The 115343-nt window shown below is 65.6% G+C and carries 103 protein-coding genes (2 of these 103 running past the window's edge); 60 read left to right on the top strand and 43 right to left on the bottom strand.

Features of this window, described 5'->3' with window-relative positions; translation table 11 throughout:
• The 6 genes in view from XI09_RS41365 to XI09_RS41390 are tightly spaced (at most 23 nt apart) and all read right to left on the bottom strand, a layout consistent with a single transcriptional unit that may run on beyond the window.
• Positions 1-1150, bottom strand: partial view of an LLM class flavin-dependent oxidoreductase gene (locus XI09_RS41365; protein WP_271572061.1) — the 5' portion only. The gene continues 155 nt to the left of window position 1, outside the view; the window shows 1150 of its 1305 coding nt (coding positions 1-1150); the start codon lies at positions 1148-1150; its stop codon lies off the left edge, out of view.
• 4 nt (positions 1151-1154) lie between these two features.
• The gene (locus XI09_RS41370; protein WP_271572062.1) at positions 1155-1913 is read right to left on the bottom strand and encodes an ABC transporter permease; all 759 of its coding nucleotides are present in this window, start codon (positions 1911-1913) and stop codon (positions 1155-1157) included.
• Positions 1910-2725, bottom strand: coding sequence for an ABC transporter permease (locus XI09_RS41375; protein ID WP_271572063.1), 816 nt, complete (start codon positions 2723-2725; stop codon positions 1910-1912). Before XI09_RS41375 ends, XI09_RS41370 begins: the two co-directional genes overlap by 4 nt.
• Positions 2722-3738, bottom strand: coding sequence for an ABC transporter substrate-binding protein (locus tag XI09_RS41380; RefSeq protein ID WP_271572064.1), 1017 nt, complete (start codon positions 3736-3738; stop codon positions 2722-2724). Before XI09_RS41380 ends, XI09_RS41375 begins: the two co-directional genes overlap by 4 nt.
• Positions 3739-3761: 23 nt before the next feature.
• Positions 3762-4553: a class II aldolase/adducin family protein gene (locus XI09_RS41385; protein ID WP_271572065.1), complete on the bottom strand. Its 792-nt coding sequence runs from the start codon at positions 4551-4553 to the stop codon at positions 3762-3764.
• Positions 4550-5413: an ABC transporter ATP-binding protein gene (locus XI09_RS41390; protein WP_271572066.1), complete on the bottom strand. Its 864-nt coding sequence runs from the start codon at positions 5411-5413 to the stop codon at positions 4550-4552. The genes XI09_RS41385 and XI09_RS41390 overlap by 4 nt, the downstream gene beginning before the upstream one ends.
• Positions 5414-5676: 263 nt before the next feature.
• On the opposite strand from XI09_RS41390, the gene XI09_RS41395 reads away from it, so the two are divergent.
• The 13 genes from XI09_RS41395 to XI09_RS41455 all read left to right on the top strand — a co-directional run bounded on the left by XI09_RS41395 (position 5677) and on the right by XI09_RS41455 (position 21349).
• A complete protein-coding gene (locus XI09_RS41395; protein WP_271572067.1) occupies positions 5677-6354 on the top strand; it encodes a GntR family transcriptional regulator in 678 nt (225 codons plus the stop codon).
• Positions 6355-6422: 68 nt separating this feature from the next.
• A complete protein-coding gene (locus XI09_RS41400) occupies positions 6423-7202 on the top strand; it encodes an SDR family oxidoreductase (RefSeq protein WP_027548966.1) in 780 nt (259 codons plus the stop codon).
• Positions 7203-7209: 7 nt separating this feature from the next.
• The gene (locus XI09_RS41405) at positions 7210-8355 is read left to right on the top strand and encodes a pyridoxal phosphate-dependent aminotransferase (RefSeq protein ID WP_271572068.1); all 1146 of its coding nucleotides are present in this window, start codon (positions 7210-7212) and stop codon (positions 8353-8355) included.
• Positions 8356-8365: 10 nt separating this feature from the next.
• Positions 8366-9247, top strand: coding sequence for an alpha/beta fold hydrolase (locus tag XI09_RS41410; RefSeq protein ID WP_271572069.1), 882 nt, complete (start codon positions 8366-8368; stop codon positions 9245-9247).
• A gap of 4 nt (positions 9248-9251) precedes the next feature.
• Positions 9252-10505: a Zn-dependent hydrolase gene (locus XI09_RS41415; RefSeq protein ID WP_271572070.1), complete on the top strand. Its 1254-nt coding sequence runs from the start codon at positions 9252-9254 to the stop codon at positions 10503-10505.
• An 8-nt stretch (positions 10506-10513) separates the two neighbouring features.
• The gene (locus tag XI09_RS41420; RefSeq protein ID WP_271572071.1) at positions 10514-11044 is read left to right on the top strand and encodes a flavin reductase; all 531 of its coding nucleotides are present in this window, start codon (positions 10514-10516) and stop codon (positions 11042-11044) included.
• Between the two features lie 118 nt (positions 11045-11162).
• Complete coding sequence (pdxR, locus tag XI09_RS41425) at positions 11163-12641, top strand: MocR-like pyridoxine biosynthesis transcription factor PdxR (protein WP_271572072.1); 1479 nt, start codon at positions 11163-11165, stop codon at positions 12639-12641.
• Between the two features lie 426 nt (positions 12642-13067).
• Positions 13068-15077 (top strand): hydantoinase/oxoprolinase family protein, encoded by a 2010-nt coding sequence (locus XI09_RS41430; RefSeq protein ID WP_271572073.1) that lies wholly within the window; start codon positions 13068-13070, stop codon positions 15075-15077.
• The gene (locus tag XI09_RS41435) at positions 15074-16654 is read left to right on the top strand and encodes a hydantoinase B/oxoprolinase family protein (RefSeq protein WP_271572074.1); all 1581 of its coding nucleotides are present in this window, start codon (positions 15074-15076) and stop codon (positions 16652-16654) included. The genes XI09_RS41430 and XI09_RS41435 overlap by 4 nt, the downstream gene beginning before the upstream one ends.
• A 10-nt stretch (positions 16655-16664) precedes the next feature.
• Positions 16665-17960, top strand: a complete 1296-nt coding sequence (locus XI09_RS41440) for an aminotransferase class III-fold pyridoxal phosphate-dependent enzyme (protein WP_271572075.1) — start codon at positions 16665-16667, stop codon at positions 17958-17960.
• Positions 17957-19639, top strand: coding sequence for a long-chain-fatty-acid--CoA ligase (locus XI09_RS41445; RefSeq protein WP_271572076.1), 1683 nt, complete (start codon positions 17957-17959; stop codon positions 19637-19639). Before XI09_RS41440 ends, XI09_RS41445 begins: the two co-directional genes overlap by 4 nt.
• A gap of 103 nt (positions 19640-19742) precedes the next feature.
• Complete coding sequence (locus tag XI09_RS41450) at positions 19743-20675, top strand: N-carbamoyl-D-amino-acid hydrolase (RefSeq protein ID WP_271572077.1); 933 nt, start codon at positions 19743-19745, stop codon at positions 20673-20675.
• 5 nt (positions 20676-20680) lie between these two features.
• Positions 20681-21349 (top strand): flavin reductase family protein, encoded by a 669-nt coding sequence (locus XI09_RS41455; RefSeq protein WP_271572078.1) that lies wholly within the window; start codon positions 20681-20683, stop codon positions 21347-21349.
• Here the strand turns inward: XI09_RS41455 and XI09_RS41460 are convergent.
• Positions 21346-22008, bottom strand: a complete 663-nt coding sequence (locus tag XI09_RS41460) for an aspartate/glutamate racemase family protein (RefSeq protein WP_271572079.1) — start codon at positions 22006-22008, stop codon at positions 21346-21348. The genes XI09_RS41455 and XI09_RS41460 overlap by 4 nt on opposite strands.
• A gap of 56 nt (positions 22009-22064) precedes the next feature.
• On the opposite strand from XI09_RS41460, the gene hydA reads away from it, so the two are divergent.
• The 13 genes from hydA to XI09_RS41525 all read left to right on the top strand — a co-directional run bounded on the left by hydA (position 22065) and on the right by XI09_RS41525 (position 37637).
• Positions 22065-23534 carry a dihydropyrimidinase gene (gene hydA / locus XI09_RS41465; protein WP_271572080.1) on the top strand — a complete coding sequence of 490 codons (1470 nt, stop codon included), beginning with the start codon at positions 22065-22067 and terminating at the stop codon, positions 23532-23534.
• A 16-nt stretch (positions 23535-23550) separates the two neighbouring features.
• A complete protein-coding gene (locus XI09_RS41470; protein ID WP_271572081.1) occupies positions 23551-24525 on the top strand; it encodes an NAD-dependent epimerase/dehydratase family protein in 975 nt (324 codons plus the stop codon).
• A 1-nt stretch (position 24526) separates the two neighbouring features.
• Entirely contained in the window at positions 24527-25276 is a 750-nt protein-coding gene (locus tag XI09_RS41475) for an SDR family oxidoreductase (protein ID WP_271572082.1), read from the top strand.
• A complete protein-coding gene (locus tag XI09_RS41480; RefSeq protein WP_271572083.1) occupies positions 25273-26709 on the top strand; it encodes an NAD(P)-binding domain-containing protein in 1437 nt (478 codons plus the stop codon). The genes XI09_RS41475 and XI09_RS41480 overlap by 4 nt, the downstream gene beginning before the upstream one ends.
• Positions 26710-26827: 118 nt before the next feature.
• Positions 26828-28447 carry an ABC transporter substrate-binding protein gene (locus XI09_RS41485; RefSeq protein ID WP_271572084.1) on the top strand — a complete coding sequence of 540 codons (1620 nt, stop codon included), beginning with the start codon at positions 26828-26830 and terminating at the stop codon, positions 28445-28447.
• Positions 28448-28475: 28 nt separating this feature from the next.
• A complete protein-coding gene (locus XI09_RS41490; RefSeq protein ID WP_442869658.1) occupies positions 28476-29510 on the top strand; it encodes an ABC transporter permease in 1035 nt (344 codons plus the stop codon).
• On the top strand, positions 29507-30355 hold the full coding sequence (locus XI09_RS41495; protein ID WP_271572086.1) for an ABC transporter permease: 849 nt from the start codon (positions 29507-29509) through the stop codon (positions 30353-30355). Before XI09_RS41490 ends, XI09_RS41495 begins: the two co-directional genes overlap by 4 nt.
• Positions 30352-32022, top strand: a complete 1671-nt coding sequence (gene nikE, locus XI09_RS41500; protein WP_271572087.1) for a nickel ABC transporter ATP-binding protein NikE — start codon at positions 30352-30354, stop codon at positions 32020-32022. The genes XI09_RS41495 and nikE overlap by 4 nt, the downstream gene beginning before the upstream one ends.
• A 142-nt stretch (positions 32023-32164) precedes the next feature.
• On the top strand, positions 32165-33769 hold the full coding sequence (locus tag XI09_RS41505; RefSeq protein WP_271572088.1) for an ABC transporter substrate-binding protein: 1605 nt from the start codon (positions 32165-32167) through the stop codon (positions 33767-33769).
• Positions 33770-33786: 17 nt separating this feature from the next.
• A complete protein-coding gene (locus XI09_RS41510) occupies positions 33787-34728 on the top strand; it encodes an ABC transporter permease (RefSeq protein WP_027548944.1) in 942 nt (313 codons plus the stop codon).
• Positions 34725-35648 carry an ABC transporter permease gene (locus tag XI09_RS41515; protein WP_271572089.1) on the top strand — a complete coding sequence of 308 codons (924 nt, stop codon included), beginning with the start codon at positions 34725-34727 and terminating at the stop codon, positions 35646-35648. The genes XI09_RS41510 and XI09_RS41515 overlap by 4 nt, the downstream gene beginning before the upstream one ends.
• Positions 35649-35667: 19 nt before the next feature.
• Entirely contained in the window at positions 35668-36657 is a 990-nt protein-coding gene (locus XI09_RS41520; protein ID WP_177234110.1) for an ABC transporter ATP-binding protein, read from the top strand.
• Positions 36654-37637 (top strand): ABC transporter ATP-binding protein, encoded by a 984-nt coding sequence (locus tag XI09_RS41525; protein ID WP_271572090.1) that lies wholly within the window; start codon positions 36654-36656, stop codon positions 37635-37637. Before XI09_RS41520 ends, XI09_RS41525 begins: the two co-directional genes overlap by 4 nt.
• A 15-nt stretch (positions 37638-37652) precedes the next feature.
• On the opposite strand, the gene XI09_RS41530 is transcribed toward XI09_RS41525, so the two are convergent.
• Together XI09_RS41530 and XI09_RS41535 are read right to left on the bottom strand one after the other, a co-directional pair.
• Positions 37653-38993, bottom strand: coding sequence for an aspartate aminotransferase family protein (locus XI09_RS41530; protein WP_271572091.1), 1341 nt, complete (start codon positions 38991-38993; stop codon positions 37653-37655).
• Positions 38994-39017: 24 nt separating this feature from the next.
• Positions 39018-39962 carry a GntR family transcriptional regulator gene (locus XI09_RS41535; RefSeq protein ID WP_271572092.1) on the bottom strand — a complete coding sequence of 315 codons (945 nt, stop codon included), beginning with the start codon at positions 39960-39962 and terminating at the stop codon, positions 39018-39020.
• Positions 39963-40029: 67 nt separating this feature from the next.
• Here XI09_RS41535 and XI09_RS41540 point away from each other — a divergent pair, with 67 nt between their 5' ends.
• From XI09_RS41540 to XI09_RS41560, 5 genes are read left to right on the top strand one after another with little or no spacing between them, the layout of a single operon-like run.
• A complete protein-coding gene (locus XI09_RS41540) occupies positions 40030-41190 on the top strand; it encodes a C45 family autoproteolytic acyltransferase/hydolase (protein WP_271572093.1) in 1161 nt (386 codons plus the stop codon).
• Entirely contained in the window at positions 41190-42755 is a 1566-nt protein-coding gene (locus XI09_RS41545) for an ABC transporter substrate-binding protein (RefSeq protein ID WP_271572094.1), read from the top strand. The genes XI09_RS41540 and XI09_RS41545 overlap by 1 nt, the downstream gene beginning before the upstream one ends.
• Positions 42756-42769: 14 nt before the next feature.
• Entirely contained in the window at positions 42770-43714 is a 945-nt protein-coding gene (locus XI09_RS41550; RefSeq protein ID WP_271572095.1) for an ABC transporter permease, read from the top strand.
• The gene (locus XI09_RS41555; RefSeq protein WP_271572096.1) at positions 43711-44523 is read left to right on the top strand and encodes an ABC transporter permease; all 813 of its coding nucleotides are present in this window, start codon (positions 43711-43713) and stop codon (positions 44521-44523) included. The genes XI09_RS41550 and XI09_RS41555 overlap by 4 nt, the downstream gene beginning before the upstream one ends.
• Positions 44520-46127 (top strand): ABC transporter ATP-binding protein, encoded by a 1608-nt coding sequence (locus XI09_RS41560; protein ID WP_271572097.1) that lies wholly within the window; start codon positions 44520-44522, stop codon positions 46125-46127. Before XI09_RS41555 ends, XI09_RS41560 begins: the two co-directional genes overlap by 4 nt.
• 62 nt (positions 46128-46189) lie before the next feature.
• Here the strand turns inward: XI09_RS41560 and XI09_RS41565 are convergent, their stop codons facing one another.
• The 3 genes from XI09_RS41565 to XI09_RS41575 form a co-directional block, all read right to left on the bottom strand.
• Positions 46190-47128, bottom strand: coding sequence for an acetamidase/formamidase family protein (locus XI09_RS41565; RefSeq protein ID WP_271572098.1), 939 nt, complete (start codon positions 47126-47128; stop codon positions 46190-46192).
• Between the two features lie 9 nt (positions 47129-47137).
• Positions 47138-48556: a cytosine permease gene (locus tag XI09_RS41570; RefSeq protein ID WP_271572099.1), complete on the bottom strand. Its 1419-nt coding sequence runs from the start codon at positions 48554-48556 to the stop codon at positions 47138-47140.
• A 288-nt stretch (positions 48557-48844) separates the two neighbouring features.
• Positions 48845-49339, bottom strand: a complete 495-nt coding sequence (locus XI09_RS41575) for a MarR family winged helix-turn-helix transcriptional regulator (RefSeq protein ID WP_027548931.1) — start codon at positions 49337-49339, stop codon at positions 48845-48847.
• Positions 49340-49497: 158 nt separating this feature from the next.
• On the opposite strand from XI09_RS41575, the gene XI09_RS41580 reads away from it, so the two are divergent.
• The 10 genes from XI09_RS41580 to XI09_RS41625 all read left to right on the top strand — a co-directional run bounded on the left by XI09_RS41580 (position 49498) and on the right by XI09_RS41625 (position 60244).
• Positions 49498-50775 (top strand): amidohydrolase/deacetylase family metallohydrolase, encoded by a 1278-nt coding sequence (locus tag XI09_RS41580; RefSeq protein ID WP_271572100.1) that lies wholly within the window; start codon positions 49498-49500, stop codon positions 50773-50775.
• 12 nt (positions 50776-50787) lie between these two features.
• Entirely contained in the window at positions 50788-53178 is a 2391-nt protein-coding gene (locus XI09_RS41585) for a xanthine dehydrogenase family protein molybdopterin-binding subunit (protein WP_271572101.1), read from the top strand.
• Positions 53175-54011, top strand: a complete 837-nt coding sequence (locus XI09_RS41590) for an FAD binding domain-containing protein (protein ID WP_271572102.1) — start codon at positions 53175-53177, stop codon at positions 54009-54011. Before XI09_RS41585 ends, XI09_RS41590 begins: the two co-directional genes overlap by 4 nt.
• Positions 54008-55207 (top strand): xanthine dehydrogenase family Fe-S subunit, encoded by a 1200-nt coding sequence (locus XI09_RS41595; protein WP_271572103.1) that lies wholly within the window; start codon positions 54008-54010, stop codon positions 55205-55207. The genes XI09_RS41590 and XI09_RS41595 overlap by 4 nt, the downstream gene beginning before the upstream one ends.
• A 74-nt stretch (positions 55208-55281) precedes the next feature.
• Positions 55282-56436: an ABC transporter substrate-binding protein gene (locus XI09_RS41600; protein ID WP_271572104.1), complete on the top strand. Its 1155-nt coding sequence runs from the start codon at positions 55282-55284 to the stop codon at positions 56434-56436.
• A 70-nt stretch (positions 56437-56506) separates the two neighbouring features.
• Positions 56507-57379: a branched-chain amino acid ABC transporter permease gene (locus XI09_RS41605; RefSeq protein WP_271572105.1), complete on the top strand. Its 873-nt coding sequence runs from the start codon at positions 56507-56509 to the stop codon at positions 57377-57379.
• A complete protein-coding gene (locus XI09_RS41610; RefSeq protein WP_271572106.1) occupies positions 57376-58422 on the top strand; it encodes a branched-chain amino acid ABC transporter permease in 1047 nt (348 codons plus the stop codon). Before XI09_RS41605 ends, XI09_RS41610 begins: the two co-directional genes overlap by 4 nt.
• Positions 58422-59204 (top strand): ABC transporter ATP-binding protein, encoded by a 783-nt coding sequence (locus XI09_RS41615; RefSeq protein ID WP_027548924.1) that lies wholly within the window; start codon positions 58422-58424, stop codon positions 59202-59204. The genes XI09_RS41610 and XI09_RS41615 overlap by 1 nt, the downstream gene beginning before the upstream one ends.
• Positions 59197-59901 carry an ABC transporter ATP-binding protein gene (locus XI09_RS41620; RefSeq protein WP_271572107.1) on the top strand — a complete coding sequence of 235 codons (705 nt, stop codon included), beginning with the start codon at positions 59197-59199 and terminating at the stop codon, positions 59899-59901. Before XI09_RS41615 ends, XI09_RS41620 begins: the two co-directional genes overlap by 8 nt.
• Positions 59894-60244, top strand: coding sequence for a Rieske (2Fe-2S) protein (locus XI09_RS41625; protein WP_271572108.1), 351 nt, complete (start codon positions 59894-59896; stop codon positions 60242-60244). The genes XI09_RS41620 and XI09_RS41625 overlap by 8 nt, the downstream gene beginning before the upstream one ends.
• A 106-nt stretch (positions 60245-60350) precedes the next feature.
• On the opposite strand, the gene XI09_RS41630 is transcribed toward XI09_RS41625, so the two are convergent.
• The 3 genes from XI09_RS41630 to XI09_RS41640 all read right to left on the bottom strand — a co-directional run bounded on the left by XI09_RS41630 (position 60351) and on the right by XI09_RS41640 (position 64099).
• Positions 60351-61211 (bottom strand): alpha/beta hydrolase, encoded by an 861-nt coding sequence (locus XI09_RS41630; RefSeq protein WP_271572109.1) that lies wholly within the window; start codon positions 61209-61211, stop codon positions 60351-60353.
• Positions 61212-61344: 133 nt separating this feature from the next.
• On the bottom strand, positions 61345-62880 hold the full coding sequence (locus tag XI09_RS41635; RefSeq protein ID WP_271572110.1) for a glucosamine inositolphosphorylceramide transferase family protein: 1536 nt from the start codon (positions 62878-62880) through the stop codon (positions 61345-61347).
• 28 nt (positions 62881-62908) lie between these two features.
• Entirely contained in the window at positions 62909-64099 is a 1191-nt protein-coding gene (locus tag XI09_RS41640; RefSeq protein ID WP_271572111.1) for a glycosyltransferase family 4 protein, read from the bottom strand.
• A 278-nt stretch (positions 64100-64377) separates the two neighbouring features.
• Here XI09_RS41640 and XI09_RS41645 point away from each other — a divergent pair, with 278 nt between their 5' ends.
• Positions 64378-66474 carry a GumC family protein gene (locus XI09_RS41645; protein WP_271572112.1) on the top strand — a complete coding sequence of 699 codons (2097 nt, stop codon included), beginning with the start codon at positions 64378-64380 and terminating at the stop codon, positions 66472-66474.
• 109 nt (positions 66475-66583) lie between these two features.
• On the opposite strand, the gene XI09_RS41650 is transcribed toward XI09_RS41645, so the two are convergent.
• Positions 66584-67930, bottom strand: coding sequence for a lipopolysaccharide biosynthesis protein (locus XI09_RS41650; RefSeq protein WP_271572113.1), 1347 nt, complete (start codon positions 67928-67930; stop codon positions 66584-66586).
• Positions 67931-68365: 435 nt separating this feature from the next.
• Here XI09_RS41650 and XI09_RS41655 point away from each other — a divergent pair, with 435 nt between their 5' ends.
• Positions 68366-69637: an FAD-dependent oxidoreductase gene (locus XI09_RS41655; protein WP_271572114.1), complete on the top strand. Its 1272-nt coding sequence runs from the start codon at positions 68366-68368 to the stop codon at positions 69635-69637.
• Here the strand turns inward: XI09_RS41655 and XI09_RS41660 are convergent.
• Positions 69620-70756, bottom strand: coding sequence for a GNAT family N-acetyltransferase (locus tag XI09_RS41660; RefSeq protein ID WP_271572115.1), 1137 nt, complete (start codon positions 70754-70756; stop codon positions 69620-69622). The two genes, XI09_RS41655 and XI09_RS41660, sit on opposite strands and share 18 nt — an antisense overlap.
• A gap of 222 nt (positions 70757-70978) precedes the next feature.
• Here XI09_RS41660 and XI09_RS41665 point away from each other — a divergent pair, with 222 nt between their 5' ends.
• Complete coding sequence (locus XI09_RS41665) at positions 70979-72289, top strand: O-antigen ligase family protein (RefSeq protein ID WP_271572116.1); 1311 nt, start codon at positions 70979-70981, stop codon at positions 72287-72289.
• A complete protein-coding gene (locus XI09_RS41670) occupies positions 72286-73311 on the top strand; it encodes a glycoside hydrolase family 5 protein (RefSeq protein ID WP_271572117.1) in 1026 nt (341 codons plus the stop codon). Before XI09_RS41665 ends, XI09_RS41670 begins: the two co-directional genes overlap by 4 nt.
• Positions 73312-73411: 100 nt before the next feature.
• Here XI09_RS41670 and XI09_RS41675 read toward each other — a convergent pair whose 3' ends face one another.
• The 21 genes from XI09_RS41675 to XI09_RS41775 form a co-directional block, all read right to left on the bottom strand.
• Complete coding sequence (locus XI09_RS41675; protein ID WP_271572118.1) at positions 73412-74038, bottom strand: FMN-dependent NADH-azoreductase; 627 nt, start codon at positions 74036-74038, stop codon at positions 73412-73414.
• A gap of 3 nt (positions 74039-74041) precedes the next feature.
• Positions 74042-75616 (bottom strand): isochorismatase family protein, encoded by a 1575-nt coding sequence (locus XI09_RS41680; RefSeq protein ID WP_271572119.1) that lies wholly within the window; start codon positions 75614-75616, stop codon positions 74042-74044.
• A 16-nt stretch (positions 75617-75632) separates the two neighbouring features.
• Complete coding sequence (locus tag XI09_RS41685; RefSeq protein WP_271572120.1) at positions 75633-76481, bottom strand: N-acyl homoserine lactonase family protein; 849 nt, start codon at positions 76479-76481, stop codon at positions 75633-75635.
• A gap of 31 nt (positions 76482-76512) precedes the next feature.
• Entirely contained in the window at positions 76513-77397 is an 885-nt protein-coding gene (locus tag XI09_RS41690; RefSeq protein ID WP_271572121.1) for an amidohydrolase family protein, read from the bottom strand.
• Complete coding sequence (locus XI09_RS41695; protein ID WP_271572122.1) at positions 77394-78515, bottom strand: vWA domain-containing protein; 1122 nt, start codon at positions 78513-78515, stop codon at positions 77394-77396. The genes XI09_RS41690 and XI09_RS41695 overlap by 4 nt, the downstream gene beginning before the upstream one ends.
• Positions 78512-79393, bottom strand: a complete 882-nt coding sequence (locus tag XI09_RS41700) for an AAA family ATPase (RefSeq protein ID WP_271572123.1) — start codon at positions 79391-79393, stop codon at positions 78512-78514. Before XI09_RS41700 ends, XI09_RS41695 begins: the two co-directional genes overlap by 4 nt.
• 10 nt (positions 79394-79403) lie before the next feature.
• Positions 79404-80426: a xanthine dehydrogenase family protein molybdopterin-binding subunit gene (locus XI09_RS41705; RefSeq protein ID WP_027548907.1), complete on the bottom strand. Its 1023-nt coding sequence runs from the start codon at positions 80424-80426 to the stop codon at positions 79404-79406.
• The gene (locus XI09_RS41710) at positions 80427-82013 is read right to left on the bottom strand and encodes a xanthine dehydrogenase family protein molybdopterin-binding subunit (protein WP_271572124.1); all 1587 of its coding nucleotides are present in this window, start codon (positions 82011-82013) and stop codon (positions 80427-80429) included.
• Positions 82014-82024: 11 nt separating this feature from the next.
• A complete protein-coding gene (locus tag XI09_RS41715; protein ID WP_271572125.1) occupies positions 82025-82501 on the bottom strand; it encodes a (2Fe-2S)-binding protein in 477 nt (158 codons plus the stop codon).
• 6 nt (positions 82502-82507) lie between these two features.
• Positions 82508-83326, bottom strand: coding sequence for an FAD binding domain-containing protein (locus XI09_RS41720; RefSeq protein WP_271572126.1), 819 nt, complete (start codon positions 83324-83326; stop codon positions 82508-82510).
• Entirely contained in the window at positions 83326-83769 is a 444-nt protein-coding gene (locus tag XI09_RS41725) for an SRPBCC family protein (protein ID WP_271572127.1), read from the bottom strand. Before XI09_RS41725 ends, XI09_RS41720 begins: the two co-directional genes overlap by 1 nt.
• A 2-nt stretch (positions 83770-83771) precedes the next feature.
• Positions 83772-84209, bottom strand: a complete 438-nt coding sequence (locus XI09_RS41730; protein ID WP_271572128.1) for an SRPBCC family protein — start codon at positions 84207-84209, stop codon at positions 83772-83774.
• 11 nt (positions 84210-84220) lie between these two features.
• Positions 84221-87121, bottom strand: coding sequence for a flotillin family protein (locus tag XI09_RS41735; RefSeq protein WP_271572129.1), 2901 nt, complete (start codon positions 87119-87121; stop codon positions 84221-84223).
• Positions 87122-87148: 27 nt separating this feature from the next.
• Complete coding sequence (locus XI09_RS41740; protein WP_271572130.1) at positions 87149-87982, bottom strand: phosphoenolpyruvate hydrolase family protein; 834 nt, start codon at positions 87980-87982, stop codon at positions 87149-87151.
• Between the two features lie 3 nt (positions 87983-87985).
• The gene (locus XI09_RS41745; protein WP_271572131.1) at positions 87986-90202 is read right to left on the bottom strand and encodes an ABC transporter permease; all 2217 of its coding nucleotides are present in this window, start codon (positions 90200-90202) and stop codon (positions 87986-87988) included.
• The gene (locus XI09_RS41750; protein WP_271572132.1) at positions 90195-90977 is read right to left on the bottom strand and encodes an ABC transporter ATP-binding protein; all 783 of its coding nucleotides are present in this window, start codon (positions 90975-90977) and stop codon (positions 90195-90197) included. The genes XI09_RS41745 and XI09_RS41750 overlap by 8 nt, the downstream gene beginning before the upstream one ends.
• Positions 90970-92052 carry a branched-chain amino acid ABC transporter permease gene (locus XI09_RS41755; protein ID WP_271572133.1) on the bottom strand — a complete coding sequence of 361 codons (1083 nt, stop codon included), beginning with the start codon at positions 92050-92052 and terminating at the stop codon, positions 90970-90972. The genes XI09_RS41750 and XI09_RS41755 overlap by 8 nt, the downstream gene beginning before the upstream one ends.
• Position 92053: 1 nt before the next feature.
• The gene (locus XI09_RS41760) at positions 92054-93064 is read right to left on the bottom strand and encodes a branched-chain amino acid ABC transporter permease (RefSeq protein WP_271572134.1); all 1011 of its coding nucleotides are present in this window, start codon (positions 93062-93064) and stop codon (positions 92054-92056) included.
• 190 nt (positions 93065-93254) lie between these two features.
• Entirely contained in the window at positions 93255-94082 is an 828-nt protein-coding gene (locus XI09_RS41765; protein ID WP_271572135.1) for a helix-turn-helix domain-containing protein, read from the bottom strand.
• 123 nt (positions 94083-94205) lie between these two features.
• On the bottom strand, positions 94206-95456 hold the full coding sequence (locus XI09_RS41770; RefSeq protein ID WP_271572136.1) for an ABC transporter substrate-binding protein: 1251 nt from the start codon (positions 95454-95456) through the stop codon (positions 94206-94208).
• Positions 95457-95694: 238 nt separating this feature from the next.
• Entirely contained in the window at positions 95695-96453 is a 759-nt protein-coding gene (locus XI09_RS41775; protein ID WP_271572137.1) for an SDR family NAD(P)-dependent oxidoreductase, read from the bottom strand.
• A gap of 164 nt (positions 96454-96617) precedes the next feature.
• Here XI09_RS41775 and XI09_RS41780 point away from each other — a divergent pair, with 164 nt between their 5' ends.
• From XI09_RS41780 to XI09_RS41805, 6 genes are read left to right on the top strand one after another with little or no spacing between them, the layout of a single operon-like run.
• On the top strand, positions 96618-97874 hold the full coding sequence (locus XI09_RS41780) for an extracellular solute-binding protein (RefSeq protein ID WP_271572138.1): 1257 nt from the start codon (positions 96618-96620) through the stop codon (positions 97872-97874).
• A 2-nt stretch (positions 97875-97876) separates the two neighbouring features.
• Entirely contained in the window at positions 97877-98818 is a 942-nt protein-coding gene (locus tag XI09_RS41785) for a carbohydrate ABC transporter permease (RefSeq protein ID WP_271572139.1), read from the top strand.
• A complete protein-coding gene (locus XI09_RS41790; RefSeq protein WP_271572140.1) occupies positions 98811-99659 on the top strand; it encodes a carbohydrate ABC transporter permease in 849 nt (282 codons plus the stop codon). Before XI09_RS41785 ends, XI09_RS41790 begins: the two co-directional genes overlap by 8 nt.
• A 22-nt stretch (positions 99660-99681) precedes the next feature.
• Positions 99682-100779 carry a Gfo/Idh/MocA family protein gene (locus XI09_RS41795; protein WP_271572141.1) on the top strand — a complete coding sequence of 366 codons (1098 nt, stop codon included), beginning with the start codon at positions 99682-99684 and terminating at the stop codon, positions 100777-100779.
• A 10-nt stretch (positions 100780-100789) separates the two neighbouring features.
• Positions 100790-101434: a ThuA domain-containing protein gene (locus XI09_RS41800; protein WP_271572142.1), complete on the top strand. Its 645-nt coding sequence runs from the start codon at positions 100790-100792 to the stop codon at positions 101432-101434.
• Complete coding sequence (locus tag XI09_RS41805) at positions 101431-102480, top strand: LacI family DNA-binding transcriptional regulator (RefSeq protein WP_271572143.1); 1050 nt, start codon at positions 101431-101433, stop codon at positions 102478-102480. The genes XI09_RS41800 and XI09_RS41805 overlap by 4 nt, the downstream gene beginning before the upstream one ends.
• Before the next feature lie 11 nt (positions 102481-102491).
• Here the strand turns inward: XI09_RS41805 and XI09_RS41810 are convergent, their stop codons facing one another.
• Entirely contained in the window at positions 102492-103328 is an 837-nt protein-coding gene (locus tag XI09_RS41810; protein ID WP_271572144.1) for an IclR family transcriptional regulator, read from the bottom strand.
• Positions 103329-103543: 215 nt separating this feature from the next.
• Here XI09_RS41810 and XI09_RS41815 point away from each other — a divergent pair, with 215 nt between their 5' ends.
• The 7 genes from XI09_RS41815 to XI09_RS41845 all read left to right on the top strand — a co-directional run bounded on the left by XI09_RS41815 (position 103544) and on the right by XI09_RS41845 (position 109733).
• Positions 103544-103834, top strand: coding sequence for a hypothetical protein (locus XI09_RS41815; protein WP_271572145.1), 291 nt, complete (start codon positions 103544-103546; stop codon positions 103832-103834).
• Between the two features lie 7 nt (positions 103835-103841).
• Entirely contained in the window at positions 103842-104459 is a 618-nt protein-coding gene (locus XI09_RS41820; RefSeq protein WP_271572146.1) for a flavin reductase family protein, read from the top strand.
• A gap of 120 nt (positions 104460-104579) precedes the next feature.
• Entirely contained in the window at positions 104580-105530 is a 951-nt protein-coding gene (locus tag XI09_RS41825; protein ID WP_271572147.1) for a PDR/VanB family oxidoreductase, read from the top strand.
• Positions 105531-105547: 17 nt separating this feature from the next.
• Positions 105548-106888, top strand: coding sequence for a Rieske 2Fe-2S domain-containing protein (locus XI09_RS41830; protein ID WP_271572148.1), 1341 nt, complete (start codon positions 105548-105550; stop codon positions 106886-106888).
• Positions 106885-107361 (top strand): aromatic-ring-hydroxylating dioxygenase subunit beta, encoded by a 477-nt coding sequence (locus tag XI09_RS41835; protein ID WP_271572149.1) that lies wholly within the window; start codon positions 106885-106887, stop codon positions 107359-107361. Before XI09_RS41830 ends, XI09_RS41835 begins: the two co-directional genes overlap by 4 nt.
• A gap of 7 nt (positions 107362-107368) precedes the next feature.
• Positions 107369-108985 (top strand): ATP-dependent acyl-CoA ligase, encoded by a 1617-nt coding sequence (locus XI09_RS41840; protein ID WP_271572150.1) that lies wholly within the window; start codon positions 107369-107371, stop codon positions 108983-108985.
• A gap of 19 nt (positions 108986-109004) precedes the next feature.
• A complete protein-coding gene (locus XI09_RS41845) occupies positions 109005-109733 on the top strand; it encodes an SDR family NAD(P)-dependent oxidoreductase (RefSeq protein ID WP_271572151.1) in 729 nt (242 codons plus the stop codon).
• A 65-nt stretch (positions 109734-109798) separates the two neighbouring features.
• On the opposite strand, the gene XI09_RS41850 is transcribed toward XI09_RS41845, so the two are convergent.
• The 4 genes from XI09_RS41850 to XI09_RS41865 form a co-directional block, all read right to left on the bottom strand.
• Positions 109799-110281, bottom strand: a complete 483-nt coding sequence (locus XI09_RS41850) for a MarR family winged helix-turn-helix transcriptional regulator (protein ID WP_271572152.1) — start codon at positions 110279-110281, stop codon at positions 109799-109801.
• On the bottom strand, positions 110281-110775 hold the full coding sequence (locus tag XI09_RS41855; protein WP_271572153.1) for a MarR family winged helix-turn-helix transcriptional regulator: 495 nt from the start codon (positions 110773-110775) through the stop codon (positions 110281-110283). The genes XI09_RS41850 and XI09_RS41855 overlap by 1 nt, the downstream gene beginning before the upstream one ends.
• Positions 110776-110930: 155 nt before the next feature.
• Entirely contained in the window at positions 110931-112496 is a 1566-nt protein-coding gene (locus XI09_RS41860) for an indolepyruvate oxidoreductase subunit beta family protein (protein WP_271572154.1), read from the bottom strand.
• Positions 112493-114652 carry an indolepyruvate ferredoxin oxidoreductase subunit alpha gene (locus XI09_RS41865; RefSeq protein WP_271572155.1) on the bottom strand — a complete coding sequence of 720 codons (2160 nt, stop codon included), beginning with the start codon at positions 114650-114652 and terminating at the stop codon, positions 112493-112495. Before XI09_RS41865 ends, XI09_RS41860 begins: the two co-directional genes overlap by 4 nt.
• 239 nt (positions 114653-114891) lie before the next feature.
• Here XI09_RS41865 and XI09_RS41875 point away from each other — a divergent pair, with 239 nt between their 5' ends.
• Positions 114892-115014 carry a hypothetical protein gene (locus tag XI09_RS41875; protein WP_271572171.1) on the top strand — a complete coding sequence of 41 codons (123 nt, stop codon included), beginning with the start codon at positions 114892-114894 and terminating at the stop codon, positions 115012-115014.
• A 54-nt stretch (positions 115015-115068) separates the two neighbouring features.
• A protein-coding gene (locus XI09_RS41880) for a cupin domain-containing protein (protein ID WP_271572156.1) crosses the window boundary here: on the top strand, positions 115069-115343 show its 5' end (the start). The gene runs 832 nt beyond the window's last position; only the first 275 of its 1107 coding nucleotides appear in the window; it begins with the start codon at positions 115069-115071; the stop codon falls past the right edge of the window.

Genomic DNA, 115343 nt, shown 5'->3' on the forward strand with positions numbered 1-115343 from the left:
TGACGTTGAAGCCGTCGGCAGCGTGCTCCTCGAACCAGAGCTGGAGGGTATCGGCGATGCGCTCGGCCGAGCCGCACAGCACCCAATGGCCACGGGCGGCGGCGGTGAGATTGTAGAGATCGCGCAGCGTCATGTTCTCGCGGCGGCCCTTGGCGAGCATGACGCTGGCGAAACTGTGATAGCTGTCGGACGGTGCGATGTCCGGGATCGGTCCGTCGAGGTCATAGGCCGACATGTCCCGGCCGAAGCGGTCGGACAGGATCGCGAGCGCATTGCTGCCGCTGACAAAGCTCTGGAGCACGTTGAGTTTCTCGAACGCCTCCTTGTCGGTGCGGCCGACGACGGGCATCACGCCCGGCAGTACCGTGACGTCGTCAGCCTTGCGGCCGAACGCCGGCAGTCGCGTCTTCAATGACGTGTAACCGGCCTTGGCCTCCTCGATGTCCTGCACCACCGAGAATACGATATCGGCGGTGCGCGCGGCGAGCGCTTGCCCGGCCTCGGAGCCGCCGGCTTGCAGCACGACGGGGCGGCCTTGCGGGCTGCGGCCGATGTTGAGCGGGCCCTTCACCTTGAAGAACGCGCCGTCATGGTCGATCGGGCGGAGTTTTGCCGGGTCGATGTAGAGGCCGCTGGCGCGGTCGGCGACGATCGCATCATCAGCCCAGCCGTCCCACAGGCCCTTGACGACGTCGAGGAATTCGCCGGCCATCTCGTAGCGCCGCGCGTGGTCGGGATGGGTGGTGCCGAAATTCGCGGCCGTGGCCGGATTGGCCGTCGTCACCGCGTTCCACGCCGCGCGTCCCCCGGAGATGTGATCGAGCGAGGCGAACACACGCGCGACCGAGAACGGATCGCTGTAGGTGGTCGAGACGGTCGCGCCGAGCCCGATATGGCTGGTCGACGTCGCGAGCGCGGCCAGCATCGTCAACGGCTCGAGCCGCAGCGTGTAGGAGGGATGGGCGGCGGCATCGGCATAGAGATTGTCGCCCATGAAGATCAGGTCGAACTTGCCGCGCTCGGCGGTGCGGCCGATCTCCTGGATCGCCGCAAAGTCCTGGAAGCTGTCGACCGCGCCGGGATAGCGCCAGCCGGCGACGTGGCTGCCGGTTCCCAGGATGAACAGGCCGAGATGCATCTGTCGTTTCATGGCGTCATGTCCAGAACAGGATTTTTCGCTCGAGGAAGCCGATCAGGCCGAAGAAGGCGAGGCTCGCCGCGGATGCGACGAAGATCGCCGCCCAGACCTGGACGAAGTCGATCTGGAGCACGGCCTGGTAGATCACCCAGCCGAGCCCGCCATGCGCGCCGAGCATCTCGGTGACGATCGCCACGATCACGCTGCGCACGGTCGAGACGCGCATGCCCGCGAGCAGCAGCGGCAGGGCGGTCGGCAGGCGCAGGCGCCACAGCACACCGAAGCGGCTTGCGCCAAAACTCTTCATGAGATCGACGGCGCGGCGGTCGACACGATCGAGCCCGGCCAGCATCGACAGCAGGATGGTGAAGCTCACCGCCATCGCCACCATCACGATCTTCGAGCTGACGCCGATGCCGAACCACAGCAGGATCAGCGGCGAATAGCCGACCACGGGCACCGAATTGATCGCGGTCGCGAGCGGCAGGATCGCGCTGCGAAGCGCCGGAACCAATGCGATTGCGACGGCGAGGCCGATACCGATCAGGCAGCCGAGGCCATAGCCCACCAGCGCTTCGAGCAGGGTGTAGCCGGCAGCGTCAATGAGTGTCGCGCGCTTGGACCAGAGGCCTGCGAGGATGTCGCTGACGGCGGGCAGAACATAGGCCGGCAGATGCAGTCCGCGCGCCGCGCCTTCCCAGCATGCGACCAGGAGGACGGCGCCCAGGATGCCGCGCTGGACGGCGAGCGAAGGTGAGGCGAGCGCGCGGCTCATTGCTCGGCGTTCCAGAACACCAGCCGTCGCTCGACCGCAGCGACGACCGCATAGAAGCCGGTGCCGAGCAGCGCGGCGGCGAGCAGGGCGGCCCAGATCGCGACGACGTTCTCGGTGAACATGGCCTGGAGCAGCAGCACGCCGAGCCCGGTGGTGTCGCCGAACCATTCGCCGACGATGGCCCCGACCAGGCTCAGCGATGCGGCCAGCCGCAGCGCGACGAAGATCTGCGGCAATGCGGTTGGAAGCTGCAAGCGGAGCAGGAGCTGGCGGTTGGAGGCGCCGAAGCTGCGCATCAAGGCGACCTGCTTGGGATCGACGGTTTCGAGGCCCAGCAGCGTGTTCACCGTCACCGGAAAGAAGGTCAGATAGAACGCGATGATCGCCTTGGCGAGCAGCGCATTGCCGAACCACAGCACCACGAGCGCCCCGAAGGCGATGACCGGAATGGTCTGCGACACCACGAAGATCGGAAACACCATCTCGCGCAGCGCGCGGACGCGGAAGAACACGACGCCCATGAGCACGCCGAAGGCGCCGCCCGAAGCAAAGCCGATCAGGGTTTCGGCTAGCGTGCGCAGGAAGCCGTCGACATAGGCGCGGGGCGTGGCCGCCATCGCCATCAGGATGGTGCTGAGGCGCGGCAGATAATAGGGCCGGATGCCGAACAGTTGCACCACGCCTTCCCAGATCACCGCCGCGACAACGAGACCGAGCAGGAGCCGGATCAGCTTGCGCAGCCAGGCCGGCATCGCCATCGACCGCGCGGCCGCGCCGGCCTCACCAAGCGATGTCGCCACAGGGCTGCTCACGGCAGCCGGTCCGCCTGCGGAACGCTCTGGATGAAGCTTGCATCATACGCGGCAGCAAGATCCAGCGGCTTGGAGATCACGCCGTACTTCAGGAAGAAGTCGTGGGCAGTCTTGACCGCGTCGGCATCGATCCAGAACATGCCGTTCTTCGCGGCCGCGCCTGATGTCATCAGGCGCTTCACTTCGGTGAGCATGAACTCCTGCTGCGCGCGGTCGAGCGTCGGGGCTGTGGCCATCACGGTGTCGACGGCGCCCTTGGGATCGGAGAAAGCGTCCTTCCAGCCCTTCAGCGACGCCCGCACGAAAGCCTTGACCAGCTCCGGCTTCTCCTTGGCGGTGGCCTCGGCCACGATCAGCGTGTCGCGCGGGAAGGTGATGCCGTAATCCTCGGCGACGAAGGTCTTCAAACTGTCCTTCGGCATGCGCGACTGGATGGTGTAGAACTCGTTGTAATAGGTCGCCGTGACCACATCGACGCTGCCGTCCACGAAGGGCGTCACCGAAACCTGCTGCGGCTGGATCTTCAGTTCATCCGGCTTGATGCCTTCCTTGGCCAGCATGCCGTTCAGCACGTGGTTGGCGCCGGTGAACCAGGTGGTGACGGTCTTGCCCTTGAAGTCCTGGATCGTCTTCACCGGCCCGTCCTTGCGGGTGACGAAGATGAACGGGGTGATCTGGTGCGACACGCCGATGCAGACGATCGGCAGCCCCTTGTCGCGCGCCGCGAACACGCTGTCGGTGCCGCCGGAGAGGCCGAACGTGTCGGCGCCGGTCGCGACCAGGTTTTCGGTGAGCAGGTTGGGTCCGCCGGGATTGATGGTGAGGTCGATGCCCTCGGCCCTGTAGTAGCCCTTGGCGGCCGCGACATAGAAGCCGGCGAACTGCGCCTGCGGCAGCCATTTCAGGCGCAGGCTCGCCTTCTGCAGCTCGGCCGCGGACGCGGCCGTGACAAGCGAGCCGGTCGCCAGTGCGATGGCGGAGAGGACGGAGAAAGCGTGGCGTCGGCTCAACATGGTCATACTCCAGGCGGTGAAAATCAATTGCGATAAGACGGATCGGTGCGGTCGAGCTGGCGCATCAGCGCCGGCCATTCGCGTTCGCCGGGCACGAGGATGTCGCCCTGCAATTCCCAGAACTGGCGCGCGGCTTTCTCGCAGACCTCGTGTGGCGGCATCACCAGCTTGGCGCCGGCTGCGGCAGCCGCTTGCATCTGGAGCTGGATTCGCGCGGCGCGCTCGAAATAATAGAGCAGCATGAAGGCCTCGCCCGGCGTCCGGCCGACGGTGAGGATGCCGTGGTTGCGCATCAGCATGACCTTGTGGGGACCGAGATCCCGCACCAGGCGAACCTGCTCGTCGAGGTCGATGGCGACGCCTTCGTAGTCGTGAAAGGCCTGGCGGTCGTAGAAGCGCATCGCGAACTGGCTGAGCGGCAACAGGCCTTTCTCTTGCCCTGAGACCGCGACGCTTGCGTCGGAATGGGTGTGCAGGACGCAGGCTGCGTCGTGGTTCGAGGTGTGGATCGCGGCATGGATGACGAAGGCCGCGACATTGACCGCATAAGGCGTATCGTCGAGCTTGTTGCCCTTGGTGTCGATCTTCAGAAGGCTCGACGCCGTGATCTCGTCGAACAGCAGGCCGTAGGGATTGATGAGAAACTGATCCTCGTGGCCGGGCACGCGCAGGGAGATGTGATTGTAGATCAGGTCGTCCATACCGAGCTTGGCGACCATGCGATAGCAGGCCGCGAGCTTGATCCGGGCATCCCACTCGGCCGGCTCGATCCCGCGCGGCACGGCTTGCGGTTCTCTCGCTGACATCGCGTTCACGGCGTCTTCTCCTGCGCGATGGAGGATTGGAACGACTTCATGCTTTCCTCCTCGATGGCATCGAGCAGCGTGCGCTTGAGGCGCACGAATTCGGGGGAGGTGACGATCTCGGGCCGGCGCGGGCGGGGGAGGTCGACGACCTGTTCGAGCTTCACCGAGCCGGGACGCGCCGTCATGACGAGCACGCGGTCGCCGAGGAAGATCGCCTCGTCGACGTCATGGGTGATGAAGAGAATGGTGCGGCGGTATTTCTGCCAGACGTCGAGCAGCCAGCGCTGCATCATCGCCCGCGTCAGCGCATCGAGCGCGCCGAACGGCTCGTCCAGCAGCATCAGATCGCGTTCGAACAGGAAGGTCCGCATCAGGGCGACGCGCTGGCGCATGCCGCCGGACAATTGGTTGGGATATTGCTTCTCGAAGCCGGCGAGCCCGAACTCGGGCAGCATCTTCAGCGCCTTGGCGCGCGCCTGGTCGCGCGGCATGCCCTCGACCTCGAGCGCGAGAATGGCGTTGTCGACGACGTTGCGCCAGGGAAACAGCAGGTCGCGCTGCGGCATGAAGGAGACGCGGCCGAGCAGGTCGGCGGCATGGCAGCTCTTGCCTTCGAAGCGCAGGATGCCGCCGGTGTCGGGTTCTTCGAGGCCAGCGACGATGTTGAAGAGGGTGCTCTTGCCGCAGCCGCTCGGGCCGACGACGGTGACGAACTCGCCGGGGGCGACGCTCGCCTGGAGTCCCGACAGCGCTGCGACGGGACCGAAGGTCTTGTTGATCGCACGCAGTTCGAGCAGCGGCTCAGGCTTTGGTTGCGCCTGCGGGGCTTCGGTGGCCGGTCCGGGATGGGGGAGGCGGGCAGCCTGCACCGGGATGTCCTTGTATAATGGCGGCGGCCATTCGCATACGAAAGCGGACCGCGTCGAAATCTCTTAGCAACTCGTGTGCCAGTGCGATTTCCGGGCAAATCAGGCATAAGACTTGCGAGATCGACGGCGAATAGGTCGGAGTCGCGTGCGCCTCCGAGCGAAAATCAGTCCTCTCGCTGGAAGATGGGTGCCATTTTGTATACGTATATTGATATCGGAGAAACATGATGGCGGATATTGGTGCACATGTTGGAGGCAGACGCGTGAAAAATGGGCATGAAGCCTTGCCGGCCAGCCCGGGCATGACGCTCGCCGAGAGTCTGCGCCTGAAGCTCGAAGGGGCAATCGCGGCGGGGCATCTCGAGCCGGGCAGCCGGCTCGACGAGCAGGAGATCGCGCAGCGCTTCGGCGTCTCGCGCACGCCGGTGCGGGAGGCATTCCGCCTGATGGCCGCCAACAATCTGGTCGAGCTGCGCGGCCGGCAGGGCGCAACCGTCCGCAGCATCAAGGCGCAGGCGCTGATCGAGATGTTCCAGGTCATGGCGGAGCTGGAGGGGCTCTGCGCGCGGCTCGCCGCCCGGCGCGTTTCCCAGGCCTGGGGGGCTGAAATTGGCGAGATTCACCAGCGGCTTGTGACGTCTGGCGAAACCGGCAACATCGACGTTTTCTACGACATCAACCAGGAATTCCACGAAGCGATCTACGAAGCCTCGCGCAACGCCTTCCTGGCCGACCAGACCCGCAAGTTGCGCAACCAGGTCGCCGCGTATCGCCGCCGGGTGACACGCATGCCGAACCGGATCGCCGACACCATCCGCGAGCATGAGGCAATCATGCAGGCGATCCTGGCCCATGATCCGGAGCGGGCGCACAGCGCTATGCGGGACCACGTCAACCTGCTCGGCGACAACCTTCTGGACTTCCTCGCCGCCTTCGAATGACCCCTGATGTCGCTTGGTATGCAAATTGCTAGACCTTGTATATCTAGCTTGCATCCTGGAGACCCGGAGTGGACCTGAAGCTGACGAACAAGACCGCCCTGATCACCGGCGCGTCGAAAGGAATTGGACTTGCGGTGGCCGAGCTCTTCGCCGCGGAGGGCTGTCACCTGCATCTCGCCGCCCGCAATGGCGAGGCCATGCTCCAGGCCAAGCGTGATCTGGAAGCCCGTTTTGGTGTGAAGATCACCATCCACGCGCTCGACCTGTCGAGCACGGCTGCGATGGAGAAGCTCGCGGCGGAGGTCGGCGACATCGACATCCTCATCAACAATGCCGGCGACATCCCGGCCGGTTCGCTGGAAATTCTCGACGACGCGGCCTGGCGCCGCGGCTTCGATCTCAAGGTGTTCGGCTACATCACGCTGTCGCGTCTCTATTATCCGCGCATGAAGGGCAAGGACGGCGTCATCATCAACATCATCGGCAATTCCGGCGAGAACTGGGACGCGAGCTATATCGCGGGCTCGACCGGCAACGCCGCGCTGATGTCCTTCACCAAGGCGCTCGGTGGCCGCAGCCTCGATCACGGTGTGCGCGTCGTCGCGGTCAATCCGGGACCGGTCGCCACCGACCGCATGCTCAAGATCATGAAACGCAAGGCGATCGACATGCTCGGCGACGAAAGCCGCTGGGAAGAGCTGTTCGACAAATATCCCGGCAAGCGGCCGGCGACGTCAGAGGAGGTCGCCGATCTCGTCGCCTTCCTGTCCTCGCCGAGGTCCGGCTACATCACCGGCACCGTGGTGACGATCGACGGCGGCATTGCCGCCCGCGGCTCGGTGATCTGAGGCGTCGATGTCGAAGCCTCAATCCGCGGCACTGGTCCGCAACCGCTATTTCGATGAGCTCTCGGCGACGCCGGGACTCTACTGGCTCGGCCAGAACACCAACCACATCGAGAGCCACCCCGCCGTGCGCGAGGCGATGCTGCGCTCGATCGAGGCCGGCGAGTTCAATGCCTATGCTCCGCCGCTCGGCTTCGAGGCGCTGCGCGCTGCGATCGTCGCCGACCTCGGCACACCAGGCGCAGAGGCGCTAGTGACCGAGGGCGGCGTCAACGCGCTGGCGATGATCTGTCGCGCGCGCTGCAAGCCCGGCACGACGCTGGTGACGACCGATCCGACCTGGAAATGGCCGTGCCTGTTCGCGCGCCAGCAGGGCGCCGAGGTGATCGAGATTCCGATCTACGATCCGGCCTGCAACTACCGCCTGACGCCTGAGGCGCTGAAGGCGAATGTCGATGAGCGCACCGCGATCATCTATCTGGTCGATCCCAACAATCCGCTCGGCATCCGCTATACCCGCGAGGAGATCGAGAGTTTTGCGGCGATTGCGCGCGATTGCGGCGCGCTGCTGGTGCACGACTGCACCTACCGCGACTTCGCCGATGGCCACACGCCGGCGCTTCACGTGGCGCCGCAAGGCTCGGTCGTTTCGACCAGCTTTTCGAAATGGCTCGGGCTTGCCGGCCTGCGCATCGGTGCTCTGGTTGCTGCTCCCGATCTGTTCGAGGAACTGGCGCAGACTTCCACGAGCGTGCTTGGTGCGAGCGTCATCGCCCAGCGCGCGGCGCAGGCGGGATTGTCGGTCAAGGCCGAATGGATGAAGAAGGTCCGCAGCACCGACCGGGCCAACAAGGCGATGATCCAGGAGGCGGCGGCCGTGATCGAAGGGCTGACGCTGCCGATCATGCCCTCGCACGGAAACTTTCTGGTGCTGGAGACCATCGCGGCGGGCATCCGTCCCGAGGCGCTGGTCGAGTGCTATCGCCGGCAGGGCATCATGATCCGCCAGGGCACGTATCACACGCAGCGCTTCGGCGACCGTTTCGTCAAGATCAGCACCTCCGTGCCGCAGGCGTGGGTCGAAAAGCTCTGCACGCTGCTGCCGGACATGGTTGCGCAGGCGCGCACGCTCAATGACCTGCCGCCGCAATTCTAAGGTGATGCCGATGACGATGATCACGACCAGAGACGGCGTGAAGCTCCATGTGGAGGAGGCGGGCGAAGGCACGCCAATCCTCTTCATCCATGAATTCGGCGGCAATCACGAAAGCTGGGAGCCGCAGCTGCGCTATTTCAGCCGGCGCCATCGCTGCATCACCTACGCCGCACGCGGCTATCCGCCGTCGGATGTGCCTGATAGCGTGGAGGCCTATTCGCAGGCGATCACCGCTGACGATGCGGTCGCCGTGCTCGATGCGCTCCGAATCGAGAAGGCGCACATCGTCGGCCTCTCGATGGGCGGCTTTTGCACGGTGCATTTCGGCCTACGCACGCCGGAACGCGCCTTGTCGCTGACCGTGGCCGGCGCAGGCTATGGCTGTGAGAAGGAGTTTGAGGAGTATTTTCGCGGCGTCTCGCTTGAAGTCGCCGACAATTTCGAGAAACAGGGCGCCAAGGAATTCTCGAAGATCTATGCGCTCGGCGCCAGCCGGGTGCAGTTCCAGAACAAGGATCCGCGCGGCTGGCAGGAATTCGCCGACCGCCTCGCCACCCATTCCGATCGCGGCGCTGCCAACACCATGCGCGGCGTCCAGGCGCGGCGGCCGTCGTTCTACGATCTCGAGGACGGCTTGAAGACAATGATGGTGCCGACGCTGGTCGTCGTCGGCGACGAGGACGATCATTGTCTCCAGCCCGGCATCTTCCTGAAGAAGACCATTCCGGCCTGCGGTCTCTCCGTCTTCCCGAAGACCGGCCACACGCTCAATCTGGAAGAGCCGGCGGCGTTCAACGCGCTGCTCGCCGAGTTCATTGCCCAGGTCGAGGCTGGACGCTGGCTGCCGCGCGATCCGCGCGCGCTGCCGGGTCAGATCATGCGCACGAAGTAGGTCGATGGGATCGAGCACCCTGATCAACGCCGATCGGCTCTGGACCCGCCTGATGGCGCTCGCCGAGATCGGCGCGACGCCCGCCGGCGGGGTCAACCGTCAGGCACTGAGCGACGGCGAGATCGCGGCCTGGCGCCGCGTCATCGGCTGGGCACGCGAGGCGGGCCTGACGCCGTCGACGGATGCTGCGGGAAACCTGTTCCTGACGTTGGCTGGCCGCGATCGCGACGCGGCGCCGCTCCTGCTCGGCAGTCATCTCGACAGCCAGCCGACCGGCGGGAAATTCGACGGCGCGGCCGGCGTCATGGCGGCGTTAGAGGCGGCGGTCTCGCTCGCCGAGCAAAGTGACAGGCCGGCACGCGATGTCATCGTCGTCGCCTGGATGAACGAGGAAGGCTCGCGCTTCGCCCCGGGCATGATGGGCTCGGAAGCCTTTACCGGCGAGCGCGGTATGGACGCAATCCGCGCCGCGCGCGATGCAGACGGCATCAGCGTCGGCGAAGCGCTCGATCGTCTCCATCAGGCCTTTCCTGATATGCCGCCCAGGCCGCTCGGCTTCGCAGTCGGATCCTATCTCGAATTGCACATCGAGCAGGGACCGTTGCTCGAGGCGGCCGCCTGCACCATCGGCGTCGTCACCGGCATCCAGGGCAAGAAAACGTTTCAGGTGGTGGTCGAGGGAGCCGAGGGACACGCCGGCACGCTGGCGCAGCAGGAGAGGCGCGACGCGCTCGCGGCCTTTGCGCGGATGGCGGCGGCGCTCCATGCGGAGATCGGCACGGTCGATGCCGACATCAAGTTCACCATCGGCCGCGTTGCCGTGGCTCCGAACGCGCCGTCGGTGGTGCCGTCGCGCGTCAGCTTCAGCATCGATCTGCGCCATCCTGACAATGCGGTGCTCGATGCGGCGGGCGTGCGCATCGCTGCTCTTTGCCAAGAGAATGCATCGCCTTGCACGGTCACGGTGACACCGCTCGTCGATGCGCCGTCAAACGCCTTCGATGCGCGCCTGCGGGCAAGCATCGCAGAGGCCGCGCGAGGGCAGGGGCATTCCGCCATGGACATTCTATCGGCCGCCGGTCACGACGCCCGCCATCTCGCCAAGATCTGTCCCGCCGCGATGATCTTCATCCCGTGCCGCGACGGTGCAAGCCATGTTGAGCACGAATGGGCTGAGCCCAATCATGTTGCTGCCGGCGCCTCCGTGTTGGCGCAGGTGCTGCGTGGGCTGGCGTTTGCGCCTGCCATCGAGGGGTGAAGACGCCGATGCAGGACGTGGCCCCACAGGACTACCGCGACGCGATGGCCTGTCTCGGTGCGGCCGTCAACATCGTGACGACGGACGGCAGCGCGGGTCGCGCCGGATTTGCCGCATCCGCGATTTGCAGCGTCACCGACGATCCGCCGACGCTTCTGGTCTGCATCAACCGCGCGTCCTCGGCCTACGCCAGCGTGACGCGCAACGAGGTGGTGTGCGTCAACGTGCTCTCGGCCCGGCACGAGCCGCTGTCCCGGCTGTTCGGCGGCAAGGTGCCCGCCGAGGAACGGTTTGCCGCGGCCGCGTGGTCGACACTCGCAACCGGTGCGCCCATGCTGGCCGACTGCGCCGCGGCGTTCGACTGCCGGATTGCCGATATCGTCAATGTCGGCACGCATGACGTGCTGTTCTGCCGCGTCGTGGCCCTGCAACGATCCGGCAGCACCGACAATCTGATCTATTTCGGCCGCGCCTACCACACGGTCGGGGTGACCGATCCAGCCGAGGCTGGACCCGAATCCGCTCTTGACGCATCCTGAGGGGACGCTGGCGGCCATCGCCGGCCGATCCAACAGCCGCCTCCATGTGATGGACAGAGATCACCGCCCAAGCAAGCGCGTATCCCTTGCGGGGATGCATATCGACCGGAATTCGGCCGTGCCGCTGCACTTGCAGATCGCGGCGCACATCCGGGGCTGCATCCTGCGCGGCGTCTTTCCGGCCGGAACGCAATTTCTGGGATCGCGGGAGATTGCGCGGGAGTTGGGCTGCTCGCGCACGGTGGTGTTGACCGCGTGGGACCTGCTCTACGCCGAGGGCTATCTTGAATCGACCCCGCGCGGCAGCGTCATGGTGGCATCAGTCGCAACACCGCATGCGGAGCTGACGTCGGTGGCGTCGCCCGCGGCCGTGCCCGCCCATATGTCGAAGCGCTGGCAATCACTGCTTGCCTTCGACTACGAAACCAACTGGCCGTCGGAGTTCAGTCCCGGCGCGCCTGATATTTCGACGTTCCCCTTCAAGGACTGGTCGCGCCTGCTGCGCCAGGCCTGGCAGAATCCGCGAGAGCAGGAGTGCCTCGATCTTCCGCCCGAAGGTCATCCGCGGCTGCGCAGCGAGATCGCAAATTTCCTCGGCTCGGTGCGCGGCCTGGTCTGCTCGCCGGAGGAGGTCGTCGTCACGTCAGGCACGTCGGGGGCGCTCGATTTCTGTAGCCGGATGATCCTCGATCCCGGCGACGAGGTCTGGGTCGAGGAGCCCGGCTTTGTCGAGGCGCGATGGGCCCTCACGGCGGCCGGCGCGAAGCTCGTTCCGGTTCCGGTCGACGACAAGGGGCTGATCGTCTCGGAAGGGATCCGGCGCGCGCCGGGGGCGCGGTTGATCGTGGTCACGCCGTCACATCAATATCCGCTCGGCGTCAGCATGGGCCTGGAGCGGCGCATCGAGCTGCTCGACTGGGCCAACAAGAACGATGTCTGGGTGATCGAGGACGACTACAATTCGGAGTTCAGGCATCAGGACAGCATGATCGCGTCCTTGCGTTCGCTCGATCGCGAGGGGCGGGTGATCTATTTCGGCACCTTCTCGAAGATCATGATGCCGAGCCTGCGGCTCGGCTACATCGTCGCCAACAGGCATTTCATCGACGGGTTTTCCCGGGGCCGCGCGCGGATCGACGTCCACACCTCCGGCGTCGGTCAGCTCGCGCTCGCCGAGTTCATGCGGGAGGGACATCTGCTGCGGCATCTGCGCGGGATGCGCCGGGTCTATGCCGCCAGGCGAAAGGCGTTGATCGATGCGATCGCCACGCTGATGCCTGACGATTTGACCGTGTCTGCGGCGGTGACGGGACTGCATCTGGTGGCGCTGTTCACCGATGCGATGCGGGCGCGGATGAGTGACCGCGAGGCAGCCGGGGTCCTGAAGCAGGCGGGCATCCACGTGCAACCGCTGTCGCAGAATTTTCTGGAGCAGCCGACGTTGCAAGGCCTGGTGTTCGGATACGGGCGGCTGCGCGTCGAGGATGCAGCTCCGCTGCTTGCGAGAATCGCGGCTTGCATCGGCAGCGGCTGCCGCAATGCACCATCCGACCCGGCAATATCGTCTCTGACTGTTCGTACAATAAAGAGAGGCTGAGCCGACCGCCGTGCATGGCTCATAGGCAAGCGAATATCTCATCGTGCCGTTCGATCGCCTGTAAATTAGACAGATGATTTTGAGCGCTCCGATTGCGGTGCAGCGGACGTCATGATTCGTGCGGAGAAATCCGTGGTGCGCTGCACTTTTCTCGCTTGGAACAGCCCTCGTTGACGTGCTCCCTGCGCGGGCACCGCTGCACCAAAACGTGCAGCAGGTGGCGCGGTGCGCGGCGTCGCTCGCGCGCTGGTCTAGTGGTTTGCGACAACTCTGGCCCTATCCCGAGCCCATCGCTCTGTCGCACGCTCGCTCATGGTGGCATGACAGGGGATGCATGATGAGCGGTCTCGGTTTGGCATTGGACGTTGCGATGGACGGGAAGGACCCGGCGTCCGGTTCGGACGTCGTCCGTAGCTGACCCTGCACATGAGCGATTCCGAAAATCACTGGGAAGTCGGCACCGATATCGGTGGCACCTTCACCGATATCATCGCGATCCGGCGTGGCTCCGCGGAGGCACGGATCGCGAAGGTGCCATCGCGCCCGCAGGCGCCCGTTCAGGCGATGCTTGAGGCCACTGAGGCGGTGGGCCTGCGCAAGAGCGAGGTCAAGCGCTTCGTCCACGGCACCACGCGCGTGACCAACGCCATCGTCGAGGGCCGGCTGCCGAAGGTGGCGCTGGTCGCGACCGAAGGCTTTGCCGACGTGCTGGAGATCGCGCGCTATCGACGCCGCGATCTCTATCGTCTCGACATTCCGCCGAAATCGCCGCCCTTGGTGCCGCCCGAACGATGTTTCGGGCTCGCCGAGCGCCTCGATCACGAAGGCCGGGTGCTGAAGGCGCTGGATGACGCGGAGATCGAGCGACTGGTGGCGTGGCTGAAACAGACCGGCGTGCAGAGTGTCGCGGTGGCCTTGCTGCACGCCTATGCCAATCCGGTGCACGAAAAAATGCTTGGCGAGCGTCTCAAGGACGTCGTCGCCCACGTCTCGCTGTCGCACGAGGTCAATCCCGAGGCGCGCGAATATGAGCGGACCTCGGCGACCGTGTTCAACGCGGCCGCGATGCCGATCGCGGTGGAATATCTGAGCGAGCTGGAACAGCGCCTGCCGATCGGCGCCGGCTTGCAGGTGTTTCATTCGGCCGGCGCGATGATCCCGATTTCGGCGGTGAAGCGGCGGCCATTGGTGATGGCGATGTCGGGCCCGGCGGCCGGCGTTTCGGCCTCCGTCAGCATCGCGCGTCAGCTCGGCACGTCGCGCATGCTGACCTTCGACATGGGCGGCACCACGACCGACGTGTGCCTGATCGTGGACGGCCAGGCCGAGATGACCGACGGCCGCATGCTCGGCGACAAGCCACTGCGCCAGCCGATGCTCGCGGTTCATTCCATCGGTGCCGGCGGCGGATCGATCGTGCGCAACGGTCCGGGTGGCCTGACGGTCGGCCCGGAGAGCGCCGGCTCCGAGCCGGGGCCGGCCTGCTACGGTCGCGGCGGCACCGAGCCCACCATCACCGACGCCAACGCCGTGCTCGGATATCTCAATCCCGAGACCAAGCTTGGCGACCGCATCGGGATCGACATCAAGGCCGCCGCTGATGTCATCGCCCCGATCGCCCGCGCACTTGGATTGAGCCTGACCGAGACGGCGCTCGGCATCATCAAGGTCGCGAACGCGACGATGGCGCGTGCGCTCCGCCGTGTCACGGTCGAGCGCGGCATCGACGGGCGCGACTGCACGCTGCTCGCCTTCGGCGGCGGCGGACCGATGCATGCCGCGGGCCTTGCCGATCTCTACGGGATTGCAGCGGTCGTCGTGCCCAGTGCATCGAGCGCGTTCTCGGCGCTGGGCTGTCTCACCGCCGATTTCAGCTTCCTCCAGCAGCAGACCTTTCGCGCGGCGCTCGATGGCATCGATCTCGCGCGCGTATCGGAGCGGATCGGGACGTTGATCGCCGATGCATCGGCGCCGCTGATCGCCAACGGTGTCGCCAAGGCGGAGATCCAGGTCGAGCTGGTGGCCTTGATGCGCTACGCGGCGCAGAACGATGCCATTCCGGTGCCGTTTGCTCTGCCGCTCGACGTCGGCACGCTCAAGAAGGACTTCTTGGCGCGGCATCACGAGCTGTTCGGCTATGCGACGAAGGAGAGCTGCGTCATCGAATCCGTGCGTGTGCAGGCGCGCCGCCCGTCGACGACCGTTGTCAGCCGGCCGGCGACCGTGGCCCGCGCGGTGTCCACCGGCAAGCGCACCTGCTCGTTCGACGGCTTCCACGACATCGCAACTGCGATCATCGACCGCGCCGCAATGACCGACATCGTCAGCGGCCCGGCCATCATCGAAGACGCCTGGTCCACGGTGGTGGTGCCGCCCGGCTGGCAGGCGAGGCCCGATGCAACAGGCAATCTGTTCCTGACGCGGAGGGCGGCATGAAGCTCGATCCGTTCGTCGTCGAAGTCATCAGGCACGGGCTTTCCGCCGCCGCCGAAGAGATGAGCCTGGTGATGACGCGCTCGGCGCGTTCGCCGCTGCTCCGCGAGGCCGGCGATCTGTCATCGGCGATCACGGACGGCCGCGGCGGCCTGGTCGGGCAGGGCCGCGACATCCCGATCCATCTCGGCGCGATGGCCTACACCGTTCCGGAACTTCTGAAGGTCGTGCCGATCGAGACCCTGAACGACGGCGACGTGCTGATCTACAATGTCGGCGCGCTCGGCGGCAATCATCTCAACGACGTCAAGGTCGTGCGTCCCGTCTTCGTCGACGGCGAGATCGTGGCGTTTGCGGTCAGCCTCGCGCACTGGCCCGATATCGGCGGCACCTGGCCCGGCAGCTATTTTGCAAAAGCCGTTGACACGTTCCAGGAGGCGATGCGCATTCCGCCGGTGCTGATCGCGACTGCGGCCGGCGTCAACGCCCCGATCGTGCAGCTGCTCAAGGCCAACGTTCGCGACCCTGAGTCCTGCGAGGGCGATCTTTTGGCCCAGATCGCGGCGACCAAGGCCGGCGAGAAGCGCATCGTCGAGCTCTGCCGCGAGCACGGCAAGGCGGTGTTCACGGCGACGCAGTCGCGCCTGCACGATCTCTCTGAAATCGAGATGCGGGAGGCGCTCCGCGCGCTGCCCGATGGCGTCTACGAAGGCGAGGATTACCTCGACGACGGCAGCGTCAACAACGCCCCGGCGCGGATCCACGTCAAGATCACCATCGCGGACGACGAGGCGACCTTCGACCTGTCAGGAAGCTGCGATCGCGTCTCGAATTTCTGCAACACGACGCCGTTTATGGCGCGCTCGGCTGTCGCCTATGCGGCGCGTATCATGAGCGGGCGCGACATGCATCAGAACGCGGGCGCGCTCCGGCCTTTGACCATCATCACGCGCCCGGGCTCGATCCTGGAGCCGGGCTGGATGGCGTCCGTTGCCGCCGGCAACCACGAGACGTCCATGCGCATCGTCGATGCGATCTTCCGCGCCATGCAGCACACGATTCCCGAACGCCTGTCGGCGGGCGGGGCGACCACCGCAGGCGTGCTGTTCTTTGCCGAACCGCGGCCGAACGGTTCCTGGAAGATGCTCTACGAGGTCCACGGCGGCGGCGAGGGCGCGCGGCATGATCGGGCCGGCATCTCGGCAACCCGGGTGCATCTGTCCAACACCTCGAACACGCCGGTCGAGGTGATCGAGGCGAGCTACGCGATCCGCCTCGAGCAGCAGGCCATTCGTCGGCACTCCGGCGGCGCGGGGGCCCATCGCGGCGGTGACGGCTCCGTACGCACCTATCGCATCCTCGCACCCTCGATGCACCTGACCACCTGCATCGAACGCATGGTGATTGCGCCGTTCGGCATGCAGGGCGGCGAGGCCGGCAAGGCCTGCCGCATCTCGCTGGTCCGGCAGGGCGCAAACGTTGCGATCGACGGCAAATCAAATCTTGTGTTGCAGCAGGACGATCTCGTCACAATCGAGATGTGCGGCGGCGGTGGCTACGGCGCCGTGGCCGCGGAATGAAGGGATTGCGATGAGCAGATTGTTGCGAACCGGTCTGAATGCGGGCGACAGCGCGCCAATGGCCGTGGTCGGCGGCGAGGGCGTCTACTTTCACCTTGCGGACGGCCGCAAGCTCATCGACGGCAGCAACACCGGCGGCGGTCTCGGGCATCGTCATCCCGCGATGGTGGAGGCGATCCGCCGTGCAGCCGATACGCCGGTCGTGAACGAAGGATGGACCTGGGTCGGCCGTGAACAGGCCGCGGACGACCTGATGACCACTGCGTTCAGGGGTGAAGAGAATTGGGTTGGCGCGGTCCGCTTCTGCATCAGCGGCAGTGAGGCCAACGACATGGCGCTCTCGCTCTGCCAGGCGCTGACGCAGCGTTCGGCACTGGCGACGCGCGAGCGCGCCTATCACGGCATCACCGGCCTGTCGCGCAGCATGACGGTGCAGCCGCAATGGCATGGCGGGCTCGCGGTGCACTCAGGCGGCTCGCAGCTGCCGGCGCCGATGGCGCCGGTACGGATTTTGCCGGCGCCGGATGGCGCGATCTACGGCGCACCGGCCAACAATGCGCCGCCGAGCGAATATCTGGCGGATGCCACGCGCCTGCTCTCGGACACCGCGGCGACGATCATCGACTACACGCAGGGCGGTATCTATTACGACGGCGCCTATCAGGACGAGGTGGCGCGCTGCGCGCGGCAGGCCGGCTCGTACTGGATCGCGGATGAGGTCGTGACCGGCGCAGGGCGCGCGGGACGCTGGTTCGCATTTCAGGGCGCCGACAGCCGCCCCGACATCGTCACGCTCGGGAAGTCGCTCGGCGGCGGCGCGGCCGCCGTCGCTGCTGTCGTGGTGTCGAAAGATATCGTCGAGCGGCTCAAGGGCACGAGCTGGCAGAACTACGGCACGCTGCGCGGTCATCCCATCAGCATGGCCGCCGTCAGCGCCTATCTGAAGGTCGTCAGCGACGACAAGATTCTGGAGCACGTGCAGACGCTCGAGAAGCTTTTTACCCGCCGTCTGCTCGCGATCGCGCAGAAACATCCGAGCGTGCAGCGCGTGGCGGGGCAGGGGCTGCACTGGACGGTGGAGCTGCACGGCCCGGACTGGCGCACCTGGCATGCCGACACCACCGAGGTGCCGATCGCCTCGTGCGTGGCGGAGCGGGCGTTGGAGGCTGGTGCCGTGATCGGCACCAGCGGCGAGCAGACGTCGCTGTTCCTGGCGCCGCCGCTCGTCATCTCCGCGCGCGAGGCCGAGCAGCTGCTCGATGCGCTCGACCACGGCCTCGATATTGCCGACAAGGAGCACGGGTGAGCGTGGACCACGCAACGCCTCGTCGCTCGCCGTCCTGGCCGGCGGATGAACCCTGGCATCTCGCGATGCCGGAGGGGACCCTTTACGACGCGCTGGCACGCGCGGCGAAGGACCGGCCGTCGCACCCGGCGACGGTGTTCTACGGCGCGAGCCTGAGCTACGCCGAGCTGCGCGCGCGGGTCGATGCCTTGGCCGGTTTCCTGCAAGGTGCTTGCGGCGTGAAGCGCGGCGACCGCGTCATGATCGCGCTTCAGAATTCGCCGCAATATGTCATCGCCTATTATGCGGTGATGCGAGCCGACGCTGTGATCGTGCCGGTCAATCCCATGAACAAGACCGCCGAGATCGCGTATTTGGCAGCGGACAGCGGCGCAAGGGTCGCGATCATCGGCAGCGAGCTGAGCGACGTGTTTGCGCCGCTGGTGGCTAACGCCATCGCGCATGCGATCATCGCGCAGTATCGCGACGAGGTTCCGGCCGCCACGCCCTATACGCTGCCGTCCTGCGTGACCGAAGCGCCGTCGGAGGTGCCGTCGTCGCCGGGCTGGCATTCCTGGCCGTCCGCAATCGCGCAAGGCTTGCGTCCCGGTGCAATGACCGCGGGTCCGGACGATCTCATGATCCTGCCCTATACGTCGGGCACGACAGGCAAGCCCAAGGCCTGCATGCACAGCCATCGCAGCGCGCTGTTCACCGCGGCCTTGCAGGCGCGCTGGTACGGGCTCGATGGCGACGACGTGATGACCGGTTTCATGCCGATGTTCCACGTCGCGGGTATGCAGGGCTCGATGAATGCGGCGATGGTGACGGGCGCCACGCTGCTGCTGATGGCGCGATGGGACAAGGATCTGCTGCCCGATCTGTTCGAGACCTATGGCGTGACGTTCTGGAACGCGGCCCCGACCATGATCGTCGACGTCCTCGCAAGCGCCCGGTTCCGCGACCGGTGTTTTGCGAAGCTGAAGGTGCTGACCGGCGGCGGTGCCGCGATGCCGACGGCGGTGGCCGAGCGGCTGAAGGGACGGTTCGGCCTCGATTTCGTCGAAGGCTACGGCATGACCGAGACGATGTCGCCGACCCACCTCAATCCGATGGCAGCGCCGAAGCGGCAGTGCCTTGGCATCGCCGCGCACGAGACCGACGCGCGAATTGTCGATCCGGAGAGCCTGATCGAGCTCGACGACAACGTCGTCGGCGAGATTGTCGTGCACGGCCCGCAGGTGCTGCGGGGCTATTGGAACAGGCCGCAAGCCGACGCCGAGTCCTTCATCGAACTCGCCGGCAAACGGTTCCTGCGCACAGGCGATCTCGGCTATCGCGATGCCGAAGGCTATTTCTTCGCGGTGGACCGCCTCAAGCGGATGATCAATGTCAGCGGCTTCAAGGTGTGGCCGGCCGAGGTGGAGGCCGCGATGTACCAGAACCGCGCCATCCGGGAGTGCTGCATCGTCTCGGCGCCGGACGATTATCGCGGCGAGACCGTCAAGGCGCTGGTGGTGCTGGACGAGGCAGCGCGCGCGACGACGTCGGCGGACGACATCGTCGGCTGGGCGCGCGGCGTGATGGCCAGCTACAAGGCGCCGCGCGCCGTCGTCTTCGTCGAGTCCCTGCCGCGCACGGCAAGCAACAAGATTAACTGGCGGCTCTTGCAGGACGCCGAATGGGGGCGGACCGCATGAGGTGCGCCCGACTGGAAAAGCGGTGCGAGGCTGCGTTATGCTGCAGGCGCCGGACAATCGTTGAAGCTGCGGCTTCCCCCAAGAGATCACCAGGAATTCACTGATGCGCATCGTCAATGTTGCCGCCGCCCAGATGGGCCCGATCCAGAAAGCCGACAGCCGCGAGGCCGTCGTCAAGCGCATGATCGCGCTGATGGACGAAGCGAAAGCAAAAGGCGCCGATCTGATCGTCTATCCGGAGCTGGCGCTGACGACGTTCTTTCCGCGCTGGTACGTGGAGGACCGGGCCGAGTTCGACATCTGGTTTGAACGCGAGATGCCGAACGCGGCAACGAGGCCGCTGTTCGAGCGCGCGGCGCAGCGTCAGATGGCGATGAATTTCGGCTATGCGGAGCTGACGCCCGACGGCCATCACTTCAACACCGCTGTTCTCACCGACAGGTCCGGCAAGATCGTCGGCAAATATCGCAAGGTCCATCTGCCGGGCCATGTGGAATACGACACCAAGCGTTCGCACCAGCATCTGGAGAAGCGCTATTTCGAGCCGGGTGACCTCGGCTTCAAGGTCTGGCGCGAGCTGGGCGGCATCATCGGCATGGCCATCTGCAACGACCGGCGCTGGCCCGAGACCTATCGCGTGATGGGCTTGCAGGGCGTCGAGATGGTGCTGATCGGCTACAACACGCCGTCGGTGAATGCGGAGAAGAGCGAGGAGGGCGTCGAGAAGCGCCTGTTCCACAACCGCCTCTCCGTGCAGGCCGGCGCCTATCAGAATGCGACCTGGGTCGTCGCGGTCGGTAAGGCCGGCGTCGAGGATGGACACCCGCTGTTCGGCGGCAGCCTGATCGTCGATCCCAATGGCGAGATCGTCGCCGAGGCCAGGACTGAAGACGACGAGGTTCTGGTTCACGCTTGCGACCTCGATGCCACCATTTTCGGCAAGACCACGATCTTCGATTTTGCCCGGCATCGCCGCATCGAGCATTATGGCCTGATCACCAGCCAGACCGGCGCGGTGCCGCCGCCGGAGAAGTGACGCCGATGGCAGGCAAGGACTCATCGGGCATTCCCCTGCGCGAGCTCGATCCGCGTGACCGCTACAAGCTGCTCTGCGGCGTGGTGGTGCCGCGGCCGATCGCGCTGGTGACGACGTTGGACGCGAACGGGGCGGTCAATGCCGCCCCCTTCAGCTTCTTCAACGTCTTCTCCGAGAGTCCCGCGCTGATCGTGCTGGGGCTTCAGCACAAGCCGGATCACAGCCCGAAGGACACGACCCGCAACATCCATCGCGACGGCGAATTCGTGGTTCACATGGTGGACGAGGCGCTGTCGGGGGCGATGAACGACTGCGCGGTCGATTTTCCGTCTGGCGACAGCGAGGTCGCCGCGACCGGGCTTGCCACGCTGCCCTCCATCGATGTGAAGGTGCCGCACCTTGCCGCGGCACCCTTTGCGCTGGAATGCCGGCGCCATGTCGTGCTGAACTTTTCGCCCGATCGCGAACTGCTGGTCGGGGAAGTGCTCCGGGTTCATGCCCGCGAGGGCCTCGTCGATGAGGCCAACATGTATGTCGATCTCGACGCCTACCGGCCGATAGGCCGCATGTTCGGCAATCTCTACACGACGCAGCGGGATACGTTTGCGCTTGTCCGCGAGAGCCACGCGCAATGGCTCGCGCGGCAGGACGCCAAAGAGCTGAAGGACGCCTAGTGACGCGAGAACTGTACCGTACCCAGTGCCATGGTGACGGCCGCCTGGGTCGGGTCGATCACGGGAATACGAAGCGCGTCTTCGAGCGGGCGGCGGTGGCGCGCCATGCCGGCGCAGCCCATCACGATGGCGCGGGCGCCGTCCTCGTCGCGCAGCGCGCGGCCGATGTCGATCATCTTCGCCAAAGTGCCTTCGCCCGAGGCGGTTTCCGCAACGCTCATGTTGAGCGGCCGTTCGCCGGCAAGACGCTCCGTCAGTCCCATCTGCCTGAGATAGCGCATGTGGCGCGGGATCGAGCGCTGGGCGATGGCGATGACGCCAAAGGTCTCGGCGCGCGCCAGCGCCGTCAGCACGCCGCACTCGGCGATGCCGAACACCGGCCGGTCGGTGCCCTCGCGGCAGACCTGGAGCCCGGGATCGCTGTAGCAGGCGATGACGAAGGCAGCCGAGCTGTTGTCGCTTTCCACCAGCCGGCGCAGCGGCATCGCGACACTGTCGACGTCGGCCTGGCTTTCAATGCCGAATGGACCCTCCGCCAGGCTCTGGCAGATCAGTTCCGGCCCGCCCTCGAAACCGAGCGGCTTCAACGCATCCTCCAGCCCTTGCGTCACCGCGGGATTGGAGTTCGGATTGATGACGAGAATGCGCGGCCCGGACATGCTGGTCTTCCTGCGAAATGGCGATCACCTGGCTTTAGGCTATCACGGAGTGCCTCATGACTGAACCCACCTATGACCTGATCATTCGCGGCGGCCGCGTCGCCACCACGACGGATGTGTTCGAGGCCGACGTCGCCATCTCCGGCGAGACCATCGCAGCCGTCGGCCGTGGCCTTCCGGCCGCCAAGCGCGAGATCGACGCGCACGGCAAGCTGGTGCTACCGGGCGGCGTCGACAGCCACGCCCATATCGAGCAATTGTCCGCGGCTGGCATCATGAACGCCGACACGTTCGAGAGTGCGACCGTCTCCGCCGCGTTCGGCGGCACCACCACGGTGATCCCGTTCGCCGCCCAGCATGTCGGCATGAAGCTGCCGCAGGTGGTGGAGGACTATCACGCGCTGGCGAGGAAGGGCGCCGTGATCGACTACGCCTTCCACATGATCATTGCCGACGCGACCAGGGAGACGGTCGAGGAGCACATCCCGGCACTGGTGAAGCAGGGCCATGCCTCGATCAAGATCTTCATGACCTACGACCGGCTCAAGGTCGACGACGAGCCGCTGCTCGACATCCTCCTCGCCGCGCGCCAGTCCGGTGCGATGCTGTGCGCGCACGCCGAAAACCACGGCATCATCGCCTGGATGGTGAAGCGCCTGCTCGCGCGCGGCTACACGCTGCCGAAATACCACGCCGTCAGCCACGCCCGTGTGTCGGAGGCGGAAGCGTTCACCCGGCTGATCGGCATGGCGGCGCTGATCGACCAGCCGATCATGATCTTCCATGTCTCGACCGCCGAAGGCGCCAAGGTGATCCGCGACTCGCGCGGGCAGGGGCTCAAGGTCTTTGCCGAGACCTGTCCGCAATATCTGTTCCTGACGGCCGCCGATCTCGACAAGCCCGGCGCGGACGGCGCCAAATGGATGTGCAGCCCGCCGCCGCGCACGCATGCGGACCAGGAGGCGCTGTGGCAGGCGCTGTCGCTCGGCGATCTCCAGACCGTCTCGTCGGATCATGCGCCGTATCGGTTCGACGAGACCGGCAAGCTGCGCGCCGGCCCCAATCCCAACTTCAAGCAGGTCGCCAACGGTCTGCCGGGGCTAGAGCTGCGCCTGCCGCTGCTGTTCGACGCGATGGTGTCGAAGGGACGGCTGGGCCTGGAGAAATTCGTCGAGCTGACCGCGACGGCGCCGGCCAAGATCTACAATCTGCATCCGCGCAAGGGCTCGATCGCTGTTGGAGCCGATGCCGATATCGCGATCTGGGATCCCAACCGCGAGACCACGATCGCCGACGAGATGACGCACGACCTCACCGGCTACACGCCGTTTGCGGGCCGCAAGTTGAAGGGTTGGCCGGTGTCCGTGCTGTCACGCGGCCGCGTTGTCGTCGACGGCAACAAGTGCCTCGCGAGCGCCGGAAGCGGCAAGTTCCTGGCACGCAGCGGCGGCGAGGCGGCGAGGCCCACCGGCCGGCTCGTTGCGGACATGGATCCTGAGCGGAATTTTGGAGCGAAATTGCTGTGACGGTGGATCGCGCGCGATGAAGATCGTCATCTTCGGCGGCACGGGGTTTGTCGGCCTCAATGTTGCGGAGGCGCTGCTCGCGCGCGGCCATGACGTGACGCTGTACGATCGTAAGCAACTTCCGGCTGGCGCGGAGCGATCCTTTGCTGACCACCGGGAGCGGCTCAAAGTCGTTCAGGGCGAGATCACGGACATCGAGAGGATCGACGCCCTGGTAAAGCAAGGCTTTGATGCGATCGTCCTTGGCGCTGCCATAACCGCCGGGGACCAGCTCGAGCGGACCACGACCTCGAGTATCCTAGAGATCAATGTGATGGCTCAGATGCCGATCCTGAGCGCTGCGAACCGCCGTGGCGTTCGGCGCGTGATCAATCTGTCCTCGGCGTCCGCCTATGGGGCCGCGGGGCAACGCTATCCGGTACTGGACGAGGAGACGCCGTGCGATCCCGTCTCGTTCTACGCGATCAGCAAATTCACGTCAGAGAGGTCCGTGGCGCGGCTTGCCGAGTTGTGGGGAGGCGATTTTCTGAGTGTGCGTTTAAGCGCCGTGTTCGGTCCGTGGGAGCGGATCGGGAAGGTGCGCGATACGCCCAGCCTCCAGTTCCAGATCCTTGCTGCGTTCGCCCGCGGCGAACCGGCCCTTCTCCCTGCGCCAGGCATCAAGGATTGGACCTACGCGCCCGACGCTGCCGAAGCGGTGGCGGTGCTGATCGAAGCCGAGCGGCCGCGCCACCGGCTCTACAACATCTCAAGCGGCACGGCCTGGTCTGCGCTGCAATGGGGTGAGGCCTTTGCGGCCCTGCATCCCGGGCTGGAGTGCCGGCTCGCGTCTCCCGGAGAGAAGACCTTCATCAAGCTCCACGGCGGGGATCGTGCGCCGATGTCGGTCAAGCGGATGGCCGACGAGTTCGGCTGGCGCGCCCGGTTCGGCTGCGTGGAGTCGGCCGCTGCGATGAGCGCCTGGTGGATGCAGCACAAGGAAGGGATCTGACATGCGGCTGCAGGGGCGCACGGCCATCATCACCGGAGCGGGCTCGGGCATTGGCCGCGCCAGCGCAAAGCTGTTTGCGGAGGAGGGCGCGCGCCTCGCTCTGGTCGATCGCGATGCCGATGGCCTTCGGGAAACGTTGAGCTTTGTCGGCGAGGCAACGACGCATGTCGGCGACGTCGGTGATGCCAGTTTCGCCGAGAGCGTTGTCGGTGATGTCATGGCGCGGCACGGCCGGCTTAATGTGCTCATGACTGCCGCCGGCTTCTCCTGCGGCGGCACGGTGCTGACGACGAGCCCGGACGATTGGGACGCGGTGTTCCGCGCCAATGTCGGCGGCACCTGGCTGTGGGCGCGGGCCGCCGTGCCTCACATGCAGCGGCAGAAGAGCGGCTCAATCATCACCCTGGCGTCGCAGCTCGCCATTGCCGGCGGCAAGGGCAACAGCGCCTATATCGCCGCCAAGGGCGCGATCGTGAGTCTCACGCGGACGATGGCCGTGGATTTCGCCACCGACGGCATTCGCGTCAATGCGATTGCGCCTGGTGCGATCGACACGCCGATGCTTCGCCGCAGCTTTGCCCGTCACGCCAATGCGGAGGAGGTGCGCGAAGCCTCCCGCAACCGCCATGCCATGAAGCGCTTCGGCCAGGCGGAGGAAATCGCGCAGACGGCGCTGCATCTCGCCAGCGATGCGTCCTCGTTCACCACAGGCACGGTGATGGTGGTTGATGGAGGCTGGCTCGCAGCATGAGTGACACGCTGACAGAGCTCGAAGCCGATATTCGCACCGATCTCGCCATGATCGCGCATCCGGGCGCGGCGTGGCTCGACCCGAAGATCGGGCCTGATGGCAAGCCGGCGCTGGATGTTCTCGTCGTCGGCGCCGGCCAATCCGGCATCGCCATCGGCTTCGGCCTCATGCGTTCGCGCGTCAGCAACATTCTGCTGCTCGACAAGGCCGAGGAGGGGATGGAGGGCCCGTGGCTCACCTATGCCCGCATGCCGACATTGCGCAGTCCGAAGGACTACACCGGTCCCGACCTCGATATTCCGAGCCTGACCTACCAGTCCTGGCACGAAGCCCGCTTCGGCAAGGAGAGCTGGCAGGAGCTCGGCCTGATCGAACGCGGCCATTGGGCCGAGTATCTACTCTGGCTGCGGCGCACGATCGGATTGCCGGTGCGCAACGGTTGCGAGCTTCTCGATATCGCGCCGGCGTCCAATGGCCTGCTCGCCGCCCGCGTGAAGAGTGCCGGCGGCATCGAGACGCTCCATGCGCGCAAGATCGTGCTGGCGACGGGACAGGAGGGGATGGGCGACTGGATGGTCCCGGACCCGCTCCGCCATCTGCCATCAAGCTCGGTCGCGACCGTCGCCGATGACATCGATTTCGAACAGCTCCGCGGCAAGGGGGTTGCCGTGATCGGCGCCGGCGCATCCGCCTTCGACAACGCGGCGACCGCGCTCGAAGCTGGCGCTGCTGAGGTGCACCTGCTGTGCCGCCGCGCGCAGATCCAGGTGATCCAACCCTATCGCTGGCTGACCTTTCGCGGCTTCCTGCGCCATCTCAGCGATCTCGACGATGCCTGGCGCTGGCGCTTCATGCGCACCATCCTCGAAATGCGGGAAGGCTTTCCGCAGCCGACCTATGATCGCTGCGCACGTCACGCCAATTTCATATTGCATGAGGGCGCGCCGGTCGAGGCGGCCCGGGAGACGGGCAAAGGCGTCGAATTGCAGACGCCGCGCGGGGCCATCGCGGCGGATTTCGTCATCTGCGGCACCGGGATCGACATGAACTTTGCCGGGCGCGGCGAGCTCTCCACCTTCGCCGGCAACATCGCGACCTGGGCCGACCGCTATCAGCCGCCGGAGGGCGAGCGCAACGAGCGGCTCGGCCGCTTTCCCTATCTCGCCGACGATTACGCCTTCACCGAGCGTGTAGCAGGCGAGACGCCGTGGATTTCCGACATCCATCTCTTCGCCATCGCCTCCACCATGAGCTTCGGTCCGTCGGGATCGTCGATCAACGCGATGACGACCGCCGTCCCGAAGCTGGTCCACGGCCTGACGCGCGGCCTTTTCCGCGCCGATGTCGCGCGGCACTGGGCTTCGCTCAGCGCCTATGACGTGCCGCAGGCCGTGGTCACGCGGCCGGCGCGAAGAATGGGGGAAACGCGATGATCATCCATGCGCCGCCGCGACCAAGTGTCCCCACCAGCGCGCCGTGAGACTGGCGCGCAACTTGCTTGTTTCTTAACCTGCCTTGCTGGCGTTCTTGTCGAAATTCAGGGAAAAACGAATGCGTTTTGTGTCTTTCAGGCCGGCATCCTCCGTGCTCGCCACCGTCGCGCTTTTGCTCATCGCGAACGCGCCTTCGCAGGCCCAAACCAGGGCGGAAACGCTGCGCTATGTGACGGGCGCATCCGTCAACACGCTCGATCCCAACATCCCCGGCTCGACGCGCGAGTCCTTTGCGCTGAGCATGAGCACCTACGACCGGCTGGTGGCGTTTGGCCGCAAGCAGCTCAACGGCAAATGGGTGTTCGATCTCGACAAGATCACCGGCGAGCTCGCCGAATCCTACGACGTCAGTCCCGACGGACTGAAGCTCACCTTCCGCCTGCGCAAGGACGCCAAGTTCCAGGACGGCTCGCCCGTGACGGCCGAGGACGTGAAATGGTCGCTCGACCGCTGCGTCACCGCGCCGATCCTCGGCAAGGCGCAGCTGCTCACCGGCTCCTTGACGTCGGCCGACCAGTTCAAGGTGATCGATCCGCTCACCATTGAGGTGACGCTGCCGAAGCCCGACAAGCTGGCGCTGCCGAATCTGGCAACCGTCTATCCCATGATCATCAACTCGAAGGTCGCCAAGGAGCATGCGACGGCGGATGATCCCTGGGCGACCGCCTGGCTGAAGGAGCACACCGCCGGCAGCGGCGCCTATGTGGTCGAGACCTTCAAGCCGGGCGAGCAGGTCATCCTCAAGCGTGACGAGGCCTGGAATCGAGGTTCGGCCAACAAGCCCGCCTTCTTCAAGCGCGTGATCGTGCAGTCCGTGCCGGAGCCGGCGACCCGCGCCAATCTGGTCGAGCGCGGCGATGCCGACATCGTCGTCGATCTCCAGGCCAGCGACGTGCAGTCGCTCGAGGCCAAGGGCAAGCTCAAGGTGATCTCGACGCCGCAATACAATGCGATCACCTTCGTCTCGATGAACAACCAGATCCCGCCCTTCGACAACGTCAATGTCCGCCGCGCCATCGCCTTTGCGCTGCCCTATGACGACATGTTCAAGGCTGCCTTGTTCGGTCGCGGCGCGCCGCTGTTCGGCGCGATCTGGCCGGACGGCAAGCCGGCGAACGGCATCTATCCGTTCCAGGCGCCGGTGAAGACCGATCTCGACAAGGCCCGCGAATATCTCAAGGCCGCCGGCCTTCCCGAAGGTTTTGCCACCACGTTCAGCTTCAATGTCGGCCAGGCCTCGACGGCCGAACCGATGGCTTCGCTGGTGAAGGAATCGCTTGCGAGGATCGGGATCAAGGTCGACATTCAGAAGCTGCCGGATGCCCAGATGTCGACGCAGATCAACGAGAAGAAGCTGCCGTTCTTCACCGAGGGTATCGTCGCCTGGCTGCCCTCGACCGACTATTTCTACCGCAACTTCTACACCGGCAATCAGCGCTGGAATTACAGCTCCATCAACAATCCCGAGATCGCCGCGATCGCGCAGGAAGCCCGCTTCGAGCCGGACAAGGCCAAGTACGAGGAGGACGGCCGCAAGCTCAACGCCATCCATTTCAGCGAGATGCCGCAGATCCCGCTGTGGCAGCCGAACCAGGATGCGGTGATGGCATCGTCGATCGAAGGCTATACCTACGAGTTCCATCGCCAGGTGGATTATCGCGACGTCAGCCGCAAGTGAGATCGGCGAACGAGAGAGGCTCTGAAAGGTGATGGCCGGACTTGGCGCAACGATGGTGCGGGCGGGCAAGCGGCTTCTGTCGTCGCTGCCGGCGCTGTTCGGCGTGCTGGTCTTCACCTTTCTCCTGATGCGCGTCCTGCCCGGCGATCCCGCGGTGTTCTTCGCCTCCGGGCCCAATGCCGGCAAGGAGGAGATCGAGCAGATCCGCAGGCAGATGGGGCTCAACAAGCCGGTGCCGGAGCAGCTCGTGTACTATCTCTCCGACATCGGCCGCGGCAATCTCGGCCGCTCCATGATGACGGGGCAGCCGGTGCTGAAGGATTTGCGCGAGCGGCTGCCGGCCTCGCTCGAGCTCACCTTCACAGCACTGCTGATCGCGCTGATCGCAGCGGTGCCGCTCGGCGTCGTGGCGGCGCTGCGGCCGGGATCGATCGTCGATCACGGCGTGCGGCTGTTCTGCGCGCTCGGCGTCTGCGTGCCGACTTTCGTCTCGGGCCTGCTGCTGATCTATGTCTTCTATTACCTGCTCGGGCTCGCGCCTGATCCCACCGGGCGGATCGACGTCTTCACCTCGCTGCCGCCGCAGCGCACCGGCTTTCTCTCGATCGATTTCCTGCTGGCCGGCGATTTTGAGGGCTGGTGGGCGGCCTGCAAGCAGCTGGTCCTGCCGGCCGTGAGCATGGCCCTGTTCGTCATCGCGCCGCTGGCACGGATCACGCGCGCCTCGATGCTGGTGTCGCTCGGCAGCGATTTCGTGCGCACCGCGCGCTCCGTCGGGCTGTCCTGGCGCAAAGTCGTCGTCACCTACGCGCTGCGCAATGCGATCCTTCCCGTCATCACCATCGCCGGCATCGTGTTTTCGACCATGCTGGGCGCCAACGTTCTGGTGGAGAAAGTGTTCTCCTGGCCGGGCGTTGCCTCCTACGCGCTCGATGCGCTGCTGTCCTCCGACTATGCGCCGGTGCAGGGCTTCGTGCTGCTGATGGCGACCCTGTTTGTGCTGGTCAATCTGGTCGTCGACATCTGCTACGGCATCGCCGATCCCAGGGTGTCGATCGAATGACCAGCGCCACTCTCCGCCATTCGGTCTGGATCTTGCGCGGCAATCCGCTCACGGCGGTCGCGGCGGCGGGCGTTCTGCTGTTCATCCTGGTTGCGATCTTCGGCCCCTGGATCGTGCCTTACGATCCCGTGGCCTCCAATGTCTCGGAAGCGCTGCTGCCGCCGAGCGCGGCGCACATCGCCGGCACCGACCAGCTCGGGCGCGACGTGTTCAGCCGCCTCGTCATCGCGGCGCGGCTCGATCTCGCCATAGCGGTTTCGGCAGTGGGCATCTCCTTCGTGATCGGTGCCGTCGTCGGTGCGTTCTGCGGCTATGCCGGCGGCAGGCTCGACCGCGGCGTCGGCCGCTTCGTCGACGTCATGATGGCCTTTCCGCTGTTCGTGCTGGCGATGGCGATGGTCGCGGCCCTCGGCAACCGGATCGAGAACATCGTGATCGCGACTGCGATCATCAATCTTCCCTTCTACATCCGTTTCGCGCGGGCCGAGGTCAACGTCCGGCGCAATGTCGGTTGGGTGGAAGCTGCGCGCGCCTGCGGCGAGAGCCATTTCTCGGTGGTGCTGCGCTTCCTGCTGCCGAACATCCTGCCGGCGATGGCGGTGCAGATCTCGCTCAACCTCGGCTGGGCCATTCTGAATGCGGCCGGCCTGTCCTTCATCGGCCTTGGCGTCAAGCCGCCGACGCCGGAATGGGGCATCATGGTCGCGGAGGGCGCACGCTTCATCTCGACCGGACGGTGGTGGCTGGTGGCCTTTCCGGGCCTGGCACTGATGCTCGCCGTGCTCTGCTTCAATCTGCTCGGTGACGGGATGCGGGACATTCTCGATCCCCGCATGCGCACATGAGCGAAGAGCTGCTCAGGATCGACGATCTCCACGTCTCGTTCTCGACGCGGCGCGGCATGGTCGAGGCCGTGCGCGGCGTGACGCTCACGGTCAAGGCCGGCGAGATGCTCGGCCTTGTCGGCGAGAGCGGTTCTGGCAAGTCGGTCACCGGATTTGCGACAACGCGGCTGCTCGATGCGGCCGGGCGCGTCACCGGCGGCAGGATCCTGTTTCGCGGGCAGGACGTGACAAAACTCCGGGGCGATGATCTCCGTCATCTCCAGGGCGCCGCGATGTCGATGATCTTCCAGAATCCGCGGGCGGCGCTCAATCCGATCCGGGCGATCGGCCTGCAGATCGCGGACGCGATCCTCACGCACAAGCGGATCTCGAAGGACGCCGCGCGCGCCGAGGCGCTGGAGCTGCTGCGCGCCGTCCAGATCCGCGACCCCGAGACGCGGATGAACGCTTATCCGCACGAGCTCTCCGGCGGCATGTGCCAGCGCGTCATGATCGCGATCGCGATCTCCTGCAATCCCGCGCTGCTGATTGCCGACGAGCCGACCACCGGCCTCGACGTCACCACGCAGAAGGTGGTGATGGACCTGCTGGCCGACATCGCCGCTGCGCGCGGCATGGCGACGATCCTGATCACGCACGATCTCGGGCTCGCGGCGCGTTATTGCCGCCGCATCGCGGTGATGGAGCGTGGACGCATCGTCGAGGAGGCTGGTCCCAGGACGCTCTTCTCCACGCCGCAGCACGCCTACACCAGGCGCCTCGTGGCGGCATCACCGACGGCGACGTCCCGGATCGAGGATCTCGTGACGGAGGAGGAGCGGGAGCGCCACGCGACTTTTGTCAGCAAGCCCAGGCCCGAGCTCGCGCACGGGACGCCGCCACTGCTGGAGGTGCGCAAGCTTGCGAAACGTTTCGACCAGGGCTCTGCGGCGGTCGCGGACTTCTCGATGACGATGGCCGGCGGGGAGAGCGTCGGCCTCGTCGGCGAGTCCGGCTCGGGCAAGAGCACGACGTCGCGGATGATCTGCCGCCTGATCGATCCGAGCGAGGGCGACATCGTGTTCGACGGGCACTCGATCGGCCATGTGGCGTCGCGTGATTTTCACCGCTCGCCCTTGCGCAAAGACATTCAAATGGTCTTCCAGGACCCGAATGAGAGCCTCAACCCGCGCTTCACGGCCTTCGATTGCATCGCCCATCCCCTGATGCGGCTCGACGGCATGCGGGCAGGCGATGTGCTGCGCACGCGGGTCGAGGAATGCGCCGAGCGCGTGGGACTGCCGCTCGATCTCTTGCCGCGGTTTCCGCACCAGCTCTCCGGCGGCCAGAAGGCGCGGGTCGGCATTGCTCGCGCCATCGCCTGCCGGCCCCGGCTTCTGGTGCTGGACGAGCCGACCGCCGCGCTCGACGTCTCCGTGCAGGCGGTGGTGCTGCAACTGCTCGACCGCTTGCGGCGCGAGAACGACATCGCGCTGCTGTTCGTCAGCCACGATCTCAACGTGGTGCGCATGCTCTGCGATCGCACCATCGTGCTGCGCAATGGCGGCATCGTGGAGCAGGGCGAGAGCCGGGCGCTGTTCGACAATCCGAAGACCGACTACACGCGCAAGCTGGTCGAGGCGATCCCGCATATCGAGACCGGCCCGACGCTGGCGGCCGTGCTTTGAGGCCAGGATCGGCCAAAATGACGGTGAGATCCGGCTGGCGAAGGCCTGGTTACTGGCATACCATTTGCACGCCAATGGGCTTCGGTTTCACCTGCTCTTGGCCAATGATTGGCCGGCATCACGGCATTACTGGGAGGACTTCATGGATCGCAGGACCGTATTGAAGGGATTGGCTGGGGCGAGCGGCCTGGCATTGACGGGCGGCCTTTCGGCCCCGGCGATCGCCCAGGGCGCAGCGGCGCGCACCCTGCGCTTCGTGCCGCAGGCCAACCTCGCCAATTTCGACCCGATCTGGGGCACCCAATATGTCGTGCGCAACGCCGCGGCGATGGTCTGGGACACGCTTTACGGCGTCGATTCGGCGCTCCAGCCGCAACGTCAGATGGTCGAGTCCGAGGAAGTCACCGACGACGGTATGACCTGGACGTTCAAGCTCCGATCAGGGCTCAAATTCCATGACGGCGAGCCGGTGCTGAGCAAGGACGTCGTCGCGAGCCTTGCGCGCTGGTCGGCGCGCGATCCGATGGGGCTCATGATCAAGGCGCTCCAGCAGGAACTGACCGCCGTCGATGACCGCACCTTCAAGTGGGTGCTCAAGCAGCCCTTCCCGAAGCTGCTCTATGCGCTCGCCAAGAACAACTCGCCGTGCGCCTTCATCATGCCGGAGCGGATTGCGCAGACCGATCCGTTCAAGCAGATCGCCGACTATGTCGGCTCCGGGCCGATGAAGTTCGCCAAGGGCGAATGGGTGCCCGGCGCGAAAGCGGTGTTCGAGAAGTTCGCCGACTACGCGCCGCGTCAGGAAAAGTCCTCGTGGCTTGCCGGCGGCAAGCAAATGCTGGTCGACCGCATCGAGTGGGTGGTGATGCCGGATCCGGCCACCGCGGCTGCCGCGTTGCAGAATGGCGAGATCGACTGGTGGGAGAACCCGATCGCGGACCTCGTGCCGGTCCTGAAGAAGAACAAGAACATCAGCGTCGATATCGGCGATCCGCTCGGCAATGTCGGCTCGTTCCGCATGAACTTCCTGTATCCGCCCTTCAACGACGTGCGGGCGCGGCGCGCGGTGCTGATGGCGCTGAGCCAGGAAGACTACATGCGCGCGATCGTCGGCGACGACACCGCGCTCTGGAAACCGCTGCCGGGCTTCTTCACGCCGGATACGCCGCTCTACACGGAAGTGGGCGGTGAGATCCTGAAGGGCAAGCGCGATCTCGACGCGGCCAAGAAGCTGCTCGCCGAGAGCGGCTATTCCGGCCAGCCGGTGACGTGCCTGGTGGCGCAGGACCAGCCGATCACCAAGGCGATGGGCGATGTGACCGCGGACCTCCTGAAGAAGCTCGGCATGAATGTCGACTTCGTCGCGACCGACTGGGGCACGGTCGGCTCCCGCCGTGCGCAGAAGACGCCGCCGGGACAGGGCGGCTGGAACATGTTCCACACCTGGCATGCGGGCTCGGACTGCATCAACCCCGCGCCGTACACCGCCATTCGCGCCAACGGCGACAAGGCCTGGTTCGGCTGGCCCACCAGCGCCGGCACAGAAAAGGAGGTCACATCCTGGTTCGAGGCCAAGAACCTCGACGAGGAAAAGGCCACCATCAACCGCCTTAACAAGGCGGCGATGGATGACGTTGTCTATGCGCCGACCGGCTTCTTCCTGAGCTACACGGCGTGGCGCAAGAACGTCTCCGGCATCACCAAGGGGCCGTTGCCGTTCTTCTGGGGCGTATCGAAGTCCGCATGATCGTGCACTGAAGCCAGATGCTCTCCTACATCCTCCGTCGCATCGTCGCGACCTTGCCGGTGATGGCAATCGTCGCGCTGTTCGTGTTCAGCCTGCTTTACATTGCGCCGGGTGATCCGGCCGTGGTGATCGCGGGCGATCAGGCAAGCCCGGAGGATGTGGAGCGCATCCGCCAGAGCCTCGGTCTCGACCGGCCGTTCCTGATCCAGTTCGGAAGCTGGGTCTGGCGCATCCTGCACGGTGATCTCGGCACCTCGATCTTCACCAATCTGCCGGTCTCGACGATGATCGGGCAGCGTCTCGGACCGACGCTGTCGCTGATGATCGTCACGCTGCTGCTCACGATCGTGGTCGCGGTGCCGCTCGGCGTGGTGGCGGCGTGGAAGGCCGGCAGCCTGATCGACCGCGTCATCATGGGCTTTGCCGTGTTCGGCTTCTCGCTGCCCGTCTTCGTGGTCGGCTACATGCTTGCCTACATCTTCGCGCTCGAACTGGAATGGCTTCCGGTGCAGGGCTATACGCCGCTTGCCCAGGGCTTTTGGCCCTGGCTGGAGAATTTGATTCTGCCGGCGGTCGCGCTCGGCTGCGTCTACATCGCGCTGATCGCGCGCATCACCCGCGCCACCATGCTCGAAGTGCTGCAGCAGGACTATATCCGCACCGCGCGGGCCAAGGGCCTCGGGCAGGGCGGCATCCTGTTTGTTCACGCGCTGAAGAACGCGGCGGTGCCGATCGTGACCGTAATCGGGATCGGCATCGCGCTCCTGATCGGCGGCGCGGTCGTCACCGAAAGCGTGTTCGCGATCCCCGGCCTCGGCCGGCTCACCATCGACGCGATCCTGCGCCGCGACTATCCCGTCATCCAGGGCATCGTGCTGCTGTTCAGCTTCGTCTACGTCCTCGTCAATTTGATGATCGACGTCATCTATACGCTCGTTGACCCGAGGATCCGCTATTGACCGACACCACCGTCAATCCGCAATCGCTTCCGGCCGGATTCGTCCTCGCGCCGCAACTGCCGGAGATCCTTCGGCCGGTCAAGATCCGTCGCGGCTTAATCGGCTTCCTGCGCGGGCATCCGACCGTCGCCATCGGCGGCGCGCTGCTGCTGATGCTCGTCCTGATCGCGATCTTCGCACCTTATCTCGGAACGGTCGATCCGACCGCGCTCGCGCCCGCCAAGCGCACGCGTGCGCCGTCGGCGGACTACTGGTTCGGCACCGACGTGCTCGGCCGCGACATCTATTCGCGCGTGCTGGTCGGCGCGCGGGTCTCGCTCACGGTCGGCCTGTCCGTTGCGATGTTCGCGTCTGCGGTTGGCCTTGCCATCGGCATCGTCTCCGGCTTCATCCGCTGGGCCGACGGCATCCTGATGCGCTTCATGGACGGCCTGATGTCGATCCCGCCGATCCTGCTGGCGATCGCGCTGATGGCCTTGACCCGCGGCAGCGTCGGCAACGTCATTCTGGCCATCACCATCGCCGAGATTCCGCGCGTCTCGCGGCTCGTGCGCAGCGTGGTGCTGTCGCTGCGCGAGCAGCCCTATGTGGACGCGGCGGTGGCGTGTGGCACGCGCACGCCGATGATCATCCTGCGCCACATCCTGCCCAACACACTCGCGCCCATGCTGGTCCAGGCGACCTATATCTGCGCCAGTGCCATGATCACGGAGGCGATCCTGTCCTTCATCGGTGCGGGCACGCCGCCCACCATTCCGTCCTGGGGCAACATCATGGCCGAGGGCCGCGCGCTGTGGCAGGTCAAGCCCTATATCGTGTTCTTTCCGGCGGCCTTCCTGTCCGTCACCGTGCTTGCCGTGAATCTGCTCGGCGACGGCCTTCGCGATGCGCTCGATCCGCGCATGGCCAAGAGCCTCTGATGTATCGAGGCTGATCACGATGGCGTTGCTCGAAGTCGAGAACCTTCAGACCCACTTCCGGACGCCCGGCGGAATCAACCGCGCGGTCGACGGCGTGTCCTTCCATGTCAACGAGGGCGAGACGCTCGCCATCGTCGGCGAGTCCGGTTGCGGCAAGTCGGTGACCTCGATGTCGCTGATGCGGCTGATTCCGGAGCCGCCGGGTAAGATTGCCGGGGCCATCCGCTTTGCGGGCAGGGACCTCCTCAAACTGTCCGACCGCGAGATGCGCGCGATCCGCGGCAACGACATCTCGATGATCTTCCAGGAGCCGATGACGAGCCTCAATCCGGTCCTGACCGTCGGCCGCCAGATCCGCGAGACGCTGATGATCCATCAGGGCCTGGACAAGCAGGCCGCCGAAGCGCACGCGATCGAGATGCTGACGCTGGTCGGCATTCCCGAGCCGAAGCGGCGCGTGCGCGAATATCCGCACCAGCTTTCCGGCGGCATGCGGCAGCGCGTGATGATCGCGGTTGCGCTGGCCTGCAATCCAAAACTCCTGATCGCGGACGAGCCGACCACCGCGCTGGACGTGACCATCCAGGCGCAAATCCTGAAGCTGATGCTCGACCTCAAGAGCCGGGTCGGTGCGGCGATCATCCTGATCACGCACGATCTCGGCGTCGTCGCCGAGATCGCCGAACGCGTTATGGTGATGTATGCCGGCCGCAAGGTCGAGGAGGCGCCGGTCGCCGAGTTGTTTCGCTCGCCGCGCCATCCCTATACGCAAGGTTTGCTCGGCGCCGTGCCGCGGCTTGGCTCGTCGCTGACAGGCACCGCGAGACGGCTGGCCGAGATTCCCGGTCAGGTGCCGGATCTCCGCAAGCCGATCACCGGCTGCGTCTTTGCCGGACGCTGTGCGCTTGCGACCGATCTCTGCCGCCAATATGCACCCGGGCTCGAAGAGAAGGGCCCTCGCCACGTAGCGGCCTGTCACTACGCGGCCAAGGGGGCCGTCGCGGCATGAGTCCTCCTCTGCTCCAGGTCAACGACCTCAAGAAGCATTTTCCGGTCAGCAAGGGTCTGTTCGGGCGCAAGTCTGAATGGGTCTATGCGGTCGACGGCGTGTCCTTCGAGATCGCGCGCGGCGAGACGCTGTCGCTGGTCGGCGAATCCGGCTGCGGCAAATCGACCGTCGGCCGCGCCATCCTGCGGCTGTTCGACATCACTTCGGGCCAGGTCATCCTCGACGGCCAGCGCATCGACGACGCTGCGCCGAGCACGATGCGCCAGATGCGCCGGCGCGTGCAGGTCGTGTTCCAGGATCCGTTCTCCAGCCTCAATCCGCGCATGCGCGTGCGCGACATCCTCGCGGAGCCGATCCGCAATTTCGGCCTCGCCAAATCCGCGGAAGATCTCGAGGTGCGCGTCACGGCGCTGATGGACACCGTCCGTCTGCCGCGCGAGGCGCTGAACCGCCGGCCGCACGAATTCTCCGGCGGTCAGCGCCAGCGCATCGGGATCGCGCGGGCGCTCGCGGCCGAGCCCGAGCTGATCGTCTGCGACGAGGCGGTCTCCGCGCTCGACGTCTCGGTCAAGGCGCAGATCGTCAATCTGCTCCAGGACCTCCAGCAGAAATTCGGTCTGGCACTGCTGTTCATCAGCCATGACCTCGCCATCGTCGAGCACATGACCCATCGCGTTGCGGTGATGTATCTCGGCAAGATCGTCGAAGTCGCGCCGCGCCGGGAGATCTTTGCCGCGCCAAGGCATCCCTACACCAAGGCGTTGCTCTCGGCGGTCCCGCTGCCCGAGCCGGGCGCCCAGCGCAACCCGATCATCCTCGGCGGCGATGTGCCGAGCCCGATCAATCCGCCGAGCGGATGCCGCTTCCACACCCGTTGTCCGTACGTCTTCGACCGTTGTCGCACCGAAGAGCCGACGCTCCGGACGACTGGACCCGAGCAGTGGGTGGCGTGTCATTTGGATGCATTGCCGGAGGGATGAGCCCCGGGGACGGCATCAGCCGATGGCGGTCAGGGCCCGGCGGATGGCGGTGAAGATGTCGTTGATCTGCTCCTCAGTGATGATCAAGGGTGGCGAGACCAGGAGCGTATCGCCGCTGCCGCGGATCAGGATGCCGTCCTCATAGCAGCGGCTGGCGCACTCAGTGCCGCGCGCCCCCGGTGCGCCCTCGCGCGGCTTCAGGTCGATCGCGGCCAGCAACCCGATGTTGCGGATGTCGACGACATGGGGAAGGTCGCGCAAGCCGTGCGCGTGGTTTTCCAGAACCGGCGCGAGGCGGCGCGCCCGCTCGAACAGGTCGAGATCCTGGTACACGTCGAGCGCGGCAAGACCCGCCGCGCAGGCGAGCGGATGGGCCGAATAGGTGTAGCCGTGGAACAGCTCGATCGCGTTGTCCGGCCCCTGCATCAGCGCGTCGTAGACCTTGCCGCTGACGATGACGCCGCCCATCGGCACGGCGGCATTGGTCATGCCCTTGGCGCAGGTGATGAGGTCGGGCGTCACGCCGAAGGCGTTGGCGCCGAATGCGGCGCCCAGGCGTCCAAACCCCGTGATCACCTCGTCGAAGATCAGGAGGATGCCGTGCTGGTCGCAGATCTGGCGCAGCCGCTCGAGATAGCCGACCGGCGGCGGCAGCACGCCGCCGGAACCCGTCACGGGCTCGACGATGACGGCGGCGACGGTCGAGGGATCGTGCACTTGCAGCAGCTTTGTCAACTCGTCGGCAAGATGCGCGCCCCATTGCGGCTGCCCGCACGAGAACGCCGCATGCTCCGGATCATGCGTATGCGGGAGGTGGTCGACTTCAGGGAGCAGCGGGCCAAAATCCCTGCGGTGGCGGACGATGCCGCTCACCGACAGGCCACCCCAGCCCATGCCGTGATAGGCCTTGGCGCGCGAGATGAAGCGGATGCGGCCGGCCTCGCCGCGGGCACGGTGATAGCCGCGCGCGATCTTCAGCGCGGTGTCGACCGATTCCGAGCCCGAATTGGTGAAGAAGACATGGTCGAGCCCCGCGGGCGCGACCTCGGTGATGCGCCGGGCAAGCTCGAAGGCGGCCGGATGGCTCATCTGGAACGAGGAGACGAAATCGAGCTTCGCCGCTTGCGCCTGGATCGCATCGACGATGCGCCGCTGCCCGTGTCCCGCGTTCACGCACCACAGCCCCGCCATGCCGTCGAGAATGCGCCTGTTGTCATCGGTGACGTAGTGCATGCCCTCGGCGGCGACGAAGATGCGTGGCTTCGACTTGAATTGCCGGTTCGGCGTCATCGGCAGCCAGAACGGCTCCATGACCTCGCGGGTGAGGGGGCTGTTGGAGGAAGCGAAGGCGCTCATGGGCATGAAAACTCTTGTACGTGTTCAGGCGGATCTTGACGGAGCGGAATTGGCGGGGCTGCGCTTGAGCTTGGCGGCGCCTTCGAGATGCCGGCGCAGCAGGGCGGCGGCGGCTTCGTTCTGGCCGGCTTCGAGCTGGTCGAGGATGGCGAGATGCTCGCGGCAGTTCACGATCACGCGCTCATGGCCGAAGGTCCAGTCGTAGTTTCCGAAGCGCCGCAGCCGGTTCTGCTGCTGAACCGCGACCAGCAGATAGCGGTTGCCTGACGCGGCGGCGAGGCCTTCGTGAAAGGCCGCGTTCATCTCGTAGAGCGCGATGCTGGCCGTGTCGCTCCACGGCATCGCCAGCATCTCCTGATGACGGCGGCGCATCTCGGTGGCCCACGCCGGATCGAGACGAAAGCCCGGCTCGAGCAGGCCGGCCGGCTCGATCAGCAAACGGTAGCGATAGCTTTCGTCGCGCGCCTGTGAATCTGCGAGGGTGGGCTGGAAGCGCCAGCCATGTCCCGGCTTGCGCTTGACCGCGGCGACTTCGGCAAGCTTGGTAAGCACGCGCTGCACGATCGGCCGCGTCGCATCGTAGCGCTGCATCAGGTCGCGTTCCGAAACCTCATCGGGCAACCGGCCGGCGCGGCGATCGCGCGCGATGGCGAGGAACAGTCGATCGGTATCGTCGGGGCTTGGCTTCGGCGGCGTCTTGTGCGGGGCAGGTGCGGTCTCGGCGACGAAATAGCCGCGGCTGGCGCCGGCGTGGACGAGCTTGCGTCGTGCCAGGAACTTCAGCGCGGCGCGCACCGGCGTGCGTGAGACCTGGAGGCGCGCGGCCAGCGCAACTTCGGCAAGACGTGTTCCGGGTGCGAGCTGTTCGCTCCGGATCAGGTTCATGATCCCGGCGGACAGTTCGCGCTGAAGACGGCTTGGGGACGCTTTTTCCAATGCCGATTTCGAGGCTGAAGATTTGTGTTTCATGTCATCACAAAATACATTAGGCTTCGACGGAAAGCAAAAGGAACTTCAAGAAGGAATTTGGCGTCCCATGGTCGAGCCCTTTCCCCTCATCGAAATCTCCGGTCCTCCGCGCGAGCGTGGACGTCAGTACGGGCAGAAGGCGGCGGGCCGCATCAAGAAGGGGACGACCCATTACTTCGCGCAGTTGAAGGAGCTTTCGCTCGATGCGAAGGGCGTGGCCGCGCTGGTGCGCGACTATCTGCCCGTCATCGAGGCGTTCGAGCCGAGCTATATCGAGGAGATGCACGGCATCGCCGAAGGCGCCGACGTTCCGTTCGAGGACGTCGTCCTGCTCAACGCCCGCACGGAGATCATCAAGCTTGCCAATCCGGCGATCCGCGCGCGGCTGAAGACGCCGGAAGATCCCGATGGCTGCACCGGCGTCGTCGTGCTGCCGCAGGCGACCGCCGATGGCCGACTGATCCACGCCCAGAACTGGGACTGGAAGCGTGAATGCGCGGAGACGGCGGTGGTGCTGAAGGTGCGCCGCGACGACGGGCCGGATCTGATGACCTTCACCGAGGCCGGCGCGCTCGGCCGCTGCGGCTTCAATGCCGTCGGTATCGCGATCACCGCGAACTATCTCGAAAGCGACCGCGACTATCGTCAGGTCGGCGTGCCGCTGGCGCTGATCCGCCGCAAGGTGCTGGAGAACGAGCATCTCGCGCTGGCGATGCGCACGGTCTATTGCACGAAAAAGTCAGCGGCCAACAACATGATCGTCAGCCATCGCGAGGGCGTGGCAATCGACTTCGAATGTGCGCCGGACGAGACCTTCCAGGTGCATCCGCAGAACGGCCTCCTGGTCCACGCCAATAACTTCCTCAGCCCTGTCGCGCTCAGCAAGCTGAAGGACACCGGCATCTTCAATACGCCTGACAGTCTCTATCGCGACATCCGCGTTCGCGATCTGCTCCAGCCCCACATCGGCAGCATCACCTTCGACACCGTCAAGAATGCGCTGTTCGACGAGTTTGCCTATCCCTGGTCGGTGTGCCGCCCGCCGCGCCGCAACCTCAGCAACAATCTCAGCGCCACCGTGGCGATGATCCTGATGGAGCCGGCAAGCGGATTGATGCAGGCCGCGCCGCTGCCGGCGCTCAACCGCGGGTTCACGACGTACCGGCTCGAGATCGACGAGATCGGGCGCGCCGCCTTCGAGCGGTCGGCTGCGGCGGGGGCTGCGTGATGCGCCGGCGTCGGCCATCGCCGGCATGGGCGATCGGTCTCGCCGCATTGGCCCTGCTGGCCATGCTGGGGAAGGCCGGCGCTGAAACCTTGCTGCGGACGCGGCTCAACGCCGACATCCGGTCGACCGATCCCGGTACCAATCGCGACGCCAACACCGACGGCGTTATCGCGCATGTAGTGGAGGGGCTGGTCGCCTTCCGCGACGATACCTCGATCGGCCCGATGCTCGCCGAGAGCTGGGCCGTGTCGAACGAAGGCAAGACCTACACGTTCCGCCTGCGGCAGGGCGTCAAGTTCCACAATGGCGCGACCATGACCTCGGACGACGTGGTGTGGTCGCTGAAGCGCTGGCTCGACCAGGCCACGCAATGGCGCTGCCTGTCCGAGTTCAGCGCCACCGGCATCGCGCGGATCGAGAAGGTCGAGGCGCCGGACCCGCAAACTGTCGTCATGACGCTCGATCAACCGACCGCCTTGTTCCTCCCGACTCTGGCGCGTCCCGATTGCGGCCAGACCGCAATCATCCATCGCGATTCCGTCGGCGCGGACGGCAAGTGGATCGCCCCGATCGGCACCGGCCCGTTCAAGCTCGCCGAGTGGAAGCGGGGGCAGTATGTCGATGTCGTCCGCTTCGACGGCTATGTCTCGCGCAGTGAGCCGCGCACCGGTTACACCGGCGCCAAGGACGCCAGGGTCGATCGCGTGCGCTTCAACGTGATCCCGGACAGCTCTGCGGCGAAGGCGGGGTTGCTCAGCGGCTCGCTCGACGTCATCATGAGCCTGTCGATCCCCGATCTCGAAGAGCTCAAATCGCGTCCCGAGGTGCAGCTCAGCATCACGCCCGCGCTCGGCCTCACCGGCATCCTGTTCCAGACCAAAGACCCGCTGCTGAAGGACGTGCGGATCCGCTGCGCCATTGCGCTGTCGATCGACACCGCGCAGATCGTCGACGCCGTGATGATGGGCACCGCGCGTCCGAACAATTCCGCGCTGCCGCTCGGCAGCCCGTTCTATAGTGAGACGCAGTCGCACGGTTATGCGCAGAATATCGCGGAAGCCAAGAAACTGCTGCTGGAGGCCGGCTACCGCGGTCAGCCGGTCAAGATGATCACCAACAAACGCTACAGCTTCGTGTTCGACTCCTCCGTGCTGGTGCAGGCGATGGCGCAGACGGTCGGGATCAATATCGAGCTGGAGGTGATGGACTGGGCGGCGCAGCTCGATCGCTACAACCGCGGCGACTACCAGTCGATGGCCTTTACCTATTCGGCGCGGCTCGATCCCTCCTTGAGCTTCGAGATGCTGACCGGACCGAAGGCGACGCAGCCGCGCAAGGTCTGGGACAATCCGGAGGCGCAGGACATGCTGCGCCAGTCGATGATGATCGACGATGCCGCGAAGCGGCAGGCGCTGTTCGACGACATGCACAAGCGCTTCATCGCCGACGTGCCGATGATCGTGCTGTTCAACGGCGCCGAGTTGACGGCGCTGCGCAAGGGCATCAAGGGCTATGCCGGCTGGCTCTATCCGCAGCCGCGGTTCTGGGGCGTCACGGTCGAGTAGGCAAGGGCGACGCCATGTTGGGTTACCTCGCAAGACGGCTGGCCATGACGATCCCGACGCTGCTGCTGGTCGCGATCGCCGTGTTTGCACTGGTTCGCCTCATTCCCGGCGATCCCGTGCAGGTGATGCTCGGCGATGCCGCCGATCCCGCGCAGGCGGCGCAGCTCCGCGCGCAGCTCGGGCTCGACCAGCCGATTCCGGTCCAGTTCATGCACTGGATCGCAAAGCTTGCGGCCGGCGATTTCGGGCACTCCATCACCAACAATCTCGCGGTGCTGCCGCTGATCCTCGACCGCTTCCAGGTCAGCGCGGTCATCGTGCTGGTGGCAGTTGCCGCGGCGGCCTGTATCGCCGTCCCGGCCGGGCTCGTTGCGGCCTGGAAGCAGAACAGCGTGCTCGATCTGTCCGTCGTCGGCGGCGCCACGCTGCTGTTGTCGATTCCGAGCTTCTGGCTCGGCCTGCTGCTGCTGCTCCTGTTCGGGCTCAAGCTGAAATGGCTGCCGGTGATCGGCTACGTGCCCTTTGCTGAGAACTTCTGGCAGGCGGCGACCTTCATCGTGCTGCCGATCGCGACGCTCACCATGGTGGAGATCGGCGTGCTCACGCGCATGGCGCGTGCCGCCTCCATCGAGGTGCTGCGGCTCGAATATGTCACGCATGCGCGCGCCAAGGGCGTGCCGGAATGGCGCGTGCTTGCTCGGCACGTCCTGCCCAACGCGTTCGCGCCGACCTGGACGCTGATCGGCCTCGTGCTCGGCCATCTCCTCGGCGGCATCGCCGTGATCGAGACCGTGTTCACGCTGCCCGGCCTCGGCCGGCTCCTGGTGGATTCGATCTTCGCGCGTGACTATCCGGTGGTGCAGGGCTGCCTGCTGTTCACCGCCGTGATCTACGTCGTGGTCAACCTCATCGTCGATCTTTGCTACCCGCTGTTCGATCCCAGGGTGACAGTGGCATGAGGATGCGCGCCAACACTACGATCGGCGGCGCCCTCATGGCGCTCCTTCTCGGCGCGGCCGTCACCGGAGCATTCTGGACGCCGTTCGACCCGCTGCGCATCAATCTGCGCGCGCGGCTTCAGGCGCCGTCGCCTGTTCACTGGCTCGGCACCGATGAATTCGGCCGCGACGTGCTGAGCCGCATCATGGTCGGCGCGGGCGCCAGCGTCGTGATTGCGCTGCTCACGGTGCTGCTGGCGATTGCGGCCGGCACGGTGATCGGCTGCACGGCCGGCTACATCCGTGGCTGGGCTGACCGCATCATCATGGCGGTCAACGACGCGCTGCTCGCGTTCCCCGGTATCCTGCTGGCGCTGGCCGTGATGATCGTGGTCGGCGCCAACAAGGTCGGGCTCATTCTGGCGTTGGGTCTCGCCTATATCCCGTCGGTCGTCCGCGTGGTGCGCGGCACGGTGCTGTCGATCCGCGAGAGGGAGTATGTCGAGGCGTCGCGCGTCATCGGCAATTCCGAGGTCTATTCGATGATCCGCCATGTGATGCCGAATGCGATTGCGCCGGTTGCGGTGCTCGCGACCAGCATGTTCGGCTGGGTGCTGCTGGCCGAGAGCGCGCTGAGCTTCCTCGGCCTCGGCGTGCCGCCGCCGGCGCCGACCTGGGGCAACATGCTGGCGGCGAGCCGTCCGTTCATGGAGACGGCGGCCTGGCTCTCGATCGCGCCGGGTCTCTGCATCGCGCTGACGCTGCTCGGCATCAACCTGCTCGGCGATTCCTTGCGCGATCGCCTCGACCCCAGGATGGCGCACGGATGACGCTGTTGTCGGTCGAGGATCTCCGTATCGAAGTGTCGGCCAGCAATGCCGTGATCGTGGAGGACGTCTCCTTCGCGGTCGAGCGCGGCGAGTTCCTCGCCGTCGTCGGCGAATCCGGTAGTGGCAAGACGGCGGCCGCGCGCGCCGTGCTCGGCCTGTTGCCGCCGGGGTTGCGCAAGGCCGGCGGCCGCATCGTGCTCGACGGCGTCGATCTCGCGAACGTTTCGGCGCGACAGATGCGGGCGCTGCGCGGGCCGACCGTTGGCATGGTGTTCCAGGAGCCGATGGTCTCACTCAACCCCGCCATCAGCGTCGGCGCGCAGATGGCGGAGGGGCTTGGCCTGCATGAGCGGCTTGGCAAGCGCGAGATCCGCCGCCGCTGCCTCGATATGCTCGCGCGGGTTCAGATCCGCGATCCCGAGCGGACTTTTGACGCTTATCCGCACGAATTCTCCGGCGGCATGCGCCAGCGCATCATGCTCGCCTCGGTGATGCTGCTGAAACCGAAGCTGCTGATCGCCGACGAGCCGACCACGGCGCTGGACACGCTGACCCAGCGCGAGGTGCTCGACCTCATGGTCGGGCTCGCCCGCGATCACGGCACGTCGGTGCTGCTGATCACCCACAATCTTGGCCTCGTGTCGCGCTATGCGCAGCGCGCGCTGGTGTTGCGCCAGGGCAGGATGGTCGAGACCGGAACGACGCGGCAAATCCTGTTCTCGCCGTGCGACGCCTATACCAAACGGCTGGTCGAGGCCTTGCCGCGCCGCGGCGCCACGACCAAAGCGCGGCAGGGCGGCGAACCCCTCGTCAGCGTGCGGGGCCTCGAAGTCGGCTTCGCCGGGCGGCAGCGATTGTTCCGGCGCGATGCCGGCGTCCGGGCCGTCAACGGCGTCGATCTGGACATCGCCGCGGGCGAAACGGTCGCGGTGGTCGGCGGCAGCGGCTCGGGCAAGACCACGCTCGGCCGCGCCATGCTGCGTCTCATTCCGACCTCGGGCGGAGAGATCAGGTTTCGGGGCAGGGACGTCACGTCAAGTGTCGACCGCGACTTCCGCCTCGCCTCGCAACTGGTGTTCCAGGATCCTTATTCCTCGCTGGATCCACGGATGCGCGTCGGCGAGATCGTCGCCGAACCGCTGCGCCACGTGCCGCAATTGACGGCGAGCGAGCGCGACAAGCGTATGGAAGCGATGCTGGAGGAGGTCGGGCTTGTGGGCCTCGGCAAGCGCTGGCCGCATGAATTGTCCGGCGGTCAGCGCCAGCGGATCGCGATTGCGCGTGCCATCGTGCGCGAGCCGGCCTTCGTCGTGGCGGACGAGCCGGTCTCGGCTCTCGACATGACCATCCAGGCCCAGGTGCTGAAGCTGCTCGCGCGGCTTCAGGCGCAATACGGCTTCGCCTGCCTGTTCATCAGCCACGATCTCGCCGCCGTCGAGCAGGTCGCCGACCGGGTGGTGGTGATGCAGGGCGGGCGGATCGTCGAGCAGGGATCGCGTGACGAGATCTTCGATCGTCCGCAGCATGACTACACCAAGGCGCTGCTCGCGGCCGCGCCCGTGCAGGACTTTGCGGGGGCGGCAACAGCGCGCGCCTCGGGCTAAGCGGGATCTTGCGTATGAAGCGTTTTGCCGATCGATCGGGGTCTTGAACCCGGCGGCATCGGTCACGGCATGCGGGATTTCGCCAGCACGCAGTGAATGCCCTTGTTGCCGTCGACCAGCTGCGTGACCCGCAGGTCTGCGGCGATCGAGCAGAGCGTATAGGCGTCCTGGGCGCTGAGGCCGCTGTGCTCGCGGATCAGCGCGATCATGTCGCGCAGCGCGGCCTTGGCGGCGTCGTCGAGATCCTCGTCAAAGCCCATGGTGATCCAGTCGGACGCCGTCTCGGCGCGCGGCGAGGCGAGCCGAAGATCGCGGCGGACGTGGAATTCGAAGGTGCCGGTGAGCGCGGCCTCGATCGCGGTCAGGCAGACTTCGCCGTCGCCCTGGAGCGCGTGGCCGTCGCCGGCGGAGAACAGCGCGCCCGGCACGAAGACCGGAAAATAGAGCGTGCTGCCGGCACTGAGCTCCTTGTTGTCCATGTTGCCGCCGAACGCCCGCGGCTCCTTCGAGGACAATCGGCCCCAGGCGGGCGGCGGCGCGACGCCGAAATTGCCGAAGAAAGGGGAGAGCGGCAGCTCCTGCCCCCAGGGCAGTTTTGCGACGTTGCGCGCGCGGTCCAGCGGAATGTGGATGCGGCGGAATTCTGGAAAATCCTCAGGCAGCGTGCCGAGCGTCGGGACCTGGAGATTCCAGCCCCAATTGCAGCGCAGCTCGATGCTCAGGACGCGCACTTCGAGGACGTCGCCGGGCTCGGCGCCCTCGATGTGGATCGGTCCGGTGAGAAGGTGCGGCCCCGGACCGCGGAACGCGCTTGCCAGCACCTCCGCATGTCCGGGCACGATGTCGAAGCCGAGCGACGGATCGGGCAGATCGTCCGGCTCGCCCGAGAGGGTCTCGATGGTCACGCGGTCTCCGGATGCGATCCGGAGCACCGGCTTCAGACGTCCGTCCCAGAGTCCCCACTGGACATTTCCGGGGGTGGATCGCAGGACGAAGTCCATGATCTGACGTTACCTTCCCGCGCTGCTCGCAACGATCGAGGAGGGCGACGTGACGTGCTTGCCCAGCGCCAGATAGACCAGCCCTGAGACCCCGATCCCGAACAGCCAGCTCAGATCGGCCCCGCCCAGGAGGTTGATCGAGACCGGCCCCTGGAGTGCGCCGACGAGGCCGTCTTCCACCAGCCATCCGGCGACGAGGCCCGCGAAGAACGCGATCATGCCGGCCCAGTTGATGTCGCCATAGGTGCTGGACTCCGGCGAGCGGTAGAGCTCGGCGACGTCGATCTTGCTCTTCCGCTTGAGGAAGAAATCCGCAAGCACCACGCCGGCCCACGGGCTCATCCACAACAACAGGCTGATCATCCAGTTGTCGAACGCTTTCGCAAAGGACGGCGCGAAGATGAAGTACAGCGTCACCAGATAGCCGGCGACGCCGACGATGACGGTGAGCCAGAAGCGCGAGAACTTCAGCCCCGCGCTCAGCGCCGCCAGTGTCGCCGAGTAGACGTTGAGGATGTTGGTCGCGATCGGGCCATGCAGCACCATCAGCAGAACGAGGATGCTGACCGGCCCGCCGAACACCGCGCTGACCATCTTTGCGGGATCGGTGTCCAGCGTCGTCGAGGCGATGGTCGCGCCGAGAATGCCGAGCCAGACCGTCGGCACGAACATGCCGACATAGCTGTACCCGAACACGGATTTCGACGGCACGCTTTTCGGCACGAAGCGCGAATAGTCGGAGGCCCAGGTGACCCAGGAAATGCCCCAGCCGACGCCGATCGCGGTCATGAGCAGGGTCAGCATCGCCAGATGCGCGCCCGGCGGCAGCGACGTCGTGAGGCTCCAGTTGACGACACCGGGGCGCGTCCAGGCCAGCACGCTCATCAGCACCATGATGGCGATGGTCGGCGGCACCGTGTATTTCTCGAAGGTGCGGATCGCATAGAAGCCGTAGACGCCGATCAGGACCTGCGCCGCCATCACCAGGGTGATGATGACGATCTCGATCAGCCAGGTGTCGGGCACGCCGAACTGGCCGAGGATGCCGATCGAGATCTTGACCGGGAAGTAGGTGTTCACGCCGATCCAGCCCAGCGTCATCACGAACATCAGGATGCTGGGCAGGTAGGCGCCGCGAACGCCGAACGCGGACCGGCTCAGCACCATCTGGTTGACGCCGGTCTTGTGCCCCATCACCGTGAAGGCGGCGAAGATCGCGCAGCCGACGATGTTCCCGAGCACGATGACCGCGATCGTCTCCATCAGTCCGAGCTTCAGGATGATGCCGAGCGCGCCGAGCGCCCAGTTGACCGGCGCGATGTTGGCGCCCGCCCAGATCCACATCTGCTGCGGCCCGGTCGAGTCCCGGTCCGCATCGGGAATTGGCTCGATGCTGTGAATATCAGCGCGAAGTTCGGAATCCGTCATGACATCCCCCAATACGAAGCACGCTGCGCATCATCGCAGCATAAATCGTGCCATTGGTTGCACGGCCGCCGGAGCAGGGCGTGCGCCGATGCCGGATGCAATGTGGTTCGCGCCGGATTGCTGTTGAAATTTCAAATGCGATCGGCGTCACGCGCAGGCTTGTATCGGCTCATGTCGAGCCACCCGTTTGCAACCCGGCGGCCGGCGCGGAGTCTCAGGGCCTTGCGCGCGCGAGCAGCGGTACGATGATAAATTGGGCAGTCCAACTCAAAAGTGCAGCAACCGCCTCTAGTCGAATAGGGCAGCGGCGCTGTCGCGGCTGGGATTGCCGGCCACGATGCGCTGCATCATTTCGATGAAGAGCGCCTGTTCCCGCTCGCTCAAATCGCCGAGCGTCGCACGATGCGCCCGTCGCGCCGCGCCCTCGATCTTGACCAGCAGGGCGGCGCCGGCAGGTGTCAGGCGGCACAATCGCGCGCGGCGATCGTCCTTGTTGATGGCGCGCTCGACCAGACCTCGTGCGGCGAGCCGCTTCAACGCGCCGGTCGTCGTCGTTCGATCGAGGGCGATATCGGCCGCCAAAGTGGTCTGATCGGCGGTTTCGCGCACCGCCAGCGCCGAGAGCAGGCTGTATTGCAACGGCGTGACCTCGAACGCGCCGCACGCTTCCTGAAACAGCGCGACATGAATCTGGTGCAGCCGCCGGATCAGATAGCCGGGACGTTGCGACAATGGCCAGGGGCGGTGCTTGCCCCCGCTGCGACGCGTCTTCCCCTGCCGCAATGCACGCTCTCCCAAGCTGGAACCAAGCCGCGCTTAGCTCGATTCGAGTGCGCCCGCCACCGTCAGATCATGGCACGAAGCTTGCTTTTGTCAAAATGCGAAGCATGCTTCGTATTTCCGGGGCGAAGCAATCGCCGCCGTGAGGAGAGGAGAGCGCCATGTCCATCACTGCCAGCTTCGACCTTCTGCTGCGCGGCGGTCGCGTGATCTGTCCGGCCTCGGGCGTGGACGGCATCAGGGATGTTGCCATCCGCAATGGCAAGATCGCCGCGGTCGCGCCGGACATTCTGCCGACGAGTGCGAAGGAGGTCGTCGATGTCGGCGGCAAGCTCGTGCTGCCCGGGCTGATCGACACCCATGCGCATGTCTATCAATATGTCTCCGGCCGCTTCGGCATGAACCCCGACATGGTCGGCGTGCAGTCGGGCGTGACAACGGTGATCGACCAGGGCGGTCCGTCCTGCATGACGCTGCCGGGCTTTCGTCATTTCATCGCCGAGCCGTCCCGTACGCGCGTCTATGCCTTCCTGTCCGCCTATCTCGTCGGCGGACTGGAGGGACATTATTATCCGCAGCTCTACAGCCCCGATGGTGTCGACATCGATGCGACCGTCAAGGCGGCGACGGCCAATCTCGACATCGTACGGGGCATCAAGGCCCATGCCGAGATCGGCGGCTTCGCGCGCTGGGGCATCCGTGTCATCGAGATGGCGGCGGAGATCGGCAAGCGCGCCGATCTGCCGGTGTATGTGCATTTCGGCCAGCTCTGGGGCCTGCCCGAGAGCGGCGCCAATGGCGAGGATGCCGATACGATCCTCACGCGTGTGATCCCGTTGCTGCGCGAGGGCGACGTTCTCGCCCATCCGTTCACGCGCCACCCTGGAGGCTTCGTCAACCGCGAGGGCGAGGTGCATCCGGTGATCCAGGCGGCGCTCGATCGCGGCCTGAAGGTCGATGTCGGTCACGGCAGCCATTTCTCGTACCGGCTCGCGAAGAAGGCGATCGCCGCCGGCATCATTCCGACCACGCTCGGCGCCGACATTCACGGCTACAACACTCACGTGCCTGCGCCGGCCGGAACGCCCGATCAGCACGAGGACGAGGAGAACCATCCCTTCGCGGGGCAGGCCAAGTTCAGCCTGGTGCAGGCGATGAGCTCGATGATGGCGCTCGGCCTGTCGCTGGAGCAGGTGGTGCCGATGGTCACCGCCAATCCCGCAAAAATGCTCGGCCGCAGCGCGGAGATCGGCGCGCTCAAGGTCGGCATGGCCGCCGACGTCTCCGTGCTCGCGGAGAAGAACGGCCGCTTCGTCCTTGCGGATAACGAGAAGAACGAGGTGATCGCCGAGCGCCTGCTTCAGCCGGCCTTCTGCCTGCGCGCCGGCACGCGCTTCGACGCGGTCGCGCCGATCCTGCCGCAGGCCGTCGCGGCGTAAGGCCGCGCGGTGATGGAGAACGCCCGCGTGCGCAACGAGCGAGAGTTTCCTTCAGGCAGATCCGGGCAGGGCGTGGGCGCACGGCTGCCGCGGAAGGAGGATGATCGCCTGATGCGCGGCCGCGGCCAGTTCGTCGCCGACATCAGGCTTGCGGGCCTTCAGGACGTCGCCTTCGTGCGCAGCCCGCTGGCGCATGCACGCATCCGCGGCATCCACGTGCCCGAGCGCCATCGCGGCAGCGTCTTCACGGCGGGGGACCTTGTCGGCGTCAAATCGATCCGCGCGGTCTCGGGGCTTCCGGGCTTCAAGATCTCGGAGCAGCCGGTGCTCGCCACCGGCAAGGTGCGCCAGGTCGGCGAGCTCGTCGCCATGTGCCTCGCGCCGACGCGGGCCGAGGCGGAGGACATCGCGGCCTCCGTGGCGCTGGATCTGGAGGAGCTGCCCGCGATCACCGACATGCTGAAGGCGCGCGAGCCGGGCTCGGCGCTGGTGCACGACCATTGGGGCGACAACGTCTTCCTGGAGACCAATTACGAGGTCGACATATCAGCCGCGCTCGACGCGCCGATCAAGGTGACGCGTGAGATCTCGACCGCGCGGCAATGCATGTCGCCGCTCGAGGGCCGCGGCGTCGTTGCGACCTTCGATCCGAGGCTCGATCAGCTCACGCTGCATTCCGCCGCCCAGATGCCGCATATCACGCGCAGCGGACTTGCCGAATGCCTCGGCATGGAGGAGGGCCGGATCCGCGTCATCTCGCCCGACGTCGGCGGCGGCTTCGGGCACAAGGGGATTTTGCTGCCTGAAGAGGTCTGCCTGTCCTGGCTGACGATGCGCTGCGGCCATCCCGTGCGCTGGACCGAGGATCGCCGCGAGCATCTCGTCGCCAGCTCGAATTGTCGCGAGCACCATTACAAAATCACTGTCTATGCTGACAGCGACGGGACGTTGCGCGGCATCGATTGCGAAGCGACCGTGGATTCCGGCGCCTACTCGTCCTATCCGTTCTCCGCCTGTCTCGAAGCCGCGCAGATCGCAAGCATTTTGCCCGGTCCCTACAAGATGCCGGCCTATCGCTGCCGCACCTTTTCGGTTGCCACCAACAAATGTCCGATCCTGCCGTATCGCGGCGTCGCGCGCACCGGTGTCTGCTTTGCGCTGGAGTTGATGCTCGACCTCGTGGCGGCCGAAGCCGGGCTCGAGCCCGGCGAGGTGCGGCTGCGCAATCTGGTACAGGCGGAGCAGATGCCGTTCGACAACATCACCAGGAAGCATTTTGACAGTGGCGACTATCCGGAGGCGATGCGGCGCGCGCTCGCCGCGATCGATGTCGAGGCCGTTCGCGCCAAGCAAAGCCTGGGCGAGGCCGGTGGCCGCCGCATTGGCGTCGGCGTCTCCATCTATTGCGAGCAGGCCGCGCACGGCACCTCGGTCTATTCCGGCTGGGGCATCCCGATGGTGCCGGGCCATGAGCAGGCATCGGCGCGGCTGACGCCGGACGGCGGCCTCGAGCTGCGCGTCGGCGTGCATTCGCACGGGCAGGGCATGGAGACGACGCTCGCCCAGGTCGCGCATGAAATGCTGGGAATAGACGTCGCAAAGATCCGCATCATCCTCGGCGACACCGCGATGACGCCCTATTCGACCGGCACCTGGGGCTCGCGCTCGATGGTCATGGCCGGCGGCGCGGTGGCCACCGCCTGCCGCGAGCTCGGCGAACGCGCAAGGCGCATCGGTGCCAAACTGCTGCAGCATGATCCGGCTTCGGTCGTCCTGCAGAATGGCGAGGTGCGCGGCGTCAATGGCAGCGTCAGCCTGACGGCGATCGCCCACACCTGGTATCGCCGCCCGCAGGATCTGCCTGTTGACGTCGATCCCGGCGGGCTGGAAGTGACGCAGGGCTACAAGCCCGTGCGCGACAGCGGGACCTTCAGCTACGCCGCGCATGCGGCCGTCGTCGCGGTCGACCCTGATGTCGGCGAGGTGGAAATTCTTGACTATGTGATCGTCGAGGACGGCGGCGTTCTGGTCAACCCGCTGGTGGTTGACGGCCAGATCTATGGCGGCCTCGCCCAGGGCATCGGCACCGCGCTCTACGAGGAAATGCCGTTCGATGCCTCCGGCCAGCCGCTGGCGACGACGCTCGCCGACTATCTGCTGCCCGGCGCGACCGAGGTCCCGGCGGCGCGTCTCGATCACATGGAGACGCCGTCGCCCTACACGCAGTTCGGCGTGAAGGGCATCGGCGAGGGCGGGGCGATTGCGCCGCCCGCCGCGATCGCCAATGCCGTCAACGACGCGCTGCGCCCGCTCGGTGTCGAGCTGATGCAGTCGCCGATCACGCCGCATCGTGTCGTCGCAGCCATGCTGGCCGCGCGCGCGGCCGAAAGGAGCGCGGCATGAAGCCGGCTCCGTTCAGCTACGAGCGCCCGCGCGATCTCAATTCGGCGCTGTCGATGCTGGCAGCGGCAGGCGGATCGGCGAAGATCATCGCCGGCGGCCAGTCGCTCGGGCCCATGCTCAATCTGCGGCTGGTGCAGCCGGAGCTGATCGTCGATATCTCCGGCCTTGCCGAGCTCAAGCAGGCCAAGCTTTGCGACGGCGAGCTGATGCTCGGGGCCCTGGTGACGCATGCCGACATCGAGGACGGGCGCACGGCCGACGTGACCCGCGGCGCCATGCGCGGCGTCGCAGCCAACATTGCCTATCGCGCCGTGCGCAACCGCGGCACGATCGGCGGCTCGCTCAGCCATGCCGATCCCGCCGCGGACTGGGTTTCCGCGCTCGCGGCCTTGGGTGCGCGCGTCACGCTGCGCAGTCTTGCCGGTGCGCGCACGATGGCGATCGAGGCCTTCGTCGTCGGCGCGCTGGAATCGGCGCTCCACGCCGGCGAAATGGTCGAGGCGATCCATGTGCCGGCCCGCGCTGTCTCGGCGCATTGGGGCTATGCCAAGAGCTGCCGCAAGACCGGCGAGTTCGCCCACGCCATCGGCGCGGTCCTTGTCGATCCCGCCGCCGCCTCGGCGCGCGTCGTGATCGGTGCGATCGATACGGCGCCGATCGTCGTGACGGATGCCGCCGATTTGTTCGGCGGCCGGATTGCGGCCGACTACAAGCAGCGTTTCGACATCAGGGCCGCCGATGCTCTTCTGATGAAGGCCGGCATCGACGATGCCGCGCAGCGCCATATCCATGTCAGCGTGTTGAAGCGCGCCGTCCTGGAGGCCGCCGCATGACTACGATCGCGCTTCATGTCAATCGCCGCGCGGTGGAGGTTCTGGCGGAGCCTCGCACCAGCCTTGCCGATTTCGTGCGCGACAAGCTCGACCTGACCGGCACGCATCTCGGCTGCGAGCACGGCGTCTGCGGTGCCTGCACCGTGCTGCTCGACGGCGTGCCGGCGCGCTCCTGCATCACCTATGCGGTGGCCTGCGAGGGCGCGGACATCACCACGATCGAAGGCCTCGACGAGGACGAGGTCACGAGCGAGCTGCGCGCGGCCTTCACCCGTGAGCATGCGCTACAATGCGGCTATTGCACGCCCGGCATGCTGGTTTCGGCGCGCGACCTGGTGTTGCGTCTGCCTGACGCCGACGAGCGGCGCATTCGCGTCGGCCTCAGCGGCAATCTCTGCCGCTGCACCGGCTATGTCGGAATCGTGCGGGCGGTGCAGTCCGTCATCGAAGCGAGGCGCGCGCGCAACATCGCGCCGCAGGCCGATGGCGGCCGGACCAGTCTCGGCCCCGCCGGATCGGGGCGAGCCACGTCAGGCCGAGACGAGCGTCAGCCTGCGCGGCAGGCGGTGGCCGCGGCATCAGACCGCGCCGCGGCAGTGACCATTCCCGACTTCACCCCGGCGACCGTTCTCGATCAGCGCTTCACGCTGCCGCACCCGCCGGCAAAGGTCTTTGCGATGTTCGACGATATCGCCGGCATCGCAGCCTGCCTTCCCGGCGTGTCGCTGACGGCGCCGCCAAGGCCCGAGCGCGTCGAAGGCGTGATCCGGGTCAGGCTCGGGCCGATCGCGGCGGCCTTCGAGGGGGCCGCGCGCGTCGAACGCGATCCCGCGACATTCTCGGGCCGCATCGTCGGCATCGGCACCGACCAGCGCAGCCATTCGGCGACGCAGGGCGAAATCCGCTATCGCCTGATCCCGCTCGAGGGCGGCACGGCGACCGCCGTCGAACTGTCGATCGGCTACACGCTCACGGGCATGCTGGCGCAGATCGGCCGGCCGGGCCTGGTGCGGGATCTCGCCAGGCGCCTGGTTGCGGAGTTCGCGGGAAATCTCGACCGCCACATGTCGGGCGCGCCGTCGGGGCAGGCGGCCCCGGCGGAGCTCAGCTTCTGGTCGCTTGCATCAGACGTTTTGCGCGCGCGGCTCGCGCGCATCCTTGGCCGCGTCTTCACCGGAAAAGGTGGAGCGGAATGACCGGCGCGCTCGCGCCGCAGAGTGACGAAGCCTGGACTGCTAGACATCAACAGCGTGGGATTTGGAGAGACAACATGACACGAGCACTCGGACTGGTTCCGGCCATCGCGCTGGCGACGGCCTTGGTCGGCGGCACAGCAGGGGCGCAGACCATCAAGATCGGTGTCAACGAACCGCTCACCGGCGCGTTCGCGGCGTCCGGCACCTACGTCGTCAATGGCGCCAAGATCGCCGCCGACGAGATCAACGCCAAGGGCGGCATCCTGGGCAAGAAGATCGAGCTCGTGATCGAGGACAACAAGAGCAACCCGACCGAAGCGGCCGCCGTTGCCGAAAAGCTCATCACCAGCGACAAGGTGCCGGTCCTGATGGGGGCCTGGGGCTCGAGCCTGACGCTCGCGGTGATGCCGAAGCTGATGGAATACGAGACGCCGATGGTGGTGGAGACCTCGTCCTCGGGCAAGATCACGACGACGGGCAATCCCTTCATCTTCCGCATCTCGCCGCCCTCGGCGGTCGAGGCCGCGGCGTTCAAGGGCATCGTCGACAAGCTTGCGCTGAAGAAGGTCGACTTCCTCGTCATCAACAACGACTGGGGCCGCGGCACCGCCGAGGACTTCAGCAAGATGATGAAGGACAAGGGCATCACGATCGGCCTGGTCGAAACCATGGACCAGGGCGCACAGGACATGAGCGCCCAGCTCTCCAAGATCAAGAGCTCGGATTCCGAGACGGTCATCGTCACGACCGCCGTCGACCAGCTGACGCTGATCTTCAAGCAGGCCGCTGCGCTCGGCCTGAAGAAGCGCATCATCACCACCGGCGGCTCGCAGAATCCGGACCAGATCATCGCCCAGGCGGGAGCCGCCGCCAACGGCACCATGCATCTGACGACCTTCCTGCCGTGGTTCCCGGATAAGACGCCGAACCCTGAGGCAACCAACTACTTCATCACGGAATGGAAGAAGCGCGGTTTCGAGTTCGCCGGCTGCACCGAGAGTTTCCGCGGCTATGACGGCATCCGCACTGCGGCGGCCGCGATCGAGAAGGCGGGCAAGGCCGAGCCGGCTGCGATCAAGGCGGCGTTCTGGGACATCAACATCAAGGGGCTCAACGGCGACATCGTGTTCCGCAAGTCCGGCCCTGAGGGCAAGGAGAGCGGGCAGAGCCAGCCGAACGTCTATCTCATCGAAATCAACGGCGGCAAAGTCGAGATGAAGACGCTCTAGCGTCAGCGAGCCCTGGGCGAGGGCGGCACATCGCGGCCCTCGCCGACATCTGGATCAAACGGGAATAGCCTTGAGCGAGTTTCTCCAGCATCTGGTCAACATGCTCGTGCTCGGCGGCACCTATGCGCTGCTCGGGATCGGGCTGACGTTGATCTTCGGCATCATGAACGTGGTGAACTTCACGCATGGCGTGCTGTACACGTTCGGCGCCTACATCATGTTCATCGTGGTGCAGCAGGTCGGGCTGAACTTCTTCCTGGCGTTGCCCGTCGCCGTGCTGGCCGGATGGCTATTGGGGGCGGCTATCGAGCTGACATTGCTGCGGCCCCTGCGCGGTTCCGACATCGACACCACGATGCTGGTCATGATCGGTGCCTGGATCGCGATGCAGTCGGGCACGCTGTGGATCTGGGGCGGCGTCGCCAAATCGGTGGCAACGCCGTTTCCCGAGGCACCGCTGGTGCTCGGACCTGTCTCCGTGTCCTGGCTGCGGCTGTTCGTGCTTGCCGCCGCGGCACTGCTGATCCTGGTGACGTACCTCCTGATCAACAGGACGAGTCTCGGCCGCGCGATGCGGGCAACGTTCCAGGACCACGACACGGCCTCGCTGATGGGTGTCAATGTCGACATGATCTACACCTCGACCTTCGCGATCGGCTCCAGCCTTGCCGCCGCCGCGGGGGCCCTGCTCGGGCCGGTCTACGTGATCTTCCCGCAAATGGGGGATCTTGCCGCCGTCAAGGCCTTCGCCATCGTCATCCTCGGCGGTCTCGGCAACATCACTGGCGCGGTGATCGGCGGCTTCATCCTGGCTTTGGCCGAGGAGCTTGGCGCGGGCTACATCTCATCAGGCTATCGCGACGCGATGGGCTTTGTGATCATCATCGCGGTCCTCATCTTCAAGCCGACCGGCCTGTTCGCACGCGCGGAGCGCGTCGGATGAGAATAGCCCTCACCATTCTCGCCGTCGCAGCCCTTGCCTCGGTGCCGCTCTGGCTGCGCGATCCCTACTTGCTGAACGCGCTGATCACGACCGGAATCTTCGTCATCGGCGCGATGAGCCTCAACCTGCTGCTCGGCTTCACCGGCCAGCTCAGCCTCGGCCACATCGCCTTCTTCGGCGTCGGCGCCTATGTCAGCGCGCTGACATCGCTCGGCTTCGACGTCGGCCTGCCGGGCGGCTTTCGTCTGGTTCACGCGCCCTGGCCGCCGATCGTGGGATTCGGGCTCGCGATCATCATCGCCGGATTGTGCGGCTATTTCGTCGGGCTGCTGTCATTCCGCGTCCGCGGCGCCTATTTCGTCATCGTCACCATCTCCTTCGCCGAGGTCGTGCGGCTGGTCGCGCTGAACTGGGTCGAGCTGACGCAAGGTCCGCTTGCGCTGACCAACATTCCCTCCATCGCGCTACCAATGCCCGGCTTCGGTGAATTGACGCTGCGCACCAAGCTGCAGAACTACTACCTCGTGCTGGTCGTGGCTCTCATCGCCTATCTCCTGATCGCACGCCTCGTTCGTTCCCATTTCGGCCGCGCCATGCGCGGATTGATGGAGAATGAGACCCTCGCTGTCTCTGTCGGCATCGACGTGACGAAGACGCTGACGCTGGCGGCGGTGATCTCGGCTGCGATCGCGGGGGCGGCCGGCAGCCTTTATGCGCACTACATCCGGATCATCGATCCCGAAGTGTTTGCCTTCATCAACACCGTCACCATGGTCATCATGGTCATCAGCGGCGGCAAGGGCTCGCTGGCCGGTCCCGTCGTCGGTGGCCTGATCTTCGGGCTGCTGCCGGTCGCGCTGCGGCCGGTCATGGCGCCGGAGGCGCAGTGGATCGCCTATGGCGGCGTGCTGATCGCCATCCTGTTCGTGCTGCCGCGCGGCATCGTGCCGTCGCTCGCGCAGCGATTGGCGAGGAGACGGAGCAGGGCGACGGCACTGGCGCCGGTGGCCCTTGCCGAGACAGCCATCAAGGAGCGGGCGTGATGACGGCGCGCAGCGTTGCCATGACGATCGAGCAGGTCGCGGTCCGCTTCGGCGGACTCGTCGCGATCTCCGACATGAGCTTCACCGTGGGCGAAGGCGAGATCGTCAGCCTGATCGGGCCGAATGGCGCCGGCAAGACCACCGCCTTCAACGTCATGACCGGCTTTCTGGAGCCGAGTGCAGGGCGTGTCACCTACCGTGACACCGCGCTCAATGGATTGAAGCCGCATCAGATCGCGGACCTCGGCCTGATCCGCACCTTCCAGCGCACCAGCGTGTTTCCCAACGACACCGTCTACGACAATCTCCTGATCGGACTGCACCGCCAGGGCCGGGTCCGGCTGCTTGACGCCATCCTCGGCCTGCCGGGGGCGCGCGCCTCGGAGCGCAAGCTGCGGCAACGGGCGAGCGAGCTGATCGAATGGGTGGGTCTCGAACGCCGTGCCCACGATGCGGCCGGGTCGCTCTCCTACGGCGAGCAGCGCCTGGTCGGCGTCGCGCTGGCGCTCGCGGCGGAACCCTCGATGCTGCTGCTCGACGAACCCGTCTCGGGCATGAATGCCTCGGAGACGCACCGGTTTGTCGAGCTCATCCGCAGCATCCGCGATCGCGGCATCACGATCCTGCTGGTCGAGCACGACATGCCGATGGTGATGACGGTCTCGGATCGCATCGTGGTGCTCAACTACGGCCGCATCATCGCCGAGGGGACACCGGACGTGATCCGCAACGACCCCGCCGTGATCGAGGCCTATCTCGGGCATGGAGCGGCACGTGCTTGAGATCCGCGACATGGTGTGCGGCTATGGCGGCGTGACCGCGCTGCGCGGCATCTCGCTCGACGTGAAGGCCGGGCAATTGGTGGCGCTGATCGGCGCCAACGGCGCCGGCAAGAGCACGACGCTGCGCGCGATTTCCGGCCTCGTGCCGACACGTTCCGGGCAGATGCGGTTCGAGGGCATCGACATCACCGGGGCGAGGCCCCCGCGCGTGCTGGCGAGCGGGATCGCGCATTGTCCGGAAGGGCGGCGCGTGTTTCCGCACATGAGCGTCGAGGAAAATCTCGACATGGGGGCTTACCTCCGTCGTGGTTCAGGCGAGATCGCGGCCGATCGCGATCGCATCTACACGGAATTTCCGCGGCTCGCCGAGCGGCGCCGGCAGGCGGCGGGCACGCTGTCCGGTGGCGAGCAGCAGATGCTCGCGATCGGGCGTGCGCTGATGTCGCGGCCGCGGCTGATCTTGTTCGACGAGCCCTCGCTCGGCCTTGCCCCCAACATCGTCGAGCGCACCTTTGCGATCATCCGCGGCATCCGCGATGCCGGCACCACGGTGCTGCTGGTCGAGCAGAACGCGTTCGCTGCGCTGGAGATGTGCGACCACGCCTATCTGCTCGAGAACGGCCGCATCGTGCTGTCCGGGGCCGGCTCTGAGCTGATCGAGAACGAGCACGTGCGGAAGGCCTATCTCGGTGGATGATCCGGCTGTCCGTCCGGACGGGCCGGCGTGGATTCCGGTCTGTGACCTCAGCCGGCTGAAGGCAGAGACGATCGTCCGCGTCGCCGGGCGCGACATGCTCGTGATCTGGAACGAGGGCGATGTCATCGCGTGCGAACGTGCCTGTCCCCACGAACAGGCGGATCTCGGTCTTGGGCAGGTGGCGGCGGGGCGGCTGTATTGCCCGCGCCATGCGGCATCGTTCGATTTACGTGACGGGGCAATTACAGCGGGCTGGCCAAGTCCGCCATTGCGGCTCTATCCGGTCAAGGTCACGGGAGAGCAAGTCTGGATCGAGGCGCAGGAGCGACAACCGGGGCGATGATGGCGTCATGCCCCTGTTTTGCCCGACGTGTCAAAGCCACCCGCGACGCGGATTTGCCTTTGCAAACAACGGCATTCTACTGTGCATGGGGTTGTTTTCGCGTTTTTTAGTCCAGCAATCGGCGGGCGGCGTCGACCAGACTGCCGTCAGGGCGACGAAGCGCCTCGAGGATAGTGAAATGGTCGGCGCCTGCGACCGGAATGAGCTTGCCGGGCGCCTGCGCGGCCGCACGCTTCTCATGAAGGTTGATTGAATCCAACACCAGGGCCGGCAACTCGCTGCTGCCATAGGCGATGTCGAGCCGCTTCTGCGTCACGGGCAGGCGAAGCGGCGAGAGCGTGGCGATTTCGTCGCCCGTCAGCTTCAGCGCGTTGTTGAGGCCGGTATCGCGGATCGGCGCCAGGTCGTAGACACCTGATATCGCAAGCCCGGCATGGACGCGCGGATGGTCCAGCGCCATCGCCACGAGGTGGGCGCCGGCGGACCAGCCCGACAGGACGACCGGTCCGCCGACGCCATAGGATGCGCCATGCGCGGCGAGCCAGTCGAGCGCGCGCGGGATTTCGGTGACGATGTCGGTCAGGGACACCTCGGGCGCCAGCGAATAGCCGGGAATGGCGACCGACCAGCCATGTGCGGCGACGCCTTCGACGAGCATGGCGAACAGCTCGCGGGAATTGCGCTGCCAATAGCCGCCGTGCACGAACATCAGGCAGGGCGCCTCCCGCCTCGTGGCCGGATAGAGGTCGATCCTGTTGTTCGCGCGCTCGCCGTAAGGCAGGTCGAGATGGGATGTCAGCTTGCCTCGCAGCCGCGCCGAAGCTTCGTTGCGCTCGGCGATCAGGGCCGCGCTGTTCTTGACGGCCCCATTGTTGTCATAGGCGGCGTCGCGCTCTGCCTGGGACAATTCCGCCCATCTGGTGCGGGGATCGAAGGGCCGATGTTCCGAACGTGTGTCGTCTGCCATGGAGTCTCCGGGGCGGCATCCGACGTACCGTCGTGGTCATGATCGGCGCCGCTTGCTCCTGTCTGCCACGAATCCTGCTTGAACTGAACATCGGTCGCGCTCAGGCGAGGGATGCGTCGTTCGCAGGACCTTTTTAGCAGGCGGTCGATGGACGGGTTCGCGCAGGCAAAACGGCCGATGGAAATTGCCTGGTGAACGCGAGGATCTTGGGTTGCACGCGCGATCCGTCGATCAACTCGAGCCGGCCGCAGCGGTTCAGGGTGTGCAGCTTTCGGCCGGGCCATACCGGTCCCGGCTTCAGTGAGTGGCGGACGATCTGCCTGAACGTCGTCGGTGACAGTTCGACGACCTCCGCCAGGGCGAGCGCTGCACCGTATCCGTCGGCACAATTCTGAACCGGCCGCCACAGTCTTTCATTGATGGTGACGAAATTCCCTGCCGGTCGCGCACTCGCGCGATCGATCAGGACCGGGTTGCTGGCATGGGGCAGCCAGGGGCCGAGCAGGTGGTCGGCGTAATAGATCGCAAGCGAATCCGAATAGCCGCCGGTTCCGTCGCGCCAGGCGCCAAACAGATAGTTCAGGCCGTTGTGCCGCGTGATCGTCACATCGGCGAGCTCGAGGCCCGAGAGCAGCGTCGCATGCCGCTCCCATTTGTCCGGAAACCGAACGCATTTGTAGAGGGCGACGTCCCCGTTGACCGAGCTCTCCGGGATCATCCACAACTCGCCATCGTCCTCGATCAGGAACGGATAGGACAGGTGCCACGGCTCTTCCAGCACGGGCACGACGTCGCCGACCGGCCCGGCGTCACCGAACTCGATCGCCGAAATGATACCCTTGCCGACCCGGTGATCGAGATCCTCAAAAAAGACGAACGTTCGTCCACGCCAGGTGATGGGAAAGGGATCGGCGTAGAAGTGGTTTCCGGGGTCTCCCAGAACGTTCCAGCGAGGCCCGGAGAGATCTCCCGTCTGCCAGACGCCTGCGCCGTCGTTGAAGCGCCATCCGATATGCCAATGCGGGGCGTAGCAGCAGAGCCGATAGATCTCCTTGGCGATCGAGGCGGCGAGGCCGCGCGCGACGTAGCCAATAGGTCGGCGGCGCGTGCCGTCTCCGGCGGGGCGCGCCAGCTGCGGCAGAATTCTCGGCCGTCCCGACAGGATTGCAGCCACCATGGTCAGGGTTCGCGCCATGACCGTTTCGAGCGCGCCGCTCAGGCCGGCCGCAATTTCTCCCGACGGGTGACCGCGATCGAGCACGGCGCCGTCGACCTCGTTGACGATGTCGATCACCGGCAGCTCGCCGCTGAGAATGGCGGCGAGCGCGGCGTTTTCCCCTGCCGTTCCGTTGAACAGCGGGCGCAGATACAGCGGAGCCGAACAGCCCCGATCCCGCGCGCCGCCTGTAAAATCGACGATCACGTCGGCCGTGCCGGCGCGAGCCTGCGTCCGCTCCGGAATGATCTTCAGCCTGTCGGCGCCGCTGGGTTTGCCCTTGTGCAACACCACGCGTTCGAGCTCGAACAGCGCGTCGAGACCTGCGGGACGTGACTCCGCCGTCGTCGTCCAGGCGATTTGGACCGGAATGTCCCGCCCGTCGATCGACAGCGTCTCGCGGCGCATCCACCGCCGCGCATGCTCACGTTCACAGCGAAACTCGATGATCATGTCGAGCCAATCATTCCAGCGGATCAGGTCACGTGACCTGGCCGAGAATTCGAACGTATTCCTCCACCATGGCGTCTACCGAGTACCGCAACTTCAGGCCTTTGGCGTTTTGCCGCAGTTCGTCGCGCAGGGTTTGGTCGGTCAGGAGTTTCGAGACGGCGGCCGACAGCTTCGCATGATCGGAGGCATCGACGAACAGGGCTGTCGGCTTTCCCTCGAAGGACAGCACCTCGCGCAGGACGGGTAGATCGGTGACGACGGAGGGAACGCCGGCGTTTGCGGCCTCGACCGCGGCGAGGCCGAAGGTCTCGGCCTGCGTCGGAAATACGAACACGTCCAGGCAGGCCAGAAAATCGGCCATCTGGCGCGGGGCGATTTCTCCGAGCAGATGCAATCTGTCCGATACGTTCAAATCATCCGCCAGCCGCCTCAGCCGGGCCTCGTCGACTCCCTGGCCGGCCAATGCGAGGTGCCAGGATGGCTGATCCGGCAGGAGGCGTATCGCCGCATCGAGCCGCTTGTGCGGGTGCAGCCGCGCGGCACAGCCGAGCAGGACGCGGTCGGTCGGCAGATTGAACTTCTCTCGCGCAGCTTCCCTCGGCAGAGTGAGTGCCTTGTCGTCGAAGCCGTGTGGCACATGCACCATGCGCGACCGGTAGGCCGCGGGGTAGCGCGAATATTCGCGCTGCATGTCCAGCGAGTTCAGCGTGATGCGATCGAAGAAGCCGAGGCTGCCCATGACGACGTCGGCCGTGCGGACCGGCCAGCTCATCGACAGCGCGGACGACACCTGATTGGCGATGACAGGTGCGCGGCAGACGAGGCGAGACACGCCTGCGCCGATGACGTTGCCGAAATGCTGAAAGGTCAGAACGGCGTCGGGCCTGGTGGTCCTGATGTGACGGCCGAGCGTCCGCAGCATTTGCAGCAGGGCCAGCGGTTGTCCCGGCCGGCTCGATGCGCAGTAGAGCGTATCGGGCGGCTCATCGAAAGAATCCGACTTGCGAAAGAAGAACAGATTGGTGACCTGATAGCCGCGTGCGGTCAGGCCGGCGCCGAGCAGCCTGGAGATCTCCTGGGCGCCCGCATTCTCGGCCTGCGTCTGGACCAGAAGCACGTGTAGCTTTGGTCCACCGCTGCCCCGACTTGCGAGTGCTGCTGCAGCCGACGGCAGCTTCGGTGCCTCGCCCAGTTCTGCGCCTGGCTGGTAATGCAGCACGGATTCCGACCTGCTAATGAAACGTTCACCTTCTTGATGCCGTACCTAACATGCGAGCGTCGAGCGGACACCGACTAGCAATAAACGGAGTTAATGGGCCGGCCGCCGGAACCGCATCGCTCACAACAGAATGACGGCGGTTTCCGCACGGAGCGAAGTGCGCGCGTTAACCAATTGGTCATCTTCGCGTGGCGGCGGGTAACTGCGGATTAACCATAGATATTTACGGTGGAGCAGGCCACTGAACAGTGCTTGCCAGTTGAATCCGAGTAAAGTCCATGACGTTCGGTCGCCGCGCAGACCCGACAAGTTCTGGATCGACCGGTGTCTCCGCGTCGTGGCAGACTCAAGATGCGTCGAACGGTGAGGCCGTCGGAGCCGAAACACGTCTTGGTAGTGTGCTCACGGCCGCAGGCGCGTTCACCTTCTTTCGGGACAATGCCCGCCGTATCCTGACGCTCGCCCTGGCGATCTTCGCCCTCGGCGTCATCGTTCTGCTGGTGATCCCGGTTCGATTTGCGGCGACCGCGCTGGTCGTTGTCGATCCCCGGGAGCAACGCGTGACCGCGGATCAGGACGTTCTGCCGGGCATAGGGCAGGACAGCGCCGCGCTGCAAAGCCTGGTTGAAGTGGCGAAGTCCGACGGCTTTCTCAAGCCGCTGATCGAGCAGCTCAAGGTTCGGGACGACGAGGACATTTCCGGGGGACACACCGACCCCGCGCGCCTGCTCGAGAGATTCCGCAACCGTCTCGATATTTCCCGTCGCGGGCTCACTTACGTCATCGCCATCCGCTTCACCTCGAACCGGCCGGAGCGGGCGGCTTATTATGCGAATGCGATAGCGGAATCGTTCGTCGCGAGTCAGACGCGCAACCGCACCGAGGCGACCGACGAGGCGGCCGACTGGCTCAGCGGCCGGCTGAAGACGTTGAACGACCGGCTGAGGGCGTCAGAGGACGCCGTGGCCACGTTCAAGCTCGAGCACAGGATCGTCAACGCGGGCAAGGATGCCACGACCCAGCAATTGCGCGTGACCGAGCTGTCGCAGCAGGTTGCCGCCGCGCGCGCCCGGACCGAAGAGGCGAAAGCCCGCTACGAGCAGGCTCAGCGCGACCTGAAGGCGAATGTCGAGGGTCCCGTCAAGCAGGACCTGCTGAGTGCGCTGCGCGCGCAGCGGTCGACGCTCAATGATCAAATCGCGCAGAAGCGGGCGGTGTTCGGCGATCGCCATCCCGACCTCGTCATGTCCTACAGCCAGCTGAACGATCTCAACAGGCAGATCGAGGTCGAGCGGACAAAGGGCATCGACACCGCAAAGTCGGAATACGAGGCCCAGCGCGAACAGCAGAAGGCCCTCGAAGGCCAGATGAAGGCGGCTGAATCGCAGCTCCTGGTCGACGGTCAGGCCCTGGTCCGGCTCCAGGAGCTGCAGCGCGACGCCGAGGCCAACAGAAACATCTACGAACAGTTCCTCTCGCGCTCCAAGACGACGAACGAGCAGCGTCTCTTGCAGAGCTCCCAGACCAAGATTGCTTCGTCCGCCATTCCGCCGCTTCGCTCGACGCTTCCGCCACTGTCCTTGCTGCTCGCCGCGCTCGCGATCGGCTCGCTGCTGACATCGACGGCGGTCGTTGCCGCCACCGGACGCGGATCGGACAAGGCCGTCGAAGACGCTCGTGCTCCCGATCCGGCTCCGCGCCAGCCCGCGCCGTGGCCGCGCCCGCCCGTGTGGGCCCGCATTCCCGACCTGCTGCCGGGCGACGTGCCCAGAAACATCTGGCAAGGTCCGGTCTCCGCGACGGCTGAGCTCGATCTCGGTCCTCATTTGCGCCCGCTGCTCGACCGGCTGGAGAAATTGCCGGGAGCCGGGGGCAAGATCGCGCTCGTGATGTCGGTCGGCAAGCGGGCCGGCGGCAACACTGTCGCGCGGTCGCTGAACCGGTGGGCGGTGAACAAGGGGAAGCTGAGCGTCCTGATCCGGGTCGAGCCGGACCTCGGCGGTGCCGGGGCTGGCCTCGCCAAGGGGCAGGCGAACGGCATGACCACGGCGGATTTTCGCAGCGTCGATGCGCTTCTGGGCGCCGGCAAGCGGCCCGAGGCATCGCCCACGGACGACATTCGTTCGGAGTTCGATCTGATCGTCGTCCATGCCACTTCGCTGGCCTTGCAGCCAGAGGCGGCGGCGCTGGCCGCTCACGCCGATCTGGTCGTCCTGGTCGCTTGCGAAGACGCGGTCGATTCCGCCGCAATGCGCAGGGCAATGGCTGCGCTCTCCCGCTTTGGCGGCGTGCCGACCGGGCTCGTCATCAATCGCGTCCCGGCCGATCCGTCGGTGGCGCGCCGTCGGGGCGAAGTGTTGGGCCTGGCGGGTTGATCGGCGCCTAGAGCGTTTTCGAGCGAAGTGGATACCGGTTCGCGTAAAGAAAACGCGTCAAAACAAGAATCTAGAGCCCCGTTCCGATTCCATCGGAACGGGAAAGGCTCTAGTCGCCGGAGTCGGCACCGCGGACCGCATAGGCGCCTCGTTTCAATGCCGAGAAGCGCAGAAGCACGAGAATTGAAGGATCGACTCCGGTTCGCCGGCGACAGAGGATGTTGAGCGCGATGGTCGCGAGCGCCAGCGACACCGTCGCCGAGATCGCCGCTCCAAGCACGCCGAGCCAGGGAATCAGGACCAGAAATCCGACCAGTCGCAGCGCCACGTTCGCCGCGACGACGGGGACATAGACGCGCTCATGGCCGGTCAGCTGCAGGATCGCTGCGGATGGACCGCCTGCCGCCTGGAAAGCCGTGCCGATCGCGAGCACGATCAGGACCCAGTGCTGTTCGGCGAAATGGGGCCCGAACAGGTTGAGAAGTTGGGGGCCGCCGATCCAGATCAGGAGAAGTCCACTGGCCACGCAAAGTCCGGTCACTTCCGCCATGAGCTGCAGCGTTCGCCCGAACTCCTGGTGGTTCTTGCTGAAGTACAGCGAAGGAAGCCGGCGCGCTCCGAAACTGTACAGTGCTGCCGAGACCATGGCGAAGATGTTGGCCAGGCGCGAAGCGGCAAAATAGATTCCGGCGGTCGCCGGATCCAGCATCCAGTAGACCAGGATGACGTCGAAATACTGGTTGGCGGCTTCGAGGATCGACGCGACCCAGAAATGAAGCGCGCTCGATCTCCAGCGAGAGGTCTCGGAACGCGCCGCCGTGCTGCGCAAGTCCGGCAGGGCTCGCGCAATGGCAACGACCTGCGCGACCAGGCCCACCGACATGGCGATCGTTATCACGGCGAACAACTCGGCGGGATCGAGCTGCTGATGGCCGAACAACATGGCCAGCAGAAACAGGACGACGATGACCCGCCAGAAGAGCTCGCGGTTGCCTTCGCCCATGAGAATGCTGACCAGGGAGCGGGCGATCTGGCTGCCGAGCATCAGTCCGGCATTCACCGCAGTGTAGGCCGAGACAGCGAGGATCAGCAGCCACCAATCGCCCCTCAAGCTCGCGGCCAACGCGACTGCGGCGATCGCGATCAGCATCGCGGTGGCGGTGATCCTGAGGCTCGACAGGAGGACACCTTTGACGAGGTCGGGCCTGTCTCCGACCTGATACTCGTTCAGGAATCGCACCAGAAGCGATTCCTGGCCGACCAGCCCCACGACCGCTGCGATCTGGGCAACCGAAAGCCAGGTCGCAAAGATGCCGAACCCATCGGGCGACATCGTTCGCGCCGCCAGCGAGAACACCGCAAACGCAAGCGCGCCGCTGCCAACCTTGAGGAGGATGGTCCCGACAACACCGCGCGTCACGTCGCGCCGCAAAAACTGGATGATGGATTCGATCATTGACGCTGCGGGACGACTTTCCCCTGGGGATACGCGTTACGATAGCGGTGACAGCCTAGCATGGTGAAAAACCGCGAGTGTTAATGGGGGCCTCTGGAATCCTGTTGGTCGCGGCCGATGTCGGCGAAACGTCTGCTGCGTCACGGTGGGACACCTTCGTTCCGTCTGTCCCGGATAAAGCAAAGGCCGGCTCTCTCGAAAAGCGACGTGATGCCGCTCTGACGAGAAGCAGCCATGCGTTCCACCGTGGCATTGCCGAAGATCCGATCCTTGTCGAACATCCTGAGCAAGACGCGTGCCGGGATATCGTCCGGCCGGATCGATTCTTCGGTTCATTAACCTCGATCGACGGAAATGATCGCGTTCGGTCCTGCGATGCGACATCAGGCGGGATAATTGCACATGGAACCACCGTTAACCGTGGGAGCCTGGACCATGACGGCGGATAGCACCGTGACCGAGCCGATCGCTGCAGCTGCGACCACAACGATCGTCGCGGACGTCGCGATTGTCGGAGGTGGCCTTGCGGGTTCGCTCGCGGCTTCTGTTCTTGCGCGGGCGGGGCATCGCGTCGCGCTGGTCGACAAGCGCGCGGTCTATCCGGACGAGTTTCGGGTCGAGAAGATCGGAGGCCAGCAGCTGGAGATGCTCCGCAGGCTGGGCTTCATCCGCGGCCTCGCGAGCGTCGCCTGTTCATATGATCGTGTGCTCAATGTCAGGGAAGGCAAGGTGGTCGATGTCAGCGTCGGCCAGGCTTACGGGCTTCCCTATGCCGATCTCGTTGCCATGGCGCGCGGCCAGATGCCCGATCCGTCCAGTCTGATCGTCGACGAGGTCACCGCAGTCACCTGTAGCGACGACGTTCAGCATCTCGAGCTTGCCTCCGGACGCCGCCTGAATGCACGTCTTGTCGTTCTGGCGACGGGCATGGCGGGGGCTCTCGGCTACAAGCTGGGCATCAGGCGGCGCGTGCTGGCCGCAGGCCATTCGGTTTCCTTCGGCTTCACGATCGCGCGCCGGGATGGCACGCCGTTCGATTTCAAGGCGCTGACCTGTTACGGCGAGCGCACCTGCGACGGCGTTGACTATCTCAGCCTGTTTCCGGTACCCGCCGGCATGCGGGCCAATCTCTTCATGTTCCGCGACCCGACCGATCCGGTCATGCGCGATCTGCGTCGCGACACGGAAGCGACAGTCCTGCGGCTGCTGCCGGGCTTGCAGCCCTACCTCGGTGATTTTCGCGTGACGGACCGGGTACGGAACTGGGTGATGGACCTGTCCGTCGTCGAAGGACACCTCCAGCCCGGAATCGTGCTCATCGGCGATGCGTTTCAGACCAACTGTCCCGCCGCCGGAACGGGCGTAGCCCGCCTGCTGGTGGACGTCGAGCGCCTCTGCACCGAATATGCGCCGCGGTGGCTCGCGACCGAAGGGATGGGCATCGAGAAGATATCGGAGTTCTATTCCGATCCCGACAAGGTCGCCGCGGACCAGCAGTCACTGAAGATGGCGCGCTTCCGCCAGGCGCTGACGTCCCGCGACGATATCAGCTGGGATGTGCGGCGACGGCTGCACTTCCTGAGGCGCAGCATCACGCATCGGGTCGATCAGATGCGGCCGGGTTGGCTTGCGCATGTCCGCAGCGCGCTGCGCGCCTGGGGGCTGCAATCCGCCGGCGCCTCGCGCCGGTCAGCGCGTGGGCGTTGAGGTGCGGGTCGGCGAGAGCCGGAACTCCGAAATTCGCTTGGCGGCAAGCTTGAGCCAGGGCGCCTGCTTCAGTGCGAACAGGGATATCGCGCCTGCAGTGCTGCCGGCTTGCGTGACCGCCCACATCGGCGAGGCCTGCGCGCCGAACAATTTCTTGTATGGCTCGTCGCCAATGGTGAAGTCGAGCATCTGATCCCCGCGCTCGATGCAGTCCTTCGCCACCTGCTCGAACATCAGTGCGCCCAGGGACTGGCTCTTGTATCCGGCAATGTCGAAGGCACTCATGATGACGAGGAAACTGTCGCGGTGCTGCAACCCGAGCACGGCGGCGATCACCTCGCCATCCATCTTCATGGCATAGAGCCGCGCCAGGGAGCCGAGACCACGGACCGCGATGTCGGAATAGAAGTCGTAATATTCGGGCCGCTGGAGCAGGTCTCCGTCGCCCTGCGACTGGAACCGAGGACCGCGAAACTTCCTCATCACGTCCAGCGCCTCGAGTACGGCGGCGCTGTCGTTGCAGCACGAGAAGCTCAGCGCGCCCTTCTTCTGGAGCTGTCGATACTTCTTTGCGAGCTCCTTCTGATAGGAGCGATCCATCGCGCTGGCCCGCCATTGCTCGAATGGGGCGACGAGAACCGTTGCGTAGGCATTGGTGTCCATCGCGACGCGGCGGGGCGCGGCCAGAAGGTTCTCGATCGGGAGCCGCCCGTCCGGCAGCTTGGTCATTCGGAGCAGGTCGAAAGGGCGAACGAGGCGGCGAATCTCGGCGCATGCCTCCGCATCCCTAAGCAGTTCGGAAAACACCGCCGGGCTGCAAACCGGCGCCAGATAGTCGGAGACGCGCAGGTCGGCGAATTCGACGGTCTGTATCGGACCGCGCCGGATCCGGAGCAAGGGCAACAGCATCGCAAGGGCGCCCGTCGCGCGGTAACGAATCACGACAACCAGAGGGGTTGCTCCCGCATGGGACGCAAGCCTGGTGTAGAGGCTGTGCAGCCAAAGCGGATGCTGGAACGCGGTGGCAGCCGAGTGGTTGAACAGCTCTGCATAGTCCGGCGACAGGAAGTCGAATGCCGGCTCGACGGCGATATCGAACGTGTTGCCAGGCGTGTTCATGCGTAACCAGGAAAACCGGATAACTCGGGAGTGCTCGATCGAGCTGAGGGCTTATAGCAGGGGAGTGACGGTCGAGATACCGCGGCGGTACGACTTGCATTAATGGACTGAGCCGGGTTCGTATCGTTACCGAAGTCTTAAGATCTCGCGGCCGCGGGGGCTCGGATGTCGAGGCTTGGCCGCGCTAGCAAATAATTAACCGCGTTTAAGGAAGGTCAATTCATGGCCAGCCTACAGACCGAGGTGGACTCCGGGGCTCCCGGGAGCGCGATCTGGAAGACGCGCAGCGTTGGCGTCGAGAGGATTGCCAGGGCCGCAATTGGCTGGTCGATCACCATCAACGTCGTCGCGTCGATGGGCACCTTCAACACCGCACTGTTGCCGGCGGAGCTGACCTATCTGCAGCAGGCCGTCGCGATCCTGATGTGGGGCGTGCTGATCTACGCCAGTGCATTCGTGCGCCCGCGGCTGCGTTTGCAGTTCAATCCCGATTTGATCGTCCTGGTCGCATTCTACGCCTTCGCCGTTACGTCCGTGTTCTGGACCAGCCTGAACGCCGCTGCGATCATGAAGAGCCTGGCGCTCGCGATGACGACCTTCGGCGCATTCTGTCTCATCACGCGCATCGACATGGACGAGGTTGTCAGGGCCACAGCCCTTGGGCTTTTCATGTTGGTGGCCGCATCGGCCTTCTGCGCGCTCGCCGTGCCCGATATCGGGATCGACCACAGCTGGATGCATAACGGTCAATGGCAAGGCGTCTATGAATCGAAGCAGACCCTTGGTTTCGTCGGCGCGTATCTGATGTTCTTCGCCTGCTATCTGAAGATGAAGGGGCAGGGGTGGCCGGCTTTCCTCCTGACGTTCTTTCTGGCGTCCACCTGTGTCCTCGCGTCGGAATCGCGGGGCGCCGGTGCCGTTGCCCTGGCCGCCTGTGCGCTGCTGGTGACCTCGATGTGGTCGGTCACCTGCATGAGAATCTATGCGGTCCTGCCGTTCGTCATGTGCCTGCTGGCCGGCGCGCTGATCTTCTATTTTTACGCGACGGGGTATGAGGCGATCCATGTCGGTGATGCGTCCATCGATCTGACCGAGCGGACGTTCATCTGGCATTACGCCATCAGCCATTTCGATGACGCGCCGCTGCTCGGCTTCGGGATCAACGGCTTCTGGACGATGCCGTCGATCTACGACTATTTCGAACAGAACCATGGCTGGGTGCTCGACAATTATCACAGCGGCTATATCGCGATCCTGATGGAGACGGGGTTTCTCGGCTACATGCTTTTCGCCGCGAGCGTCCTTCTGTTCTCGAACAAGGTTCTCCATCTGATTTCGGCCCGCGCGATCGACCGGTCGCACTGCGCGCTCATCATCGGATTTGTCGTTCTCAGCTTTCAGACCAATTTTACGGAGACGACGTTCCTCCGTTCGACCATGTTCACGTCGGTGCTGCTGGTGGCGTTCTTCTTTGCGACGTGCAGGTCTGTGCCGCAGACCGATTTCCAGTCTCTACGAATGGAAGCAAGATGACCGCCATCCGCGCTCGCTGGACGAGACGATTCAATCTTGCGGCAACGGCATTTTTCCTTGCGTCGTCCTGCTTCCATGCCCATGGCGCCGGGCAGGCGGCCTCCCGCGACCTGCCGAAATTGGGGCGCGGGATCAATATTCTCGGCTATGACGGGATCTGGGAAGGCGGCCGGAACGCGCCGTTCCGCCTGGACAATCTGACCGCAATCAAGAAGGCCGGATTTTCGCACGTCAGGATCAATTTCTTCGGCTTCAAGTTCATGGGCGAGGGAAACGTCCTGGACGAGATCGTTCTGAGGCGGCTGGATGCCGTCATCGAGGAAGTCCTTGCGAGGAACCTCATTCCGATCGTTGACGAGCACGACACTCATGTTTGCCAACGCGACGTTTCCGGATGCGGCGACAAGCTCAGGGCGTTCTGGCGGCAGATCGCCGAGCGCTATGCCGGAAAATATCCTGCGCTGGTCTTCGAGGTCCTGAACGAGCCGGGCGGGCAAATGACGTCCGCCGACTGGAATTCACTCCTCAACGACTGTCTGGGCATCATCCGCCGCACCAACCGGGAGCGGCCGGTCATTGCCGCCGTTCTCAACAGGGACGACATCCCCGTCGACGAGCTGGCGCTGCCGACCGACGACAGGAACCTCATCGTCACGTTTCACTATTACGCGCCGATACGATTCACGCATCAGGGCGCGCCGTGGTCCCCGACGTTTTCGCGGATCGGGCCGCTGGATTGGGGCAGCCCGGACGACGAAGCGAAGGCTGCCGCTGACTTCAAAAAGATGAATCTCTGGGCGGAGAAGGAGAAGCGCCCGGTTTATCTCGGAGAGTTCGGGGTGTACGAGCGCGCGCCATCCGACAGCAGCGCGAGATATTTGTCGTTCATGGCGAGAAGCGCCGACAGGCTTGGCTGGTCATGGGCCTATTGGCAATTCGACCATGATTTCGCGGCCTTCGACAGCGCGCGTCAGGCCTGGAAGCCGGACATCCTGCGTGCGCTGATTCCACCGAGGCGTTGAAGCGACAGCCGCGATTTCGTTGCACAGCTATATTGGTCCCCGCGCGGAATTTGCGGAGCTCTTCGCTCCGCTCGCGATCGCGTAGCGCGGCACCAATCGATCAAAACCATGTGGCGATCTCCCCGAGGCGTCGATACGCCGTCTCGCGCGCGGCGAGGATCGGGGCCGCCGGGCCGGTGGTCGGCCCGATCGGCACGAAGCGCACGTCGCTGATGCCAATGAAGCGCAGGGCCTCGCGCAAATAGGGGGTCGCCATGTCGGTGCGGCCGCGATTCATACCGGTGACGAAGTCGCTGCCGCTGGCGAGAATGACGATGGTCGGCCGGTCCTTTAGCAGCGGAAGATATCCCGACGCCGGGTCGAACCGGAAGGTAAGCCCGGGCTGGACGATGATGTCGAACCACTGCTTCAGCTTGTAGGGGATGCCGAAATTCCACATCGGCGTCGAGATCAGCACGCGCTCGGCGAGCGACAGGCGCGTCGCCATGCGCTCGGCCTCGGCAAAGCTGTCGCGCTGGGCGTCGTCGAAGGCCTGGGCTTTCATGCGCGCATATTTGGCCTCGACAATGGGCCCCGTAAACTCCGGCATCCGCTCCCGCCAGAGATCCATGACATCGATGTCCCAGTCGGGGCGTGCCTGGCGAAATCCGTCAAGGAAAACGCGCGCGCCGGCGCTCGACTCCGAGTCGGAACGCGGCGAGCAGGAGAGGTGCAGGAGCTTTGCCACCGCTCATCCCAGCGCTCTGATGACGGCATCCGCCCGCGTGACGATGGCGACGTTCTGCATGGCAAAATTGATCGAGGCGGAGTGCCAGTCGGCATTCATGGTCGAGCAGCAATCCTCCGGCACGATCATGAAATAGCCCTTGTCGGCGCCGGTGCGCGCGGTGTGCTCGACCGACATGTTGGTCCAGGCGCCGGTGTTGATGATCATGTCGCGGCCGGTGGCCTTCAGGATCGTCTCCAGCCGCGTCCCCTCCCAGGCGCTCATCCGCATCTTCTCGACGACGAAATCGCCGGGTCGGGGCTCCAGGCCCGAGACCGGCGCCGCGCCCCAGCTGCCCCGTACCATCGCCTTGCTGTCGACCAGACCCTCGAACAGCGGCGCGTTCAGCGTCACGCCGGGGGCGCCGGGCTCGACCACGAACCAGACATGGATGATGGCGACGCCGCGCGCCCGCGCGGCCTCGGCAAGACGCCGGACATTCTCGACGACATGCTGCTGCTTCGCGTGAGCAGGTGTGCCTGACTCGGCGAATGCGCCGCCATCCATGATGACGTCGTTCTGAAGGTCCTGGATGATCATGGCGCAGCGCTGCGGATCGAGCTGCATCTCGCCTTCGGTGAGGATGGGCGCTGCGGCCGCAGGGCCGGCGCTTGCGCCGCCGCCGCCGCGCTTGCCGCTCATATAGGGCTCGTGGCGCGGTCCCACCCTGGTCGGGATGGCATAGACCGAATGCGTCGAGGTCAGGTAGAGCGTGCGGAAATCCGGCCCGCCCCAGGCGAGATTGGCGACGAGCTCGGGCACACGAACCTTGCCGAGCAGTTCGCCGCGCGGCGTATAGACCCAGACCCCGCCGGGTGCGGTGACCCAGATATTGCCGTGCTGGTCGCACTTCATGCCGTCGGGCAGGCCAGGCTCGAGCTCGGACTTGATTCCGCTCGCGAACACGCGCGCGTTCGAGAGCGTGCCGTCGGCGTTGACGTCGAACACGCGGATCAGCGCCTGCACGGTGTCGTTGACATAGAGCAGCCGTTCGTCGGGCGAGAAGCACAGTCCGTTCGGCTGGTCGAACAGATTGCGCTCGACCACGAGCTTCGGCTCGCCGCCGGGCATGACACGGTAGACGCCCTGGAAGCCGAGCTGCCGCGGCCGCTCGACGCCATAGACCGGCATGCGGCCGTACCAGGGATCCGAGAAATAGATTGCGCCCGAGGAGTGCACGCAGACGTCGTTGGGGCTGTTGAGCTCCTGGCCTCCGAAATGCGAGGCCAGCACCTCGCGCCGCCCGTCCGGTCGCTCGCGGATCAGCGACGACGTCGCGTGCTCGCAGACGATCAGATTGAGCTCGGCGTCGTAGGTCATGCCGTTACATTTGTTCGACGGGCGCTTGACCTCGGTCACGCCGCGCCGCGCGTCCCAACGCCGCCGAACGTCGCCAGGCATGTCCGAGAACAGGAGGTAATGATCGACCGGATGCCAGATCGGGCCTTCCGTGAAGTCAAAGCCCGTTCCGACCTGTGCGACCGGTGCATACGGGTCGATCAGGGTCTCGAATTCGCTTCGCAAGGTGACATGCGTCATCGGTCGATCCTTGGCGTCAGGCCGGGAACCAGTTGCGCTGGGGCAGCGACTGCACGATCGGGCCGGGGACCTGGTCGTGCAGCCGACCGACGACCATGCCGCCCTCGATCTTGGCCGGCCTGTCGTGCACCGGCAGCAAATAGCGCGAATTGCTCAGCAGCTTCTTGATCGAGGCCTTCTCCGCCCGCTTGCTGGTGCCGTGGTTGCCGGTCGTCCGCGGCTCCCAGTCGTGAATCTCGTTGAACGGCGTGACGATCTGGTCGTTGAAATCGTAGATCACGTCGCCGCAGATGGTTGCGATCCCATCGGCAGTCTCGACGATGATGTTCATGGAGCCCTCGGTGTGGGCGTTGGCAGCGTCGCAATAGACGCCGGGCATCAGCTCGATCGGGCCGGTGATCTCCAGATCGAGGAAACGCAGCGCGCTCTTGGTGTGCAGGCGATCGATCAGGTGCTTGATGTCGGGCGCCGGATATTGCGGATGCATCAGGCCGGAGACTGAATATTCCAGCTCCTTGCGGTTGAGGACGACGGTCGTATTCATCGGGAAAAGATCGTCCTTGCCGGCGTGGTCGATGTGCAGATGGGTGTGGCAGACGAAGCGCACGTCGCCCATGCGCACGCCATGGCGGGCAAGCTGGTTCTCGATCATGTGCTCGTGATATTGCAGCCCGCGCATGCCCAGCGTCTCCATGATCTGGTTGGAGCGGTAGCCGGTGTCGACCACGACCGGATATTTGCCGCCGAGGATCAAAAAGCCGAGCGTGAGGACGCGGCGGGTGCGGCCGCAATCGCGGCCGAGAACCAGAAAGCTCGATTCCAGCTCGATATCGCCATAGTCCAGGATCTTGATCTCCAGCGCCATCCGTGTCTCTCCCTGTCTCGTTTCTTGTCCGTCAAAGCCGATAGACGCGCGCTGCGGTGGTCCTGAAGATCGCGTCCTGTTGCTCGGTACCCAGCGGAGCGGCCGCCGCGCGAAACGCGTCGACGAGCTCGCGATAGCTGGTCCACAATTTCTCGATCGGGAAATTCGATCCGAACAGGCAACGCTCGGCGCCGAAGGTCGCGACCGTGTCGGTCAGCACCGCCGCGATATGCGCGGGATCGTTGTGGTGAATGAACGTGCCGAGCCCGGACAGCTTCGACACCACGTTGGGACATGCGGCGAGGCGTGCCATTCCCGCGCGCCAGGCCGCGCGGCCTGCCGGCGAAAGATCCTCCAGCATCCCGGCGTGCTGGAGGATGAATGTTACCTTGGGGCAGGCCTCGGCAAGGTCGGCGGCGCCCGGCATTTGCGGCGTGAACACCTGAAGATCAAAACTCCAGCCGTAGTCGGCGAGGTGTCCGACGTTGCGGCGGATCGAAGGGTCGAGACAGAGATCAGGCCGGGTGGCAAAACGATAAAGCGGGTTCTCGTGCCAGTGCAGCTGCATCCGCACGCCGCGCACGAGCGGGTAACGCTTGAGGCGGTCGAGCTGCGGGCGGACGTCGTCGACGGCGAAATTGGCGTAGGCGACGATGGCATGCGGCCAGCCGTGCGCGTCCGCGGTCTGCTGCACCCAGGCCGCCTCGTCCTCGAAACGGTCATTGGCCCAGTTGGTCTGGACGTAGACCGAGCGGGTGACGCCGCTGCCCTTGAGGTCGTCGAGATATTCCTGGATCGGATAGTCGCGCCGGATCGGCTCGTAGGGTCCGAAGATGCGGGGCTGCATGGGGCCGATCAGCCAGGGCAGGTCCGCCTGCCGCCAGATGTGATGATGCCCGTCGACAATCTCGGTCACGCAACTCTCCTTCGTCCCAGTGCCAGCACATGCGCGACGATCGACGCGCTCGACCCGCCGTCGACGAGATCATCGACGAAGCGTTCGATGGCGACGAGCGCTTCGGTCTGCGGGCGAAAGCCCGGACCCGTCGCGAGTGGCGTCAGCCAGCTCAGGCGCCAGGCCCGCCGCGACAGTTTCGCCACGGCGTCGCGCAGCGCGTCGGGTGCGCCGCGCTCCAGCCCGTCCGAGACGACGATCACGGCTGCCCCGCGCGCATAGCCGCCGAACCGCGGCACCGCGAGAAAGGCTTGCAAGGCATCGCCGATCCGGGTGCCGCCGTCCCAGTCGCTGACGAGATGGGCGGCCGCATTCAGCGCCTGTTCGCGCCGCTTCATCCGCAGCGCGCGGGTGACGCGGGTCAGGCGCGTGCCGAAGGTGAAGACCTCGACATTGGGCGCGGCCTGCACCAGCGCGTGCGCGAGCTTCATGTTCTCCTCGGTGCGGCTCTTCATCGAGCCCGAGACGTCGATCAGCAGCAGAAATTTTCGCGGGCGCTGCCTGCGCTTCAGGTGGCCGAGACGCAGGACCTCGCCGTCGCTGCGCACGGAGTCGCGCAAGGTGCGGCGGAGATCGGCGAAGGGACCGCGACGCGCCTGCATACGCCGGTGGCCGCGCCGCTTCGGCAGACGCCGTGGCGCTTCGCGGGTCAGGCGGCGGAGCGCATCGCTGGGAGAGAGTTGCGCAAAGCGGCGCTCGACCAGCGCCTCGGTGCGGGTCGCGGTGAGGCCGGATTCGTTGGTGTCGTCGGAGAGAAGCGGCGCCTCGTCGCCGCGGCCGTCCTCCTGAAGCCGGACGGTCTCGTCGTCCTCGCCGTCGTCATCGCGCGTGATGGCCTCGCTGCCACGGAAATGGAGGTCGAACAGCCGGTCGAAGGTCTCGCGTCGCTCGGGCGGCGGGGCGAGGGTGGCCAGCGCCGCCTGGCGGATATCGCCGAGGTCGCGCGGTCCGAGCAGCTCGATCGCGGTGAGGAACATGGTGGTTTGTTCCGGCGCGACGGCAAAGCTGTTGGCGCGCAGCAGCGCGACGAAGGAGACGAACACGCGCGCCGCCTGCGGCAGTTGCAGTTCGGGACTCATGCGGTCGCCTCCGCCAGCATCGCATCGAGCCGGGGCGAGATGAAGTGCAGGTCTTCCTCGTCCTTGAGCGCCACGCCGATCGAGCGCTTGAAGGCATCAGGCCAGCGCGCGCCGCCCTTGTGCAGCAAGGTCGCGGCCTCGGCCCAGTCGACGGCTTCAGCGATGCCCGGCGCCTTGCTGAGCGGCTCGCGCCGCAATTTGCCGACCGCCGCGACGACGGCCCGCGCGGTCGCCTCCGCGACGCTGGAGGCGCGCAGCATCACGATGCGTGCCTCGCGCTCTTCCGTGGGATAGTCGATCCAGTGATAGACGCAGCGGCGGCGCAGCGCCTCGTGCAGGTCGCGCGTCCGGTTCGAGGTCAACACCACGACGGGGCGCTCCGCCGCGCGGACCGTGCCGCGCTCGGGAATGGAGATCTGGAAGTCGGACAGAAATTCGAGCAGGAAGGCCTCGAATTCCTGATCTGCACGGTCGATTTCGTCGATCAGCAGCACGGTGGAATCGGGCGCGCGCAGCGTGGCGAGCATCGGCCGTTCGATCAAGAACGTCTCGCCATAGATGTCGATGCTCTCGTCGCCGGCCTGGCGGATTGCGAGCATCTGGCGCGGGTAGTTCCACTCGTAGAGCGCAGCGGAGGCGTCGATGCCTTCGTAGCATTGCAGCCGGATCAATCGCCGCCCCAGCACGGCCGCGATGGCCTTCGCCGCCTCGGTCTTGCCGACGCCCGGCGCGCCTTCGAGCAACAGGGGCTTGCCGAGGGCGAGGCCGAGATAGGCGGCAGTCGCGAGTCCCTCGTCGGCGAGGTAATAGGCCGCGCGCAGCGCCTTCTCCAGCGCTTCGGGGCTGTCGATGCCGACGATGTTGCTGCGGACCGCCATTGCAAGACCTCTAGCGCCGTGCCTGCGGCCGCGCGCCGCCCTGCGTCTTGATCGCGCGCAGCACTTTTTCCGGCGTGATCGGCAGATCGTCGATGCGGACGCCGACCGCGTTGAAGATCGCATTGGCGACGGCCGGCAACACCGGATTGGCGCACATCTCGCCGGGGCCCTTGGCGCCGAACGGGCCATCCGGCGCAGGGCGCTCCAGCACGGCAATGTCGTGCGGGCAGATATCGCCGGGGCCGGGCATCAGATATTCGACGAAATCGCGGGGCCCGTGAACGGGATCGGGATAGTAGGGCTCGGGCGTCTCGTAGAGCGCATGGCTGACGCCCATCCAGGCGCCGCCGACCAGCTGCTGCTCGACCAGACGCGGATTGAGCGCGCGGCCAAGCTCATAGGCGGAGTCCATGCGCACCATCGCGACCTCGCCGGTCTCGTCGTCCACCTCGACCTCGGCGACCAGGCAGGCATGGGCGTAGCAGGTTGCCGGCGACATCTCGCCGGTCTCCGGATCGACGTTGGAGAGCGGGACGAGGAAGATGCCGCGACCCGAGATGGTCTTGCCTTGCTTGAATTGCGCGGCGATCGCGACGTCCTTGGTCGAGATCGACCGGTGCGGCGCGCCCTTGACGTGGATGTTGCCGCGTCCGTCGGTCTCGAGATCGGCGGCGTTGACCTCCAGCTCCTCGGCGGCGGCCTCCATCATCACGCCGCGCGCCTCGCGGGCGGCGGCCATCACGGCATTGCCGACGCGGTGGGTGCCGCGCGAGGCGAACGAGCCCATGCAATGCGGGCCGGTGTCGGAGTCCGCCGTGTCGACATAGACGTCCTCCACCGGCACGCCCAGCGTCTCCGCGCAGATCTGCCGCGTCACCGACTTCATGCCCTGGCCGAGGTCGATCGACGACAGCGCCACGGTGAATTTGCCGCTCGGATTGGAGTGCACCAGCGCCTGGCTGGGGTCGCCGCCGAGATTCATGCCGATGGGATAGTTGATCGACGCCATGCCGCGTCCACGATGCCGGGTCATCTAGCGCCTCCTGGTGCCGAAGACGGAGGAGAAACGGGTCGCGCCATGCGAGGGCGCGGCGGGCCGCGGGGAAGGCGGCGCCGGCGGTGGCGGCTCACGCGGCGGCTCGCGGGTGACCGTCGGTGGAAGCCGGTCATAGGTCGTGCGCTGCTGCGCGGCCACAGCCGGCCGGCTGCGCGAATCCGCCGGTGTCGGCGGGATCACGGCGCGGCTGCCGCCGCCGTCCTTGCGCGAGGACGCCCGCTTGAACTCGTCGCGGATCGGCCATTTGGCCTTTTCGGCCGCGACCTGGACACATTCGATCAGCGCGGTGTTCTTGGCTTCGCGCCGATGCGCCTTCATGTCGCCGTCGCGATAGGCGTTGAGGATGCGGAACTCCATCGGGTCCATGCCGACGAGGTTTGCCAGCTTGTCCATCTGGCATTCGATGGCAAAATCCATCGCCGTGACGCCGAAGCCGCGCATCGCGGTTGCAGGCGTCCGGTTGGTGAAGACGCAATAGACGTCGCCGTAGACATTCGGGATGGTGTAGGGGCCGGGCAGGTGCGCGGCGCATTTCACGGCGGCGTAGCTGGACAGCCGCGTATAGGCGCCGCTGTCGAAATAGGCGCGGATCTTGCGCGCGACGATGCGGCCGTCGCGCATCACGCCATCCTTGATGTAGATGCGCTCGGCGCCGCGCGGCGGGCCATATTGCATCTCCTCCTCGCGGCCGAACACGTAGCGCACGGGCCGCCCGGTCAGCATCGCCCCCAGGATCGCGAGCGGTTCCGTCAGCGTGTCCACCTTGCCGCCAAAGCCGCCGCCGACGGTGCCGCCGATGAAGTGGAAGGTGTTGGACGGCACGTCCAGGATCTTGGCGCAGGTGTCGACCGAGAAGAACAGCGCCTGCGTCGAGGTGTAGACGACATAGCGGCCGTTGGTGTCGGGCGCGGCGATCGCGCCGTTGGTCTCGGTCGGCGCGTGCTCGATCGGTGACATCTGGTAGCGCTGCTCCAGCACGTGATCGGCGGTGGCGAGCGCCGCATCGGCGTCGCCGAAGCGCAAGCGCTGGTGATCGTAGACCTCGTGATAGGTGAACGTGTTCTTCGGATAGGTCTCGTTGACCACGGGCGCGCCCGGCTTCAGCGCCTCCTCGACGTCGAATACCGCCGGCAGCACCTCGTAGTCGACCTTGACCTTGGCGATCGCCTCGAAGGCCTCGCGTTCGCTGTCGGCGACGATGGCGACGATCGGCTCGCCCTTGTAGCGGACCTTGTCGACCGCCAGCGACGGCTCGTCGTCCTTGCCGAAATTGATCAGGCTCAGCAGCGTGTTGAGATTGACCGGCACGTCAGTGCCGCGGATGATCCGGCGCACGCCGGCCGAGCGTTCGGCCTCGGTGGTATCGATACGGCGCAGCCTCGCATGCGCCTGGGTCGAGCGCACGACCTTCAGGTGCAGCATGCCCTGGAGGTTATGGTCGTTGAAATAGCTCGACGTGCCCGTGACGTGGCCGAGCATGTCCTGGCGCTGCGTCCCCTTGCCGATTTCCTTTAAGTTATCGTCGCGCTCGTCGGCGAAGATGTCCTTGCGCAGTTCCAGCATGATGGGGATCCTCAGGCACTCGCTCGGCCGCCGGAAGCAGCGAGAATGGCGTCGATGATGGGCTCGTAACCGGTGCAGCGGCAGATATTTCCAGAGATCGCCTCGACGACCTCGGCGCGGCTCGGCGCGGGGTTGCGGTCGAGCAGGGCCTTTGCGGCCATCAGCATGCCCGGCGTGCAATAGCCGCACTGGGCGGCAAAATGGTCGGCAAAGGCGCGTTGGAGCGGATGCAAATTCGGGCCCTGCTTCATGCCGTCGAGCGTCTCGACCGCGCGGCCGGCGACGGTCTCGGCCAGGGTCAGGCACGAGAGGTGCAATTCGCCGTCGATCAGCACGCTGCACGTGCCGCAGCCGCCCTGGCCGCAGCCGAATTTCGGCGTCATGTCGCCGATCAGCTCGCGCAGCGCTACCAGCAGGTTGGTGCCGCCGTCCACGAAGATCGCGACGTCGCGGCCGTTGTGACGAAATTGCAGAGGGATCTTGGACATGACGATCTATTCCTGGCCGGACAGCAGACGCCGCAGATGGACGCCGACGATCTCGCGGCGGTACCAGGCGCTGCCGAGCGCGTTGTCGGATGGCGATGTTCCTTCGGTCGCCGCGGACGCGGCGGCCGCGATGGTCGCGGCATCCAGCGAGCGGCCCTCGAGCGCGCGCTCGGCTGCGCGCGCGCGGATCTGCGTCGGTGCCATCGAGCCCAGCGCGATGCGGGCGCCCGCGATCCGGCCGCCGCTGACCGGCAGATGCGCGGCAAGGGTGATGACCGAGCCGCCCTTCGGCTTGATGCGCGCGATCTTGCGATAGCGGAAGGCCTCACTGCTGGCCGGCCGGGTGCAGGACACCGACAGCACCAGTGTCCCGGCCTGGCGGTCGCGCGCCTGCAGGAACTCTTCGATCGGAATGTCGCGCGCGCCAAAGCCGCCTTGCACGGCGACGGTGGCGTCAAGTGCCAGCAGCGCGACGGTGAAATCGCCATAGGGATTGGGGGCAAAGAGATTACCGCCAACGGTGCCCATGTTGCGCACGGCGGGGCCGCCGATCGAGCGGGCAGGGGCATGCAGGAAGGCGAGGTCCCGTTCGGCGAGGACGCGCGCGAAGGTGACGCCGGCCCCGAGCGTCACGCGCGGACCGGATGCGTCGATCCGGGTCAGCGCCTGGTCGTGGGCGCGAACGACGGTCGAGATCGTGACATCGCCCTCGTTCAGCGCGCGCATCACCAGCGTGCCGCCGCCGAGATAGCGCGCGCTGCGGTCCGAGGACAGCGCCCCGGCCGCCTCGCTGGCGCTGGTGAACGTCTTCACTGTCACGGCCATTATGCGGCCTCCTTCAGATGCCGGCGGATCGCCTCGAACCCGGCCTGGTAGATGTCTTCGGCGACCATGTGGGTGATGCGGTCGCGATCCTCCGGCCTCGTGGTGAAGCGAGACTCCCAGTGCCAGAAGGTGCGGTCGCCGTCGGTGACCGGCAGCAGCCGGACATGGGCGACGTAATTGAACATCGGCACCGGCGTATCGAGCAGGCAGTAGCTGAACGACTGTTCCAGATCGGACAGCGCCAAAAGCTGCTCCCGCAGCTCGGAGCCGTCCTTCAGCTTGAAGCGCCTCACACAGCCGATCTTGTCGGAGGATTGTGCGCGCTCGATCGTGGAGGTCGCAACCGCCGGGTGCCAGCGATCGTGCCCGTTGAAATCGCGCAGCACGGTCCAGACCGTATCGGTCGGTGCGTCCAGGATCGTGCTCTTGACGATATGCGGCACGGTCAGCCTCCGAACACGCGCTTCAGCGCGTCAAACCCGCCCTGGAACACGCCGCCGCCGATATTGTTGACGAGTTCGATCTCGCGCTCCGGCGCGCAGTCGAACTCGGCGGTCCATTCCATGAACGTCTGGTCGCCGTCGGTGACGGGCGTGAGCCGCAGGGTGGCGACGTAGTTCTCCACGCCCATTGGCGATTCCAGGATCGAATAGGTGCAGAACATGTCGTAGTCGGACAGGCCGAGCAGCTTCTCGCGGATGCGGTCACCGTTGCGCAGGCGAAAATCTCGCACACATCCGATCTTGTCCGAGGGCTCGCCGCCCTCGATCCGGCTCTCCGCAATCGCCGGATGCCAGTTCGGCAGGCCGTTGAAATCGCGCACCCGCGCCCAGACGCGGTCGTTGCGGGCATTGACGACGGTGGAGACGTAGACGCGGGCCATGAACGCGATCCTCAGCTCTTCTTCCGCGGCCCGCGCTCGGGCGGCGGTTCGCCTTCAGCGGAGGGCGCTGCGGCGGGCTTGTCGCCACCTCCACCGCCGCTCTTGCGGGCCGACTCCTTGATACCCTGCATGTCGCGGGCTTCGCGGATCAGGCCCGGCATCTTGGCGAGGCTGCCGCCCTCGACGCCGATATCCGACAGGATGGAATCGATCAGCGGCGCCTGGACGCGGTAGCGCAGCGCCGAGTCGATCACCTCGTCGGTGGCGCTGCGGCCGCCATTGCCGCCATGGCCATTGCCGTTGAGCCCGTCGACCTGGAGGATGCGGATGCCCTCGATCTTCTCCATCGGCTTGACGCTTTCGCGCACGATGCCCTCGATGCGGTCGAGCAGCTTTCGGCGGAACAGCGAGTAGCGCGCCTGATCCGTGAGGACGTTCTCGGCCTCGTTGAGCATGCGCTGCGCTTCGGCCTCGACGGTGGCGCGGACGCGCTCGGCGTCGGCCGCGATCCGGGTCTCCTCGGCCTGCTTCTCGGCCAGCAGCACCTCGACCGTCTTGCGCCGCCTTGCGATCTCGCTCTCGCGTGCGGTGATGACGCGCTCGGTGGCTTCCGTCGCATGGATGCGGGCTTCTTCCGCGGCAGCGCGCGCTGCGGACTCTTCCAGCGACTTCTGATGAATGGCGATGGCCTTCTCCATCAGGACCGTCTCGACGTCCTTTTCGCGGTTGACCTCGAGCTTGCGCAGCTCGCGCTCGCGGCCGATGCGAGCCTCGTCCAGGCCGCGATCCGACGCGATCCGCGCGCGCTCGACCTCCTCGCGCGCGGCAATCTCGGCCTCCTGGAGCGACTGGACGCGGGCGACCTCGAGCTGCTCGATGGCGCGGCGGCGCTCGATCCGCGCCGCTTCCAGCGCCTGCTCGCGCGACACGTCGGTGGTCTCGACGTCCTTGCGCGCGACGATCTCGGCCTGCTTGACCTGGCGGTCGGCGTCGATCCGTTCCGAGCGCTTGGTGGAGAGCGCGATGACGCGGTCCTCGTCCGCGATCTCGATCGCCTTCTTCTGCTCGATATTGAGCACTTCGCGCTTCTTGGACGAATTGATTCGCTCGGCCTCGAGCGCGAGATCGACGCCGATGCGCTGGCGTTCGATCGCGTCGCGCCGCTTCAGCTCGGCCGCCTCCAGAACGCCGGTGCGCTCGATTTCGAGCGCGCGGGTTTCGCGCTCGGCCTGGATGCGCTCGGCCGCCACGGTCTTCTCCTGCGCGATCCTGGCGGCCTCGATCGCTTCGCGCGAGGCGATATCGGCTTCCTCGACGGCACGGTTGCGGGCGATCTCCAGCGAGCGCACCCGTTCTTCCTGGGCGATGCGGGAGGCTTCCGTGGCCTCGCGCGCGGTGATGCCCGCGACATCGAGCGTCTGGTTGCGCTCGATCTCGAGCTGCCGCGTGTTCTGCTCGGCGGCGATACGCTCGGCGGCCAGCGTCCGTTCGCGGGCGATGCGGGCGGCCTCGACCGCGCGCTGCGCCTCGATCTCGGCCTCCTGGATGGTGCGGACCTGCTGGATTTCCAGGGCGCGCGTACGCTCGTCCGAGGAGATGCGCTCGACATTGACCGTCATGGTCTGGGCGATGCGCGCCTTCTCGGTGGCCTCGCGAGCGGCGATCTCTGCCTCCTCGACGGCGCGGGTGCGCTCGATCTCGCGGCGCCGCGTCTCCTCCTCATTGGCGATGCGGGCATCGGTGACGACGCGGTCCTGCTGGATGCGGGCTTTTTCGATCGCCTCGCGTGCGGCGATCTCGGCCTCCTCGACGGTGCGCATGCGCTCGATCTCGCGCTGGCGCACCTCGCGCTCCGAGGCAATGCGGGTGGTGTCGATCGAGCGCTGGTTGGCGATCCGGGTCTTCTCGATCTCCTCGCGCGCCAGCAGCTCCTTTTCCTCGATGGTGCGGGTTCGCTCGATCTCCTTCTGGCGGGTCTCCCGCTCCGAGGCGATGCGGGCCTCGGCAATGGCCTGGTCATTGGCGATCCGCGCGCGCTCGATGGTCTCGCGCGCGGAGATCTGGGCCTGTTCCGCCTCGGTCTCGCGCAGTGCGCGTTCGCGGGCGACTTCGGTGCGCTGGAGCGCGCGGCGCATCTCGATGTCGCGTTCCTGCTCCAGTCGCGCGGTCTCGCTCTCGCGCTCGATCTCCAGCGCCTGCCGCTCGGCCTCGAGATTGCGGGAGCGGATCTTGATCATCGAGTCCTGCTCGATGTCGTTGCGCAGCTTCCGCTTGGCCTCGATGTCCTCCATCAGGCGGGTCAGGCCTTCGGCGTCGAACCGGTTCGACGGGTTGAAGAATTCCAGGTCGGTCTGGTCCAGATCGGTGATTGCGACCGATTCCAGTTCGAGTCCGTTCTGGGCGAGGGCCTCGGCGGCGTTGGCCTTGACGCGGGCGACATACTCGCCGCGCTGCTCGTGCATTTGCTCGAGAGTCATTTCGGAGGCGATCGACCGGATCGCGGAGATGAATTTACCGGCGAGGAGGGCGTGGAGCTGCTCCGGCTCCATGGTGCGGCGGCCGAGGGTGGCGGCCGCGATCGACACGGCTTCGCGGGTCGCCTGGACGCGGACATAGAAATCGGCCTCGATATCGACGCGCATGCGGTCGCGGGTGATCACGGCGTCCTGGCGGGAGCGGACTATGCCCATCGGCAGCACGTTCATGTTGACCGGCGTGTAGTCGTGGATGAACGGCAGCACGAAAGCGCCGCCGTTGATCACCACGCGCTCGCCGAGGAAACCGGTCCGGACGAACGACGTCTCCTTGGACGAGCGATGGTAGAGCCAGTTCACGATGTAGACCGCGACGACGATCACGATGATCGCGACGATCAGCCAGAGGATCAACTCGCCGACCAATATCCCTGACATCTTGTCCTCCCTCGAACTCTTAAGGCGTTATCGCGTGCCGATCGCCTTGAATTGACGTACCTGCTCCGTCAGAGCCCGCTCCACGGGCAGCCGCTCCATCGAGGACGCGCCATAGAAGCCGTGACAGTTGCGGGTGCTCTTCATGATGAAATCGGCGTCCGCGGGATCGGCGATCGGCCCGCCATGCGCGAGCACCAGAATGTCCGGATTGACGCTGAGCGCGGCCGAGGCCCAGGTGTCGATGTGCGCCGGGCAGTCCTGCAGTTTCGGGGCAGTCTGCGCCCCGATCGTGCCGCCGGTGGTGAGCCCGAGATGGCAGACGATGATGTCGGCCCCGGCTATCGCCATCGCGGCGGCTTCCTTCTCGCTGAAGACGTAGGGCGTGGTCAGCAGGTCCTTCTCGCGCGCCTTCGCGATCATGTCGATCTCGAGCGCATAGGACATCCCGGTCTCTTCGAGATTGGCGCGGAAAGTGCCGTCGATCAGGCCGACCGTCGGAAAGTTCTGCACGCCGGCGAAGCCGAGTACCTTCAACTGGTCGAGGAACACATCCATGTCGCGGAACGGATCGGTTCCGTTGACGCCGGCCAGCACCGGCGTCTTGCTGACGACAGGCAGAACTTCGCCGGCCATCTCCAGCACGATGGCGTTGGCATCGCCGTAAGCCATCAGCCCGGCGAGCGAGCCACGGCCGGCCATGCGGTAGCGGCCGGAATTGTAGATGACGATGAGGTCGACGCCGCCGGCCTCTTCGCATTTGGCCGACAGGCCGGTGCCGGCACCGCCGCCGACGATGGGCTCGCCGCGTCGTGCCATCTCGCGGAACCGCTTCAACAATGCTGCGCGTTCAAACCGGGCCATCGGTCACCTCGCTAGTCGCCGGCGCGCCCCAGCGCGGCCGAACAGCGTTCGGAACGCAGCTGCGATGGTGGAGGCGAACTCGGGATCGTTGATGTTCTTGGGGACACGAATGAGCTGACGGTTGGCGGTCTGCCGCACGGACCGCTCCAGCGCGCGGAACAGCGCTGCGTCGGCATCCGGATCCCAGAATGGCTGCCCTCGCACGTCGAGCGCGGAGACGCCGCCCTCGGGCAGGAAAAAGCGCACCGGCCCGTCCATCTGATTGAGCTTTTCGCCGATCCAGCGGCCCATGCGCTCGTTCTCCTCGGCCGTGGTCCGCATCAACGTCACCTGCGGATTGTGGACGTGGAACTTGCGGCCGCGGTAGCGCTCCGGGATGGTGTCGGGCGCGCCGAAATTAACCATGTCGAGTGCGCCGACCGAGCCAACATAGGGGGCGCGCGTGCGGATGATCGCACCGAAGCGATCTTCGGTCGCGGGAAACACGCCGCCCATCAGGAGGTCGCAGACTTCGGTCGTGGTCAGGTCGACGACGCCCGCGAGCTGGCCGGTCTCGACCAGCTTCTCCATCGAACGGCCGCCGACGCCGGTGGCGTGGAAGACGAGGCACTCGAAATCCTCGCGCAGATCGGCGGCGATCTTCTGCACGGCCGGCGTCGTCACGCCGAACATGGTGATGCCGATCGACGGCAGGCTGGCGGCGGTCGCGCGCTCCCTGGCCTCGCGCTGATCGAGGCGCGCCTTCACCATGCCGGCGATGGCATTCGCGCCGTTCGACAGCACCGCGCGCGAGATCGCGTTGAGCCCTTGCACGTCGGTGACCGAATACATCATGGTGATGTCGGCGGGCCCGACATAGGGCCCGACATCGCCGGAGGCAACGGAGGAGATGATCAGCTTCGGCACGCCGACGGGCAGGGTACGCATGCCCGGCGCCACGAGCGATGCCGCACCCGAGCCCCCGGCAGTGATCACGCCGGCGATATTGCCTTGCCGCCGCAGCCAGTTGGCGAACGCATCCGCCATCGCGGTCACGGCGGCGCCGCGGTCCGGGCCGAACACGGCCGAGCCGCCGCGTCCGTGGTTCAGCGCGATCTCCTGCGCGGAGACGTCGCAGCTCGCATGCCTGCCGCTGGTGGAGACGTCGACCAGCCGTGTGCGCAGGCCGTTCTCCGTGATGATGTCGCGGATGAAGCGCAGCTCCGCGCCCTTGGTGTCGAGCGTGCCGACGACCAGCACCACCGGAGGTCCGGATGTCTGCGCCGTCGCCGGCTCGCGCTTGCGCCGCGCGGTCTCGTCGAGACGCGCAACCTGCGTCGAGAGCGTGCGTGCGGCGGCTTCGATCCGCGCGATCGGGACCGGCTGCGACCAGCGCGTCGGCAAAGTGGGATTGGAGACGTAGATCCGGATCGGGCCGCTCGGGCGCGACGGCTGCGGGGCCGGCTTCGCCTCGGCGCCGGCAGCGGGCGCGTCGGTATCCGGCTCGAGCGCCGCATGCAGTCCGACGCCGAGCAGGCGCTGCTGGAGCTCGCGATCGGCGGCAAGCCGCGCCGAATCGATGATGCGGTTGATGCGGCCGTTCACCATGATCGCGACATTGCGCGAGACCGCGGTGGCGACACCGATGTTCTGCTCGATCACGAGCACGGCCATGTCGCCGTCCTCGCCAAGCCGCAGCAGCATCTCCTCGACCTGTGCCACGATGACGGGGGCGAGCCCCTCGGTCGGCTCGTCCATGATCAGCAAATGCGGATTGGTGAGCAGCGCGCGCGAGATCGCGAGCATCTGCTGCTCGCCGCCGGAGAGCTGGCCGCCGCCATGGTCCTTGCGCTCGGCGAGACGCGGGAAGGTGTCGTAGATGCGCTCGACGGTCCAGGCGCCCGATCGCATGCTGCCGGCGAGCCGCAGATGCTCGTCGACGCTGAGCGAGCGCCAGAGACGGCGGCCCTGCGGCACATAGCCGACGCCGAGGCGGGCGATGTGGGCCGGCGAGCGCCGCGTGATGTCCTCGCCGCGGACGCGGATCGATCCGCCGCTCACGCCCACCAGCCCCATGATCGCCTTGCACAGCGTGGTCTTGCCCATGCCGTTGCGGCCGACGACGGAGAACACGCCGCTCTCCAGGGTGAGGTCGACGCCTTGCAGCGCGTGCGAGTGTCCGTAGTAGACGTCGAGGCCGCGGACCTCGAGCGCGGCATTGGGCCGGCGGGCCTCATTCATGGCCGCCTCCGAGGTAAAGCTCCTGCACCTCGGGATCGGACTGGATCTCCTGGGGCAGGCCTTCCTTGAAGACGCGGCCGTTGTGCATCATCGTGACGCTCTCGACCACGCGCAAGGCGACGTCCATGTCGTGCTCGATGATGATGTAGCCGATATGGGCGGGCAGCGAGGTCAGGATCTCGATCAGCTCCTGCCGTTCGGTCGGCGACAGGCCCGCGGCCGGTTCGTCGAACAGCACGAAGCGCGGGGCGCCGGCGAGCGCGAGCGCGATCTCGAGCTGGCGCTGCTGGCCATGCGCGAGCTCGGCGACGCGCTGGTCCTTCACCGCGGTGAGGTGCACGGCCTGCACGAGGTTGTCGGCGGCGTGCATCAGGGCGTCGTTCTGTCCCGGGCGCAGGAATGAGAAGCGTCCGCGCGAGATGCCGCGGCAGGCGAGATAGACGTTGTCCTGCACGGTGAGGCCGGGGAACAGCGCCGAGATCTGGTAGGTCCGGCGTAACCCGCGGCGGATGCGTTCATAGGGCGGGAAGTGCGTGACGTCCTCGCCGAAGAAGCGGATGGTGCCGGAGGAGGGCGGGAAGTCACCTGTGATGCAGTTGAACAGCGTGGTCTTGCCGGCGCCGTTCGAGCCGAGCACGGCGCGCCGCTCGCCCGGACGCACGGTGATGGTGACGTCGGTCAGCGCAGCCAGCGCGCCGAACAGGCGCGTGACGCCACGCAGCTCGAGTGCGGCGCCGGCGCCGACGGCGGAGAGGCGTTGGGCGACGCTATCCATGGCCGTGCGCTCCGCCCGAACGGCCCGTCGTGGGGCGATGGCTCTGGCGCCAGCGCTGCCACAGGCCGATGACGCCATCCGAGGACCAGAATACGATGGCGAGGAAGCCGAGCCCGATCAGCAGCCGGAAGCGGTTGCCGTCGAGCCCGAACTTGATCAGGACATCGAGCGCGAAGGTGCGCAGCAGCACGAAGATCAGCGCGCCGATGAAGGGACCGATCGGGCGCGTGATGCCGCCGACCACGGCGATGATCAGCACGTCGATGCAGGCACCGACGCTGACCGAGCCCGGCGAGATCTGGCGGTAGTTCCAGACCTGGAGCACGCCGGCGAGCGCCGCGACGAAGGACGCAAAAACATAGGCGGCGATGCGGTGCGCATTGACGTTGAAGCCGAGCGCGGCCATGCGGCGCGGATTGTCGCGCACGCCTTGCAGCGCCAGGCCGAAGGGGGCGCGGGAGATGTAGTCGACGGCGAAGTAGCACAGCGCGGCGACCGCGAGCACGACGTAGTAGAAGGGAATGTCGGCGCGCCAGTTGACGCCCCAGAAATGCGGCGTCGCGACGGTGTTGATGCCGGTGTGGCCGTTGAAGATCGCCCAGTTCTGGTTGGTGAAGTAGTAGAAGGCCGCGCCGATCGCGAGCGTGATCATGATGGTGTAGATGCCTTCGGTGCGGACGGCCAGCGCGCCGCCGAGCGTGCCGAAGATGGTCGCGAGCGCGAGCGCCATCGGGACCGCGAGCCACCACGGCCAGCCGAGGCTGATATTGGTGTTGGCGCTGACGCCGAACACGGCGACCATGTAGGCCGCAAAGCCCGCGATGGTGAGCTGCATCAGGCTGACCATGCCGCCATAGCCGGCCAGGAACATCAGGCTCAGCGCCATGATGCCGAGGATCAGCGTGGTGGCGAAGATCTCGATCAGGAAGAAGCCGTTGGCGATCAGCGGCATGATCAGGAGGAGGACCGCGACGATCCAGGCGGCGGGATTGTCGATCTCCGGCCATGCCCGTGCGGAATGCTGCGCCGTGGTGGCGGGGCGGGCGGCAACGCGGGCATCGTGCGCGAGGGACATGTCAGCGCCTCGCCAGCAGGCCCTGCGGCCGGATCGCCAGCACCAGCACCATGATCAGGAAGGTCACGACGATGGCGTAGGTCGGGATGTAGACCGAGCCGAGCTGCTCGGCGAGGCCGATGATGAGCGCGCCGAGCGCCGCACCGGGGATCGAGCCCATGCCGCCGACGATCACGACGACGAGCGAGGCGAGCAGGAAGCGGATGTCTTCGCCCGGGGACAGCGACTGGAAGGTGCCGCCAACGACCCCGGCGACGCCGGCAAGCCCTGCGCCGAACGCAAACACCAGCACGAAGACGAGCTGGATGCGGACGCCGGTGGCGGCCAGCATGTCGCGATCGTCGACGCCGGCGCGGATGATCATGCCGATCCGGGTGCGGTTGAGCGCGAGCCACATGCCGACGCCGATCACGACGGACGCCGCGAAGATCACCAGCCGCACCACCGGATATCGGAGGTAGACCGGCTCGCCCGAGGATTTCACCGCCGTGATCAGCGGCAGGTCCACGGGCCCGATCAGCCAGCTCGGGGTCTGGATCTGGTAGAAGTCGCCGCCGCAGGCCCATAGCATCAGGTCGGCAAACACGATCGAGAGCCCGATCGTCACCATGGTCTGCCTGAGGTCCTGGCCTTCCATGCGCCGGAACACGATCACCTGGAGCAGCACGCCGACCAGTGCAGTCAGGACGAAGGCAACGATGAAGCTGAGGAGCCAGGAGCCGGTGGCTGTGCTGATGGCGTAGCCGACATAGCCGCCGAACAGATAGAGAGAGCCGTGCGCAAGGTTGACGTTGCGCATCAGGCCGAAGATCAGCGTGAAGCCGCTCGCGACGAGGAAGTAGAGGCCGCCGAGCGTGATGCCGTTGAAGACTGCGTTGAGGAAGACGCGCTTGCGGCCGATCGCCTCTTCGAGGCCCGGTGGCCAGACTGCGAAGACCAGCCAGAGCGCGACGGCAATCGCGATGATCGCGATCAGCGCCCAGGCGGGATGGCGTTCGATGAAACGGCTCATGTGCGCCGCCCGCTTGCCCAGGCAGCGCGCCGAAGCTCCACCGAATGCAGGTCAGACAGCCTTGCAGCGGCTGCTTGCCTCGCCATGAACGTGCGCTCCCGTCGTCGCGACCATCTCGGGATCGCGTTGCGCTCATCCTAGCCGGGCTTCGGGAGGGACGTTTGATCGTGAGTATCTTTTCGCGCGGCGGTCAGGCGCGCAAGACCTTGGCGGCGCGACGATAGTCGGTCGGAGCCATCCCCACATTGGCGGCGAAGAAGCGGGTGAAGCCGCTCTGCGAGGAGAAGCCGAGATCGAAGCCGATATCGGCGATCGGTGCCTCGCTGGCGACCAGCGCTTCGAGCGCCTGTTCCATGATCAGCGTGTTGAGATAGAGGTTCGGCGTGACGCCGGTCTGGACGCGGAACAATCGGTAGAAGTGCGGCCGCGACAGGCCGGATTCGCGCGCGATCGTGTCGAGCTGGATCTCGGCGCCGGGGCTCTCCGACATCATCTTGATGCATTTGCGCACGCGAAAATCGGTGACGGAGCCGTTTGCGCGCGGATCGCGCGCGGTCTCCGCCTGTTGCCAGCTTTCGTCGTAGCAGATGTCGATCAGCTGCCGGAGTTCGGAATCGAGGCTGGAGAGCGATGGTGCGCCGCACACCAAGGCGGCTGTCCGCCGGATGTGCTTGTCGAGCGCGACGGTGCGCTTGAACTGCGTGCGGCCGAAGCGCAGCCGGTCGGAGCCCGATGCATCGGGCGCAAACCATTCGGGATTGACGTAGAGCACGAAGAAGATCGCGCCGGCGTCGAGGTCGGTCGGAAGAAAATTGTGCGGCTCCCAGGGATTGACGGCGACGACGGAGGTTTCGGTGAGATCGTAGTGGCCGCCGGAGACATCGATGCATGCGGGCATGCCGCCGACATGGAAGATCAGATGACCTTCACGATGGGCGTGGATATTGAAAGGGCGGTTCAACTGATAAACCGTCGCCCGACCGAACCGGCCGTGGAAGACGGCGAGCGCACGGCTCATGCCTCCCCTCCCGAATGTTCTTGTCTTTTCAGCCAGCGTTCAACAACGCCGCGGAGATTGCAAGAGCGGAGAGCACCCGCGTCAGCAAGTCGCTCCCCGCTCATGTGCTGTCGATGCGATGCGTCAGTATTTCTTACATTCCGGCACGCTACGGCTCGGGAGCCCGATCTTCGAGAACACGGCCGCATCGTAGCCGAGCGTCTGGTTCACGTTCGGGATCACCTTCACGACCTTGCTGAACAGCGCCCCCTTGCCGTCATCGACGACCTCGGTGACGAAGTTGGTGCCGATCGCCTGACGATTGGAGTCGAGCTTGATCTTGCCGTTCGGCGCGTCGAGCTCGATCTTGGCGAGCGCAGTCCTGAACTTCGACTGGTTGTCGCTGAGATCGCCATTGACCGCGCGCAGCGCCAGGATCAAGGCCATCGTCGAGCCGTAGTAGTTGGTCGCAAGCAGTGACGGGCTTGGAAAGCGCTTGTTGGGCGGGAAGGCGTCCTGATAGGCCTTCACGAACTTCTGCCAGCCCGGATCCTCCCAGGTATCGGCCTGGCCGCTCGCTGCGATGGTGCCGATCAGCGCGTTCTTGGCATTCCCCTTTGACGACAGGATGGTCTGGTCGATCATGATGGAACCTCCCATCAGATGCGCCTTGCCGCCGGCCTGCTGATATTGATTGAGGAAGTTGACGGCGTCCGCCCCGCCAAGTCCGAGATAGATGGCATCGACATCGTCGGGCAGCGCGGCGATCACCGAGGCAAAGTCCTTGGTGCCGAGCGGCACCCATTGCCGGTTGGTGACCTGGCCGCCGGCGCCGCAGAACTCGAGCACGAGGCCGAACACCTGGGTGTAGATGAAAGAGTAGTCTTCGCCGACGGTCGCGATCTTGCGATACTTCTTTTCGTCGTAGGCGTATTTGCCGAGGCCGACCTGCCACTGCGCGCCGTCCATGTTGTAGCGGAAGAAGTTCGGGGCAGGATCGACATAGGTCGTTTCCTGGGCGCCCGATGCCGCATTGATGAAAGTCAGCTCGGGATGGGTCTTTGCAAAGTTCTTCACCGCGATGCCCTCGTCGCCGGAGAGCGGCGACAGCAGGATCTGCACCTTGTCCTGCTCGATCAGCTTGCGGACGGCGCGCACGGCCGAATCCGGCGTCGCGTCGGTTGACGCGACGATGAACTCAAGTTCCTTGTCACCGACTTTCTTGCCCAGCACGTTGAGCGCCGTCTGGTGGCCGCGCATGCCGTCCTCGCCGAGCACCGTGTAGGTGCCTTCGAGGGTTGCGGTCACGCCCACCTTGATCTTTTCCTGGGCGATCGCCGCGCCCGAAAGAAACAGGCTGCTCAGCGCGAGCAGTCCCACACTGCATTTCAACATTGTGCTCCTCCCTGTTGTCGTCGCTTCGTTGCCGCGCCGAACCGGGCGCGACGCCCCGTGGCTCTCGAACGGCCCGTGGCTTTGGAGGGAAGCTAGCCGAAGTCGAATGCGGTGCCTGCGTGGGCGCCTCGTCCGGTTTGACGGGCAGTCTCATTTTTGAATGCTGCGGCGCAGGTGATCTTGCGGTGCAATCGGCGACCGTGCCGCGCCCTGATGCGCCCGCCAGCCTCAAAGCACCTCACACCCAGCCGCCATCCACGATGTAGTGCTGAGCGGTGCAGGCGGAGGCCTCGTCAGACGCGAGGAAGACGGTGAACTTTGCGACCTCATCGGGGACGAGCTTGCGCTTCAGGCACTGTCGCTGCTGCAGTTCGATCTCGCCCGCCGGCGTCATCCATTTCTCGAGCTGGCGCTCGGTCATGATCCAGCCCGGCGCGATCGCGTTCACGCGGACATTGTAGGGGCCGTAGTCGCGCGCCAAAGAGCGCGTGAGACCGATGACGCCTGACTTGCTGGCCGTGTACGCGGCCATGCCGCCTTGTCCGGCGATCCACGACACCGAGCCGAAATTGATGATGGCGCCGGCATTCGCGGCCTTCATGTCCGGCAACACGGCTTGCGCCGCAAAGAACTGGTGCTTCAGGTTCACCGCGATGCGGTCGTCCCAATACTCCGGCGTCACCTCCTCGGTGTCGTGCCGTTCGTCATGCGCGGCATTGTTGACGAGGACATTGATCGCGCCGTGCGCGTTGCGCGTCGCCGCGACGCTGGCGCGCAACGCGGCGATATCGGTCAGGTCGACGCGCTGGAAATGCGCAGCCAGGCCTTGATCCGACAATTCGCGCGCCAGGCGCTGGCCCTCGTCGGCCTTGATGTCGAAGAACACGACATTGGATTTCTGCTGCGCGAAGCGCTGCACGATCGCAGCGCCAATTCCCGATGCGCCACCGGTGACGAGAACGACCTTGCCGGCGAGGTCGGAATAAATGGCGGCCATGGGCACCTCTCGAGTTGCGTTGCGGGCGGCGCGAGGCGCCGCCCAAGTCTTCCCAGACCTTAGCCATTCCCGCGTGAGGTCTATAGATCAGAATTTTAGTTGCGTACCTCAAAAATTGAAGGCAGGATTGCAGCCAAAGAATAAGAGCCGGTTGGGAGGATGTGATGAGACTGCTCGGGAAGCTGGGACTCGCCGCTGCCGCATGCCTGCTTTGGGCCAACTCTGCCGCAGCCGACACGACGGTGAAATGGCTCCACATCGAGGCCAACCCGGCCCAGGTGAAGATCTGGGAGGAGGTCGCGCGCGCCTATGAGGCGTCGCATCCGGGCGTCAAGGTCGAGATGCAGTTTCTCGAGAACGAGGCCTACAAGGCCAAGCTGCCGACCATCCTGCAATCCAGGGATCGGCCCAACATCATCTACAGCTGGGCCGGTGGCGTCCTGAAGACGCAGATCGAGGCTGGCGTCCTCGACGACATCACCGATTCCGTGAAGGGTTACAGCGACAGCCTGACGCCGGCAGCGCTCGCAGCCTTCACCAGCAATGGCCGCGCTTATGGTCTGCCGACCGCGCTGTCGCAGGTCGGCTTCCTCTGCAACAGGGAGCTGATGGCCAAGGCGAAGGTGGATCCTGCGGGGATCAAGAGCTGGGACGACCTGCTTGCCGCCGTCAAGACGTTGAAGGCCGCCGGCGTCACGCCGATCGTGGTCGGCGGCGCCGACAAATGGCCGTTGCACTTCTACTGGACGCATCTTGCCGTGCGCATCGGCGGCAAGCCGGCCTTCGACGCGGCGCTGCGCGGCGAGAACGGCGGCTTCGCCGGCGAAACATTCCAGAAGTCCGGCGAGCTGTTCAAGCAGCTCGTCGATCTTCAGCCGTTCCAGAACGGTTTCCTGGGCTTCAAGAATCCGCAGGCGGTCGGTTATTTCGGCGACGGCAAGGCGGCCATGACGCTCGCGATCAGCACCGTCTATCATTTGCAGCGCGCGCTCGCCGCCGACAAGGTTGGTCTCTCCGAGGACAAGATCTGCTGGTTCGACTTCCCGGTCGTATCAGGCGGCGGCGCGCCGACGGATACGCTCGGCGGCATCACCGGTTGGCTCATCACCAAGGGCTCGCCGAAGGAGGCAGTCGATTTCCTGAAATACTTCGTCTCCAAGGACGTGCAGACGCGGCTTGCGGCGAGCAATTTCATCATCCCGGTGGTGCAGGGCGCGGACGCCGGCCTCAACAACGCCTTCATGAAGCTGATCGCGGCTAATCTGGCGAAGTCGAACTACCACCAGAACTTCTATGACCAGAGCCTCGGCCCCTCGGTCGGCCGCGTCGTCAACGACGTCACCGCAGAGATCGCCGGCGGCAGCATGAACCCGCAGGACGCCGCCAAGGCGATCGAGGCGGCCTGGAAGCAGGGTAACTGACGGTGGCGCGACCGATCGTGAGCGCGCCGGCGATGGGCGTTGCGCAGACGTCGGTTTCGTCGACGGCGGTGCGCGGTCCCGGCTGGGACGGCCGCTTCACGGTGCTGATCCTGTTCCTGCCGCCGGCGCTGCTGCTGTTCACGCTGTTCGTGGTGCTGCCGATTGGCGAGGCCGCCTGGTACTCGGCCTTCAACTGGAACGGCTTTGGCAGGCCGACCAACTGGATCGGCTTCGACAACTACCGCTTCGTGCTGGAGACGCGCGCCTTCTGGCTCGCGCTGCGCAACAACGGGCTGATCATCGCGGTCTCGCTGCTGGTACAGCTGCCGCTGGCGCTCACGCTCGCGCTGATGCTCGCCGAGCGTTTCCGCGGCGCAGTGGCGCTGCGGATGCTGTTCTTCATGCCTTACATTCTGGCGGAGATCGCAACCGGGCTGATCTTCTCGTTCGTCTATGACGGCGATTATGGTCTGGTCGCTTCGATCTGGCGCACCTTCGGCGCCGAGCCGCCGCATCTGCTGGCCTCGACCGACACGGCGATGCTGGCGGTGCTGATCGTCATCGTCTGGAAGTATTTTGGCTTCCATATGATGCTGTTCATCGCCGCGCTCCAGGGCCTCGACAAGAGCCTGGTCGAGGCGGCCACCATCGACGGCGCGACGCGGTCGCAGACGCTCCGCCACGTCGTCATCCCGTTGCTCTATCCGACGATCCGGCTCTCGGTGTTCTTCGCCATCATCGGCTCGCTGCAGTTGTTCGACCTGGTGATGCCGCTGACGCGCGGAGGACCTGCGGATTCCTCCAACACGTTGGTGAGCTTCCTCTACAACAACGGCATCTCCCGCATGCGCGTCGGCTATGGCAGCGCGATCGGCGTCATCCTGTTCGTGATCTGCGTGACCTTTGCCTTCACCTACAAGCGATGGTTCATGCGCGATGAATGACGCCGAGTCCGCCCGTACCCCGTTCGATCCCTCCATCCTGTTCAAGGCGCTGTTCCTCGCCGTGATCGCCATCTTCGTGCTGGTGCCGCTGCTCGCGACCCTGCTCGGCGGCTTCAAGTCGCTCGGCGAGCTGCGCGTCAATCCGTTCGGCCTGCCCAGGCACTGGGAATGGCAGAACTATGCCGACATCCTGTTCTCGGCGCGCTACTGGCAGCTGCTCCGCAACTCGCTGGTCATCTCGACGCTCGCGGTGACGCTGACCCTGATCACGGCCTCGATGGCGGCGTTCACCTTCGCTCATGTCAGGTTCTACGGCAGCTCGATGCTGCTGAGCTACCTGACGCTCGGCCTGTTGTTTCCCGCCGCGACAGCGGTGCTGCCGCTCTTCATCAAGGTGCGCGATCTCGGGCTACTCGATACGTATTTCGGCGTCGCACTGCCGCAGGTCGCGTTCAGCCTGGCCATGAGCGTGCTGCTGCTGCGGCGCTTCTTCAAGGACATTCCCTATGAACTGCTCGAAGCCGCGCTGGTGGACGGCTGCAGCTATATCAAGTTCTTTCGCTACGTGACGCTGCCGCTGTCACGGCCGATCCTTGCCACCGTCGGCACCATCACCTTCGTCAACAGCTGGAACGCCTATCTGCTGCCGCTGGTGATGCTCAACACCGATGCGCTGTATCCCTGGCCGCTCGGTATCATGGTTTACCAAGGTGAGTATTCGTCCGAGTGGCACCTGATCCTGGCCTTCATCACGCTGACCATCCTGCCGACGGTCATTCTCTTCCTTCTGGCGCAGAAGCACATCGTCGCCGGCCTCACCGCAGGCGCGGTCAAGGGATGATCGGTATCTCACGGAGATCACAATGAGAAGAATAGGCGTCGGAATCATCGGCTGCGGCAATATCAGTACCGCCTATCTGAAGGCGGCCCAGCGCTTTCCTTTCATGGAAGTCAGGGCACTCGCCGACATGCGCAGCGATGCTGCGGAGCGCCAGGGCGCGGCCTTCGGCCTGCCCGGGATGCGGGTCGATCAGTTGCTGAGGCGCGACGACGTCGAGATCGTCATCAATCTCACCGTGCCGCTCGCCCACACCGACGTCAGTCTCGCCGTGCTCAATGCCGGCAAGCATGTCCACTCCGAGAAGCCGCTCGGCATCAACGTCGCGGAGGCGCGCAAGGTGATGGATCTCGCCGCACAGAAGAACCTTCGCGTCGGCTGCGCGCCGGATACGTTCCTCGGCGGCGGACACCAGACCGCGCGCAAGCTGATCGACGACGGTGCGATCGGCACGCCGGTTGCGGGCAGCGCCTTCTTCGGCTGTCCCGGCCACGAGCGCTGGCATCCGGCGCCAGGCTTCTATTACCTGCGCGGTGGCGGGCCGATGCTGGACATGGGGCCGTATTACATCACCGATCTCGTGCAGCTGCTCGGCCCGGTCGCAAGCGTGATGGGCTCGACCGCGCGCCCGAAATCCGAGCGCGTGGTCACCAGCCAGCCGATGAACGGCACGCTGATTCCCGTCGAGGTACCGACCCATGTGGCGGGCACGCTCGAATTCGAGAGCGGGGCGGTCGTCTCGATCGCCATGAGCTTCGACGTGCCGAAGCACCGGCACGCGCCGATCGAGATCTATGGCGACAAGGGCAGCATGCTGGTGCCGGACCCGAACCGCTTCGGCGGCGAGGTGCAGGTCGCGAGGGCCGGTGGTGAATGGGAGACGGTGCCGCCGACGCACGGTCATGTCGACGGCGAGTTCCGCTCGATCGGCGTTGCCGACATGGCCGCCGCGATCCTGAACAACCGGCCGCACCGCGCCAGCGGGGCGCTTGCCTTCCACGTGCTGGAGGTGATGGAGGCGTTCCAGACCTCCGCCGACGAAGGGCGGCGCGTCGGGATCGAGAGTCGCGTCGAGCGGCCGGCGATGCTGCCGGCCGGACGCGAAACCGGACAGATCGACTGAGGACAGAAACATGCGCAAGGCAATGATTGTTTGGGGTGGTTGGCCGGGACACGATCCGGATCTCTGTGCCTCGATGATTCGCGGCTGGCTGAAGGCGGAGGGCTTCGAGGTGCGGATCGAGACTACGACCGCGGCGTTCGCCGATCCCGCGATTCACGATCTGTCGCTGATCATCCCGATCTACACCATGTCGAAGATCGAGAAGGCCGAAGCGCTCAATCTCTGCGCGGCGGTGCGCAGCGGCGTCGGGCTCGCCGGCCATCATGGCGGCATGTGCGACGCATTCCGCGATTCCGTCGACTACCAGTTCCTGTGCGGCGGGCAGTGGGTTGCGCATCCCGGCAACATCATCGACTACAAGGTCGACTTGACGAAGCCGGATGACCCCATCATGAAGGGTCTGAAGAGTTTCGCGCATCGTTCAGAGCAGTATTACATGCATGTTGACCCCGCCAACGAGGTGTTGGCGACGACGACCTTCACCGGCGAGCACGCGCCCTGGATCGAGGGCGTGGTCATGCCTGTGGTGTGGAAGAAGCGCTACGGCGCGGGCAGGGTGTTCTATTCCTCGCTCGGCCACCGCGCCTACGAGCTCGACGTACCTGAGATCCGGACGTTGATGACCCGCGGCATGCTGTGGGCGGCGCGCGAATGACAGCCGGTGCGGCGCAGCCGGTGCTTCGTGCCACGCTCGAGGATGTCGCGCGCGCGGCGGGCGTTTCGCTCGCCACCGTCGACCGCGTCGTCAACCGGCGCGAGGGCGTGCGCGCCAAGACGGTCGCGCGTGTCGAGGCCGCGGTGGCCAAGCTCGGCTATCGTGCCGACGTCGCGGCCGCGCGGCTCGCCCGCGGCCAGACGTTCCGCTTCGCGTTCGTGCTGCCGACCGGCAGCAACAGCTTCATGACCAACCTGACCGAGCAGGTCCAGCGCACCGCGGACTGGCTCGCCGGCCAGCGCGGCTTCATCGACATCCTCCATGTCGACGTGTTCGATCCGGACGTGCTGGCCAGCGCGCTGGAAAACCTGTCGCCGGCCTATCAGGGCGTCGCCGTCATCGCGCTCGACCATCCGAGGGTGCGCGCCGCGATCGACGAACTCGTGGGCCGCGGGGTCGCCGTGGTGACCCTGGTGTCGGACGCGCCGAGCTCGCGCCGCCTGCACTATGTCGGTATCGACAACCCGGCCGCGGGGCGGACTGCGGCCACCCTGATGGGGCGTTTCCTGGCCGGCCGCGAGGGAGCGGTTGCCGTGATCGCGGGATCGCTGTCGCTGCGCGATCACACCGAGCGGCAGTTCGGGTTTCACCAGATCCTGTCCAGCGAGTATCCGAACCTGCTCGCGCTCCCGGTCATCGAGGGCCGCGACGACAGCGCGCGCACGCTCGAGCTCACAGCGTCGCTCCTCGCGCGCCATGCCGATCTCCGCGGCATATACTGCTGCGGCGCCGGGAACCGTGGCATCGCCGATGCGCTTGAGGCCTCGGGGCGTGCGCGCGAAGTGGTCTGGATCACTCATGAGCTGACCCAGTACACGCGGCGTTTCCTGGTCCGCGGCACGCTCGATGCGATCATCAACCAGGACCCCGGCCACGAGGCGCGGTCTGCGGCGCGAGTCCTGCTCGCGCATTGCTCGGGTGAGCCCATCAGCCCCGACCAGGAGCGTATTCGCATCGACATTTTTCTGCGGGACAATCTGCCGTAATTCCGGGCGGTTCAGCCTCCCGGTTGCCAGCCGGCGGTCGCGGAGAGGGCGCGCGCGTGGGCGATCAGGGCCGTCGCTGTCGGACCTTTCAGGTCATCGTCGAGAATACCGATGGGTCCCATCATCGTGATGGCTGCGATCATGAACCCGCCCTGGTCGAAGATCGGTGCGGACAGGGAGGTGAAGTTCGGCAGAAGGGCGTCACGGCAACGGCTGATGCCATCGCGCCGGATTGTGTCCATCATCTCCTCCACCTCGGCCTTGGTGGTTGGCGCGTCATCCACCCGCGTCTCGCGCGAACGTTCCTCCTTGAGCTCCTGATCCAGCATCTCGCCCGTCAGCGAGCGCGGCAGATGTGCAAGGAAGTTTCGCCCCAGCGCGGACCGCAGCAGGCTCAGGACGCTTCCGACACGCAGCTCGATAATGGGCCGGCTGGCTCCGCCCTCGACGCGATAGATGATGGTCGGGCCACGATTGCCCCACACGCCGAGAAATACGGTGTGGCCGATCGTCGTTGCGAGTTCGGTCATGGCCGGCCGCGCGACGGCGAAGACGTCGAATTGCTCGATGGCCGCCATGCCGAGCTTCAATGCGTAGGGGCCGAGGGCATAGCAGCCGGTGTCGCTCTCCTGTCGGACGATGCCCACCGCCTGAAAGCTCACGAGATAATAGTGGACGTTGGCCGCGGACATTCCGGTGTTGGCGGCGATCATCTTCAGCGGCACGGGCCGCATCTCGGTCCTGAGATAGTCGAGGATCTTGAAGCCGATCTCGATCGACTGAATGCCGCGCCGTCCGGTCCGTTCGGCCTTGCTGATCTTGCCGGGTTTGGCTCCTCGTGCGGACACAGGCGCCGAATCCGGCGGGCGGGGACGGCGCGGCTTCTTCACTGAAAATCCTTATAGATCAGGGTGTTATGGCGGGTGTCGTGCTGGCGCATTATTGGGCGCGTCGCGCCGGATATTCAAGCTTGCTATATTTGACAACATCATATGTATATGACTAAATAAAATTGCCTGAAGCGGGGCTGGGTTTGGCCGCGGGCGCAAACAGGGGAATGACGATGGATGCACGAGCGACGGCGGTACCAGCCGACCAGAATCTGACGCGCAGCGAGGCGCGGCAGGTCGTTCTCGCCTCGACCCTCGGCACCGTGTTCGAGTGGTACGACTTCTTCATCTACGGCTCGCTCGCCGTGTTCATGAGCTCGGTATTGTTTCCGCCGGACAACCCGACCGCCGCCGTGCTTGCTTCGCTCGGTGCTCTTGCGGCCGGCTTCGTGATCCGGCCGATCGGCGCAGTGGTCTTCGGTCGCATCGGTGATCTGGTCGGTCGGAAATGCGCGCGCAATTGAGGGACCGATGCTCTTCGATATGGGTCAGCTTCCGGCGGATATCCGCTACAAGATTCTCACCGCGACCGTTACGCCGCGCCCCATCGCATGGGTGACGACCCGCTCCCGGGACGGCGCCGCCAATGCCGCGCCTTTCAGCTTCTTCAACGTCCTCGGGCATGAGCCGCCGACGGTGGTGCTCGGCCTGCTGCGTCATCCGAACAAGGGCTTGAAAGACACGGCGCAGAATATCGTCGAGACGCGTGAGTTCGTCGCTCACCTGGTGTCGCACCAGATGGCTGAAGCCATGAACGCGACGGCCGTCGATGCTCCGGCCGGCGTCGACGAGATGGAGATTGCGGGGCTTCAAACACTGCCTTCGCAGATGGTTGCGCCTCCGCTCATCAAGGGGTGCCCGGTGGCGTTCGAATGTCGCTCCCTCTCGGTTCAGGAGACCGGGCCCCGGCAGATCGCGGTGATCGGCGAGATCGTCTGCGCTCATGTGGCGGAGCAGTTCGTGATCGATGCACAGAGAGGCTATATCGATACGATCGGCCTCGACCTCATTGCCCGCATGCACGGGTCGGGCTGGTATGCGAGGCCTCGCGATCTCTTCCAGCTGGTGCGGCCGCCGCCGATCAAATAGGGGCGGCGGGCGCCGAGACCTCCCGCCATGGCCGCCCCATGTCGGCCCTTGCGGCCGATTGACACCCAATTATTACATGTCTAAAAATATGCAAATTCATATAATTCGTGAGATGCCTGAATGGACGCGCATCCGCTCAAGCTCAAGGTCAGGTCGTATGCCGCGGAGACGCCGTTCATACGGAGCCTTGTGTTTGACGTGGAGGACGGCCCGGTGCCGCGATGGCAGGCAGGCGCCCATATCCGGGTGGCGCTCCCGAATGGAGGCGACCGGCCGTACTCGCTGATGGCTTTGCCGGGCCTCCCTGAGGGTACGCTGGCGCTCGGGGTGCTGCGCGAGGAGGCCTCGACCGGCGGCTCGCAGTTCATGCACGCGCTGAAAATCGGCGATGTCGTGAAGGCAAGCGCGCCGGTGAACAACTTTCATCTGCATGAGGGGCCAGCGCCCGCGCTGCTGTTTGCCGGCGGCATCGGTGTCACGCCGATCCTGTCGATGGCGGCAGAGCTTACCGCCCGCGCAAGTCCGTTTCGCCTGCACTACGCGGGCCGCACGCAAGGACTCTTGGCGTTCCTGCCGCATCTGCGGGACATTTGCGCCAAGGGCCTGTCCGTTCACTACGACAGCGACAAGTCCCGTTTGGATATTGCCGCGGCGCTCAGGGAAGCGGCCGCAAACTCCCACATCTACGTCTGCGGTCCTGCGGGGATGATCGACGCGGTGAAGGCGGCCGCGCTTGCCGGGGGCGTCCCGGCGGACCGCATCCACTACGAGCTCTTCAGGGCAGAGCAGCCGTCCTCACCCGACCTGCCGTTTGAGGTCGAGATCAGATCGACCGGACAGGTCGTCCGCGTCGCAGCCGGCCAGACCATCATTCAGGCACTGGAGGCGGCGGGCCTCGACGTGCTCTACGACTGCCAGCGCGGCGATTGCGGCATCTGCCAGTGCGGCGTGGTCGACGGGGTGCCCGACCATCGCGACGTCATCCTCAGCGACGACGAGAAGGCCTCCAACAAGGTCATGCAGATCTGCGTGTCGCGCGCGAAGTCGGAACGTCTGGTGCTGGATTTGTGAGGGAGGCGAGGGACGCCATGGCGAAATACGGAAGGGATGCCCACGCGATTGCCGCGCTGGTGCGCGAGGCCGAGGTTCATCGCGACGTCTATGTCGACCCCGAGATCTTCGAGCTCGAGATGGAGCATCTGTTCCCGAACAGCTGGGTCTATGTCGGGCATGCCAGCCAGTTGGCGAAGCCCGGCGATTTCATCACCGCCACGATCGGCCGCCAGCCGGTGCTGGCGAGCCGTCATACCGACGGCTCCATCCATGTGTTCTACAATCGCTGTCCGCACAAGGGCGTGAAGATCGCCTCCGAGCCCTGCGGCAACACCGGAAAGTTCTTCCGCTGCCCCTATCACGCCTGGTCCTTCAAGACCGACGGCTCGCTGCTCGCGATCCCGCTGAAGAAGGGCTACGAGGGCACCGGCTTCGGCGACACAAAGGCGAATGAGGGGCTGTCCAGGGTCAAGAACGTCGTGATCCATCGCGACTTCATCTTCGCACGGCTCAGCGACAGCGGCGTCTCCTTCGAGGACTATTTCGGCGAGAGCCTTTCGACCATCGACAACATGGTCGACCGCTCGCCGGAGGGCGAGCTCGCCGTCATGGCGACGCCGATCCGCTACATGCACACCTGCAACTGGAAGATGCTGGTCGAGAACCAGACCGACACCTGCCATCCGATGGTGGCGCATGAGAGCTCGGCCGGCACTGCGGTCAAGGTCTGGAAGCGCGAGCAGGGCGATTCCACGGAAACGCCGATGGCGGTGCAACTCTACGGTCCCTTCATGAGCCCGTACGAGTTCTACGAGCAGAGCGGCATCAGGATCTGGCCAAACGGCCATGGCCACACCGGCGTCGCCAACTCCATCCATTCGAACTACTCGGATGTCCCGGGCTATCTCGACCAGATGGTCGCGGCCTACGGCGAGAAGCGGGCGCACGAGATCCTCGGCGAGGTCAGGCACAACACCGTCTATTTCCCCAACATCATGGTCAAGGGCGCCGTCCAGATCCTGCGCAACTTCATCCCGATCGCGGTCGACAAGACCCTGGTCGAGAGCTGGGTCTATCGCCTGGTCGGCGCGCCCGACAAGCTCTACGAGCGGGCGCTGATGTACAACCGCTTCATCAACGCGCCGACCTCGATCGTCGGCCACGACGACCTCGAAATGTACGAGCGGGCGCAGGAAGGCCTGAAATCCAACGGCAATCAATGGGTCAATCTCCGCCGGCTCTACGAGAGCCATGAAGAGCAGGACGTCACAGCGGTGATCAACGGCACCTCCGAGCGCCAGATGCGAAACCAGTTCCACGCCTGGGCGAAATTCATGACCATGGCCATGGACAGGCACGTCGAGGCCGCCGAATGATCACCGAGAAGACGATCACGGATTTCATCTATCGCGAGGCCGAGCTGCTCGACACGATGCAATGGCAGGCCTGGCTCGATCTGTTTCACGCCGAGGGCCGCTACTGGATGCCGCTCGAATGGCAGCAGCAGGATCCGGTGCTCCAGCCGTCGCTGATGTACGAGGACCTGTTGCTCCTGAAGGTGCGGGTCGAGCGTCTCGCCGGCGAACGGACCTTCAGCCAGAAGCCGAAGAGCCGTTGTCATCATCTTTTGCAGGCGCCGCAGATCGTGGCGTGCGACACGGCTGCCGGCGTGTTCAAGGCGCGGACCTCCTACATCTACACCGAGACGCGCGGCGACATGCTGGACCGCTATTCGGGATGGGCCTCGCACGATCTCGTCCAGGTCGGCGATGCCCTGAAGATCAAGCTCAAGCGCGTGGATCTCGTCAATTTCGACGCGCCGTTCGGCAACATCCAGCTCTTCATGTGAGACGAATTTGACCGCAGCGACCACAGTCTACGCCCGTTTTCGCGAGACCGCGCTTCGCCGCGGCGAGGCGGGCTTCCTCAACGTGCTGCCGGAGACGGCCGGCATCTACGGCATCACGGCGGGTGAGATCACCTATCGCGCCATGCTCGATCGGGTCGAGCGCTGGCGCGCCGCGTTCGCGAGCTGCGGCTATGGCGAAGGCCACCGGGTCGGGCTGCTGCTTCAGAACAGGCCGGTGTTCGTCGAGCTGTGGTTCGCGCTCAACGCGCTCGGCGTCTCCGTGGTGCCGATCAATCCGGATCTGCGGCTGAGCGAGCTCGAATACATCATCGCGCATTCCGAGATGAATGCGGCGTTCGTCCTTGCCGAGCGGCGCGACGAGGTGGAGACGGCGGCGCGCCAGGCCGGCCGGCCGATCCCCGTCGTGACCGGCGAGGACGACGTGCCCGCGCCATTCGATGGCGTGCGGCCGGCGAGCACGAGTGACGGCTCGAGCGAATGCGCGCTGCTCTATACGTCGGGGACGACGGATCAGCCCAAGGGCTGCGTGCTCACCAACACCTATTTCCTGCATTCCGGCAACTGGTATCGCGACGTCGGCGGGCTGATCGCTCTCAAGCCGGATGGCGAGCGCATGATCACGCCGCTGCCGCTGTTCCACATGAACGCGATGGCGGTGTCGCTGATGGCGATGCTGTCGGTCGGCGGCAGCCTGACCATGCTTGATCGCTTCCATCCCCGCACCTGGTGGGCTTCGGTGCGCGACAGCCGCGCGACCTGCCTGCATTATCTCGGCGTGATGCCCTCGATGCTGATGAGCGCGCCGCCGTCCGGGCAGGATCGCGCGCACACCGTGCGCTTCGGCTTCGGCGCCGGCGTCGACAAGCTCCTGCACGCGCCGTTCGAGGACCGCTTCGGCTTTCCGCTGCTCGAGGCCTGGGCGATGACCGAGACGGGCAGCGGCGGCGTCATCGCCGCCAATGTCGAGCCGCGCAAAATCGGCACCAGCTGCTTCGGGCGACCCGCACCCGACGTCGACGTTCGTATCGTCGACGACGGCGGCAATGACTCCCCGAGCGGAACGCCGGGCGAGCTCCTGGTGCGGCGGGCAGGCGCCGACCCGCGCTACGGCTTCTTCCGCGAGTATCTGAAGAACCCCGAGGCCACCGCCGAGGCGTGGGACGGCGGCTGGCTGCATACCGGCGATATCGTGTCGCGCGATGCGGACGGCGACCTCCATTTCGTCGATCGCAAGAAGAACGTGATCCGCCGGTCCGGCGAGAACATTGCCGCGGTCGAGGTCGAGTCCGTCCTCAACCGCCATCCTGCGATCCGGCAGGCCGCGGTTGCGGCGACGCCCGATCAGGTGCGCGGCGACGAGGTTGCCGCCGTCATCATCGCCGAGGAGGCCGGCGCCGGCCGCGCGCTCGCCGAGGACATCGTCGGCTGGAGCCTGGAGCAGATGGCCTATTACAAGGCGCCGGGCTGGATCTGCTTCGTCGACAGCCTGCCGCTGACCGCAACCGAGAAGATCCAGCGCGGCGGGCTGAAGGATTTTGTCGCAAGGTTGATGCGCGATGGCGCCTTCTTCGACCTCCGCGACCTCAAGCGGCGTCAGGTCTGACGCGGGCAGGGAGGCGATCATGAGCGAGATCCGCACCACACTCATCACCGGCGGCAATTCGGGGATCGGCGAGGCGCTGGCGAGAAAGCTCGTCGAGAAGGGGCAGCGCGTGGTCTCGGTCGGGTTGGAGAAGCCTGATTGGACCCATGAACTGCTCGCGGCCTATCGCGCCGATCTGACCGACATCGCGGAGACGCGCGCGGTCGCGCAGGAGATCGGCCGGGATCACGCCATCGACTGCCTCGTGCACAATGCGGGCGTCATCCTGCCGAACCTGCTGCCCGACGCGAAGCCGGAAGACATTCTGATGCTGGCGCAGTTGCACCTCGGCGCGCCGATGCTGCTGACCCAGGCGGCGCTGGAAGGGATGCTGTCGCGCCGCTTCGGACGCATCGTGTTCGTCAGCTCGCGGGCCGCGATGGGCGCGGCGACGCGCTCGGCCTATTCGGCGACCAAGGCCGGCGTGCACGGCATGGCGCGGACCTGGGCGCTGGAGCTCGCCGCGAGCGGCATCACCGTGAATGTGGTCGCGCCGGGGCCGATCCTGACCGATAATTTCTGGGGCATCATTCCCAAGGGCTCCGAGCAGCAGGAGCGGATTGCGCGCAACGTCCCGGTCGGGCGGCTCGGCTCGCGTGAGGACGTCGCGCACGCCATCACCTTCTTCCTCGACGAACGTTCCGATTTCGTCACCGGCCAGGTGCTCTACGTCTGCGGCGGCACCAGCCTCGTCGGCCTCGGTCCGTAGCAGCAGAGCATGATCCGGAAAAGTGTGAAGCGGTTTTCCGAAAAGATCATGCTCCAACAAACAGGTTAGATCTGGTTCTGGCGGATGTTCTCGACCATCTTGGCCAGCACGCGCGCACAGACCTCGATGTCATCAGGGTCGATGCCCTCGATCAGCTTGTCGTAGTTGTTCGCCATGATCGGCCAGATCTTGCGCAGCAGTGCTTCGCCATCAGGCGTCAAACCCACGACGCGTCGGCGCTGGTCTTCCTCCGCGATCTCGCGCTTGACGAGGCCCGACGACACCATGGACTCGACCATGCGGCTCGCCGTCGACTGCTCGGTCACCGCGAGCACGGCGATCTCGTTGACGGTGAGGGTCTTGTAGATGAACAGGACTGACAGCGTCCGGAACACGACATTGTTGACGCCGTGTTCGCTGAGGTCGCGGTTCTGGTCGAGATTCCAGCGATTGGCGAGCCGGTTGAACAGATACGGGATGTAGGTTTGCAGCTGGTCCCGTGTCCTCGGCGGACCTGACTTCCATCTGCTCTTGGATTCTCTGGCCATTATCTCTTGCGACTTTGCTTCTTGCTCTCGGTACGAAGTTTTGACGAGAGCGATTTCAACACGGACAGGGCGATGTCCAGCTCCTGGGCCGAAACGTTCTCGAGCCGTTTGCCGAGATGCTTCTTGTGGACGTCGGCTGCCTTCCTGAACAGCGCTTCGCCCTTCGGCGTCAGGCGCACGATGAAGGACCGCCGGTCCTCGCTCGACATTTCCCTGCTGATGAGGTCGTCGGCGAGAAGACGCTGCACGAGGCCCGAGACATTGCCGCCGGTCACTTTCAGGTTTTGCGACAACTGACCAAGCGCAAGCCCGTCCCGGTAGCGATCGAGCTGGGCCAGCACGTCGAATTTTGCAAGCGACAGGCCGAACTCGGAGTTCAGCATCGAATTCAGCGAGGCGAACAGCTCGCCATGCAGCGACAGCAATTGGAGCCAGAGCCGGGTTTCAATCTGCCCGGGGACGGGAACAATGTTCTCTTTGAGTGCTGCCGGCATCGCATGACCATCGAGGACAAGGTGTCTCGTCAATTAGAGGGATTATCGCGGGTCTTTCGCTCCGATTAGCAACCTGAGAATCGTAGTCAAGCCGTCTAATCCTGACGTTCTCCGGTTCGAACGGCAATCCAATCCTGTGCTGAGCTCGACCCGCATCATGCAAAAGTCTTGATGGTCTGGATCACGCCGTCGAGCTCCTTGCCGGCGCTGTCCTTCAGCGCCGCCTCGCGCAGGCGGCGCGCCCAGTCGGCGGCATCCTCGCGTCGCTCGACCAGCTTGATCGCCGCCAGCGTCTTGTCGAATTTCGACAGCCCCCGGCTGTGGGTATCGGAATAGCCTTTCACGAGGCGGCGGCATTGCAGGATCTCGACACCGAGCTGGTAGTTGGTGCCGACCGCGTCGGTGGCGGCCTTGAGCCATCCGTCCCGGTGCGCCGTCTCGATGGCGTGCCGCAGCGAGCGGCGGCGCAGGCCGCGTAGGCCGCCCACGACATAAAGCGCCAGGAACCAGGGCAGCGAGTAGGTCCGCACCCGGCGCCCCCGGTTGACGCGGCGATCGAGCCAGCCGAGCAGGCGCGGCCGCGCGCCAAGCCAGCGACCGAAGCCCGCGGGCAGCACGCCCATCACCTCCTCCATGCGGGGATGCATGAACTCGGTGGTGTGGAGCACCTGTCCTTCCGACATCTCGAGCTCGCTCTCGATGCGCGCGCGGCGACCCGCGCGCGTCTTGAGGTCAGCGACACGGATGACGTCGTCATAGGTCATGGCGTTGGCGAGGTACTTTGCCGCGGCTTCCGTGAAGGCATAAGTCCGGGCCGCACCGCCGGCGTTGCGGTCGGCCGTGTGCAGGGTCCTCAGAATGTCGAGATACTCGGTTCCATAGCCGACGTCCTGGAAGTCGACCACCTTCTTCAGGCCAGCGCGGGCCATGGTGAGTGCGGGCTCGGGCAGCTCCTGCGTCAGCCTTGCGGCGAGCCCGGCGAGATCCGGATCGGGCGTTGCGGGAGAGGGGATGGTGTCGGCCTGTTTCGGTTGCGGCGGCGCCGCAACGTCGGGTGAGCCGGTCTTGACCCGCTCGAAGGCGGCCTCGAAAGTCCCGATGCTGGCCTTCGCGCCTTTCCCACCTGCGCGGATGACGTCGAGATAGCTGTCACGGCTGAAGGGCAGCACGCCGGCCGCCGCGAGCGCGCCGAACATCGCGGCCGAGATGACGCTGCCATGCGCGATCGCCAGCGCGTTCAGGTCGAAGATGATCTCGGTCTTGGCGGCGATCCCGATGGCGCCGGTGACGGCGCCGCCGTCGGCGATGCCGTTGCCCGGCGCGATCTTCTCGCCGATCGCAAACGACCGGTGGTTGGATGCGATCAGCGTGGTGCGGTCCGGCGTCACAAGGCCGCGCAGGATCGATCGGCCGGCCTCCATGAACTCCGCCGCCATCACCACGTCGACGTCGCCGGGCGTGGGCATCAGCGACAGGATCGGCTTGCGGCCGTCGAGCGGCGGCATCGTCTCGATATAGTAGATCGTGGCGCCGGTGCGCTGCGCGACGCCGGGCACCGAGGTCGATTGCGCGACCCAGCCATGGTTCTCGGCAAGCTGGACGATCCAGTCGGTCAGGACGCCGCCGCCCTGGCCGCCCATCGCAACGATCGCGATCGAGATCGGCCGCTCGGTTACCTCGCCCGCGGCGGGAAGGGCCAGCCGGATCGTCTCGTCCCTCATGCCAGTGCCTCGAGCGCCGGACGCCGGCGATCGCGCCGCCGTTGCAGCCAGCCGATCACGGCCATCGCGAATTTGGATTTGAACATGTCCCAGCGGGTCGGATTGTGGATGACGTCGGCGCGGTAGAACGAGGGGCAGAGCACGGCGGCCTCGGAGACCTCGCCGCAATTGCCGCAGCCGACGCAGGAATTGTCGATCGCCGCGACCGGATCGTCACGCAAGGGGTCGTCGAGCTGCTTCACCGACAGCGACGGGCAGCCGGAGAGCCGGATGCAGGCATGGTCGCCGGTGCACACGTCCTCGTCGACGCCAAAGCGCTCCTTGACGGTGCGCACTCCGTCCTTGATCGCCTTGTTGATCTGCGGCTTCACGCGGCGTTGCTTGTTCAGCATGCATTCGGAGGACGCGACGATGACCTTGGGGCCTTCGTCCTTGGTCGTCAGCGCTTCCTTCAGCGTGTCGCGCATCTTGCCGACGTCATAGGTGCGGTCGAGCTGACGCACCCACTGGCCGCCGATGCCCTTCACGGCCTGCACGATCGAATTGTTGGTCTTGCGCCGCTTGTTTGTCGCGCGCGACGACAGGATGTCCTGACCGCCGGTCGCCGAGGTGTAGAAATTGTCCACGATGACGAAAACGCCGTCATGCTTGTTGAACACGGCATTGCCGATGCCGCTGGTCAGTCCGTTGTGCCAGAAGCCGCCGTCGCCCATCACCGCGATCGAGCGCTTGTCGGCCTTGACGTTGAAGGCCGAGGTCGAGGCCGGGCCGAGGCCGAACCCCATGGTGGTCGCGCCGATATTGAAGGGCGGCAGGATCGAGAACAAATGGCAGCCGATGTCGGCGGAGACGTGGTGCTGGCCGAGCTCTTCCTCGACCAGCTTCATGGCGGCGAAGATCGGCCGCTCCGGGCAGCCGGTGCAGAGCCCGGGCGGGCGCGCCGGCACGACCTGCTTGAGTTTCTCGACCGCGGGGTGATTGAGCACGGGCGCTGCATCCGGCGCCGGCGGCCGGTTGCCGAGCAGCCGCGGCTCGGTCTTCTCCAAAAATTCCCTGACGCCGCCCAGCAGGACCTGCGCGGTGTAGTCGCCGCCCATCGGCAGCACGTCCTTGCCGTGGACGCGCGCCTGGATGTCCCTTCGGCGCAGCACCGTGTTGATCGCCTGCTCCAGATATTCCGGCTGGCCCTCCTCGACGATGAGCACGGCATCCTTGTCGACGCAGAACTCCGCGACCTCGGTGTCAATCACGGGGTAGGTGACGTTCATGACGTAGAGCGGAACTTGCGTGTTGCCATAGGCATCCGACAGCCCGAGATATTGCAACGCGCGGATCACGTTGTTGTACATGCCGCCCTGCATGATGATGCCGACCTTGCCGTGCTTCGGTCCCATCCACTCGTTCAACTTGTTGTCCCGGATGAAGCCAACAGCCGCGGGCATGCGCGTCTTGATCTTCTCCTGCTCATGCTCATAGGCCGCCGGCGGCAGCACGATGCGGCCAACGTCGCGCTTGGGATTGTTGAGCGCGTCCTTGATGGTATGCGCCGGCTTGACGTTGTCCTTGCAGGCAAAGCTGCCATGCATGTGACAGGCGCGGACGCGAACCTCGAGCATCACGGGGGTGTTCGAGACCTCGGAAAGCTCAAAACCCTTCTCGATCAAATTGACGATGCATTCATGGTCGGGGCGAGGGTCGAGCAGCCACATCTGCGATTTCATCGCAAAGGCATGGGTGCGCTCCTGCATGATGGAGGAGCCTTCGCCGTAGTCCTCGCCGACGATGATCATGGTACCGCCGGTGACGCCGCCCGAGGCCAGATTGGCCAGCGCGTCGGAGGCGACGTTGGTGCCGACCGTCGACTTCCACGCAACCGCGCCGCGCAGGGGATACATCACCGAGGCCGAGAGCATCGCCGCCGCGGCCGCCTCGTTGGCGGAGCTCTGGAACACGACGCCGAGATCGTCGAGCACGTCCTTGGCGTCGGCGAGCACGTCCATCAGATGCGAGATCGGCGAGCCCTGGTAGCCGCCGACATAGGCGACGCCGGATTGCAGCAGCGCCTTGGTGATGGCGAGGATGCCTTCGCCGCGGAACGTATCGCCGTCGCCGAGCCGGAGATCCTCGACTTCGCGAGCAAAAGACCGTTCAGCCATTGCACCCTCCAGAAATATGCGATAGCATACGTTTACATGTGAAGTAAGTCAACGCCGCGCCATGCTATCACGCTTGCGGATCTTCTCTCCGGCAAGGCGGTCATGAGCCAGCGACAGGGTAGGGCCGATGCTGAAGCTGCCTCGCTTTAGAGCTGCCGCCGTCCAGGCTTCACCTGTCTATCTCAACGCCTGCGCGACAGCGGACAAGGCGGCTTCACTGGTCCGTGAAGCCGCAGCGAATGCACGACATCGTCGATTTGCGGGTCAATCGACGTCCACTGACGCCGCTTGGCCTGGCGAACGGAGAGCGCGTTGCCGTGGAGCCGACGGGCTTCGCGTCGATCCCGGGCAAACCGGAATGAAAGTTCGGAACGTGTCGCACCGACGACGCCACGAGACAGGACTTGGAGGATAGGATGCGCGAAAACACCGTCGGCCGGGCCAATGTCGAGGACACCCCCGAGCTCAAGGCCTACTACAAGGATCTGGAAAAGTACGAAGCCGGCGCGCTGTGGACGGTCGCCAACAAGATCGAGCCATGGGCTCCGCAATCGGCCTCCGTTCCCGTGCTCTGGCGCTATAACGATCTGCGCGAGCACGTGCTGCGTTCGGTTGAGCTGGTCTCGCCGGAGAAGGCGGGACGGCGGGTGATCTACCTCAACAATCCCGGCCGCCGCGACGTCTCGGCCGC

It is taken from the genome of Bradyrhizobium sp. CCBAU 11386 (genome assembly GCF_028128955.1).
Lineage (GTDB): Bacteria > Pseudomonadota > Alphaproteobacteria > Rhizobiales > Xanthobacteraceae > Bradyrhizobium.

Bases quoted from the DNA above. Each gene is read 5' to 3' on its own strand.
- XI09_RS41540 (WP_271572093.1), top strand. From the start codon at position 40,030: ATGGTCGAGCCCTTTCCCCTCATCGAAATCTCCGGTCCTCCGCGCGAG.
- XI09_RS41600 (WP_271572104.1), top strand. From the start codon at position 55,282: ATGACACGAGCACTCGGACTGGTTCCGGCCATCGCGCTGGCGACGGCC.
- XI09_RS41680 (WP_271572119.1), bottom strand. From the start codon at position 75,616: ATGACGCATGTCACCTTGCGAAGCGAATTCGAGACCCTGATCGACCCG.
- XI09_RS41485 (WP_271572084.1), top strand. From the start codon at position 26,828: ATGCGTTTTGTGTCTTTCAGGCCGGCATCCTCCGTGCTCGCCACCGTC.
- XI09_RS41660 (WP_271572115.1), bottom strand. From the start codon at position 70,756: ATGAACACGCCTGGCAACACGTTCGATATCGCCGTCGAGCCGGCATTC.
- XI09_RS41705 (WP_027548907.1), bottom strand. From the start codon at position 80,426: ATGACCCGGCATCGTGGACGCGGCATGGCGTCGATCAACTATCCCATC.
- XI09_RS41630 (WP_271572109.1), bottom strand. From the start codon at position 61,211: ATGGCAGACGACACACGTTCGGAACATCGGCCCTTCGATCCCCGCACC.
- XI09_RS41720 (WP_271572126.1), bottom strand. From the start codon at position 83,326: ATGGCCGTGACAGTGAAGACGTTCACCAGCGCCAGCGAGGCGGCCGGG.
- XI09_RS41805 (WP_271572143.1), top strand. From the start codon at position 101,431: ATGACAGCCGGTGCGGCGCAGCCGGTGCTTCGTGCCACGCTCGAGGAT.
- XI09_RS41380 (WP_271572064.1), bottom strand. From the start codon at position 3,738: ATGTTGAGCCGACGCCACGCTTTCTCCGTCCTCTCCGCCATCGCACTG.
- XI09_RS41820 (WP_271572146.1), top strand. From the start codon at position 103,842: ATGCTCTTCGATATGGGTCAGCTTCCGGCGGATATCCGCTACAAGATT.
- XI09_RS41555 (WP_271572096.1), top strand. From the start codon at position 43,711: ATGAGGATGCGCGCCAACACTACGATCGGCGGCGCCCTCATGGCGCTC.
- XI09_RS41695 (WP_271572122.1), bottom strand. From the start codon at position 78,515: ATGAGTCCCGAACTGCAACTGCCGCAGGCGGCGCGCGTGTTCGTCTCC.
- XI09_RS41765 (WP_271572135.1), bottom strand. From the start codon at position 94,082: ATGAGCCGTGCGCTCGCCGTCTTCCACGGCCGGTTCGGTCGGGCGACG.
- XI09_RS41470 (WP_271572081.1), top strand. From the start codon at position 23,551: ATGAAGATCGTCATCTTCGGCGGCACGGGGTTTGTCGGCCTCAATGTT.
- XI09_RS41735 (WP_271572129.1), bottom strand. From the start codon at position 87,121: ATGTCAGGGATATTGGTCGGCGAGTTGATCCTCTGGCTGATCGTCGCG.
- XI09_RS41595 (WP_271572103.1), top strand. From the start codon at position 54,008: ATGACTACGATCGCGCTTCATGTCAATCGCCGCGCGGTGGAGGTTCTG.
- XI09_RS41730 (WP_271572128.1), bottom strand. From the start codon at position 84,209: ATGGCCCGCGTCTACGTCTCCACCGTCGTCAATGCCCGCAACGACCGC.
- XI09_RS41845 (WP_271572151.1), top strand. From the start codon at position 109,005: ATGAGCGAGATCCGCACCACACTCATCACCGGCGGCAATTCGGGGATC.
- XI09_RS41615 (WP_027548924.1), top strand. From the start codon at position 58,422: ATGACGGCGCGCAGCGTTGCCATGACGATCGAGCAGGTCGCGGTCCGC.
- XI09_RS41770 (WP_271572136.1), bottom strand. From the start codon at position 95,456: ATGTTGAAATGCAGTGTGGGACTGCTCGCGCTGAGCAGCCTGTTTCTT.
- XI09_RS41710 (WP_271572124.1), bottom strand. From the start codon at position 82,013: ATGCTGGAACTGCGCAAGGACATCTTCGCCGACGAGCGCGACGATAAC.
- XI09_RS41670 (WP_271572117.1), top strand. From the start codon at position 72,286: ATGACCGCCATCCGCGCTCGCTGGACGAGACGATTCAATCTTGCGGCA.
- XI09_RS41530 (WP_271572091.1), bottom strand. From the start codon at position 38,993: ATGAGCGCCTTCGCTTCCTCCAACAGCCCCCTCACCCGCGAGGTCATG.
- XI09_RS41570 (WP_271572099.1), bottom strand. From the start codon at position 48,556: ATGACGGATTCCGAACTTCGCGCTGATATTCACAGCATCGAGCCAATT.
- XI09_RS41450 (WP_271572077.1), top strand. From the start codon at position 19,743: ATGCGCATCGTCAATGTTGCCGCCGCCCAGATGGGCCCGATCCAGAAA.
- XI09_RS41420 (WP_271572071.1), top strand. From the start codon at position 10,514: ATGCAGGACGTGGCCCCACAGGACTACCGCGACGCGATGGCCTGTCTC.
- XI09_RS41865 (WP_271572155.1), bottom strand. From the start codon at position 114,652: ATGGCTGAACGGTCTTTTGCTCGCGAAGTCGAGGATCTCCGGCTCGGC.
- hydA (WP_271572080.1), top strand. From the start codon at position 22,065: ATGACTGAACCCACCTATGACCTGATCATTCGCGGCGGCCGCGTCGCC.
- XI09_RS41780 (WP_271572138.1), top strand. From the start codon at position 96,618: ATGAGACTGCTCGGGAAGCTGGGACTCGCCGCTGCCGCATGCCTGCTT.
- XI09_RS41825 (WP_271572147.1), top strand. From the start codon at position 104,580: ATGGACGCGCATCCGCTCAAGCTCAAGGTCAGGTCGTATGCCGCGGAG.
- XI09_RS41645 (WP_271572112.1), top strand. From the start codon at position 64,378: ATGACGTTCGGTCGCCGCGCAGACCCGACAAGTTCTGGATCGACCGGT.
- XI09_RS41430 (WP_271572073.1), top strand. From the start codon at position 13,068: ATGAGCGATTCCGAAAATCACTGGGAAGTCGGCACCGATATCGGTGGC.
- XI09_RS41745 (WP_271572131.1), bottom strand. From the start codon at position 90,202: ATGAATGAGGCCCGCCGGCCCAATGCCGCGCTCGAGGTCCGCGGCCTC.
- XI09_RS41495 (WP_271572086.1), top strand. From the start codon at position 29,507: ATGACCAGCGCCACTCTCCGCCATTCGGTCTGGATCTTGCGCGGCAAT.
- XI09_RS41815 (WP_271572145.1), top strand. From the start codon at position 103,544: ATGGATGCACGAGCGACGGCGGTACCAGCCGACCAGAATCTGACGCGC.
- XI09_RS41545 (WP_271572094.1), top strand. From the start codon at position 41,190: ATGCGCCGGCGTCGGCCATCGCCGGCATGGGCGATCGGTCTCGCCGCA.
- XI09_RS41650 (WP_271572113.1), bottom strand. From the start codon at position 67,930: ATGATCGAATCCATCATCCAGTTTTTGCGGCGCGACGTGACGCGCGGT.
- XI09_RS41410 (WP_271572069.1), top strand. From the start codon at position 8,366: ATGACGATGATCACGACCAGAGACGGCGTGAAGCTCCATGTGGAGGAG.
- XI09_RS41855 (WP_271572153.1), bottom strand. From the start codon at position 110,775: ATGCCGGCAGCACTCAAAGAGAACATTGTTCCCGTCCCCGGGCAGATT.
- XI09_RS41580 (WP_271572100.1), top strand. From the start codon at position 49,498: ATGTCCATCACTGCCAGCTTCGACCTTCTGCTGCGCGGCGGTCGCGTG.
- XI09_RS41835 (WP_271572149.1), top strand. From the start codon at position 106,885: ATGATCACCGAGAAGACGATCACGGATTTCATCTATCGCGAGGCCGAG.
- XI09_RS41585 (WP_271572101.1), top strand. From the start codon at position 50,788: ATGGAGAACGCCCGCGTGCGCAACGAGCGAGAGTTTCCTTCAGGCAGA.
- XI09_RS41760 (WP_271572134.1), bottom strand. From the start codon at position 93,064: ATGAGCCGTTTCATCGAACGCCATCCCGCCTGGGCGCTGATCGCGATC.
- nikE (WP_271572087.1), top strand. From the start codon at position 30,352: ATGAGCGAAGAGCTGCTCAGGATCGACGATCTCCACGTCTCGTTCTCG.
- XI09_RS41560 (WP_271572097.1), top strand. From the start codon at position 44,520: ATGACGCTGTTGTCGGTCGAGGATCTCCGTATCGAAGTGTCGGCCAGC.
- XI09_RS41520 (WP_177234110.1), top strand. From the start codon at position 35,668: ATGGCGTTGCTCGAAGTCGAGAACCTTCAGACCCACTTCCGGACGCCC.
- XI09_RS41685 (WP_271572120.1), bottom strand. From the start codon at position 76,481: ATGGCGCTGGAGATCAAGATCCTGGACTATGGCGATATCGAGCTGGAA.
- XI09_RS41505 (WP_271572088.1), top strand. From the start codon at position 32,165: ATGGATCGCAGGACCGTATTGAAGGGATTGGCTGGGGCGAGCGGCCTG.
- XI09_RS41370 (WP_271572062.1), bottom strand. From the start codon at position 1,913: ATGAGCCGCGCGCTCGCCTCACCTTCGCTCGCCGTCCAGCGCGGCATC.
- XI09_RS41860 (WP_271572154.1), bottom strand. From the start codon at position 112,496: ATGAGGGACGAGACGATCCGGCTGGCCCTTCCCGCCGCGGGCGAGGTA.
- XI09_RS41460 (WP_271572079.1), bottom strand. From the start codon at position 22,008: ATGTCCGGGCCGCGCATTCTCGTCATCAATCCGAACTCCAATCCCGCG.
- XI09_RS41415 (WP_271572070.1), top strand. From the start codon at position 9,252: ATGGGATCGAGCACCCTGATCAACGCCGATCGGCTCTGGACCCGCCTG.
- XI09_RS41875 (WP_271572171.1), top strand. From the start codon at position 114,892: ATGCACGACATCGTCGATTTGCGGGTCAATCGACGTCCACTGACGCCG.
- XI09_RS41510 (WP_027548944.1), top strand. From the start codon at position 33,787: ATGCTCTCCTACATCCTCCGTCGCATCGTCGCGACCTTGCCGGTGATG.
- XI09_RS41800 (WP_271572142.1), top strand. From the start codon at position 100,790: ATGCGCAAGGCAATGATTGTTTGGGGTGGTTGGCCGGGACACGATCCG.
- XI09_RS41475 (WP_271572082.1), top strand. From the start codon at position 24,527: ATGCGGCTGCAGGGGCGCACGGCCATCATCACCGGAGCGGGCTCGGGC.
- XI09_RS41795 (WP_271572141.1), top strand. From the start codon at position 99,682: ATGAGAAGAATAGGCGTCGGAATCATCGGCTGCGGCAATATCAGTACC.
- XI09_RS41590 (WP_271572102.1), top strand. From the start codon at position 53,175: ATGAAGCCGGCTCCGTTCAGCTACGAGCGCCCGCGCGATCTCAATTCG.
- XI09_RS41700 (WP_271572123.1), bottom strand. From the start codon at position 79,393: ATGGCGGTCCGCAGCAACATCGTCGGCATCGACAGCCCCGAAGCGCTG.
- XI09_RS41455 (WP_271572078.1), top strand. From the start codon at position 20,681: ATGGCAGGCAAGGACTCATCGGGCATTCCCCTGCGCGAGCTCGATCCG.
- XI09_RS41480 (WP_271572083.1), top strand. From the start codon at position 25,273: ATGAGTGACACGCTGACAGAGCTCGAAGCCGATATTCGCACCGATCTC.
- XI09_RS41565 (WP_271572098.1), bottom strand. From the start codon at position 47,128: ATGGACTTCGTCCTGCGATCCACCCCCGGAAATGTCCAGTGGGGACTC.
- XI09_RS41635 (WP_271572110.1), bottom strand. From the start codon at position 62,880: ATGATCATCGAGTTTCGCTGTGAACGTGAGCATGCGCGGCGGTGGATG.
- XI09_RS41440 (WP_271572075.1), top strand. From the start codon at position 16,665: ATGAGCAGATTGTTGCGAACCGGTCTGAATGCGGGCGACAGCGCGCCA.
- XI09_RS41790 (WP_271572140.1), top strand. From the start codon at position 98,811: ATGAATGACGCCGAGTCCGCCCGTACCCCGTTCGATCCCTCCATCCTG.
- XI09_RS41750 (WP_271572132.1), bottom strand. From the start codon at position 90,977: ATGGATAGCGTCGCCCAACGCCTCTCCGCCGTCGGCGCCGGCGCCGCA.
- XI09_RS41715 (WP_271572125.1), bottom strand. From the start codon at position 82,501: ATGTCCAAGATCCCTCTGCAATTTCGTCACAACGGCCGCGACGTCGCG.
- XI09_RS41775 (WP_271572137.1), bottom strand. From the start codon at position 96,453: ATGGCCGCCATTTATTCCGACCTCGCCGGCAAGGTCGTTCTCGTCACC.
- XI09_RS41550 (WP_271572095.1), top strand. From the start codon at position 42,770: ATGTTGGGTTACCTCGCAAGACGGCTGGCCATGACGATCCCGACGCTG.
- XI09_RS41405 (WP_271572068.1), top strand. From the start codon at position 7,210: ATGTCGAAGCCTCAATCCGCGGCACTGGTCCGCAACCGCTATTTCGAT.
- XI09_RS41435 (WP_271572074.1), top strand. From the start codon at position 15,074: ATGAAGCTCGATCCGTTCGTCGTCGAAGTCATCAGGCACGGGCTTTCC.
- XI09_RS41830 (WP_271572148.1), top strand. From the start codon at position 105,548: ATGGCGAAATACGGAAGGGATGCCCACGCGATTGCCGCGCTGGTGCGC.
- XI09_RS41850 (WP_271572152.1), bottom strand. From the start codon at position 110,281: ATGGCCAGAGAATCCAAGAGCAGATGGAAGTCAGGTCCGCCGAGGACA.
- XI09_RS41740 (WP_271572130.1), bottom strand. From the start codon at position 87,982: ATGGCCCGGTTTGAACGCGCAGCATTGTTGAAGCGGTTCCGCGAGATG.
- XI09_RS41665 (WP_271572116.1), top strand. From the start codon at position 70,979: ATGGCCAGCCTACAGACCGAGGTGGACTCCGGGGCTCCCGGGAGCGCG.
- XI09_RS41655 (WP_271572114.1), top strand. From the start codon at position 68,366: ATGACGGCGGATAGCACCGTGACCGAGCCGATCGCTGCAGCTGCGACC.
- XI09_RS41610 (WP_271572106.1), top strand. From the start codon at position 57,376: ATGAGAATAGCCCTCACCATTCTCGCCGTCGCAGCCCTTGCCTCGGTG.
- XI09_RS41755 (WP_271572133.1), bottom strand. From the start codon at position 92,052: ATGTCCCTCGCGCACGATGCCCGCGTTGCCGCCCGCCCCGCCACCACG.
- XI09_RS41525 (WP_271572090.1), top strand. From the start codon at position 36,654: ATGAGTCCTCCTCTGCTCCAGGTCAACGACCTCAAGAAGCATTTTCCG.
- XI09_RS41535 (WP_271572092.1), bottom strand. From the start codon at position 39,962: ATGAAACACAAATCTTCAGCCTCGAAATCGGCATTGGAAAAAGCGTCC.